Origin of the sequence: Lysinibacillus sp. Ag94 (assembly GCF_023242215.1) — a bacterium.
Taxonomy (GTDB): domain Bacteria; phylum Bacillota; class Bacilli; order Bacillales_A; family Planococcaceae; genus Lysinibacillus.
The window spans coordinates 2,124,112-2,238,775 of the sequence record NZ_CP096780.1 but is presented as its reverse complement, the minus strand read 5'-3'; the positions used below and the strand labels follow the sequence as shown (position 1 = coordinate 2,238,775).

133 protein-coding genes, 3 pseudogenes and 1 riboswitch (1 of these 137 cut by a window edge) are annotated in these 114,664 nt (G+C 34.7%); of the genes and pseudogenes, 49 read left to right on the top strand and 87 right to left on the bottom strand.

Translation table 11 applies throughout. The annotated features are described in order from the left end of the window. Window positions 1-322 precede the first annotated feature (322 nt). The 3 genes from MY533_RS10345 to MY533_RS10335 form a co-directional block, all read right to left on the bottom strand. Window positions 323-496: a hypothetical protein gene (locus MY533_RS10345; protein WP_248719055.1), complete on the bottom strand. Its 174-nt coding sequence runs from the start codon at window positions 494-496 to the stop codon at window positions 323-325. Window positions 497-1,082: 586 nt separating this feature from the next. Then, a complete protein-coding gene (locus tag MY533_RS10340; protein WP_248719054.1) occupies window positions 1,083-1,430 on the bottom strand; it encodes a YkgJ family cysteine cluster protein in 348 nt (115 codons plus the stop codon). 305 nt (window positions 1,431-1,735) lie between these two features. Then, window positions 1,736-2,173, bottom strand: coding sequence for a hypothetical protein (locus MY533_RS10335; RefSeq protein WP_248719053.1), 438 nt, complete (start codon window positions 2,171-2,173; stop codon window positions 1,736-1,738). Window positions 2,174-2,714: 541 nt separating this feature from the next. Here MY533_RS10335 and MY533_RS10330 point away from each other — a divergent pair. Beyond that, the gene (locus tag MY533_RS10330) at window positions 2,715-2,894 is read left to right on the top strand and encodes a hypothetical protein (protein ID WP_248719052.1); all 180 of its coding nucleotides are present in this window, start codon (window positions 2,715-2,717) and stop codon (window positions 2,892-2,894) included. Between the two features lie 142 nt (window positions 2,895-3,036). Here the strand turns inward: MY533_RS10330 and MY533_RS10325 are convergent, their stop codons facing one another. From MY533_RS10325 to MY533_RS10315, 3 genes are all read right to left on the bottom strand, one after another. After that, window positions 3,037-3,513 (bottom strand): NUDIX hydrolase, encoded by a 477-nt coding sequence (locus MY533_RS10325; protein ID WP_248719051.1) that lies wholly within the window; start codon window positions 3,511-3,513, stop codon window positions 3,037-3,039. 158 nt (window positions 3,514-3,671) lie between these two features. After that, window positions 3,672-6,770: a hybrid sensor histidine kinase/response regulator gene (locus tag MY533_RS10320; protein ID WP_248719050.1), complete on the bottom strand. Its 3,099-nt coding sequence runs from the start codon at window positions 6,768-6,770 to the stop codon at window positions 3,672-3,674. A 304-nt stretch (window positions 6,771-7,074) separates the two neighbouring features. Next, window positions 7,075-7,485 carry an NUDIX domain-containing protein gene (locus MY533_RS10315; protein WP_248719049.1) on the bottom strand — a complete coding sequence of 137 codons (411 nt, stop codon included), beginning with the start codon at window positions 7,483-7,485 and terminating at the stop codon, window positions 7,075-7,077. A 167-nt stretch (window positions 7,486-7,652) separates the two neighbouring features. Between MY533_RS10315 and MY533_RS10310 the strand changes: the two genes are divergently transcribed. Further along, window positions 7,653-7,757 (top strand): YjcZ family sporulation protein, encoded by a 105-nt coding sequence (locus MY533_RS10310; RefSeq protein ID WP_142508007.1) that lies wholly within the window; start codon window positions 7,653-7,655, stop codon window positions 7,755-7,757. A 355-nt stretch (window positions 7,758-8,112) separates the two neighbouring features. Here the strand turns inward: MY533_RS10310 and MY533_RS10305 are convergent, their stop codons facing one another. Continuing rightward, a complete protein-coding gene (locus MY533_RS10305; protein WP_248719191.1) occupies window positions 8,113-8,673 on the bottom strand; it encodes a GNAT family N-acetyltransferase in 561 nt (186 codons plus the stop codon). Window positions 8,674-9,429: 756 nt separating this feature from the next. Between MY533_RS10305 and MY533_RS22120 the strand changes: the two genes are divergently transcribed. Then, window positions 9,430-9,564, top strand: coding sequence for a hypothetical protein (locus MY533_RS22120; RefSeq protein WP_256469521.1), 135 nt, complete (start codon window positions 9,430-9,432; stop codon window positions 9,562-9,564). Between the two features lie 245 nt (window positions 9,565-9,809). Here the strand turns inward: MY533_RS22120 and MY533_RS10300 are convergent, their stop codons facing one another. The 6 genes and pseudogenes from MY533_RS10300 to MY533_RS10275 all read right to left on the bottom strand — a co-directional run bounded on the left by MY533_RS10300 (window position 9,810) and on the right by MY533_RS10275 (window position 13,711). Next, window positions 9,810-10,292, bottom strand: coding sequence for a hypothetical protein (locus tag MY533_RS10300; protein ID WP_248719048.1), 483 nt, complete (start codon window positions 10,290-10,292; stop codon window positions 9,810-9,812). 34 nt (window positions 10,293-10,326) lie between these two features. Further along, window positions 10,327-10,803 (bottom strand): GNAT family N-acetyltransferase, encoded by a 477-nt coding sequence (locus MY533_RS10295; protein ID WP_248719047.1) that lies wholly within the window; start codon window positions 10,801-10,803, stop codon window positions 10,327-10,329. 218 nt (window positions 10,804-11,021) lie between these two features. Continuing rightward, the gene (locus MY533_RS10290) at window positions 11,022-11,633 is read right to left on the bottom strand and encodes a class I SAM-dependent methyltransferase (RefSeq protein ID WP_248719046.1); all 612 of its coding nucleotides are present in this window, start codon (window positions 11,631-11,633) and stop codon (window positions 11,022-11,024) included. 167 nt (window positions 11,634-11,800) lie between these two features. Beyond that, window positions 11,801-11,965: pseudogene (locus MY533_RS10285) on the bottom strand (3-oxoacyl-[acyl-carrier-protein] synthase III C-terminal domain-containing protein); the annotation flags it as partial. Between the two features lie 87 nt (window positions 11,966-12,052). Continuing rightward, window positions 12,053-12,838: a glucose 1-dehydrogenase gene (gdh, locus tag MY533_RS10280; RefSeq protein WP_132357967.1), complete on the bottom strand. Its 786-nt coding sequence runs from the start codon at window positions 12,836-12,838 to the stop codon at window positions 12,053-12,055. A 15-nt stretch (window positions 12,839-12,853) separates the two neighbouring features. Next, entirely contained in the window at window positions 12,854-13,711 is an 858-nt protein-coding gene (locus tag MY533_RS10275; RefSeq protein WP_248719045.1) for a RhaT/GlcU family sugar-proton symporter, read from the bottom strand. Between the two features lie 489 nt (window positions 13,712-14,200). Between MY533_RS10275 and MY533_RS10270 the strand changes: the two genes are divergently transcribed. After that, entirely contained in the window at window positions 14,201-14,347 is a 147-nt protein-coding gene (locus tag MY533_RS10270) for a YjcZ family sporulation protein (RefSeq protein WP_142508002.1), read from the top strand. Between the two features lie 370 nt (window positions 14,348-14,717). On the opposite strand, the gene MY533_RS10265 is transcribed toward MY533_RS10270, so the two are convergent. Continuing rightward, window positions 14,718-14,939: a hypothetical protein gene (locus tag MY533_RS10265; protein WP_248719044.1), complete on the bottom strand. Its 222-nt coding sequence runs from the start codon at window positions 14,937-14,939 to the stop codon at window positions 14,718-14,720. Window positions 14,940-15,403: 464 nt separating this feature from the next. On the opposite strand from MY533_RS10265, the gene MY533_RS10260 reads away from it, so the two are divergent. Further along, window positions 15,404-15,604, top strand: a complete 201-nt coding sequence (locus MY533_RS10260) for a hypothetical protein (RefSeq protein ID WP_248719043.1) — start codon at window positions 15,404-15,406, stop codon at window positions 15,602-15,604. Between the two features lie 214 nt (window positions 15,605-15,818). Next, a complete protein-coding gene (locus MY533_RS10255) occupies window positions 15,819-16,550 on the top strand; it encodes an alpha/beta hydrolase (protein WP_248719042.1) in 732 nt (243 codons plus the stop codon). A 411-nt stretch (window positions 16,551-16,961) separates the two neighbouring features. Here MY533_RS10255 and MY533_RS10250 read toward each other — a convergent pair whose 3' ends face one another. The 4 genes from MY533_RS10250 to MY533_RS22295 form a co-directional block, all read right to left on the bottom strand. After that, a complete protein-coding gene (locus MY533_RS10250; RefSeq protein WP_248719041.1) occupies window positions 16,962-17,267 on the bottom strand; it encodes a hypothetical protein in 306 nt (101 codons plus the stop codon). Window positions 17,268-17,465: 198 nt separating this feature from the next. After that, window positions 17,466-18,353: a DMT family transporter gene (locus MY533_RS10245; RefSeq protein WP_248719040.1), complete on the bottom strand. Its 888-nt coding sequence runs from the start codon at window positions 18,351-18,353 to the stop codon at window positions 17,466-17,468. Between the two features lie 353 nt (window positions 18,354-18,706). Beyond that, on the bottom strand, window positions 18,707-20,059 hold the full coding sequence (gene tet, locus MY533_RS10240) for a Tet(L)/Tet(K)/Tet(45) family tetracycline efflux MFS transporter (RefSeq protein WP_248719039.1): 1,353 nt from the start codon (window positions 20,057-20,059) through the stop codon (window positions 18,707-18,709). Between the two features lie 32 nt (window positions 20,060-20,091). Then, on the bottom strand, window positions 20,092-20,154 hold the full coding sequence (locus MY533_RS22295) for a tetracycline resistance efflux system leader peptide (protein ID WP_371873344.1): 63 nt from the start codon (window positions 20,152-20,154) through the stop codon (window positions 20,092-20,094). A 268-nt stretch (window positions 20,155-20,422) separates the two neighbouring features. Between MY533_RS22295 and MY533_RS10235 the strand changes: the two genes are divergently transcribed. After that, on the top strand, window positions 20,423-20,872 hold the full coding sequence (locus MY533_RS10235; RefSeq protein WP_248719038.1) for an NUDIX hydrolase: 450 nt from the start codon (window positions 20,423-20,425) through the stop codon (window positions 20,870-20,872). Window positions 20,873-21,198: 326 nt separating this feature from the next. Here the strand turns inward: MY533_RS10235 and MY533_RS10230 are convergent, their stop codons facing one another. The 5 genes from MY533_RS10230 to MY533_RS10210 all read right to left on the bottom strand — a co-directional run bounded on the left by MY533_RS10230 (window position 21,199) and on the right by MY533_RS10210 (window position 24,025). Then, window positions 21,199-21,579 carry a VOC family protein gene (locus MY533_RS10230; RefSeq protein ID WP_248719037.1) on the bottom strand — a complete coding sequence of 127 codons (381 nt, stop codon included), beginning with the start codon at window positions 21,577-21,579 and terminating at the stop codon, window positions 21,199-21,201. Between the two features lie 13 nt (window positions 21,580-21,592). Further along, complete coding sequence (locus tag MY533_RS10225) at window positions 21,593-22,006, bottom strand: SRPBCC family protein (RefSeq protein WP_248719036.1); 414 nt, start codon at window positions 22,004-22,006, stop codon at window positions 21,593-21,595. A 456-nt stretch (window positions 22,007-22,462) separates the two neighbouring features. Continuing rightward, window positions 22,463-22,612: a hypothetical protein gene (locus MY533_RS10220; RefSeq protein WP_248719035.1), complete on the bottom strand. Its 150-nt coding sequence runs from the start codon at window positions 22,610-22,612 to the stop codon at window positions 22,463-22,465. 373 nt (window positions 22,613-22,985) lie between these two features. Then, on the bottom strand, window positions 22,986-23,693 hold the full coding sequence (gene deoD, locus MY533_RS10215) for a purine-nucleoside phosphorylase (protein ID WP_132357991.1): 708 nt from the start codon (window positions 23,691-23,693) through the stop codon (window positions 22,986-22,988). Between the two features lie 113 nt (window positions 23,694-23,806). Next, window positions 23,807-24,025 (bottom strand): YozE family protein, encoded by a 219-nt coding sequence (locus tag MY533_RS10210; protein WP_248719034.1) that lies wholly within the window; start codon window positions 24,023-24,025, stop codon window positions 23,807-23,809. 260 nt (window positions 24,026-24,285) lie between these two features. Here MY533_RS10210 and MY533_RS10205 point away from each other — a divergent pair, with 260 nt between their 5' ends. Together MY533_RS10205 and MY533_RS10200 are read left to right on the top strand one after the other, a co-directional pair. After that, on the top strand, window positions 24,286-26,124 hold the full coding sequence (locus tag MY533_RS10205) for a methyl-accepting chemotaxis protein (protein ID WP_371873329.1): 1,839 nt from the start codon (window positions 24,286-24,288) through the stop codon (window positions 26,122-26,124). Between the two features lie 123 nt (window positions 26,125-26,247). Continuing rightward, entirely contained in the window at window positions 26,248-26,994 is a 747-nt protein-coding gene (locus tag MY533_RS10200) for a formylglycine-generating enzyme family protein (RefSeq protein WP_248719032.1), read from the top strand. Here MY533_RS10200 and MY533_RS10195 read toward each other — a convergent pair. The 6 genes from MY533_RS10195 to MY533_RS10170 form a co-directional block, all read right to left on the bottom strand. After that, the gene (locus MY533_RS10195; RefSeq protein WP_248719031.1) at window positions 26,987-27,460 is read right to left on the bottom strand and encodes a hypothetical protein; all 474 of its coding nucleotides are present in this window, start codon (window positions 27,458-27,460) and stop codon (window positions 26,987-26,989) included. The genes MY533_RS10200 and MY533_RS10195 overlap by 8 nt on opposite strands. A 40-nt stretch (window positions 27,461-27,500) precedes the next feature. Continuing rightward, on the bottom strand, window positions 27,501-27,929 hold the full coding sequence (msrB, locus tag MY533_RS10190) for a peptide-methionine (R)-S-oxide reductase MsrB (RefSeq protein ID WP_248719030.1): 429 nt from the start codon (window positions 27,927-27,929) through the stop codon (window positions 27,501-27,503). Continuing rightward, on the bottom strand, window positions 27,922-28,455 hold the full coding sequence (gene msrA, locus MY533_RS10185; protein WP_248719029.1) for a peptide-methionine (S)-S-oxide reductase MsrA: 534 nt from the start codon (window positions 28,453-28,455) through the stop codon (window positions 27,922-27,924). The genes msrB and msrA overlap by 8 nt, the downstream gene beginning before the upstream one ends. Window positions 28,456-28,467: 12 nt before the next feature. After that, window positions 28,468-29,043: a YpmS family protein gene (locus MY533_RS10180; RefSeq protein WP_248719028.1), complete on the bottom strand. Its 576-nt coding sequence runs from the start codon at window positions 29,041-29,043 to the stop codon at window positions 28,468-28,470. Between the two features lie 4 nt (window positions 29,044-29,047). Beyond that, window positions 29,048-29,980, bottom strand: coding sequence for a GDSL-type esterase/lipase family protein (locus tag MY533_RS10175; RefSeq protein WP_248719027.1), 933 nt, complete (start codon window positions 29,978-29,980; stop codon window positions 29,048-29,050). Window positions 29,981-30,161: 181 nt separating this feature from the next. Then, a complete protein-coding gene (locus MY533_RS10170) occupies window positions 30,162-31,004 on the bottom strand; it encodes a DegV family protein (protein ID WP_132358007.1) in 843 nt (280 codons plus the stop codon). Between the two features lie 274 nt (window positions 31,005-31,278). On the opposite strand from MY533_RS10170, the gene MY533_RS10165 reads away from it, so the two are divergent. Beyond that, the gene (locus MY533_RS10165; RefSeq protein WP_248719026.1) at window positions 31,279-31,914 is read left to right on the top strand and encodes a PAQR family membrane homeostasis protein TrhA; all 636 of its coding nucleotides are present in this window, start codon (window positions 31,279-31,281) and stop codon (window positions 31,912-31,914) included. 47 nt (window positions 31,915-31,961) lie between these two features. Here MY533_RS10165 and MY533_RS10160 read toward each other — a convergent pair whose 3' ends face one another. From MY533_RS10160 to MY533_RS10150, 3 genes and pseudogenes are all read right to left on the bottom strand, one after another. Further along, a complete protein-coding gene (locus tag MY533_RS10160; RefSeq protein ID WP_248719025.1) occupies window positions 31,962-32,450 on the bottom strand; it encodes an HIT family protein in 489 nt (162 codons plus the stop codon). Window positions 32,451-32,500: 50 nt separating this feature from the next. Further along, window positions 32,501-33,333 (bottom strand): annotated as a pseudogene (locus tag MY533_RS10155) (alpha/beta fold hydrolase). A gap of 331 nt (window positions 33,334-33,664) precedes the next feature. Then, complete coding sequence (locus MY533_RS10150) at window positions 33,665-34,144, bottom strand: dihydrofolate reductase (protein ID WP_132358015.1); 480 nt, start codon at window positions 34,142-34,144, stop codon at window positions 33,665-33,667. 173 nt (window positions 34,145-34,317) lie between these two features. Between MY533_RS10150 and MY533_RS10145 the strand changes: the two genes are divergently transcribed. The 3 genes from MY533_RS10145 (at window position 34,318) to MY533_RS10135 (ending at window position 37,291) form a co-directional block, all read left to right on the top strand. Continuing rightward, complete coding sequence (locus tag MY533_RS10145) at window positions 34,318-35,235, top strand: alpha/beta hydrolase (protein WP_248719024.1); 918 nt, start codon at window positions 34,318-34,320, stop codon at window positions 35,233-35,235. Between the two features lie 62 nt (window positions 35,236-35,297). Then, complete coding sequence (locus tag MY533_RS10140) at window positions 35,298-36,494, top strand: class I SAM-dependent rRNA methyltransferase (protein ID WP_248719023.1); 1,197 nt, start codon at window positions 35,298-35,300, stop codon at window positions 36,492-36,494. A gap of 254 nt (window positions 36,495-36,748) precedes the next feature. Beyond that, entirely contained in the window at window positions 36,749-37,291 is a 543-nt protein-coding gene (locus MY533_RS10135) for a GNAT family N-acetyltransferase (protein ID WP_248719022.1), read from the top strand. Between the two features lie 247 nt (window positions 37,292-37,538). On the opposite strand, the gene MY533_RS10130 is transcribed toward MY533_RS10135, so the two are convergent. From MY533_RS10130 to MY533_RS10115, 5 genes are all read right to left on the bottom strand, one after another. Beyond that, on the bottom strand, window positions 37,539-38,384 hold the full coding sequence (locus MY533_RS10130) for an alpha/beta fold hydrolase (protein ID WP_248719021.1): 846 nt from the start codon (window positions 38,382-38,384) through the stop codon (window positions 37,539-37,541). A gap of 108 nt (window positions 38,385-38,492) precedes the next feature. Continuing rightward, a complete protein-coding gene (locus tag MY533_RS22290; RefSeq protein WP_132358025.1) occupies window positions 38,493-38,687 on the bottom strand; it encodes a DUF6980 family protein in 195 nt (64 codons plus the stop codon). A 549-nt stretch (window positions 38,688-39,236) separates the two neighbouring features. Further along, on the bottom strand, window positions 39,237-40,496 hold the full coding sequence (locus MY533_RS10125; RefSeq protein WP_248719020.1) for a DUF4179 domain-containing protein: 1,260 nt from the start codon (window positions 40,494-40,496) through the stop codon (window positions 39,237-39,239). Continuing rightward, the gene (locus tag MY533_RS10120; protein ID WP_248719019.1) at window positions 40,493-40,993 is read right to left on the bottom strand and encodes a sigma-70 family RNA polymerase sigma factor; all 501 of its coding nucleotides are present in this window, start codon (window positions 40,991-40,993) and stop codon (window positions 40,493-40,495) included. Before MY533_RS10120 ends, MY533_RS10125 begins: the two co-directional genes overlap by 4 nt. 252 nt (window positions 40,994-41,245) lie before the next feature. Beyond that, window positions 41,246-43,234 carry a S9 family peptidase gene (locus tag MY533_RS10115; protein ID WP_248719018.1) on the bottom strand — a complete coding sequence of 663 codons (1,989 nt, stop codon included), beginning with the start codon at window positions 43,232-43,234 and terminating at the stop codon, window positions 41,246-41,248. A gap of 224 nt (window positions 43,235-43,458) precedes the next feature. On the opposite strand from MY533_RS10115, the gene MY533_RS10110 reads away from it, so the two are divergent. Continuing rightward, entirely contained in the window at window positions 43,459-43,881 is a 423-nt protein-coding gene (locus tag MY533_RS10110; RefSeq protein WP_248719017.1) for a hypothetical protein, read from the top strand. Between the two features lie 394 nt (window positions 43,882-44,275). Further along, a complete protein-coding gene (locus MY533_RS10105) occupies window positions 44,276-46,216 on the top strand; it encodes an elongation factor G (RefSeq protein ID WP_248719016.1) in 1,941 nt (646 codons plus the stop codon). 339 nt (window positions 46,217-46,555) lie between these two features. On the opposite strand, the gene MY533_RS10100 is transcribed toward MY533_RS10105, so the two are convergent. The 3 genes from MY533_RS10100 to MY533_RS10095 all read right to left on the bottom strand — a co-directional run bounded on the left by MY533_RS10100 (window position 46,556) and on the right by MY533_RS10095 (window position 49,306). Further along, window positions 46,556-47,320: a hypothetical protein gene (locus MY533_RS10100; protein ID WP_248719015.1), complete on the bottom strand. Its 765-nt coding sequence runs from the start codon at window positions 47,318-47,320 to the stop codon at window positions 46,556-46,558. 87 nt (window positions 47,321-47,407) lie between these two features. Continuing rightward, entirely contained in the window at window positions 47,408-47,539 is a 132-nt protein-coding gene (locus tag MY533_RS22115) for a hypothetical protein (protein WP_256469520.1), read from the bottom strand. A 26-nt stretch (window positions 47,540-47,565) separates the two neighbouring features. After that, window positions 47,566-47,750, bottom strand: a riboswitch (cobalamin riboswitch). An 86-nt stretch (window positions 47,751-47,836) separates the two neighbouring features. After that, window positions 47,837-49,306, bottom strand: a complete 1,470-nt coding sequence (locus MY533_RS10095; RefSeq protein WP_248719014.1) for an amidase family protein — start codon at window positions 49,304-49,306, stop codon at window positions 47,837-47,839. 197 nt (window positions 49,307-49,503) lie between these two features. Between MY533_RS10095 and MY533_RS10090 the strand changes: the two genes are divergently transcribed. Further along, entirely contained in the window at window positions 49,504-50,160 is a 657-nt protein-coding gene (locus tag MY533_RS10090) for a hypothetical protein (RefSeq protein ID WP_248719013.1), read from the top strand. 44 nt (window positions 50,161-50,204) lie between these two features. Next, window positions 50,205-50,627 (top strand): DUF4181 domain-containing protein, encoded by a 423-nt coding sequence (locus MY533_RS10085; RefSeq protein ID WP_248719012.1) that lies wholly within the window; start codon window positions 50,205-50,207, stop codon window positions 50,625-50,627. A gap of 105 nt (window positions 50,628-50,732) precedes the next feature. On the opposite strand, the gene MY533_RS10080 is transcribed toward MY533_RS10085, so the two are convergent. The 8 genes from MY533_RS10080 to MY533_RS10045 all read right to left on the bottom strand — a co-directional run bounded on the left by MY533_RS10080 (window position 50,733) and on the right by MY533_RS10045 (window position 58,860). Beyond that, window positions 50,733-51,983, bottom strand: a complete 1,251-nt coding sequence (locus tag MY533_RS10080) for a methyl-accepting chemotaxis protein (protein ID WP_248719011.1) — start codon at window positions 51,981-51,983, stop codon at window positions 50,733-50,735. A 239-nt stretch (window positions 51,984-52,222) separates the two neighbouring features. Then, window positions 52,223-53,641 (bottom strand): aspartate ammonia-lyase, encoded by a 1,419-nt coding sequence (gene aspA / locus MY533_RS10075; RefSeq protein ID WP_248719010.1) that lies wholly within the window; start codon window positions 53,639-53,641, stop codon window positions 52,223-52,225. Between the two features lie 268 nt (window positions 53,642-53,909). Further along, window positions 53,910-54,539, bottom strand: a complete 630-nt coding sequence (locus MY533_RS10070; protein WP_132358117.1) for an NAD(P)-dependent oxidoreductase — start codon at window positions 54,537-54,539, stop codon at window positions 53,910-53,912. Window positions 54,540-54,615: 76 nt separating this feature from the next. After that, window positions 54,616-55,026, bottom strand: a complete 411-nt coding sequence (locus tag MY533_RS10065) for an Rrf2 family transcriptional regulator (protein WP_248719009.1) — start codon at window positions 55,024-55,026, stop codon at window positions 54,616-54,618. A 113-nt stretch (window positions 55,027-55,139) separates the two neighbouring features. Continuing rightward, on the bottom strand, window positions 55,140-55,346 hold the full coding sequence (locus MY533_RS10060; protein ID WP_142507970.1) for a thymidylate synthase: 207 nt from the start codon (window positions 55,344-55,346) through the stop codon (window positions 55,140-55,142). A gap of 45 nt (window positions 55,347-55,391) precedes the next feature. Beyond that, window positions 55,392-55,592, bottom strand: coding sequence for a hypothetical protein (locus MY533_RS10055; RefSeq protein WP_132358123.1), 201 nt, complete (start codon window positions 55,590-55,592; stop codon window positions 55,392-55,394). Between the two features lie 1,296 nt (window positions 55,593-56,888). Next, window positions 56,889-57,866: a thymidylate synthase gene (locus tag MY533_RS10050; RefSeq protein WP_248719008.1), complete on the bottom strand. Its 978-nt coding sequence runs from the start codon at window positions 57,864-57,866 to the stop codon at window positions 56,889-56,891. Between the two features lie 73 nt (window positions 57,867-57,939). Beyond that, complete coding sequence (locus MY533_RS10045) at window positions 57,940-58,860, bottom strand: hypothetical protein (RefSeq protein ID WP_248719007.1); 921 nt, start codon at window positions 58,858-58,860, stop codon at window positions 57,940-57,942. Between the two features lie 207 nt (window positions 58,861-59,067). Between MY533_RS10045 and MY533_RS10040 the strand changes: the two genes are divergently transcribed. From MY533_RS10040 to MY533_RS10030, 3 genes are all read left to right on the top strand, one after another. Then, window positions 59,068-61,260: a sensor histidine kinase gene (locus MY533_RS10040; protein ID WP_248719006.1), complete on the top strand. Its 2,193-nt coding sequence runs from the start codon at window positions 59,068-59,070 to the stop codon at window positions 61,258-61,260. Further along, window positions 61,253-61,879 (top strand): response regulator transcription factor, encoded by a 627-nt coding sequence (locus MY533_RS10035; RefSeq protein ID WP_132358131.1) that lies wholly within the window; start codon window positions 61,253-61,255, stop codon window positions 61,877-61,879. Before MY533_RS10040 ends, MY533_RS10035 begins: the two co-directional genes overlap by 8 nt. Window positions 61,880-62,097: 218 nt before the next feature. Next, window positions 62,098-62,298 carry a cold-shock protein gene (locus MY533_RS10030; RefSeq protein ID WP_053592785.1) on the top strand — a complete coding sequence of 67 codons (201 nt, stop codon included), beginning with the start codon at window positions 62,098-62,100 and terminating at the stop codon, window positions 62,296-62,298. A gap of 359 nt (window positions 62,299-62,657) precedes the next feature. Here the strand turns inward: MY533_RS10030 and ccsB are convergent, their stop codons facing one another. Further along, a complete protein-coding gene (gene ccsB, locus MY533_RS10025; RefSeq protein ID WP_248719005.1) occupies window positions 62,658-63,827 on the bottom strand; it encodes a c-type cytochrome biogenesis protein CcsB in 1,170 nt (389 codons plus the stop codon). A gap of 331 nt (window positions 63,828-64,158) precedes the next feature. On the opposite strand from ccsB, the gene MY533_RS10020 reads away from it, so the two are divergent. Then, a complete protein-coding gene (locus MY533_RS10020) occupies window positions 64,159-64,896 on the top strand; it encodes a class I SAM-dependent methyltransferase (protein ID WP_248719004.1) in 738 nt (245 codons plus the stop codon). 54 nt (window positions 64,897-64,950) lie between these two features. Here the strand turns inward: MY533_RS10020 and MY533_RS10015 are convergent, their stop codons facing one another. Together MY533_RS10015 and MY533_RS10010 are read right to left on the bottom strand one after the other, a co-directional pair. After that, on the bottom strand, window positions 64,951-65,370 hold the full coding sequence (locus tag MY533_RS10015) for a GNAT family N-acetyltransferase (RefSeq protein ID WP_248719003.1): 420 nt from the start codon (window positions 65,368-65,370) through the stop codon (window positions 64,951-64,953). Window positions 65,371-65,438: 68 nt separating this feature from the next. Continuing rightward, a complete protein-coding gene (locus tag MY533_RS10010; protein ID WP_248719002.1) occupies window positions 65,439-65,933 on the bottom strand; it encodes a GNAT family N-acetyltransferase in 495 nt (164 codons plus the stop codon). Window positions 65,934-66,823: 890 nt separating this feature from the next. Here MY533_RS10010 and MY533_RS10005 point away from each other — a divergent pair. Both MY533_RS10005 and MY533_RS10000 read left to right on the top strand, forming a co-directional pair. Beyond that, a pseudogene (locus MY533_RS10005) lies at window positions 66,824-67,274 on the top strand (transposase); the annotation flags it as partial. A gap of 393 nt (window positions 67,275-67,667) precedes the next feature. After that, the gene (locus tag MY533_RS10000) at window positions 67,668-68,222 is read left to right on the top strand and encodes a GNAT family N-acetyltransferase (protein WP_248719001.1); all 555 of its coding nucleotides are present in this window, start codon (window positions 67,668-67,670) and stop codon (window positions 68,220-68,222) included. 162 nt (window positions 68,223-68,384) lie between these two features. Here MY533_RS10000 and MY533_RS09995 read toward each other — a convergent pair whose 3' ends face one another. Both MY533_RS09995 and MY533_RS09990 read right to left on the bottom strand, forming a co-directional pair. Next, window positions 68,385-68,627 carry a hypothetical protein gene (locus tag MY533_RS09995; RefSeq protein WP_248719000.1) on the bottom strand — a complete coding sequence of 81 codons (243 nt, stop codon included), beginning with the start codon at window positions 68,625-68,627 and terminating at the stop codon, window positions 68,385-68,387. A gap of 225 nt (window positions 68,628-68,852) precedes the next feature. Beyond that, entirely contained in the window at window positions 68,853-69,479 is a 627-nt protein-coding gene (locus tag MY533_RS09990; RefSeq protein WP_248718999.1) for a hypothetical protein, read from the bottom strand. A 557-nt stretch (window positions 69,480-70,036) separates the two neighbouring features. Between MY533_RS09990 and MY533_RS09985 the strand changes: the two genes are divergently transcribed. Both MY533_RS09985 and MY533_RS09980 read left to right on the top strand, forming a co-directional pair. Beyond that, a complete protein-coding gene (locus tag MY533_RS09985; protein WP_198516187.1) occupies window positions 70,037-70,177 on the top strand; it encodes an aspartyl-phosphate phosphatase Spo0E family protein in 141 nt (46 codons plus the stop codon). A gap of 130 nt (window positions 70,178-70,307) precedes the next feature. Further along, the gene (locus tag MY533_RS09980) at window positions 70,308-70,772 is read left to right on the top strand and encodes a hypothetical protein (protein WP_248718998.1); all 465 of its coding nucleotides are present in this window, start codon (window positions 70,308-70,310) and stop codon (window positions 70,770-70,772) included. A gap of 585 nt (window positions 70,773-71,357) precedes the next feature. Here MY533_RS09980 and MY533_RS09975 read toward each other — a convergent pair. The 4 genes from MY533_RS09975 to MY533_RS09960 form a co-directional block, all read right to left on the bottom strand. Then, on the bottom strand, window positions 71,358-71,717 hold the full coding sequence (locus MY533_RS09975; protein ID WP_248718997.1) for a hypothetical protein: 360 nt from the start codon (window positions 71,715-71,717) through the stop codon (window positions 71,358-71,360). A gap of 118 nt (window positions 71,718-71,835) precedes the next feature. Continuing rightward, window positions 71,836-72,621: a lipid II flippase Amj family protein gene (locus MY533_RS09970; RefSeq protein ID WP_305884029.1), complete on the bottom strand. Its 786-nt coding sequence runs from the start codon at window positions 72,619-72,621 to the stop codon at window positions 71,836-71,838. Window positions 72,622-72,700: 79 nt separating this feature from the next. Continuing rightward, the gene (locus MY533_RS09965; protein WP_248718995.1) at window positions 72,701-72,841 is read right to left on the bottom strand and encodes a hypothetical protein; all 141 of its coding nucleotides are present in this window, start codon (window positions 72,839-72,841) and stop codon (window positions 72,701-72,703) included. A gap of 328 nt (window positions 72,842-73,169) precedes the next feature. Beyond that, entirely contained in the window at window positions 73,170-73,679 is a 510-nt protein-coding gene (locus MY533_RS09960) for a hypothetical protein (protein ID WP_248718994.1), read from the bottom strand. Window positions 73,680-73,994: 315 nt separating this feature from the next. Between MY533_RS09960 and MY533_RS09955 the strand changes: the two genes are divergently transcribed. The 3 genes from MY533_RS09955 (at window position 73,995) to MY533_RS09945 (ending at window position 76,309) form a co-directional block, all read left to right on the top strand. Then, the gene (locus MY533_RS09955) at window positions 73,995-74,342 is read left to right on the top strand and encodes a hypothetical protein (RefSeq protein WP_248718993.1); all 348 of its coding nucleotides are present in this window, start codon (window positions 73,995-73,997) and stop codon (window positions 74,340-74,342) included. Window positions 74,343-74,631: 289 nt separating this feature from the next. After that, a complete protein-coding gene (locus MY533_RS09950; protein WP_248718992.1) occupies window positions 74,632-75,120 on the top strand; it encodes a MarR family transcriptional regulator in 489 nt (162 codons plus the stop codon). Beyond that, window positions 75,110-76,309, top strand: a complete 1,200-nt coding sequence (locus tag MY533_RS09945) for an MFS transporter (protein WP_248718991.1) — start codon at window positions 75,110-75,112, stop codon at window positions 76,307-76,309. The genes MY533_RS09950 and MY533_RS09945 overlap by 11 nt, the downstream gene beginning before the upstream one ends. Window positions 76,310-76,551: 242 nt before the next feature. Here the strand turns inward: MY533_RS09945 and MY533_RS09940 are convergent, their stop codons facing one another. From MY533_RS09940 to MY533_RS09910, 7 genes are all read right to left on the bottom strand, one after another. Next, complete coding sequence (locus MY533_RS09940) at window positions 76,552-77,016, bottom strand: hypothetical protein (protein WP_248718990.1); 465 nt, start codon at window positions 77,014-77,016, stop codon at window positions 76,552-76,554. Window positions 77,017-77,143: 127 nt separating this feature from the next. After that, entirely contained in the window at window positions 77,144-77,629 is a 486-nt protein-coding gene (locus tag MY533_RS09935; protein WP_248718989.1) for a GNAT family N-acetyltransferase, read from the bottom strand. An 11-nt stretch (window positions 77,630-77,640) separates the two neighbouring features. Continuing rightward, complete coding sequence (locus MY533_RS09930; protein ID WP_132358164.1) at window positions 77,641-77,988, bottom strand: DUF3147 family protein; 348 nt, start codon at window positions 77,986-77,988, stop codon at window positions 77,641-77,643. Further along, window positions 77,988-78,386, bottom strand: coding sequence for a MarR family winged helix-turn-helix transcriptional regulator (locus MY533_RS09925; RefSeq protein WP_248718988.1), 399 nt, complete (start codon window positions 78,384-78,386; stop codon window positions 77,988-77,990). Before MY533_RS09925 ends, MY533_RS09930 begins: the two co-directional genes overlap by 1 nt. Before the next feature lie 389 nt (window positions 78,387-78,775). After that, the gene (locus tag MY533_RS09920) at window positions 78,776-79,747 is read right to left on the bottom strand and encodes an HD domain-containing protein (protein ID WP_248718987.1); all 972 of its coding nucleotides are present in this window, start codon (window positions 79,745-79,747) and stop codon (window positions 78,776-78,778) included. A 12-nt stretch (window positions 79,748-79,759) separates the two neighbouring features. Then, window positions 79,760-80,395: a class I SAM-dependent methyltransferase gene (locus MY533_RS09915; protein WP_248718986.1), complete on the bottom strand. Its 636-nt coding sequence runs from the start codon at window positions 80,393-80,395 to the stop codon at window positions 79,760-79,762. Between the two features lie 48 nt (window positions 80,396-80,443). Continuing rightward, window positions 80,444-82,252 carry a S9 family peptidase gene (locus MY533_RS09910; protein WP_248718985.1) on the bottom strand — a complete coding sequence of 603 codons (1,809 nt, stop codon included), beginning with the start codon at window positions 82,250-82,252 and terminating at the stop codon, window positions 80,444-80,446. A 399-nt stretch (window positions 82,253-82,651) separates the two neighbouring features. On the opposite strand from MY533_RS09910, the gene MY533_RS09905 reads away from it, so the two are divergent. The 6 genes from MY533_RS09905 (at window position 82,652) to MY533_RS09880 (ending at window position 88,910) form a co-directional block, all read left to right on the top strand. After that, complete coding sequence (locus MY533_RS09905; protein ID WP_132358172.1) at window positions 82,652-83,302, top strand: FusB/FusC family EF-G-binding protein; 651 nt, start codon at window positions 82,652-82,654, stop codon at window positions 83,300-83,302. Between the two features lie 1,228 nt (window positions 83,303-84,530). Continuing rightward, window positions 84,531-85,721 carry a hypothetical protein gene (locus tag MY533_RS09900; RefSeq protein WP_248718984.1) on the top strand — a complete coding sequence of 397 codons (1,191 nt, stop codon included), beginning with the start codon at window positions 84,531-84,533 and terminating at the stop codon, window positions 85,719-85,721. Beyond that, window positions 85,684-86,304, top strand: a complete 621-nt coding sequence (locus tag MY533_RS09895; RefSeq protein WP_248718983.1) for a hypothetical protein — start codon at window positions 85,684-85,686, stop codon at window positions 86,302-86,304. The genes MY533_RS09900 and MY533_RS09895 overlap by 38 nt, the downstream gene beginning before the upstream one ends. Further along, the gene (locus MY533_RS09890) at window positions 86,301-87,041 is read left to right on the top strand and encodes a hypothetical protein (protein WP_248718982.1); all 741 of its coding nucleotides are present in this window, start codon (window positions 86,301-86,303) and stop codon (window positions 87,039-87,041) included. The genes MY533_RS09895 and MY533_RS09890 overlap by 4 nt, the downstream gene beginning before the upstream one ends. Before the next feature lie 82 nt (window positions 87,042-87,123). Next, window positions 87,124-87,594, top strand: coding sequence for an ImmA/IrrE family metallo-endopeptidase (locus MY533_RS09885; RefSeq protein ID WP_248718981.1), 471 nt, complete (start codon window positions 87,124-87,126; stop codon window positions 87,592-87,594). A 125-nt stretch (window positions 87,595-87,719) separates the two neighbouring features. Further along, a complete protein-coding gene (locus MY533_RS09880) occupies window positions 87,720-88,910 on the top strand; it encodes a site-specific integrase (RefSeq protein WP_248718980.1) in 1,191 nt (396 codons plus the stop codon). A gap of 155 nt (window positions 88,911-89,065) precedes the next feature. On the opposite strand, the gene MY533_RS09875 is transcribed toward MY533_RS09880, so the two are convergent. From MY533_RS09875 to MY533_RS09860, 4 genes are all read right to left on the bottom strand, one after another. Further along, complete coding sequence (locus tag MY533_RS09875) at window positions 89,066-89,662, bottom strand: YpjP family protein (protein ID WP_248718979.1); 597 nt, start codon at window positions 89,660-89,662, stop codon at window positions 89,066-89,068. 733 nt (window positions 89,663-90,395) lie between these two features. Continuing rightward, window positions 90,396-91,157, bottom strand: coding sequence for an ANT(4')-I family aminoglycoside nucleotidyltransferase (locus tag MY533_RS09870; RefSeq protein ID WP_248718978.1), 762 nt, complete (start codon window positions 91,155-91,157; stop codon window positions 90,396-90,398). 329 nt (window positions 91,158-91,486) lie between these two features. Beyond that, window positions 91,487-92,275, bottom strand: coding sequence for a class I SAM-dependent methyltransferase (locus MY533_RS09865; protein ID WP_248718977.1), 789 nt, complete (start codon window positions 92,273-92,275; stop codon window positions 91,487-91,489). Continuing rightward, a complete protein-coding gene (locus MY533_RS09860; RefSeq protein WP_248718976.1) occupies window positions 92,263-92,694 on the bottom strand; it encodes a BrxA/BrxB family bacilliredoxin in 432 nt (143 codons plus the stop codon). The genes MY533_RS09865 and MY533_RS09860 overlap by 13 nt, the downstream gene beginning before the upstream one ends. Window positions 92,695-93,044: 350 nt before the next feature. On the opposite strand from MY533_RS09860, the gene MY533_RS09855 reads away from it, so the two are divergent. Continuing rightward, window positions 93,045-93,545 (top strand): hypothetical protein, encoded by a 501-nt coding sequence (locus tag MY533_RS09855; protein ID WP_248718975.1) that lies wholly within the window; start codon window positions 93,045-93,047, stop codon window positions 93,543-93,545. 141 nt (window positions 93,546-93,686) lie between these two features. Here the strand turns inward: MY533_RS09855 and MY533_RS09850 are convergent, their stop codons facing one another. Then, window positions 93,687-94,160, bottom strand: a complete 474-nt coding sequence (locus MY533_RS09850) for a hypothetical protein (RefSeq protein ID WP_248718974.1) — start codon at window positions 94,158-94,160, stop codon at window positions 93,687-93,689. A gap of 310 nt (window positions 94,161-94,470) precedes the next feature. Between MY533_RS09850 and MY533_RS09845 the strand changes: the two genes are divergently transcribed. From MY533_RS09845 to MY533_RS09820, 6 genes are all read left to right on the top strand, one after another. Further along, complete coding sequence (locus tag MY533_RS09845) at window positions 94,471-94,851, top strand: BRCT domain-containing protein (protein WP_248719190.1); 381 nt, start codon at window positions 94,471-94,473, stop codon at window positions 94,849-94,851. A gap of 837 nt (window positions 94,852-95,688) precedes the next feature. Then, window positions 95,689-96,003 carry a hypothetical protein gene (locus MY533_RS09840; protein WP_248718973.1) on the top strand — a complete coding sequence of 105 codons (315 nt, stop codon included), beginning with the start codon at window positions 95,689-95,691 and terminating at the stop codon, window positions 96,001-96,003. A gap of 660 nt (window positions 96,004-96,663) precedes the next feature. Further along, window positions 96,664-97,026, top strand: a complete 363-nt coding sequence (locus tag MY533_RS09835; protein WP_248718972.1) for an RNase A-like domain-containing protein — start codon at window positions 96,664-96,666, stop codon at window positions 97,024-97,026. Between the two features lie 18 nt (window positions 97,027-97,044). Next, window positions 97,045-97,212 (top strand): hypothetical protein, encoded by a 168-nt coding sequence (locus tag MY533_RS09830; protein WP_248718971.1) that lies wholly within the window; start codon window positions 97,045-97,047, stop codon window positions 97,210-97,212. 162 nt (window positions 97,213-97,374) lie between these two features. Further along, the gene (locus MY533_RS09825; RefSeq protein WP_248718970.1) at window positions 97,375-97,509 is read left to right on the top strand and encodes a LysR family transcriptional regulator; all 135 of its coding nucleotides are present in this window, start codon (window positions 97,375-97,377) and stop codon (window positions 97,507-97,509) included. Beyond that, on the top strand, window positions 97,487-97,912 hold the full coding sequence (locus MY533_RS09820) for a LysR family transcriptional regulator substrate-binding protein (protein ID WP_248718969.1): 426 nt from the start codon (window positions 97,487-97,489) through the stop codon (window positions 97,910-97,912). The genes MY533_RS09825 and MY533_RS09820 overlap by 23 nt, the downstream gene beginning before the upstream one ends. Before the next feature lie 95 nt (window positions 97,913-98,007). On the opposite strand, the gene MY533_RS09815 is transcribed toward MY533_RS09820, so the two are convergent. Beyond that, complete coding sequence (locus tag MY533_RS09815) at window positions 98,008-98,352, bottom strand: hypothetical protein (RefSeq protein WP_248718968.1); 345 nt, start codon at window positions 98,350-98,352, stop codon at window positions 98,008-98,010. 1,063 nt (window positions 98,353-99,415) lie between these two features. Between MY533_RS09815 and MY533_RS09810 the strand changes: the two genes are divergently transcribed. Continuing rightward, window positions 99,416-99,721, top strand: coding sequence for a DUF3784 domain-containing protein (locus MY533_RS09810; protein WP_248718967.1), 306 nt, complete (start codon window positions 99,416-99,418; stop codon window positions 99,719-99,721). A gap of 477 nt (window positions 99,722-100,198) precedes the next feature. Here MY533_RS09810 and MY533_RS09805 read toward each other — a convergent pair whose 3' ends face one another. Further along, complete coding sequence (locus MY533_RS09805; RefSeq protein ID WP_248718966.1) at window positions 100,199-100,483, bottom strand: hypothetical protein; 285 nt, start codon at window positions 100,481-100,483, stop codon at window positions 100,199-100,201. Between the two features lie 268 nt (window positions 100,484-100,751). On the opposite strand from MY533_RS09805, the gene MY533_RS09800 reads away from it, so the two are divergent. Beyond that, window positions 100,752-100,955, top strand: a complete 204-nt coding sequence (locus MY533_RS09800) for a YjcZ family sporulation protein (RefSeq protein ID WP_248718965.1) — start codon at window positions 100,752-100,754, stop codon at window positions 100,953-100,955. A gap of 194 nt (window positions 100,956-101,149) precedes the next feature. On the opposite strand, the gene MY533_RS09795 is transcribed toward MY533_RS09800, so the two are convergent. From MY533_RS09795 to MY533_RS09780, 4 genes are all read right to left on the bottom strand, one after another. Then, window positions 101,150-101,440: a DUF5316 domain-containing protein gene (locus MY533_RS09795; RefSeq protein WP_248718964.1), complete on the bottom strand. Its 291-nt coding sequence runs from the start codon at window positions 101,438-101,440 to the stop codon at window positions 101,150-101,152. A gap of 156 nt (window positions 101,441-101,596) precedes the next feature. Next, on the bottom strand, window positions 101,597-102,295 hold the full coding sequence (locus MY533_RS09790; RefSeq protein WP_248718963.1) for a Type 1 glutamine amidotransferase-like domain-containing protein: 699 nt from the start codon (window positions 102,293-102,295) through the stop codon (window positions 101,597-101,599). 282 nt (window positions 102,296-102,577) lie between these two features. Then, complete coding sequence (locus tag MY533_RS09785; protein ID WP_248718962.1) at window positions 102,578-102,682, bottom strand: NUDIX hydrolase; 105 nt, start codon at window positions 102,680-102,682, stop codon at window positions 102,578-102,580. A 237-nt stretch (window positions 102,683-102,919) separates the two neighbouring features. Beyond that, on the bottom strand, window positions 102,920-103,657 hold the full coding sequence (locus MY533_RS09780; protein ID WP_248718961.1) for a polysaccharide deacetylase family protein: 738 nt from the start codon (window positions 103,655-103,657) through the stop codon (window positions 102,920-102,922). Between the two features lie 183 nt (window positions 103,658-103,840). On the opposite strand from MY533_RS09780, the gene MY533_RS09775 reads away from it, so the two are divergent. From MY533_RS09775 to MY533_RS09765, 3 genes are all read left to right on the top strand, one after another. Next, window positions 103,841-104,371 carry a hypothetical protein gene (locus MY533_RS09775; RefSeq protein WP_248718960.1) on the top strand — a complete coding sequence of 177 codons (531 nt, stop codon included), beginning with the start codon at window positions 103,841-103,843 and terminating at the stop codon, window positions 104,369-104,371. 12 nt (window positions 104,372-104,383) lie between these two features. Continuing rightward, window positions 104,384-104,716: a chaperone CsaA gene (csaA, locus tag MY533_RS09770; protein ID WP_248718959.1), complete on the top strand. Its 333-nt coding sequence runs from the start codon at window positions 104,384-104,386 to the stop codon at window positions 104,714-104,716. 173 nt (window positions 104,717-104,889) lie between these two features. After that, the gene (locus tag MY533_RS09765) at window positions 104,890-105,318 is read left to right on the top strand and encodes a GNAT family N-acetyltransferase (RefSeq protein WP_248718958.1); all 429 of its coding nucleotides are present in this window, start codon (window positions 104,890-104,892) and stop codon (window positions 105,316-105,318) included. A 327-nt stretch (window positions 105,319-105,645) separates the two neighbouring features. Here MY533_RS09765 and MY533_RS09760 read toward each other — a convergent pair whose 3' ends face one another. The 4 genes from MY533_RS09760 to MY533_RS09745 all read right to left on the bottom strand — a co-directional run bounded on the left by MY533_RS09760 (window position 105,646) and on the right by MY533_RS09745 (window position 107,583). Next, entirely contained in the window at window positions 105,646-105,945 is a 300-nt protein-coding gene (locus MY533_RS09760) for a hypothetical protein (RefSeq protein ID WP_132358377.1), read from the bottom strand. After that, window positions 105,945-106,244 carry a DUF2089 family protein gene (locus tag MY533_RS09755; protein ID WP_248718957.1) on the bottom strand — a complete coding sequence of 100 codons (300 nt, stop codon included), beginning with the start codon at window positions 106,242-106,244 and terminating at the stop codon, window positions 105,945-105,947. The genes MY533_RS09760 and MY533_RS09755 overlap by 1 nt, the downstream gene beginning before the upstream one ends. A 345-nt stretch (window positions 106,245-106,589) precedes the next feature. Beyond that, entirely contained in the window at window positions 106,590-107,228 is a 639-nt protein-coding gene (locus tag MY533_RS09750) for an O-methyltransferase (protein WP_248718956.1), read from the bottom strand. Continuing rightward, a complete protein-coding gene (locus MY533_RS09745; RefSeq protein WP_248718955.1) occupies window positions 107,215-107,583 on the bottom strand; it encodes a hypothetical protein in 369 nt (122 codons plus the stop codon). The genes MY533_RS09750 and MY533_RS09745 overlap by 14 nt, the downstream gene beginning before the upstream one ends. Before the next feature lie 234 nt (window positions 107,584-107,817). Here MY533_RS09745 and MY533_RS09740 point away from each other — a divergent pair, with 234 nt between their 5' ends. Together MY533_RS09740 and MY533_RS09735 are read left to right on the top strand one after the other, a co-directional pair. Beyond that, window positions 107,818-108,159 carry a hypothetical protein gene (locus tag MY533_RS09740; RefSeq protein ID WP_248718954.1) on the top strand — a complete coding sequence of 114 codons (342 nt, stop codon included), beginning with the start codon at window positions 107,818-107,820 and terminating at the stop codon, window positions 108,157-108,159. A 21-nt stretch (window positions 108,160-108,180) separates the two neighbouring features. After that, window positions 108,181-109,032 carry a hypothetical protein gene (locus MY533_RS09735; RefSeq protein ID WP_248718953.1) on the top strand — a complete coding sequence of 284 codons (852 nt, stop codon included), beginning with the start codon at window positions 108,181-108,183 and terminating at the stop codon, window positions 109,030-109,032. A 106-nt stretch (window positions 109,033-109,138) separates the two neighbouring features. On the opposite strand, the gene MY533_RS09730 is transcribed toward MY533_RS09735, so the two are convergent. The 8 genes from MY533_RS09730 to MY533_RS09695 form a co-directional block, all read right to left on the bottom strand. Continuing rightward, complete coding sequence (locus tag MY533_RS09730; RefSeq protein WP_248718952.1) at window positions 109,139-109,684, bottom strand: S16 family serine protease; 546 nt, start codon at window positions 109,682-109,684, stop codon at window positions 109,139-109,141. A 626-nt stretch (window positions 109,685-110,310) separates the two neighbouring features. After that, window positions 110,311-110,931: an NAD(P)-dependent oxidoreductase gene (locus MY533_RS09725; RefSeq protein WP_248718951.1), complete on the bottom strand. Its 621-nt coding sequence runs from the start codon at window positions 110,929-110,931 to the stop codon at window positions 110,311-110,313. Between the two features lie 60 nt (window positions 110,932-110,991). Then, the gene (locus tag MY533_RS09720; protein WP_248718950.1) at window positions 110,992-111,381 is read right to left on the bottom strand and encodes a hypothetical protein; all 390 of its coding nucleotides are present in this window, start codon (window positions 111,379-111,381) and stop codon (window positions 110,992-110,994) included. A gap of 141 nt (window positions 111,382-111,522) precedes the next feature. Further along, window positions 111,523-111,825, bottom strand: a complete 303-nt coding sequence (locus MY533_RS09715; RefSeq protein ID WP_248718949.1) for a hypothetical protein — start codon at window positions 111,823-111,825, stop codon at window positions 111,523-111,525. 232 nt (window positions 111,826-112,057) lie between these two features. Next, window positions 112,058-112,258, bottom strand: a complete 201-nt coding sequence (locus MY533_RS09710; RefSeq protein ID WP_248718948.1) for a hypothetical protein — start codon at window positions 112,256-112,258, stop codon at window positions 112,058-112,060. A gap of 67 nt (window positions 112,259-112,325) precedes the next feature. Continuing rightward, a complete protein-coding gene (locus MY533_RS09705) occupies window positions 112,326-113,009 on the bottom strand; it encodes a DUF1963 domain-containing protein (RefSeq protein WP_248718947.1) in 684 nt (227 codons plus the stop codon). After that, window positions 112,999-113,574 carry a DNA-3-methyladenine glycosylase I gene (locus MY533_RS09700; RefSeq protein ID WP_248718946.1) on the bottom strand — a complete coding sequence of 192 codons (576 nt, stop codon included), beginning with the start codon at window positions 113,572-113,574 and terminating at the stop codon, window positions 112,999-113,001. Before MY533_RS09700 ends, MY533_RS09705 begins: the two co-directional genes overlap by 11 nt. 391 nt (window positions 113,575-113,965) lie before the next feature. After that, entirely contained in the window at window positions 113,966-114,562 is a 597-nt protein-coding gene (locus MY533_RS09695; RefSeq protein ID WP_248718945.1) for a cysteine hydrolase family protein, read from the bottom strand. 89 nt (window positions 114,563-114,651) lie between these two features. Between MY533_RS09695 and aac(6') the strand changes: the two genes are divergently transcribed. Beyond that, window positions 114,652-114,664 carry the 5' portion of an aminoglycoside 6'-N-acetyltransferase gene (gene aac(6'), locus MY533_RS09690; RefSeq protein WP_248718944.1) on the top strand. The gene runs 422 nt beyond the window's last position, so only the first 13 of its 435 coding nucleotides appear in the window; it begins with the start codon at window positions 114,652-114,654; its stop codon lies off the right edge, out of view.

The following is a 114,664-nucleotide window of genomic DNA, read 5'->3' as shown; positions in this document are numbered from 1 at the left end:
ACATTCTTTATAACCACATTTTGATTTTTGGATCACTTGGATACATGAGTCCTGTTCAGTATCCATTTCTTGCTGTACGAGCTTACTTCTACTTTTCGCAAATTATCCAGGCTCCAAATCATTATAATTTTATCATAATTGAATGAATAAATTTCTTATGCTAACCCGTCCTCGGCATAATTACGTTCAGAATCGCTTGTGCTTAGGCATGAGATGTTATTTGCGGAAAGCGTAGTACTAACGTAGCGGCAGCGGCACTATGTACAAGCTTATAGACCCTTCGCAAACCAAAGGTCTATAAGCTTGATGTAGCCTATTCTATTTATTGTTTAGGTGTATTTGCGGTTAGTGGATTACTGTTTGCAACCAATTGTACTGGTGTCGTGCCTTGTTGAGCAGACTGTGTCATTGGTTGTTCATTATTCATTAGCCCAAAGCGTTTCATTACACCAAAAAGCGCCGCGCCGCCTATAATGCCCCATGCTAAAAATCTCACTGACGAAAACCTCCTTTCTCCATACTGAATTTTTAAAACAGCTTTAGTATTGGAAATCCTATGCGGTTTATACTGTGTTAACTGAACGAGTTTTTTGTTCATTTTACAGATTATTTGTAAAAGTTACAGAATACAGTAGTAAAATAGGATAAATTTCAAATTAATATTAAAATTGCTTCAATAGATGAAATCCCCCACAAATAGAAATATTATATGAACAACTGTTTTTAGAAATGTCAAAACTCCAACCTCAATAGCTCCAGCTAAACAGGATGTAGAGTTTCTTAATGGGAGAAAAATTAGGTTGCTGAATTACATAACAACATTGTAGGATTTTTAAATTAGATTACTTGGAGTTAAGGCTTTTACCAGAAACTATTGGCGCTATTAACTTGTATGTCAAACATGGATTTATTGAAACGAGCCGTACTATGCGACTAGAGCTTTAAAGATATGTATGATATTAGAGCCTGCGTTAAACAAAGTGCGAAAGCATAGCGACAGGTACATACGTTCGGTCAAGAAAAGTTATCTAAACCAGCAATCATCTCACCACATATAATGGAGAGAAATTCTGCTGGAGAAGTTAAATAAAATCTTCCCAAGTAAAATCAATACTTAAAATACCAATTGGCAGTTCGGTAGCACTATAGTTTTTTTCAATGGCCACTTTTGGTTTACGAAAACATACAAGATTATTATAATAACCAAAAGCTCTGCAAATAGATGGACGTACCGAATGAATGCCACATCGGTCATTTATTTCGTCATAAAATATGCAGGTTCCATAAAAACGTTGTTGATTTTTTAAATCTTGGCGTAATTTTTTAGGCATCGCCTTAATTTTCTTTTTTATTTTCTTTAACTCTTGTTCTGTAATTGGAACAGGCCCACAACATATCCCTCTACAACCTTTACAAGGTAATTCTTCCATAAAACAATCATCTCCTAGAAAAAGCAAGTGTTTTAATTCGTTTATTAATTGGATTCTCCTTAATTAAGTCAAAAAAATAGGACTCTCCTGGCCAGGAGAATCCTATTTTACACTTTAAATTAATAATTGTAAATTATATCATAAATGAATTTTTTTGTCAATTTATTAATCTTCATAATTTCTAGTATCTAGCATCATATTAAAATCCTCTTAAAACATCAGCAGTTCTAGTCCTACAATTTACGCTTTATGGAAGTCACGCAATTTAATTTAACCTTTAATTACGAATAAAGGTTTACAATTTATCAATTAACTTCTATGGTAAAAATGTAAGAAGAACTTCCTTTTTCCCATCTTCCAGAGATAACATATATATATGTGCCTTTTTTATTTGGTGCAGAAAAAACATTACCCTCAACTTTTATTTTTTTACTTTCACCCAAATGTTCCATTTCTACTTCTATTTCATCAATGGGTTGTTTCTTAAAATTAATTTTTATTTCACTTTGAGGGGATACAGAAAATGGAACAATTTTATTATTATCAATAATTGATGATGGAGAAATTTTATCAACACATTCTGAACCTGTAAATTTACTCCAACAATAAGTACCTTGTAATACTGTAATCTTTTTACCTTCTGACAATATAATTGGCTTAGGTGGACCAGCATTAAGTAACATGATAATCAACAGAAATGCGACCGTAAAAAAAGTAATTATACCTATCTTTGCAGCTTTCATTTAAACTCTCCTGCCAAGTATCAGAAAATTCAAAAGAGTCTCAAAACATTCCTTTCAACTTATATTACCATATAGGTAATTTTTCGTGGTTATATGGAAAAGTAGCATTTGAAACTAATTTCCACTAATTTCCCTGTAATTTAGTGAGTTCCCTTGATGCGAAGGAAGTCTGTTTAACGCTCTCTCCCCAAAAATACCAGCCATATTTTCCTGTTATTTTTTCTTCTTTACTAGGCGTAAATTGCCGTTTACCATTGAAGCTATTCTAGATGTGAAATACTCGCTTTCTTGCCATTCATTTTCTTTTGTTAGAACTTATTCAACAAGTTTCGAACTATTTTCATGTTGAATTATGTCGTTGAAATCTTTATGACTACTTCTACAAATTGTACCGAAAAATTCTTTTCACTTATTTCCCCTTTTATTGTGTAACGGTTATTTATCATTTTTTGTTACAAAATTTATCCTTGTCATTTCCGTTATATTCTAAGTGTAATTGCACAATCTAAACTGTAACTAAACAATAACGGAGGTTATCGCAATGAAAAAATTCCTATTTATCGGAGCAATTTCAGCATTCCTGTTAACTGCTTGTTCTTCTCACGATGAAGCTCCGGCTAGTGAACAAGCGGAAGCAAAAGAAAAAACCGTCAATGCTGAGACAAAAGAAAATCTTGAGAAAAGTTTTTTATTTGAATCGGAAGATCCGTTTACAAAGTGATTGAGGAGGACAGATAACTAATTATAGGTTATCTGTTCTTTATGTGTTTTTCCCTCACTGAAATCTCTTCGTTTAAAAACACGTCATGTTTTTGTGTCTACTAATGCAGTCTTATCATGTGGAATTTGATTAATCATATGCGTTATGGGTTCTTATGCTCATGTTTTATGGCTGTTGTTAATTTTAATGCTTCATTCACTGCCCAGCTTTGGTGTTCGTGGAATAAGCAATCAATTGCTTGCATTGGTTCTATCCATTTTAGGAAGTGATCAACTTCAAATGGTTTACCTATTTGTCTACCCTTATCGCATAAATAAAAATAACCTTCGCTAAGGTAATATTTATTGTCATTTGTAGAATAAAAATATCTTTGGGCACACCCTATAAAATGACCTATATTAATATCCATTCCCATCTCTTCAAGGGCTTCTCTTTTTAAACATTCCTCGTGAGACTCGTTTTTTTCCATTCCACCACCAGGGAGGAAAAATTCGTCATCACTTGTTTGAATAATCGCTATTTTTTCTTTCTGACTATTGAACATTAGACAATAAACAGCAGGTCTCCATATGTAGTCTATGCCTTCTTTTTTCTCACCGAATGTAATAATACCCATCATTAATGCTCCTCTGTCTCTGATTCGCTATTTGTTTTATCATTAAACTAAATTGCTACGATAGTTAAAGAAAAAAATCCTGTAAAAACAGGATTCCAAACAAATTTTACTTTATTTTAAATGATCAATCTTATGAGAAAACTACAACAAACACTTTACATTTACTTTAATTTTTCTTTCTTTTTAAGAACAACAAACGAAATCACTGTCCCTTGGTTTGGTTTACTTTTAATTTGAAGTCCCTTACCATAATGTTGTTTTAAACGAAGATCTGTATTAAGCAATCCAATGCCAGTTGAAGTCTCCGCTTTTCTGTCTAGTAATTGTTCCAATGTAGCCTTATCCATTCCAATACCATTATCTGACACAGTGATCTCAATGTACCTGTCGTAATCTACAATGCGAATATGAATATTCCCGCCATTTTCACGAGGCAAAATACCATGTTTCAAAGCATTTTCAATTAATGGTTGGATGGTCAGTGATGGGATCATGACGTCTGTAGAAACTTCCAAATCCCACGTTGCATTGATACGGTCCCCAAAACGTTCTTTATGAATATATAAATAGGATCGAACAAGGCTTAACTCATCCTCAATTGGAACAAGCTCATCAATATTCTGGAACTTAAATGATTCCCTTAAGAAATCACACAGTGCTTCAAGTAGCTTACTTGTACGTTCAATATCAATATCACTTAATGTAATAATGGCATTTAGTGTATTGAAAAGAAAATGCGGCTGTATTTGTGCCTGAAGCCAAGCTGCCTCCATTCGAAGCCTTTCTTGTGCCGATTGTTTAACATCTGTTAGTGCTTTTACTCTTGATCTTAGCTCTAAAGCGTCCACAGGCTTCATGACGTAATCATTAGCACCAGATAAAAATCCATTTTCAATGTCTTGAGACTGACTTCTTGCTGTAAGGAGTAACACCGGAAGTTCTGTTATTGAAAATTGCTGACGAATCGCACGTACTAATTCGTACCCTGACATATTTGGCATCATCACGTCTGAAATGACCAAATCCCACTCTTGAGACATTAATATTTCAAGAGCTTTACTACCACTTGTAACCGTTACTAGGTCGTATTTTTCTATTGAAAGTATTGTTTCGATAACTCTTAAGTTCACTGGATCATCATCGACGACCAAAACGCTAGGTCGATTTGCTTCAATGATTGAATGGTTTTCAGTTCGATTATCGAATAGAATTGGAGAAGTAGCTACTACTGACTCTTCCTTCGCATTTGATAATAGAGCCTCATGTTCTGTAGCATTTTCCTCTTCAGGTAAGTCTGATATTGGTAATGTGAAAGTAAATTCAGACCCTTCCCCTACAACTGAATGTACCTGTAATGATCCCCCATGTAGTTCAACTAATCGTTTACTAATACTAAGTCCTAGCCCAAATCCGCCTTCAATCATTGCCTTGCTAAGGGTACCCTGCTCATATGGTTTAAATATTTGCTGAATGGTGTCCTCATCAATACCAATACCAGTATCCGAAATCACAATTTCAGCCATACCGTTTTTCACATGGCCTACTATTGTCACTTCACCTTCGTTCGTGTATTTCACCGCATTATGAAGAAGATTGAAAACAATTTGAATAACTCTATTTTCATCAGCAACTATTTTCGGAAAATTTTCAGGGATTTGATGAATAAACTGAATCTGCTTACCTTCCCTCATAACATAGAGCATATCTAATACACCCGATACAATTGGCTGAATCGAAAATGTTTTAAGGTTTAGTTTGGGATTATTTTCTTTTAAACTCATTACATCTAGTAAATCATTTAACATTAATGACATACGCCTTCCGACAGATAGCACTGTTTCTAAATCCTTAACACTTTTGTCACTGAGCACATGATCTTCTCTTTCCAAAACAGCTTTTGACATGTTAAGGATCCCATGAAGTGGATTGCGTAATTCATGAGACGTATTGGCAAGGAATTCATCCTTTAATTTATCTGTCTTTTGGAGCTTCATAGCAAGTTCCTTCGTTTCGGAATGGACTTTAGCATATCCTTTAAACCATAAAATAGCCAAACAAGCCACTGTAATAACAATATCAAATGGATACATAATTATTTTAATGCCAAAAATAAGAAGTAAGCCATCCCATATAAGATTATTACCAAATGCTAAAATGGCAAAAAGTAAAAAAATATTACTTTTAATCTCTTTAATTGATTCTCGCATTACTGTTAGTATCGTTATAACGATCGGGATTCCTAAAATCATAATAAAAATGCCTTGATTGAATACTACATAGCGAGTAGATAGTACGATGGTCAATAATGATGCGATAGCACAGAAAATACTAAAGAAGCGAATATATTTTCTCACATGCCGAGGTAACCAATGTTTTATACATTGAAGCAGTGAAAAACCAATGCCAATCATAGAAAGATGAACTAATTTAAAGGCCCAATCATAACTAATCGGTAACCAATAAGATAATAATTTATCATCGCTTCCTAATAAGAAATAAACCATACTATTAATCGATAACAGAGAAAAGTAAAGCAATCTTCTTTCTTCCATAATTCCTACAAAAAATAAAATAATGGAATAGATAGCATGTAGTAAAAAAACTACTGCTACTAGTTGTTGCATATTGATCGACAGTTGAGTTTCCCGAGCTAATATATCTTCTTTCCCTAATTTAATGGAGCGAACAATTCCACCGTCACGAGGGTCCTTATAGTTTGAAGCTTGAACAATAATTTCGATTTCTTTGTGACCGTTTGCTTCAAAGGAAGCAGTATATGGAACATTTCTGGCAATCGTCTTTTCTGCAACCTCCCCTATTTCACCCGATTTTGCTAACGGCCGACCATTTACATATAAAACTGAAGAACTTCGCACACTCGGAACTCGAATACTATAAGTAATATTGTCATCTGGATTGACGAGTAATTTTAAGCGATAAGTACCGTAACCATAAGGGCTCCCCTCTCCCTCTTGTAAAGAAGAGCTCCAACCTTTAGGAACCTGTATGTATTTTGCATGATTCTTCGTAGATTCGATATGCTTTTCTTCACTAATTAACCAATAATAAGGATAAAATTCCCATTCCCCATCAAGTGTAAGAGCATGACCATCATTAAAATTCCAATTTCTTAAATCCATTTGCCCTTTAACAGCATGTGGTTGATCTGTATTATTAAATAAGTTCAGCCATAAAATTCGTGAGCCTGTTAGAAAAATGATAAACAAGCAAATGATGAGAACAATTTTTCTCTTTTTCATTAGGAATAATTGTCAAAAGGTAGTTTATGTTTTTCTGTTATAACACAAGCTCCTTAGGCAAAACCACACCTCCTACGATATATTATCGTATCCGAGTTACCATTACTTTTAAATCTATTTCTTAAACTAAAATCTAAATTTTACAAGGTATTAGTTTTGACCTTTTATACAACAGAAAGAAGGCTTTTTGATATCCGGTGTTTAGGCTAGTTAAATGATTTTAGGCAAGCACAGCATGCTAAAATGTAGCAGCTCTCACTATCATGCGGAGTGCCATCCAAATCAAATAAATCCCGTTCTAAAATTACGATAGCTTTAACTGTTTAAGAGCATAATCTGTTGTTATTGTAATGTTTTCAGGTATTTCGTCTATTGCGAACCAATATACTTTTTCTAAAGCATGCGGTTCTCTATTTCGTACTTCTCCATTCGAAATACGAGCAGCGAAAGTAGGTGCTACATAATGAATATCTTCAGTTTGAATAATGTGATTGGTCACACATACTAATCCTGTTATTTCGATGTCCACTCCAAGCTCTTCCTTAATTTCTCGTATAATCGCGTTTTCTATTGTTTCCATATAATCAACCTTGCCACCAGGTAAACTCCAACAGCCAGCTTCAGGTGCTTTTTTTCGTAAAACAAGTAAAATTTTATTTTCGTCATTTTGGATAACTGCTCCCACGCCAACCTTTGGTAATTTTCCATTTTCCATTAATCTTTTCCTCCCCTATCAAAACTAACCTCTATCGAAAGTTTGTCACTTTTGTAACAAAGGTCTTTTTATCTTAATTGCAAATTTATTTCTTTAAGGTAGATGATTACCTTCTCTCCTTTTTACTGCTTTACGTATTATAAATTGTAGAAAGGAGGTAAGTTATTATGGGCTATTCAGGTAATGGTTACGGCACAGGGTCCGCTTTTGCCCTAATTGTAGTATTATTTATTCTTTTAATTATCGTTGGCGCAACTTTCATTAGTTACTAAAAAACGACACTACCAAAATCTCAATTGCTCATACTTTTCCTAGAGAAATAATAATTTATCCCTAACCTTCTAAAAATACTCAGGGTCACTGTCCTCCGGTGACTCTTTTTCTTTCTAAATATAACATCTAACGACAAAAGCAATAACATAATTAATAGATATTATTACCACCCATCGCTTTTAAGTAGTCACCTGCTGAATCTACACCATTTATTCATTTTTAAAAAACCTATTCCTCCTATATTTAAATAATTAAACATTCCTATTATATCAACTTTAGGAATATTAAGGGAGTTAAATTTTCGCGAGAATCTCGTTTATTTCATCGTTTTAATGACAAAAACCAAGACTGTCATTAATCTATCTTGGTCCTGGCCATTTTATGATTTTTAACCTTTATTAGTGAAAAGATATTAGTATCATACGGAACACCATTTTGGTGCATATAATTTTTTAATATCCCTTCTTTTTCAAAGCCTAATTTGGTTAATAGTTTATTGGAAGCTTCATTTTCAGTAAATACAATAGCTCCAATACGCATTAAATCCATTTCTTGAAAGCCGAATGATAGTACTCTATTTACAGCTTCCTTTGCATACCCTTTTCCCCAGCTTTCAGGAAAAAGTGCATAGCTGATATCAGCTCTTTTATGCTCAGTAGACCATTCTTGAAAACCAATAGTACCAATAATTCCTTCTTGGTCTTTTAATGCAATTCCCCATTTTATACCACGTTTTTCATCATAATTCTGTGAAAAATTGTTAATGATTTGTTTAACCTGCTCTAAACTTGTTAATGGATTTTGCCCATAATGGCGTAATACATCGGCATTAGAAAAGCAATTTAAAACATCTTGGGCGTCATGTTCAGTAAGTTCTCTTAACACTAATCGTTTTGTATTTAAAACAGGAAACATCATCTTCTCTCACTTTCAAATAAGGTATTATTTAATTCTATCTAATAAAACGAGAGTTGCAAAACTATTTTTTAATAATTAAAATTACTATGTTTATTCGATAAATTTCGCAAAAATAAAAACTTGGCCGTAGCGATTCTAACGCTAATGGAAATGAAAATACAAAGTAACTCTTAATTGATTGATAGTGAAATGGTCTCTCCATCTAATCAACTTCTTAAAATGTTATGCTCAACTCGTAGCGCTGAATTAACTTATTTATCATTACTTCAGGATTAATCCCACCATACATAAGGTGATTGGCCCTGCGTTCATTCCTCTGTACAACATAGTATAAAGAAAAAAGGAAGTATCATTTGTTTGTTGCTGTAATAGTAATCGCACAGCATTGTCCTTTGATAGCACCGTATTCTCTATTTCACCAATAATACAAATGCGCCTTATCAGCCCTTAATTGTGGCGCTTACTTTTATGGGCCTAGACGAAGTGGCTAATTCCATATTCCAGTGTATAGGTATTACTTTCAAAATGATCGAAAAGACAAACTGTAGAAATGGATGCTGGTATATGTGAACCACATTTTGAAATAACAGTAGAAAGTCGTCATTAATCCCTTCTTCCAGTGCCCTTAGCTGTATAGTAACATTAAAAAAGTAAATGGATTATAAAGGCTGTTCCATATTGATACAGTATTTTATAAAATATATTACTTTCTTTAAATAATCCTGCTATAAATTTTATAAGGAGGGGATTGTTTTGAGTTATCCATCTTATGGAGTCAATTCACCCGGTGCAAACTTTGCCTTTGCTATTGTTTTATTCGTGCTATTGATTATTGCCGGTCTTGGCTTATTTTATTTATTAAGAACTTTAGTATGGACTAGTGCGTAGTCTTGCCTATATCACAAATACTCAAAAAATAAAGTGTGTTGGATTTTTACAAAATCTTCATAAAATCAAATCAAAGAATGGGCAAACGAACTATAGAAACTACGTTTGGTTCCATTCTAGGGCTTACGTGTACACGGAAGTCCTTTTTTCATGTTTTCAAAAACACGGATGTACAACTATCCTTGTCTTTCTAATAAACTTTTAAAAAATATTGATTTTAATATATTTGGATTAATACTGTTAATTTATTCAATAAACATTTTAGTTTTATTGTTAATTTCATTCGTAAACTGTTCTTTTATAATCGGAATATCGTGAAAGGAACCATACATAGCGTCCCTTAAAAATTTATCCTCTAGACATATTAGGCTATTCAGTGAAGATCCTATTTCACAATCCCGTTTTGTTACTTTTATTAGATCATTTTTTATTTTAAGCTCCAACCAAGACGAATTATTTTCTATATATTTTAAAGCGATATAATTGTGATGATCTAGTAATGTAACAACATCATTTAATCGTTTAAAGTGAGTAAGAATAAGTTCAGAATAAATTCTTTTGGCTGATAAAGGGATATTAGCCGGTGGGTATGGAATAAAATTGTGTCCACCTACGTTTAGGGTAAAAAGACCATAAATTTGATTGTATTCTTTGTCGAAAGTTAAAATATCTAATTCCCTTAACTCGTCTACATCATCTTCAAAAATCTCATATTTAATTTCGAACAATTTTAGTCACCAGCTTATACAAGGTATTTTTTCATCAGATGTTTAATTTCATTTTTCTACTTACGCTATTCATTTCAAAATGTTTATAAAACTCAATAGCTTTCGTATTGAATTCCCAAACGTTTAACTCAATTGAATTAACCTCTCTTTCTTTAGCCCAAGTTATACAAGCAGTAAATAATATTTTTCCAATTCCTTTTCGCTGTAGTTCAGCTTTTACACCAAAATCGTGTATGTACGCATATTTCCGGGGAACAAGCGACTCGAAAGGTGGAGAAGTTTCAACACTTATGACTGCGAAACCTACTACAATTTCATCTTCCTTCGCAATTAGAATATCACTCACTTCGTTGCCAATTAGTTCTTTATAATACGTTTCAGGCATTACTGACTCCACACTTTTAAAAATCGTTGGTTCCTCCATCACATGCTCTTCATGCCCTTCTTTTACTAGCTCATTCACCGGTAAATAATCTTCATCTGTTGCAATAAAAACCTTGATTGTCATCATTTAAGCCCCCTCATTTTAATTTATTATTAAGAAATCATGGTATTTTGGTCATTTATATAAAGCACCAATTAATGGAACTGGAATTGTGTTAGATAGAAAGATTTTTTAGAGGAAAATATATTTAAGACCCCTATTTTCATTTAATACTACCAATAAAGAACAAGCATTTATGTTTGCACATGTTAACTTGTTACATAATATAAGGCTGTTTCGTACACTTAATTTATCTTTCCAATTATTATTTTCCTATACATTCCATTTAGCATTAAAGATGTATCTTCTTTTACTACTATATTTTCAGGTGATATTTCTTCAAAGCTTCGGCCAATATCAGTTCCTAATATGCTAATAATGGGTCTTAGCAACATTTTGGGTATGGACAGTTTTTTGTTTTTAGGGACAAATTTATCGAAAACTATTATTTCCCCTTCTTGCTTTAATACCCTTGTCATCTCTTGAAAACATTTAGTTGCATCAGGTACTACCGAAAGGATTAAACTAGCTATGACATAGTCAAACGATTCATTTTCAAATTCAATATTTTGAGCATCCATTTCTAAAAATGTTATGGTAGAATTTTTGAACTTCTTTTTTGCTTTTCCGAGCATATCAGGTGAATAATCAATAGCTGTTATATTTAGGTTAGCGTGATTTATCAGCTCTAAATCTGCTCCTGTTCCTACACCAACAAACAGGATCTTTTGTTGATTATTGAATGGTATGGATTGAAATATTTGTTTTCGAGCATTTAAAAATCCTCCCGAATTAAAGAACTTATCGTAAATTGGAGAACCAATCTTATATATAAATTTATTCCAAGAATTATTCAAACGTCTTCACTCCCACCACATAAATTATCCCCTCTTAACCCTATAATACATCCTATCCTTTTCCTTTTGTAAAAAATATCCTATTTAACCTTTGTTAAAAAAACCGATTATTCATTTTCATAAAATGAATACCGGTCTTAAAAATTTGTGCATTATATTAACAAGGATTAAACATTTTCTGGACACCACTTAGTGATAAGTCCAGCATGTGTTAGGCCACCACCAAACCCATAGAGTAATAAAGTCTCCCCATTATGTAATTTTCCTTCGTTTATACCTAACTGTAAAGCTAATGGGATAGAAACAGCCGAAGTATTTCCCATATACTTTAATTTCAAACCTCAACAAAGTCGCTTCTTGACAAATAAAAAAGGCATCAAGAAACAGAGTCCCTTGAAACCTTTTTTAGTACGATTTTCTTATCCACGACCAGCTTGGAATTCCGGATATAAAGTCATTCCACCATCCGCAAAAAGAGTAATGCCGGTTACATAACTAGCTTGAGATGAAGCAAGCCATACTGCGACAGCGGCAATTTCTTCTGGCTTTCCGATATACCCCATCGGAATCATACTTTCCACATCTGCACGTTTTGCTGGATCTGCAAATTTTTCTGCATTTATAGGCGTATTGATCGCTCCAGGTCCAATGTTATTGACACGAATTCCTTTTGGAGCATATTCTAACGCTAAAGTTTCAGTCATTAATTTTATGCCTCCTTTACTAGCGGCATAATGCACAAATAAAGGCCAAGGAATTTTCTCATGAACACTGGACATATTGATAACAGTACCTTTAATATCATTCTCTACGAAGTATTTAATCGCTTCTCGACTTCCTAAAAAGGCACCTGTTAAATTTGTATTGATGACTTTATTCCAATCACTTAACGGCATTTCATGAGAAGCTACTGGATTTTCTATACCCGCATTATTAATCATTACATCGATAGTCCCAAACTCTTTTATAGCTGTTTGAACGAGATTGATGACATCCGCTTCCACTGTAACATCACCTTGTACAGCAATGGCCTCGCCACCGGCTTTTTTAACCTCTTCCACTACAGCATTTATATCCGCTTCATTTGATCGATAATTAATAACTACTTTCGCTTTTTCTGCAGCAAAGCGAATGCCCATTGCTTTACCTAGTCCCGTTGCAGCACCTGTAATGACAACAACTTTTCCTTCTAAATCTGGATACATACAAGGCCCTCCCTTTTATCTTTTTGCAATCCCTAACATAATTCCAGCAGCGACTATAAAAGCGATACCGATGAAAATGGCGATAAGTTGCCGCTTTGTTTTTTTCTCACCTAATATAAAAATTCCGCCTAGAGTAGCAATAACGATCCCCATTTGGGAAAGAGAAAAACTTGTTGCGACCCCTACACGTGGCTGAGATATAAATAAAAACATATTTCCGGCAGCCCATATTAAACCCGGAATAATATTACGAAACGCATATTTGTTAAATGGTTTATGCTTAAATGTTAATAAAACTCCACCTATTACCATCCCGATTGCTTGCGGCAATAATGCAGACCATCCACTTACATTGAATAAGCGTACTACTACCACATATACTAAATATCCAAAAGTGGAAACAAGTAAAATTAAAATTCCTTTTTTCAAATTGCTTCCATGTTCTTCTTTTTTCTCTTCTGGATTTGGAAGAGATGTAAGAACGATACCAATTAGTATACTGATAAGGGCAAGAATTCCTAATATAACCGACATTGTTGTCGACCATTCATGGAACACAATGACACCAAATAAAGTTGTTGATACTAATTGTAACCCTGTTGATATAGGCATTGTTTTGGAAACACCTATTAAATCAATACTTTTCAATTGGTTTACTTGCCCTAATGCCCAAAAGAGACCCGATACAATCCCGACACCAAACACTATAGGAGATAACTCAGGCTTTACAAAAAAGTAAATACCTATAGAGAAAATAAGTGCACCAAATGTTGTTCCAAGTACTTGACTATAAGGTCCGCCACCAAGCTTGACGTTAAATAATACAATACTCCCCCAAAAGAGAGCTGGTAATAGTGCTAAGATAATGTCCATTACTTTAAACTTTTCACCTCTTTAAATACTTTATTAAATTCTGATTGCGTGTCACTCGATATACTTTTTTATGATGCACTAAAGGAAATTTTTTATACTTTTAGTTTAGAATCACTTTTTAAGTTTGTTAGGCAAAACTTTCACTTTCGTAACGCAAAATAACCAAGACAGCACTTAAGCTATCTTGGTTCAATAGTTAAATCATAATTGCAGATGGATTATTTACATTCTTTTTTTATTTCTTATACTAAGGCATTCCACTCTGCAAAAGTAGTTATCTCATCATAATAATATAGTAAGCTAATTTTTTAGCTACACCGCCTTGAATTGTTACTAAGGGTCGCTTCCATACGGTGGCCCTTTTTTATTTCTCAAGTTTATTAAATATTTTCCCAAAATATCCAATTCTAAAGTCATTTTTGTAGGATAAATACCTTTCCCACTTTCTAAAACGATACATATTATAGGAGTAGAAAGGAGGAATGCATCATGGGATGCTTCGGAAACTATGGCAATTTTAACAATTGTTGCTACGGAGGTTATAGCTATGGAGGTGGCAATAACGGTTCAACATTTGTTCTAATTGTTGTTCTGTTCATTCTGTTAATTATTGTCGGCGCTACTTTCATATATTAACCTTTATAAGAAAAATTCTTTGGAACTATTTAAAAACAATATACCGAATGGAAATTTTTCCCTATACCAGTTCATTCAAGGTCACTTCCACAGAGTGACCTTTTTACTAATGAAAACATTCAAATGAAAACTTATCTAGCTATTACCAACAAATCATTCTTTACATCTTATGGCACTAGCTTCATACTATTCATAAATAATACCAACACTTTGCATTGATACTTATTTATAAGGAATCAAAATTAAATCCTAACTTCAAGATAAGAATCTATTTCCTCCGATGTCCCTTTTTAAGGTAGTGCACATTATTTTGTTCTTAGCTAAAATAATACCAATGCTTTATAAAGAGAGTGCCGTTTGTTTTTTTAAATTAGTAATAGCGTGGGTTCGTATGCTGGTGATGGTGGTGGTGGTGCGGATGTCGATGATGTGTTGGGTATGTTGTATGTGTTGGGTAGTAATGCATTGGGTAGTAATGGTGGGTTGGATAATGGTGAGTTGGATAAAAATGGGCTGGAGAAGTAACCGGATAATATGGATGTCTCCCACCATGTTGTCCTCCATAACCATCATGTCCGTAATCGTATCGCATAATTTTTCCTCCTTTCGATTTCGATATAGGTTATGCTATAAAAGCATTAACAGTCTACGCAAATGCCTATGCTAGTCAAATTGCCTCCCCTTCACACCTCAAACAAAAGACAATGACCATTCCAACTAATCATTCAACTTTCATTACATATAAATCGGTCATGTAAAGTTAATAAAAGAAAAAAAGCTCACTTTAGTCAACACATGAATAGATCCTTTAATCGTTAGGGACAAACAATAATAACAATCCGAAACCGCGAGCAATTCATACCCATTTTCACAGTGAACTCCACTAGCATAAATTAATGTTTTAGTTCCAACCCTCTAAATCATTTCGGCAACAACTTAAATCCATTTATAGATATATTTACCACAATCTCTAAATTACCCCCTAAACTATGTTATAATTTCAATGTACATAGCAGTAAAAAATTAATATTATCCATTAATAAGGAGCGATTATATATGGGAGATAAAAAATGTAAAAAATGCGGGAGTATTCAATTTACAGAAGCTACAGACTATATGCCTATTAAGCCAAGTAAAGGTTCATTTAGAGGCGCAAACAAGATTTATACATTTTGCTTAGATTGTGGTGAAGTTGATTCAATTCGTATAGAAAATACAATTATTTTCAAAAAAATAGTTGACAATTTACGGTACTGAGCACGCAAAATACTTGATTGTATGTGTTCTCGTAAAAGAGGCAAACAGCTTAAAAAGACTATACGCCAAATTAAAAAAGTGGATGATTAAGTTAATGGTAGTGCAATTAAATAAATCAGCAATTATTTGTATTGGTTTAGGTGGCTAAATTGGTATTACATTTGTAATATTCGGAATGACCATTTATTTATATTCCTTGGGGGATAAATTGTATATGATAAAAAATAATTTTAAAATAGACAACATTCCAGCAATTTTGTGGGGTGATAAATCAGATAAGTTATTTGTGGTGGTGCATGGTAACATGTCCAATAAGGCAGATGACTCGATTATTGTATTTGCAGAAGAAGCAACAGCAGTAGGTTATCAAGTACTTAGTTTTGATTTACCTCAACACGGTGACCGTAAGGATGATACTTATCTTTGCAATGTTCAAAACTGCGTTCATGATCTTAATACAATAATGACCTATGCAAAATCGCTATCAAATAATATAAGCATTTTTGCTTGTAGCATGGGAGCATATTTTAGCCTATTAGAATATAGCCATGAGCCATTGAAGCAGTGTTTGTTTCTTTCTCCTGTAGTAAATATGGAACGTATTATAAATAATATGATGACATGGTTTAATGTAAGTGAGAGTAGACTAAAAAAAGAGAAAGAAATTTCTACACCTATTGGACAAACTCTCTATTGGGATTACTATTGTTATGTGAAAGAACATCCTATTGTTGCTTGGAATATTCCAACTTCAATTCTCTATGGTTCAGAAGATAACTTATGTGAGTTTGACGTCGTATCTGAATTTAATAAACGTTTTAACTGTAATTTGCAAGTAATGGAAAATGGAGAACACTATTTCCATTCCGAGGAACAGTTGCAGTATTTCAGACAATGGCTGAGAAACATATTTACGTTAAATGATAAAAAAATGATTGATGTATAAAAAAAGAGAGTTAAGGGAAGTCAAAATGGCTTCCCTTAAAAGTTATTTACTACTATTAAAACGACTGTCTGTAATTCTATTTATGATAGTGAGAGCATACAACTAAATGAACTCAAATTTAACATAAGTGTTTAACAACCCCTGCCTTAATGCGCATCCATGAAATATTATATAGCAATAGCTTCTATGACTATAGTTGTTTCTACATTTGAGTAAAAATATTCCACAAAAAACTACTAGGCTCTAATATGTCAATTAATTATACAACATAAAAGCTAGTCAAATTTTAGCCCCTGCTCCCAGATAACTCTCTAAAGAAACAACAATCATATTTTGATAATAGCCTCTCTAAAGTTTTTATGTATAAGCGAAATTTATATATCCTTCTTTAATTTTTTTACGCTAAATATTTTACTCAACTAATTCTACAGTAAGTGTAGTCACGCACATTGGGGCTGTATCTTGGACTGTTCCATCATAACCGACCTTTATTTTATCACCAACCTTAAATTTTATGTCGGGATTCTTTGCAAGATTTACAGAAACAATTCCTCTAAGCGCATCATTTTCAGATTCAGTTATGTAAACTACAGCTTTTCGATCATTTATCATCTCTTCAATAATCCCTATAAAGGTTGCGTTAACTTCACTTTTACCTATAAACAAAAAACTACAGCATAGAAGAACTATAAATAGCGAAATAAATGCCTTTTTCAAAAAATATTCCCCCTATATGTAAGTTTTAAAAATACTAAGGAAAATAACTATTAAAATTCCGCATTTTTTCCGATTTTAAATAAAATAAATGTCTGCGTTTGTTTATTTTTTACTATCGACCAAAAACTACCCATTTCTGTGCGGTCTACTGTAACCTTATTTCATTTAATCAATTTATTGTGTCCCCAAAGTCTTGATTCACGTTTTTTTAATTTTACGGGGGATTCTAAATCCTAAAGCAATAGCTGCTCCTACACAGCTAGATAGACATCCGATTATTAAATATATTGAAAGCGATGATTCACCAATTACAACAGAGGCTATTCCTCCAATGACGGGAAATAAAGCTACCATGTACCCGCTTTTGGCAGCACCTATTCTTTCAACAAGCTTTAAATAAAATAGCCATGCCAGGAAAGATGCTATCAATGTTAAATACAGTAAAGCAGATATGTATGTTATTGATGTAGGAATGATAATCTTTTGTCCCTGTGACAATACAATTATTGCCATTAGAATACTTCCTACAGTGAAACCAATAGCATTCGCATAAATAGGGTCAATCTTTATTCTGGCGTTTCTTGCAGAACTTGCATCGCCAATCGCTGTAAGTACTGTACCTAAAAGAGCAATCAAAATGCCTTTTAGATCAGCAAAGCTAGAAAAACTACTTAAAGAAGGATATATGAGAACACAAACACCAAATACCCCCAAAACGCCCCCAAATAACACACGAGGATGCAGTTGCTCTTTTAAGAAAATACGAAGAGCTAGCGGCGTCAAAATCACTTTTAATGAAAAGATTAATGTTACAATTGCTGCTGAGCTTAATATTGTTGCATAATATAGGCATAAATAACTTAAAGCAAAGTTACATACACCAAATACAATGATAAAGGGTAGATCTTTCCTTGTAGGTATCCCTTTTGGCTTAAGAAATAATACAAGGGCGAAAAATAAAAATGCAGTAATTACTAGCCGATAAGTCAATGATAATTCTAAGCTTACTGGCGTCCCTTGAATTTTCACTGCAATAAAATTAAGCCCCCAAACTATTAAACAAAATACATACATTAGATTAGTCACTATATTCAATTACCTTCAATCGTTCTTTAATTAACGATATTTTTAAAGAGAATATATTCTAGGAAAGAATTCTCTACTCTTGTAATTATCGCCTAATATATAGTATCATCGCATACCATGGTTTGTAAAAAGATTTTTCCATAAACTGCATCTGTATCTGTTTTGTTTGATTTCTCAAAGCAAAATTGTGTTGAATCACCTTCTATAGACCGTCACCTACTATAATGAATACACACAAAAGGCCAGGCACTCACCTTTTAATGAGCACCTGGCCGTATATAACATTTAGGAAATTTTCAAAAACCAATTATCATCTTTTTAATTTTTTTTAGTTTTTTAATATTTATTGGACATTATATTGCAGTGCGTTTATTAAATACGTAAATAGTTAGCATCCAACTAAATGTGACTATAACCACAAATAAGAGTAACATATTACTATATAAATAACTTGCGGGGTGATAAATTATCGGTAAAATTCTTTGGTCAAATAACCGTATCGATAATAGGCCTCCTACGACTGCAATACCTATTCCCTCAGATAAAAAGCTTGTAAAATTAAGGAAGCTCATTCCTGCACCAGCTTCCTCTTGTTTCAAACTAGCGGAAACAATCGTGGATATCACTGTTTTTGTAAAAGAAAGGCCACCAAAAACAAATATCAAAATGATTGACATTAACCAAGGGGTCTTTTCTAAAAATAATGCAGCTATTAAAAAACTGATAGCAATAAACCCAACACCAATGGTTAATACAAATGTATGATTCTTCTTATCCAAAAGTAATCCACCTAAATAGCCGAAAAGAACAACACTTATCGTTCCAGGGAAAATTATTACACTGCCTATCATCGCAGTACTTAAATGGTAAACATCTTTCATCATATAAGGAACCATAGATATAAATCCAGCTACAGTACCTAATATAAGCCCACCACAGAGAATTCCAATCATAAACGAAGAATTCTTCCTTAATGAAGGTTCAATAAAAGGATCTGATACTTTCGTAATATGTTTAAGAAAGCCTAGGAAAAAAAGAATACTACTTATAAGAAAAGGTAATCTATAGGATGTTGTAAATAACATAAAAAATACAATACCTATAGACATTAAGATAATTCCTACTGTATCGAGAGAGCCTTTTCTTATTTTTTCCTTTTCTAATAATTTCATAAGAAAAGGCACAGTTAAAATAGTTGCTGAAGGAATAAGTAATAAATAAGACCAGTGAATATAATGGGCAATCATCCCACCAATAACTGGCCCTACCCCTTCTCCTAATGCTACGATAGAACCGATAAGGCCAAATGCTTTGCCACGTCTTTCTATGGGTATATAACGTGTAACTACAACCATAATGAGTGATGGAAAAGCTGCAGCACCAATTCCTTGAATAAAACGAGCAAAAATGAGTAATGAAAAAAAAGAATGGCCAATGAATCCAACCAAAGATCCCACACAGTTCATTACAATTCCAAATATAATTAATTTTTTAATCCCCATCAAATCAGATAGTTTACCGTATATAGCCGTTCCTATAGAAAAAGTTAACATAAAGGATGTATTTACCCAATTTGTACTTGCTGGGGCTTTGTTAAACTCATTTGTAATATCAGGTAATGAAACATTCAATACCATTTCATTTAATACGCTAAAAAAAGAAAGAACACACAGCCATAAAAGCAATTGATTATGACGATTATTCACCTTTACCCTCCATTAGTGAGGGTTTACGTAGTTTATAGGGTTATTGATACGCTTCCCTCTATAAATTGTACCCAGTTATATTTATTGCACTTCATAAGAATTCCTCCCATTTTTTTCATTATTGTATCATATTACCATTACGATTTGATGTTTTGGAAACAACTATTTTTTTTAAACTTTTAAAAATACCCAGACGGTGATTAAGCTTCACTTATTGACATTCCGCTTGTTACTCATTGCATGCTATTACGCATAACACTTTTACCATTTCTCTTCCAACCACAACTTTGCTATGTTATGATTCTTTACAGCTAGAATTTTTCATTTAAAAGAACAGAAATATGGTTAAATGTAGGAGGAAGCATGAATTATATAAAATCTTTACGCCAATATGTTGGAACGAGTCCTATTATTGCACCCGGCTCAGCCATCATTGTTTTAAACGAAAAGAATGAGATACTATTGCAATTACGTTCAGATACAGGTGATTGGGGGCTTCCAGGCGGTGGTATGGAAATAGGAGATAGTTTTGAAGAAACTGCTCAAAAGGAGTTGTATGAGGAAACAGGATTAATTGCCGAAGAACTGGAATTAGTTGGATTAGCTTCAGGGAAAGAGTTATATTATAAATTTCCACATGGGGATGAAATTTATAACGCGACGGCAATTTTTAAAGCAACTGCTGTTAAAGGTATTATTAAACAAAATGAAGAGAGTAAAGATTTAAAATATTTCCCTTTAGAAAAACTTCCAGACTTAAATTATACAACATTGAAATTACTAGAAAAGGTAGGTTATATTTCAACTGATTAGAAATGGTGATCAACATTTCTTTATCCAAAACAAAAAACCTAACCACCAACCAGTGCCTGTGCATAAATCTTCCTTATCCACTTTTAAGCCCCCCATGTAGCGCAAAAAACTGCGCTACACCACAGAAATATACTCAGAACGGGTATTGTATACTACGACTAGAGAGGAAGGTCGATTTGAGCCCTTTTGTTAGTCCGACTGCACAGATTGAATTGTGAAATCAGGAAGTAAACTTGTCATTTCAAGGGATGTGGAAAAATGTCTCCTAAGATCAACTTCAGTTAATAGTCCGACTACAAGTACGAAAATAAAGAGTTCTACAAAGTTTAGTTCAATCGGTGAACAATTTCATATTGATTTCCACAAGGATCTTCAAAATAAACTGCATAGTAAGTAGGGCTAATGGAAAATTGTTGAGGTCCAGAGGTGATTTTTCCACCAATTTCTTTAATCAGTGTAGCAAGTCTGTCAACTTCATCACGATTTTCTACCCAAAATCCAACTAGATTGCCGTTCGGTTTATGCAAAGGATCTTCAGTGATGGCAAAATAGGCTACACTTGGAAGATTTCCATTGACTGCAAACACCTTCCATTTATCACTATGGAATGTTTGAATAAAGCCTAATGCGGTAAGAAAACCCTCATAGAATGGTAAATTTTCCTCTAAATTATATACTCTAAGGTCAATGTGACTAAATGGGTTCATAACTTATCCCTCCTTAATTAATCCATTCTTCTATTTGTTTAAGAATTGTTTCCCAGTATTGCTGCATTTCTTCTCTCACATTTTGATCAGAGAGGTTTTCTTGGTGGAAGCTAATGATCGTTTTTGTATTTTCTTTTGGTATGATCCGAACTTGAATGGTAGACGTTTTATCCCACCCTTCTTTTTTCCAAGCAAGTCGAAGTTGTTGTTGAGGTTTAACAATTCGAATTTCACCTTCCCCGATTTTTGTACGGAATTTCTGACCTGGTTGAAGATTTATTTTGGTGCTTTCACCTAACCATAGCTTTAATCCATCTTCTGATGCGATTAATTCCCAAGCTTTTTCCTGCGAAATTGGAAAAGTCCTTCTAATTCCTACTTGGAATCCAACCGTTTTAGTTTGACCAATAATTCTCTTTGTGTCCATTTCCTCACCTCTCAACAAAATTTAAAATGCTTATATTAAAGTTCTTGATATATACCAATGATTCCTTTTTATACAAATTATTGTTTAACCAAACTGCTTCGTCATTTCAATAAAAAAAAGAGCTGCCTACGCAACTCAACGATCTTCCAGTAAAGCACCCGCTCCGTTAGTTTAACTATGAAGTTACTTTTATCAAATATTATAATTATTTTATATAGGGATTTTTTTAAGCTTCCTTAGTGGGAAGTATAAATTCTGGTATGCTGTTATTTTGTTGAGAATAGCCATTTGAATTGCATGACCTAATTCATGTGCCAGTATCTTTACATCCTTTCTTGATCTACTTTTCATTACATAAATAATTAGTATAAGCCTTAAGGTCATCTGTGGTAAAAAAAGGATAGATAGAGCGAATTTAATTAAGCTCTCCTATCCTTATAATGTGTTTTATTCACATTATTTATCTGTTTGTTGTTGTTTCTTTTTCAAATACTCCGCACGTATTTTTTCAAGTTGCTGCTTTTTATCAAATTTTGCGGGCTTGTTTTTTTCATGATACTTTGTCACAGCTACCTTACCTTTTGTATCCAATTGATATTTCCCCACTTTGTTCACCTACTTTTCTTGTCTTTAAAGAGAATCTATTCAATAATATACCTCATAAAGTAAACCTTATTACTTTTTCAGTGTACCGCACACCTTGTAAATTTCAGTAAAAACATTAAAAACTTCGTAAAATAATTCAAATGTCCTGAATGCCTTAGGAACGAGTTACAAGCTTACATTGAGAAACTAGATCACGCAAATATTCGCGAAATGCTTAATACTTCCTCTTATGTTGGCAAGACTTTTTAACTCATTATCACCAAAAAACCTCAACAGGCTATCTTTAACGAGTCACCCATTGAGGATTAAAAATTTTATTAATTTTTAGTGTAATCCCTTTGAAAGTTATCCAAACTTCAAATCCTTGATTAGACTATTCTTGAATAGCTGCTTCAAGTGCAACAACGATCATGTCGTTGAATGTAGTTTGGCGTTCTTCTGCTGATGTTACTTCACCAGTTAGAATGTGGTCACTTACTGTTAAGATTGAAAGTGCTTTACGGCCGTGTTTTGCAGCTAACGTATAAAGTGCTGCTGATTCCATTTCTACAGCAAGTACGCCATATTGAGCTAATTTTTCATTTTGGTGCTCATCAGAATAGAACATATCTGCTGTGAAGATATTACCTACTTGTAAGTTTAATCCAGCTTCTTTACCTGCATTGTATGCTTTTAATAATAAATCAAAGTCAGAGATCGGTGCGAAGTCAATAGCGCTACCCCAAATGATTTGGTTCATACGTGTATCCGATGTTGCTGCTTGCGCTAAAATTACGTCACGAACTTTTACGTCTTTTTGAATTGCACCACAAGTACCTACGCGGATTAATTTTTGTACATCATATTCTTGCATCAATTCTGTAGCGTAAATCGAAATTGAAGGCACACCCATACCAGTACCTTGTACAGAAATACGTTTACCTTTATACGTACCTGTATAACCAAACATATTACGAACTTCGTTATAGCAAGTAACATCTTCTAAAAACGTTTCAGCAATGTACTTTGCACGTAATGGATCTCCTGGAAGTAAAATTGTGTCAGCGATTTCGCCTTTTTTTGCATTAATATGAATACTCATACTGCAATCCCTCTTTTCTGTAAGTCTTCACTATAAATAATACTGTGTTTCTCCTATTTTCGCAACGCTAGACGTCTAGCAACTTAAAATAAATTATATTGTTTTTACTTAGCTCATGCATGATCTAAGTATAATGCCCATAATTCATCAAATACTTCTGTTTTTAAGTTGTCAGTAGCGTATGATTCGATGTATGAAGACAGCTCATCAAACTCAGAGCTCTGCTTTGGAAAATTATGCTCATGGAACATTTCCTCTGCAAATCGTACCTTCGGATCTGACCAATCCCCACCTCTAAACGTCAGTACATACAAATAAAAGCTCTTTTTCATACTAGAAATCCCCTCTTTACTCTTCTGCTTTCCGCTAGTTTATCAAAAAATAACTTCTTCGTCACAAAAATATCTATTAAGCATTTTCTCCTATTCATCCTAACAGTAATATTCCTCGTCATTATTTGGACTTTAGTCACAGAAAAAAAGTATGTATTTATTATCTGAAAAATGAAAATTTTTAGACAAAAGAGATAGAAATACCTAGTAAAATACGGTAAAATTTAAACCAACTATTCAAAAATAGGAAGGTGATGGCGATGAATAACTCTCATAAATACAGGATCTCCATACAGAAACGCCTGTCTCTTTTTAAAACTAGGTTTTCAAAAAAGAAAGTAAAAAATTTGGAAGAAGATAGGCGTAATCTCCCTCCTACAAAAGAAAAACGACAACGTTTTTACCATTTAATACGTGGCAAAGTCCTTATCATTTTTTCTCTCCTTATTGTTATAAATGGCACAATAGGTTTATTATCGTATATTAATATTCAGAATCTGCAAAGACAAATGAAAGACTTTACTGAGAAAAATGTTCAGGAACAATTAACTGTCAACCAACTTGCTTATGAAATTGCGAGACTCACCAATTTAGAACAAGCCTATTTAATTACCGGGGACGGGAACTTTGCTACATCTTATAAGATGAAAATTGATACTATCGATAAAAAAATAAAAGCATTAGAAGCGCAGTTTACAGAAAGAGAGTTAGAGTTAGGTCATATACAGGCGATCGATCAGTATTATAAAAATTACCTTGAATATTCTTCAAAAGTCATGACAATGCGTGATGAACTTGGTCTTGAACAAGCTCGAAAGCTTATGATGGGCGGTACTGGCGAAACGATGAAGAATTATATTGACAAAAATATAGAGTCCATTAATGTAGTTATGGATAATGCTAATAAAGCAAAATTAGATAAGCTTAACAAGCAAGTTACATTATCTATTACTTCTTTCTTCTTCATTTCAATACTCGGATTTATTGCCATTATTATTTTTGGTTATATGTTATTTAAATCATTAAGAAACAATACACATGCCATTAACCATTCCATTCTTGATATTGCACGGGCTGGTGGCGACTTGACACGACGTGTTAAAGTTCGTAATCACGACGAGTTCTCAATTATTGCCGCTTCAACTAATACACTTATTGAATCAATATCTTTCTTGATTAAACGTGTTAGTAATCTGGCAGACCATGTTTCAAGCAGTAGCTTAGAACTAATGTCTTTAGCCGATGAAAATGCCCGTACCATTCAGAATATTGCTGATGCTACAGCTGATATTGCAAGTGATAGCGAGAATACAATTTTTAGTATGACTAGCGCACAACAAAAAATGAGTGATCTTGAGCATGCTGTACACCATTTAAATGAGCAAGCAAATGCAGTTCAGCGTGCCTCCTTAGCTATGCAGCAAGCAGCTGACGAAGGCAGTCGCTCCGTTCAACAATCTTCATTAGTCATGCAATCTATAGAAGAAACGATGGCTTCCACGACTTCCATAGTCGAAGCACTCGGTCGAAAATCCGACGACATAACATCTATTATCGGCACGATTACTGCCATTTCAGAGCAAACAAATTTACTCGCCTTAAATGCAGCGATTGAGGCAGCACGCGCTGGTGAGCACGGACGGGGCTTTGCGGTAGTCGCTGATGAAGTTCGAAAGCTAGCCGTGCAATCTCAAAATGCCGCAAAAGAAGTAACATCCATTGTAACGTCCATTCAAGACGAAGTAACATCCATCATCTCTCAAAACCACGAGGGTGTATCATCCGTGATTCGTGGCGTTGAAGTAACAAATGAAACAAACCAATCTTTAGACAATATTTTAACGCATACTCAAGAAACGACGACAATTATCGCGACTATGGTAGAGAAAATCGCATTAACTCTTGATTATAGCAATGCTGTAGCGAATGATTTTGTCCAAGTGAATGCCTATGCAGAACAATCAGCTGCCAACACAGTCACTTCAGCCGCTGCAGCCACTCAAGGATCTGCATCCATGCAGGAAATTAACGCCTCTGCCACAGAGCTTGCTCAACAGGCAGATAGTCTACGTAACCTTGTAAGTGAATTTAAAGTGTAAAGTGTCTCAGAATCTCTATCATTGTAGTTTAAAAAAATCGTCTGTAAGATGTTCATTATTCATGAAGCATACTTAATAACGATCTTATTGTCTAAAACAATACGTTAAGATTTGGAGAGGACAATGTTAACTAATTTGAATCATTACTTAAATGAATTAATGGTGTATATTCCTAACGGAGAAATTCGCCTACGAGATTTTCGAAACGAGCAAAAATGGATTAGTTCGAACTATAAATTTGGTATGCCAGGTAAAAGGATAAATTTAACGGAGGTTAATTGGAAAGTTGAGATACAGTCATTTTATCTTGCTAAATATACTGTGACTGAAGAACTTTATACAAGTATTATGGGAAAGAAATGTTTAACACCAATAAATGATCGAAAACCAATTGTTAATGTTTCATGGATAGATGCAGTGAACTTTTGTAATGCATTGTCTGACGCTCTTGGCTATGACAAGTTTTATGATTATGATCAGCAAAGTAAATTAGTTGTCTGCAATCATAGGTCTAATGGTTTTCGATTACCGACAGATGCTGAATGGCAATATGCATGTAAAGCAAAGTCAAAAGGATATCGATACGGAGAAATTGACGAAATTGCTTGGTATCAAGATAATTCCAACGAACGTGTACACAAAGTTGGAGAAAAAATGCCTAATGAATGGGGCCTGTACGACATGATAGGAAATGTTTGGGAGTGGTGCTGGGACATATACGATGAAGAAATGTTTGGCAATTATCGTATAATCCGAGGAGGAAGTTGGGCTGAGGAAGAACGTGGTTGTGGAGCTACCTGTCGTCGAAAGAGTATGCCTGAATTTTTTATTGATGATATCGGATTTAGAATTGCAAGATCCATCATTTAATATTTCTAGACAATGATGACGTTCTTTCCTCCGGTTGATTGGTCTTCCGTCGTTTTGATTGTTCTTTCAGTCGCTTCGACGGTTCCTTCCGTCGGTTCGATTGCTTTATCCGTCGTTTCGAAGGATCTTTCCGTCGCTTGATTGGTCTTCCGTCGTTTCGATGGCTCCTTCCGTCGCTTCGGTAGTTCTTTCCGTCGCTGATTATTTTTCCATTGTTTCGATGGCTCTTTCCGTCACTTCGACGGTTCTTTCCGTCGTTTCGAAGGATCCTTCCGTCGCTTGATTGTTCTTCCGTCGTTTCGATGACTATTTCCGTCACTTCGAAAGTTCTTTCCATCACTTCGACGGTTCCTTCCGTCGTTTCGAAGGATCTTCCGTCGCTTGATTGGTCTTCCGTCGTTTCGATGGCCCTTTCCATCACTTTGACGGCTCTTTCCGTCGTTTTTAAGACAATCAAAAAAACCATAAAAAACTCCTAGCACGATCTATTCTGCTAGGAGTTCTTGTTATTTAAATAATGAAAGATATTCTGCATAGCCTTCTTTTTCTAAATCTTCTTTTCGTACAAAGCGGAGGGCTACGGAGTTAATGCAATAGCGTAAGCCTCCAAGCTCACTTGGTCCATCTGGAAAGACATGGCCTAAATGAGAATCAGCGTCTGTGCTTCGAACTTCTACACGACGCATCCCATGAGACGTATCGAAATGCTCCGTCACTTCTTCCTTTTCAATTGGCTTTGCAAACGCTGGCCAGCCACAACCCGAATCGAATTTATCGAGCGAGCTAAATAATGGCTTCCCCGAAACGATATCTACATAAATACCCTCTTCAAAGTGCTTATCAAATTCATTACGGAACGGTGGCTCTGTTCCATTTTCCTGTGTCACGTAATATTGCATGTCCGTTAACTCTTTTAAACGTTGTTCTTTATTCATTTTTCAGCCCCCAGTGTGTCTCCTGAAACGCTTTGCGACCTGACCCTACTGCATAGCGCTCGTAGTGCATTGGATTTTTCTTATAATAATATTGATGATAGTCTTCAGCTGGATAAAACAAACTTGCCGGTAAAATTTTCACGGCAATCGGCTTATCAAATTTACCAGATGCCTGTAACTCTGCCTTAGAACGTTCAGCCAAATCAAGCTGCTCATCATTGTGATAAAAAATCGCGGTCGTGTAGGACTCTCCACGATCATAAAATTGTCCTCCAGCGTCAGTTGGATCAATTAATGTCCAAAATGTCGATAGTAATTGCTCGTAAGAATATAGCTCATCGTCAAACGTAATTTGAACCGCTTCAACATGTCCTGTCGTTTCAGAGCATACTTGTTCATATGTTGGATTGACTACATGCCCACCCGTATAGCCGGAAATTACTGATTCAATGCCAGGTGTTTCGTCAAAAGGCTTGACCATACACCAAAAACACCCACCTGCAAATGTTGCCAATTGCTTTGCCATTTATCTCACTCCTTATTCACCAGGAACAATAATTTCCAGTAAAATCTTATCCTTTGGTAAGTCTAATTCCTTTGCTTTAATACGAGATCCTGAAGCAATGTTAATGCGCGATAAGTCAATATAAATTTCTGCCTTACTAGGATCGATTGAAATCCAAGAAGGGAAATCCACCGTGTCTCGCATAATTTTCATCGCTGTATCAGGTGGAATATTTAACAGCCCAACATTCATTCCTGTCTGTTTTAAAATAATATTCCCTTTCTTATCCACAATCGGATCGAAGTTCATTGAGATGGGGATTTCTGTGTAGAACACCTTAAGTGTACTTTTTAATTGAATATCATCACCAATCGTAAAGTCCAACGGTAATGGTGATCCAGCATCTTTTAAATACTTCTTCGAAATAGATTCTAATTCCTTCGTTGTTGTTTGGACAACGAGTACATTTCCTTTTACGTCACTTTCATCTTTTGAACTCTCTGCTAAATTTACTCCGTCTATTGGTCTAGTTACTAAAAAAACGACGAGGAGGATTGCAAAAAGCACTGTGCCTGCTAAGGCAAAAAATGCAAATTTCCATTTATTCATTTCGTCACTCCTCGAAGCCTATTTCCTTGTTAATCCTTTGTTCCATATTACATTTCTCCATTGCTTTTAAAATTCGCTCATTCATTTTGTCATAGCCTTTTGCATTTGGGTGGAAGAAATCGGTATGATAAACGAGCTCTTTATTTGAATCAAACAAGTCCTCCACTGAAATATAGCACGCATTCTTATCTTTCTTGGCTATATCTTCAATGACTTTATTCCACTCCGTAATAATCGTATCAAATTCATTCGCTTCATTTGTCACGATTGAGAATGGATTATAAAAACCGATAAGTAATAAAGGCACTTCTGGGTTTTTAGCTCGTATGCCTTCAACAATTTTACTATAGCGTTTCTTATATGCCTTCAATTCTTTATCAAAAGCATCTCGTTTCAAATTAAACAGATCGTGTTTGACAATCTTCATGACATCATTTCCACCCATAGTAATTGAAATGAGCTGTGCTTTTTGCAACTCTTCATCATAATGCCCTTTTTCCACTAATTTTAATAGCTGATCACTACGTCTTCCTCTTTTTCCTCGATTATCGATTTCAACATCTGAAATCGAAGGCCAAGCAACCAATGAATCTGCTAGTCTTCCAACAAAACCGTCTTTACTATACTCATCACCAACACCGGCCGTCAAAGAATCGCCGAGCGCTAGGTACTGTAGTTGCTTTGCGCTTTTATCATCAATTTTCCGTAAATCCTCTGGTGTTGGTTCAAAAAAATGTTCAAAAATTTGCGTCAATACATTCTTTGAGGTTTTTTCCTCATTTTCTGTTTGTTGCTCATCCTGTTTCATATCTTGTTCCGTCCCTGCGTGCTCCCCGTCTGGTTCTGCTTGCGGATTCGATTCATCTATTGATATTACACAACCACTTAGTACTAAGACGGTCAAACATGACAAAACTATCATTCGCCAAATGCTCATTTGACCACCTTCCATCATTTGCTTACTTCTATTATAGAATAGTTCATGCTGCTATGAAAAGTGACTATACCTAGGTATTGAGTAAAAATGTATGTTTACAACGGTTTTTCATATAAAATAGGCATGGCACTTTTCAACAATAAAAAGCCACTACAATTATTTATGTAGTAGCTCTCTTATATTATTCTGCAAAATAAATAAAACCGATTGCACCTGGGCCAGTATGTGTTGAAATGATCGGTGAAGTAAAGGCAATTTCTACTTCATTAAAACCTGTTCCCTCGATTAATTCTTTTAAAGGTCCACCCATCGTTGCGAGACCCTCAGCGTGAGAAATCCCTACTGACTTGACAGTTTTCCCAGCAGTATCAGCTTGGAATTGCTTAAATAAGTAGTTCACAACTTGTTTATGGCTACGTACTTTTGATACGGGATTGTATGCGCCACCTTCTAAGTTTGCAATGACTTTTATGTTCAGCAAGGAGCCGATAAAACCAGTACCTTTCCCGATTCGTCCGCCTTTAATTAAATTTTCAAGTGTGTCGACAATAACATATAAATACGTATTTTCGCGCACTTTCTCTAAACGCTTAACAATTTCTTCGACAGTAGCACCTGCATCACGCAATTTAATGGCCTCACGTATTTGAATAGCTAAACCGATGGCAATAAAACGTGAATCGATTACAGTTACATCAGAGTCTGACATTTGAGCTGCCTGACGAGCTGATTCCACTGTTCCGCTCATACTACCTGTCATATGAATGGAAATAATTTGATCTCCGTCTTTACCTAGCTCATCGTATAATTCTTTAAATTTTCCCGGTGCAGGCTGAGAGCTTTTCGGTAAATTTTTAGCATTCTTCATTAAACTTAAAAAAGGTTGTGGCTCTAAATCAATACCATCTATATAAGTTTTATCATCAATTTGAATCGTTAAAGGCACAATATGTATACCGTGCTGTGCTACTTCTTCTTTTGTTAAATCACAAGTTGAGTCCGTTACTATATGAATTCGTCCCACTTCGACACATCCTTTTACTTCATTAAAATTTATTATATAGACTAATGAATCATTATGTAAACATGACATTTGTCATTAGGTTTCGTTCATTTCAGTCCATTTTGAAACCGCTACCTTGGATACTATAGCGCTTTGTTGAATCCTTGTCTAACAAAGACACTCTAGCAAAGAGGCATTTATATGACACTTTTTATGTCGAAAACATGACAAATGTAAATACCAGGATGAAAATTATTGGGGTATAGTAAATGTATATACGAAAGGAGTGTTCGATATGATTGATTCTTTTGACTATAAAACATGGAAGGAAGAATTGTGGAATGCCATTACACATGGCATTGGATTTATCGCAAGTATTCCAGCACTAGTTGTTCTTATTTTAGCAGCTGTACAAACCGGTAGTGCACTCCAAATTACAACGTTTACTATTTTTGGTGTCTCTGTGATCGTTTTATTTTTAATGTCCACACTGCTACATAGCATGCCAGAAAAATACAAACACTTTTTCGCCATTCTTGACCATTCTTCTATTTATATTTTAATTGCAGGAACATATACACCTTTCCTTTTAATTACAATTAGCGGCACGCTAGGTATTACTTTATTATGTATTATTTGGTCACTTGCCATATTAGGCGTTATTTTTAAATGCTTTTTTATTAATCGATTTGACAAGCTTTCTTTAATTTTTTACATCGCTATGGGCTGGCTCATTATTTTTGCCATAAAGCCTGTCTATCTTTTCTTAGGTTTTAATGGTTTTGCTTTACTGTTAGCAGGTGGCCTTTTCTATACGATTGGTGCTATTTTTTACGCCTGGCGTTCACTTCCATACAACCATACGATATGGCATCTATTTGTGTTAGCTGGCTGTGGCTCGATGTATGCTTGTGTTTATTTTTACTTATAATATTGACAATAAAAATCGCTCTCTTCTACAAAGGAGCGATTTTTTTGTTATTGGGTCCGTAATTGCCTCGTTAAGTCCTTTATTGCACGCAGCACTTCCTGTTTATTTTCTTCATTATTCATTTTATTCTTCGCATGAAGTAAAACAGGTCTAACCGATTCTATGGACCGTCCAAATTCATACATCCATTCATAGCGAGGCACCATCCATGTATGAAAATGATGTGTCGTATCTTCATTGTAAAAATAATAAACAAATTCTATCCCTAGAACATCTCTTTGAGCCTTTCTTATTCTTGATACAAGGTTTATATAATCCATTTTTTCCTCATCGTCTAGCTCATCAAAACATGTAATATGACGCTTAGAAGCCAAGATGATTAATCCCTTTATCGGATAGGCAACATCTTGATGCGCATGAAAATAGTCAGTTTCAATGACTACACCACCATCTGGTTCAATAAGTCCGCTCGTTATTGCACAGCTCAAACATTCCACTTCTACCGTTTCTCCATTTGATAAGGTTATTTTTTTCACAGATACTCCCCTTTTTTAAATCTAATATCAGAAATAATTAAAGGCCCCAATTATAAGGTCAATTGTAGAAACTTTTTAAAAGCTTCTTCTTCCTCAATAAACGGATTATGATTAGACTGTTCAAAAATCGTCAATTGTGCATTTGGTGTTAAATCGGCAATTTCAATTCCGAATTCAACCGGACATTGTGCATCATATCTACCTGCAAATATGTAGGTAGGAATATGTATTGATTTCAATTGTTGTCGAATGTCAAAGCTTTTTACTTGTACTTTTCTAAAATAATCAAGGTTCTTCCCGACTGTCCGTCCACTATTTGGTCGAGTCGTTGCTAATTTTAACTTTTCCTCGGAATGATAAGACATTAAAGCCCATTCAGAGCTTAACTTCTGACGCTCTTCTCGAACTGTATCCGGATTATTTAGTAAATCCATTATTTCAACTATGCGAGTGAAATGTTTATTTTCAGCGCAATAAATACTATTTGGGTGATTTCCATACTCTTTACTTGCTGCTGTTGAACCAGCAACTATTTTTGTTAAAGATGCTGGTGAATCCACAGCATATTGAAGTGCCAGCATTCCACCCGTTGAATGACCCGCAAAAGCCCATTTTTCAAGTTTTAACGTTCTCGAATCGCTTCTAAATCTTTCACAATTTCTTGGAAGCTTAATTGTGCATCATCTTCTACATGTGCTGAATTTCCAGCACCTCTTACATTGATTAAGTACACTTTGTAATGTTCAGTGAAAGGATCCGCAAATAAATTTCCTCGTTCATCAAAACCCATATAAAAATGAGTAATAGCTAATGGTTCCCCTTCTCCACGTACAAAGTATTCAAATCGCCCTCTGCTTGTTTCAATAATGTATTGTTCCCACATTGACTGGACACCTCTCAATAATTTTTTATGTCTTAAATATCTTTTTACCTGCGATCTGATACATATGCGAAGCTGCTCATCGTTTGTTTCGATAGGTCTTTCTGTCGCTTCGACAAGTTCTTTCCTTCGATTGATTAGTCTTCTGTCGCTTCGACTGTTCTTCTTGTCACAATAGGTTTATCGAATTTAAAGCGCCAGTTGGAACGTAAATCAACCCCATGCTATGCGGATGAGTCTAACCTTTATTTATTCTACAAATATTTCCAAAAACCTTTATTTAGTCACGTAAAAAGCACGGTCATATAACCGTGCTTCGTAGTACCTATTTTCTTTAGTTTTTACGCTCAAAAATCTGATATTGGAATGTGTAACCTTCTGGTGCTGTTTCTGGCTCCATTGAGGAAACTTGTACAAAATCCTGCTCATAATTCGGGAAATATGTATCCCCATTAAACGAATGATTGATTTTTGTAATGTACAAGCGATCTGCGATATCCATAGATAAGCGGAAAATTTGCTCGCCACCAATAATCATAATTTCTGGGACATCCCCAGCAAGGTCGAGGGCACCCTCTAAGCTTGTCACCACTTCAATCCCGTCCGCTTGATAGTTTTCATCACGCGTTATTACGATATTACGGCGACCAGGAAGCGGTCTACCGATGGATTCGAATGTTTTTCGCCCCATAATCATTGGCTTCCCCATCGTTTTCTCCTTAAAATATTTTAAATCCCCTGGCAAATGCCATGGCATGCCATTTTCATAGCCAATCACATAATTATTATCATGTGCCACAATTAAAGAAATCATAGTGTCCCTCCAAATACTTTCGTCCATTATATTATAAACATAATTTTACTTTACAATCAGATTATTTCTGCTTAGAAAGTAAATAAATTTTCATTTCCGCTATTAAATCCTAGTAATTTTATATGAATAGTTTATAATAGATGTACAAAAGTAAATAAAAAGGATTGATGAAGATGACAAAATTAAGAGATGAAGCGGTCCGTTATATAAAAGCAAGTGATTCTTCGATACAGTACTATGATTTAACACCACAAGAAGCGAGAGCCATTCGAATAGTGCCAAAATGGACGTCACCGGATAGCCCACAGCTCGCGAGCATCGAGAATAGAAAAATAACGGTGCGGGATGGAGCACAAATTAATGTGCGCATTTATAGACCTGTTTTAGACGAAAAGCTCCCTGTCATTGTTTATTATCATGGAGGTGGTTGGGTATTTGGAAATTGTGACTCTACGGATGCAGGCTGTCAGCTATTAGCGACAAAAGCCCAAGCAATCGTTGTATCGGTTGATTATCGCCTAGCACCGGAATATCCATTCCCTACACCGCTCTACGATGCCTATGACAGTTTCATATGGGTTTACGAAAACATCGAAAATTTCGGTGGAGATAGAGCAAATCTTACAGTCGCTGGCGATAGCGCTGGCGGAAACTTAGCAACAGTGGTCGCCTACTTAGCAGCAACATTAAATGGACCAACGATTAAAGCGCAGGCACTTATATATCCTGTAGTCAATGTAGATTTTACAACGGCTTCTTACAATGTTTACGGCGAACACTTTGGCTTAGACAAACAAGGAATGCAGTGGTTTGCAGATCATTATACAGAAAAAGAAAACTATTTGGATCCACATGTATCCCCACTTCAGATTGAGGATTTAAGTGTAGTACCGAAAACGATCATTATAGCTGCCGAGGCGGATGTTCTATACGATGAAGGTCTTGCATACGCACGAAAACTTACAGATGCCGGAGTGACTGTTGAACATGTTAACATGCCCGGTTTAATCCATAGCTACTTTAGTAAAATGGATTTTTTCGAACAAGCTACTATTGAAACTGCTGAAAAAATTGCTAATTTCGTGAAATAAGTTTGTCTATCACCATAAAATAGTGCGATAATAGAGCAAAATGTTTTTTAAAGGATGACAACATGACACAAACTATTGCTTTACAAATTAACAATCCCTTTTCTAATCAATTAAAAAAAGGCTATCCGCTCATTTCAAAAGATGCAGTTGATGCACGCCATCTTCCAAAAGAAGAAGGTGCACTTTTAAGACTTACGGATCATCATAACCGTTTTATCGGCACAGGATACTATGGCTTACAAAACAAAGGTATTGGTTGGGTATTAACAAATGATGCGAACGAAAAAATAGACAAAGCCTTTTTTATGAAAAAATTTAAAAAGGCTATTCAAAATCGCGAAGCTTTTTTCAACGATCCTCACACAACAGCCTTTCGAATCTTTAATGGTGAAGGTGATGGCATCGGCGGTTTATCAATTGACTTTTTCGACACTTACTATATGGTGAGCTGGTATAGCGCAGGCATTTATTCATTTAAAGAAATGGTATATGAAGCACTAGCAGAGACAGTAGATTACAAAGCCATTTATGAGAAAAAACGTTTCGATACTAAAGGACAGTATATGGAACAAGATGATTTCGTCATGGGAACACCTGGCGAATTTCCGATTATCGTAATGGAAAATAGTATGAAATACGCTGTCAATTTAAACGATGGAGCTATGACAGGTATTTTCCTCGATCAACGAGAAGTAAGACTAGCCATTCGTGAACGTTATGCAGAGGGTAAAAATATGCTAAATACGTTCTCCTATACAGGAGCATTTTCTGTCGCAGCGGCACTTGGAGGAGCTGTAAAAACAACTAGTGTAGATGTTGCAAAGCGCAGTTTAGCCAAAACAATTGAGCAATTTAGCGTTAATAACATCGACTACGAATCACAGGATATTAAAGTAATGGATGTCTTTAACTATTTTAAATATGCACAGCGCCACAATTTAAAATTTGACCTTGTCGTTTTAGATCCACCAAGCTTTGCACGTACAAAAGAAAGAACGTTCTCAACTGCGAAAGACTATCCTAAATTACTCATAGATACAATCGCCATTACGGAGAAAAACGGTATCATCGTTGCTTCAACGAACAATGCAAGCTTTGGAATGAAAAAGTTCAAGAACTTTATTGACCAAGCATTTAAAGAAACTAAAACAGCCTATAAAATTGTTGAAGAATACAGCTTACCAAAGGATTTCCGTGCCCCACGTGAATATCCAGAATTCAATTACTTAAAGGTTGTTTTTATTAAAAAACTCAACTAAATGAATCGAGACAGAATCGCCCCCAAGCGATTCTGTCTTTTTATTGAGGAGAAATCCCCAATCTTATTGTTAGAATTTTCCGTTTATTATACAATTGACTCATCTTTATTCCTAAAATTTGGGATGTTTATCCATGAGATGAGTTGATTGGAGCGCAGTGGCTCCCCAAAGAAAGCGCACAGTCGTGACGGAAACCAACCCTACGCTAGGGTGAGTATCATTTTTTACAATATAAAGATAAATGGAGTGATTAAATGGGGTATGTCCGTGAAAAGTTAATGATTTTTACAGAAAGACTCGTTCTTAGATTATTTCAAACATCCGATGCAGAAACGGTTACAAAGCTATGCAATAACTATAATATTTATAAAAGCACTATGTATCTACCTTATCCATATAATTTAAATGATGCATTAACATGGATGGAACGTCATTACGATAATTTTACGCAAGATATTTCGTACGAGTTTGCTGTTACAGATAAGGAAACCGGTGAATTATATGGAGCTATTGCCTTATCAAACAATAAACATTTTAATCAAGGAGAAATCGCCTATTGGATTGGTGAGGAGTATTGGGGAAAAGGCTATGCTACGGAAGCAGCGCAGTCGATTGTTCAATTTGCTTTTGAAGAAAAGAAACTGCATAAAGTATTTGCCCGATATTTTTCTACAAATCCCGCTTCAGGAAAAGTAATGGAGAAGATTGGCATGAAACAAGAAGGAATTTTAAAGGATCATATTATTAAAGACGGTAAATACGAGGATTTAGTATATTATGGAATAATAAATGAATAGCCAAATTTCTCAAAAAGATGTTTCCGTCGATTTAGTTCCTTCACCTTAATTCTACTTTTGATAAGGGTATCTTCTAAAAGATTGTTGCTATTAAAACATAAACAGAGTTACTCTACAAATGTGTAGAATCAACTCTGTTTTTTTGGTTTGATATTTCGTATATCGAATATGTTACGAAAGCACCCCGTTAGCAGCATAGGAAAAGTTCGTCGATGCGACTGCTCTTTTTTGGGAATCGTCACGTAGCTTAACATTTAGATATCCAGGTATTTATTTCATTAGCTACTTTTTTGGGGTTATCCCAATGAACCATATGATTAGTTGCGTCCATTGAAACAATGGTGACATTTTCTATATGCTGTTTTAATTTGTTGATTCCAGTTCTTCTAGCGTTTCTTAACTCTTTGGGAAGAGTTGCGTGGATAAGAATCAATGGTGATTTTATGTATGGATAAGCTGTTGTAAAACTTTCTCTAAAAAATGCTTTAATAATAGATAATATAGTAAACTTTGAACTAATAAGTTCATATTTTTCTCTTTTATTAAAAAGTGTTTGAACCATTTGTTCAATTTTTTCATTCCATCGGTCAGTATATTGTCGGTACTCCTCGGCTACATCAGACCAAGTGTCAAAAACCGAGGAATGCTCCATATAATCTTTCCACCCATCATATACTTTAGAAAAGGTCATATCTTCTTGGAAATCTGGAAACGTATAGCCACCATCTAGTAAGATAACCCCTTTAATTTTTTTAGGGTACATTTTAGCATAGTGTAATGCTATATCAGCTCCCCAAGAATGGCCCAAAATATAAAAAGGTTCTTTTAAGACTTGTTCGAATACATCGTTATACCATTTTGCAAGACTCGAAAATAGATAACCATCTTCATTTACAAAAGAAGATGTGCCTCCGTGACCTGGATTATCAAAAGAAAGTATACGAAAATCATCTTCCAGGTATTCAGCTAACTCAGAAAAGACTGCCCCACTATTTCCAAGTCCATGTAAACAGACTATTGTGGGTTTAGTGTTCTTGCCTAATTCGTAATAATGGACATTAAACTCATTAACACATAAACTAAAATCCTTCATAATACCCCCTGTTTAGAATTATTTATATTTGTTTATTTCTACACATTATTACAATATCTTTTCTTCCACCAACCTGCTCTGATAGTTGAAGAAGGAAGTATTTAAAATTCAAAGTTTCGAACCACACCAAGGACAAAAATCAATGCTAATCATCGACTCCCCCCCATCATGTATGATCAAACCGTAGTTATTACTTTGTTCATAAAAAATGATTATTTTATCAGGACATTCAAACGGATTCTCATGTATTTCACATTTGAAACTTGCATGAAAAGTCATATCCTCACAACAATATTTTTTCATAATTTAGTTTCCCCTTATTTAAATAAAGCTCCCGCTATTTGAGTGTAAAACATACAAATCTGTATCATTTACAATTAATTATATCGTCTTAGCATCCATCTAACAGGTCATCAATAAATAGCCAATCCTCATTATTAATTCCTAATTTTTCACAGTATTCTTCCGCTTCTTCTAAAACTTCAAAACACATATCAGCAAAACAACTAGTATTTTGTAATGTATTATATAAAAACACTTATATTTCATCGGACGATTCATAAATTATTATTTTACAGATGTCATCAATCTTTTCCTCAAGAAAAGCATATTTCCTCATCATATTACCTCTTTACTATTAATCGACTGATTCTCTTTACTATACTTATCGATTATTTCCCTATGACTATCGATTGTAATTAAACCAGCAACCTTTGCTTCTGCATACATATATTTATACATTTTTTTTGCAAAATCAATAATGTAATAGTTATACGAACCTACAGAGAAAAAGTTTCTAACTCAAGATTAAAAAAATGTTCAAAAAGGAGAGCCTTTTTGAACATCTTTTCTTTATTTCAATGGAATATTCAGTTCGATATTTTTTCCTATAGGATTGAAGTAATAGTTTATATATATTTTTGCTTTCCCATTATAATTTTCAAAGTTCTCCGTCGCAAATAGGTACTGGTCATCATCTGAAAACGTGCTACCTGTATAATTTAACGGCGTGCCATCAGCTTTTACAGCACTATTTAAAAACGAATATGCCCTTCTATCATCCCATTTCTTTGCAGCAACTGATACACCTTGCTCCGTTACAGAAATATCCCAATCCAAATATTCAGGCTTCGCGAGTACTTCTTTTGTGCCAAAATCAACTTCAATAAAATCCTTGCCCTTTGGAACAGCATGAACAGCTCCAATTAATAGTTTGAGTGAATCTGTATCATGGAAATAATTACTTTGTAAATTTAGCGTAAATTTGCCGTCGCGACTTTTTCTGCCAAGGGACAAGCCGTTTTTAACGACTTCTTCTCTTCGCTCTCCATTTTCCGTCTCGACCGCAATATTTTCAAGTGATAAAATTTGCATCGTATTCGCTTCATCTAATTCAATATCGATGGCCATTCTTAATGGAGAATGGCGAATTTTTGTTATCGTAAACTTCTGACCATCGACATTTACAGTACGATTCACAGTAATAATTTTCTCCTTTGCGATTTCATTTTGCAGTGAAAACGGAATCGAAATTTCAACGTTCCCCTTATCTTTTTCATAAAAACGAAAAACTGCTTTAAAATCCTTTGAAGTATAAGCGAAAGGCTCTGAAAAACTATATTTCACTGAAGAAGAGATGCGTGTTTGATTTGATTGATGAATTGTAAATGAACCCCCTTTAATTTCTTTATCCCCTTGAAACAAATGAACTTCCTCCAAGTATAATTCCGACATATCAAATGAGGCATCAGCGTCATAGTAAAGTACTAATCCCGAATTATCTGCAATCACGCCCTGCAATGTAAGCGATAAGCCATTTTTAGACTCCGTCACATTAATTTCTTCATAGTAGTCATTGTCCACAATATCTTTTATCCCTTTATCTCTTACAACCTCTAATACAATTTCTTTTAAGCCAGGTATTTTTGCAACATAGCTAGCAATCGTTGGAGAAGCACGAATTGAAAATAAAAAGCTTAAGCAAAACAAAAAGGCTATTGCAACCGAAACGATGCGCTTCTTTGCTCTTTTTTCTCGTTGAACTTTCCGAAACATATCCATACGTACTTGTTGAAGTTTCTCCTTTGGAACGTCAATCTGTAATTTACTCATAGCCAGTCCTCCTTTTCTCCAGCGAAGTTTCTAAGCTTCTTTAGTATGTGATGAAGCTTGGACTTTACAGTACCCTCGGGAATTTGATTTAGCTCAGCAATTTCTTTGTTTTTTAGTTGCTGAAAATATTTCATATAGACGAGTTGTTGCTCCGATAAGGATAAATGCTCCAATAACCGCTCCATATCAGAGTAGATGACCCATTCAACTTGGTGATGTTCCTGAATTGAAACGGTTGGTTGACGTTTTCGTAAATGGTCTTTACAACAATTGATTAAGACGCGCACGAGCCATGTTCTGGCATACTCGTGCTGTTTAACGGTATGCATTTTTTTCAGTGCCTTGTAAACTAGGTCCTGCATCACATCCAAAGCGTCTTGCTCATTTTTCAGATATGTAAAAGCCATGCGATATAAAATATCTTCATCCATTTCAATAAGTGAAAGTATCGCTTGATGATCCCCACGAATAGCACGCTGCACGATTTCCATTTCCATCCTTTTCGCCTCCTTCCTCCATTAGACGGAGCGATGCTTCATTTCGTTCAAAAATTTTAAAATTATTTAGGAAACTGTCTATGTAATTGCCTTTACTCTTTGCATCAAAATAAATGTTTTTAATTCCTTCTTCACCGAACCTGCGCCATTGGATGAAAAACAATCTTTATGAAAACAGCATTTGTTAAACAAGGCATGAAAAAATAGGTGGCCAAAGCAGTATTTTCACTTCTTTGGCCACCCATATTTATTTTATAGATATTTTACAAACCAATCCCTAATATATTCTAATCTATTGATTCTTAACGCTGGTTTTCCGCTTCTAGACAGTTCGTGATTGGATTCTGGGAAGCGTACAAATTTAGTTTCCTTTTTACGGTGTTTCAAGGCGATAAATAATTGCTCTGCCTGTTCAATCGGACAGCGATAGTCTTTTTCGCTGTGTAAAATTAACAGTGGCGTCTCCACATTGTCAACATATTTAAGCGGCGAATGATTCCAAAGCTTCTCTATATCGTCTAGTCCCGCTTGGATTTGCCAGTCATTGAAGTAATAGCCGATATCACTTACACCGTAAAAGCTAATCCAGTTAGAAATACAACGTTGCGTAACCGCAGCTTTAAAGCGATTTGTATGTCCGACAATCCAGTTTGTCATGAAGCCCCCATAGCTCCCACCTGTAACTCCTAGACGGTCTTTGTCAATAAAATTATAATGCTCCAATACAAAATCTACAGCGGCCATGAGATCATTGTAATCATTGCCTCCATAATCACCACGAACCGCATCAACAAATTTTTGACCATATCCATGGCTTCCACGAGGATTCGTATAGAGGACCGCATAACCTTGTGCAGCAAGGATTTGGAATTCGTTAAAATATGAGTTGGCATACATAGCGTGAGGTCCACCATGGATTTCAAGAATAAGTGGATATTTCTCCCCTTCTTTATAGCCAATAGGCTTCATCATCCAGCCGCTTACTTTCCAGCCATCTGCTCCTTCATATTCAACTGCTTCAGGAACAGATAATTCTCTCGACTTTAAAAATTCTTCATTAACGTTCGTAAGCTGTTCTTGGTCACCATTATTTAAATTTACGTAAAATAGATCGCCAGGATTTGTAGTAGTGCTAATTGCGACTACCGCTTTATCATTTTTTTGATCAAGCGAAAAACCATATACGTATTGATCATCATGAATCGCTGGATATAATTCTCCAGAAAGATTACCAAAATAAATCGCTGTATTGCCATGATCAGTCACTTGGAAGTAAAAGCTGTTATTATCCTCCAACCATTGGACACGCGGAGCAACGACCCCTTGAAGGAAATCACCGACGACAAAATCACCGACCGGCGCATCAAATTCACTCGTTACACATGTCGTATTGTTATTTTCCAAATCATAAACCCATAACTTTGCTTGAGTTGCATTTTCAAATTCTCGTTCACTTCCAACATAAGCAACATAGCGGCTATTCGGGGACCATGAAGTTTGGTAAAACGACCCTGTTCCTTCTGTTAGCTTGCGACCATGTTTCGTTTCTAAATCTAATAAGTAGATATCATTTATGAATGAAAAGTCTTGATCTTCTGTTAAGTCTGCAATGTAAGAAAGATGCTTACCGTTTGGAGACCATTTACCAAGCTGTAAATTATGTTTCCCTTCTGTAACTAACTCTAATTCTCCAGATTCAAGATGGACGATGGCAATTTGAGAAAATTGTTCCATATCAATAAACCCAGCTGCATCTGATTTATATTTCATCTTTTCTACTTCAAGTGGTTTTAATTCTTTGTCTTCTTTTTGATTCTTTTCAGCTTTATCATTAATATTTTCATCTTTACCAAGCTTGACAGAGAAGGCAATTTTCTCACCACAAGGAGACCAAGTAGGCGATGTCGCTCCATTCTTACAATTAGTAATTTGTTTCGCTTCCCCACCTGCTTTAGAAAGCACAAAAATTTGTGGCTTACCCTTTCTCGTTGATACAAATGCAATTTTACTGCCATCTGGTGACCATACAGGCGAACTCGTTTTATCTTCACCAAATGTCCATTGTTGTGGCTTTTTTTCATTCAAGTCTATGTAAAATAAATTAGATACGTAGTCCTTTTTCTTCTCATCAATATGCGTTTCTATATACACTACTTCTGTTCCGTCAGGTGATACTTGTGGATCTGCCACTGATTTTAATTGATATAAATCTTCTGGTTGAATCCCTTGTTTCAAAGTCATATTTTAAAAATCCCCTTTGTGTTGAAGTTTCATTACATAGTACAATATTTCGACACTCTAAGTATTATTCCTTCTTTTAAGAAGAAATTATTTTTTATCAAAGAGAGGATTTAATAGTGGCGAGCAATTAGTGATCGTGACGAATCTGAAACATTGCGAAACTTCAGAACTTTCAGGGTGATTGTATATTAAATGTGCTAAAATAATAATCGGGAGGCGTTTTTATGGCTATAAAAGCTATAGAGTTATTTTTTGTGATTGGTTCTATTTATTTCTTTTTTGTGATTTCATTCTTTTTTAGAAAAAGAGGTAAAAAAATTTTGTATAGCTTTATAGTTATAATCCTTTTAAGCTATGCATTATTCTTAACTGTTCGTCCACATATACAGAACGCAAAATATGATAAATATACTCAAATGGTTGAAGAACATTTAGAAAAGAAATACCCAAATGCATCTTGGGAAACTAGTTTTGATAAAGAAGAATTATTAACAACGGCATTTGGATACGAAATAAAAGTTAAATTTGCGGACGAACCAACAGTACTTTATGGATATAAAATTGAAAATGGTAAAGTCATTCAAGCCTATTATTCATATTTAGAAAATTCCTCTCAAAATGAAGGCAAGTATGTGGAACGAGATTAAAGATTTTTTATCTATCACTTGATATTTACAAATCAAACAATTCAACAATGTAAAAGCTTATATCCGCTTCTTGCGCCACTGAGAGCCAAGCTTACGTCCCCCAAAAAGCACCCAGCCCTAACGGAGATTACTCCCATAATGGTCAAGATTAGGTCTTTTATCAGCAATTCTTTTCTGCGGTAAAATTTATAAGAGGGATCATTCGGGCGAGAATGTTCTTTATAAGATTAAAAATTTTCCTTTAAAATACCTTCCATATCCCTTTTTTACGAACAAAGTCTCAGCTTGTGCTTTTCTCTCATTGGGAAGCCCCTCTTTTTGATAGACATAGGCATAGGCATATTCCTATATGTTAGTATATTGATAAAAGAATGAATAGAAACGAGGATTTTTTATGCATGTAACAATCGGGGTACTCGCTCACGTGGACGCAGGAAAAACAACATTTTCTGAGCAGTTACTATTTCATACAAACAGTATTCAAGCCCGTGGACGAGTGGATCACCAGGACACATTTCTAGATAATCATGAGCTCGAGCGTCAGCGAGGCATTACGATTTTTGCGGAGCAAGGTCGCATGACGATTGAGAATGATACATATACGTTAATCGATACACCTGGACACATAGATTTCTCACCAGAGATGGAACGTGCGATTCGGGTTATGGATTTTGCCATCATTATTGTTAGTGCAGTTGAAGGACTACAAGGTCATACGGAAACAGTGTGGCAACTTTTACGCCAATACCACATCCCAACTTTCTTTTTTATTAACAAAATTGATCGTGAAGGGGCAGATGTTCAAGCCGTTATGGCACAGCTTCAAAAGGACTGTTCTGAGGATGTATTATTCGTAGATGAACCGCTCCGTTCAGACTATGTTTCAAATCGCATGATGGAGTGGCTTGCTGAACGTGACGAAAAGCTTCTCGACGATTTTTTAAATGAGACATTGGATTGCTCTAGCTGTCTTACTCGTTTACATACGATGATTCAACAGGAAAAAGCCTTTTTATGTTTTTCTGGCTCTGCTTTAAAAGATATTGGGATAAAGGAATTTATAACACAGCTCCCCCTACTTACCAAAACACATTTTCCTAACAATGCTCCGTTCCAAGGTGAAGTGTTTAAAATTCGTCATGATGGGCATCAACGCTTAACTTTTATCAAGGCATTGCAAGGAACGTTACATGTGCGTGATGAATTTTCCTTTGAAGATAAAACAGAAAAAGTGACTGAGATTCGACTTTACAATGGCAGCCGTTATGTAACAGTTCAAGAGGTCGTGGCTGGGGAGATTTTCGCAGTAAAGGGGATTAGCGAAGCAAACATCGGCGATATCATTGGTTATTCAGCTAACCCGCAGCCCTATGAGTTAGTACCAACTTTACAGGCAAAAGTACAATATGAAGGTGATCAGCATATAAAGGAAGTTTTAAAAATCTTCCGCACGCTTGAAGCAGAAGAACCATCATTACGTGTGCTATGGCATGAAAAATTCCAAGAAATTCATGTACATATTATGGGTGTCATCCAACTCGAGGTTCTTATCGACGTGCTGAACAAACGCTTCTCGCTAGACATTTCATTTAGCGAACCACAGATTTTATATATGGAAACGATTGCAACAACGGTGACAGGCTATGGACATTTTGAACCTTTAAAGCATTATGCAGAAGTACATTTATTAATGGAGCCAAATAAACGCGGTACTGGTCATACATTTGTCAATGCTTGTCATGCGGATGATTTATCGGTTGGGCATCAACGACTCATTGAAAAACATCTATTCGAGCGTGATCATCATGGGTTGTTAACTGGCTTCCCTGTGACAGATATTCGCTTCACTCTCTTAACAGGACGCGCGCATATTAAACATACCGATGGTGGTGATTTCCGTGAAGCAACATTCCGTGCATTACGGCAAGGGCTGGAGCAAGCAGAAAATGTATTGCTGGAGCCATACTACCGATTTAAACTTAAAGCTCCAAGTGATTTTATTGGCCGGATGATGACTGATATTCAACAAGCTGCTGGTACATTTGACGCGCCAATCTTAACTGAACATGATGCGATTTTAACTGGCCGCGCTCCAGTCGCAACATTTATGAGCTACAGTACAACCTTTGCCGCCTACACTAATGGTAAAGGGGTACTTTCTCTCCAATTTGAAGGTTATGATGTGTGTCACAACACAGAAGATATCATTAAACAAATTGGCTACGATAAAAACGCCGATCCCGAATATACATCTTCTAGTATTTTTTGTGCAAAAGGCAAAGGTTACTCCGTTCCATGGCATGAGGCAGAGGCAGCAATGCATTGTATTGACTGAAATCATAAAAACAGGACATGATTATCTATCATTGTCCTGTTTTTTAAGTTTCGTCGGGCTTCTCCGGCTTCGCACAGATTTGCTCTACTTCCGCGAGCATTCTAGCTTCACGCGAGGGTTTGCCCGCTTCCACAAGTATTCTGGTTCCGCGCGAGGATTTGCTCTACTTCCGAGTATTCCGGCTTCGTGCGAATTCGCTCTACTTTCGGAAGTATTCAGCTCCGCGCGAGGGTTTGTCCTACTTTCACGAGTATTCTCGCTCATACGAATAGTTACTCTGCCTCCGCGAATATTCCACCCCATTCGCTCATATTCCCCTTCACCCAACGCGAAATCAATTTACAAAGCTTGTACTGCCTTCTGTGCTTGTTTGAAACTGCGATATGAAGGATCCACAACAACGTAGCTATGGGGCTTAGAAAAATTAATTAAAACCTTGCCTGGTTGACTTTTCAAAAGTTGTAAATTATCAATTAATTTCAGTAATAGTTCATGACCGTTACCACGTGGGTGCCAGTTTAAATGATATTCATTTAGTTCCTTCACAGCTTCTAAAAATTGATGATACTCGTGCTCTACAACATTAATCAATTGTTTGTTTTTAGAAGCTACCTGTGATAAATCCTCTAAATATGTTTCATAAAAGCGCATCACTATCGAGCATAATAAATCATTGACTCGAGCGGCACTTAATATTGGCTTAGGAGCTTGGGATAGTCGCTCTAAATTTGGCTTTGCACGAGTCGAATCAATGCGTGTAATTAAATGATAATGCTCACCGTTCACCTCATAGATAATTGGATTTGTCGGCATATACATCATAAAACTATTTGTTTTTGTTTTAAGTTGATCTGTAGTATTCGCCTTTGCAAAAAGGTGCCCATTAATATTGTCATTTTGAATCCAAATAATATCTTTATTATATAAAATTTGCTCAAACAATCGTTCATTACTAATTAGTTTGCTAGCTATTAATTGGTCGACAAGTGATTCTACAACCATTCTTGTTGCAGCTTTCTTAGTAACTTCAATGCGTGGCAGCTTACATATTTTCATATCTACATATTGCGATTCCTGTGCTGTACATACATGAATATTCGTCATATGTGCATCCTCTTTTCGTACATATTTTCAAAACGGAAGTCATCAGTAAAAAAAGGATTTCCCATTAAAGCGAGGAAATCCTTCATTCTATCCTTTTCGTTCATCATATAATGTCAAACAACCCCCAAATAAGAAAAAATTAGCACTATAGCTAATACCTTCTTTTATTTTGGGCGTTTGACGTACAGTGACGAACAGAGCATTCTGTTTTGTCAACATGCCACCTCCTATTCCTCGTAGGGTTATGGTGTGTACTCATAATAGGCAGGTATCCTGACTCATGATCATCGCTACCTTTCCCCTTCCCGTCGTTAAACAGTGGTCTATGAAAAGTCGCTCACATTTACAGTTGCGGGACAGTGTCGGATTTGCACCGACTTCCCTTTTAAGTAAATTGCACGCAATTTACACCTATTACTCCACGCTATTCAGTTGTTAAGAAACTGGAAAATACCTAATTTCTTACCCTTAATTGTAAAGTACTGTATTTTTAAAGTCAATTGAGCTGGTAGAATCTTAATACAACTTCGGCGCTTTTCGTAGTTTAGTTGCTTGCTCAAATGAAAATGCAAGTTTTATTAGTACATTCTCACTAAATGCAGTTCCTGCAAATGTTACCCCAAACGGTCTCCCATCTTTCATATACCCTGCTGGGACGGCAATAGACGGGTATCCAGCTTTCGCACTAATTGTTGAACCTATATATGATGGAAAGATAATCGCATCTAAATCATATTTTTTTAATGTATAATCGATTCCTTGCTCTTGAGAAAAATACAAATCTTCAAGTTTTGCATTTAAATAGTCAGAATCTCTTAACGTATTCGATAGTTTCTCTCTCGATTCCAATTTATCCTGATCAAATTTTAACGACTCTCCTTTTGATCGTTTATTAAATTGGATTAACTCAGAAATAGAATGGACAGGCATGTGGGAAGGTAGATTTATAAGGAAATTATTTAAACTATGCTTAAATTCGTATTGCGGTACTGCCCATTTCCAATCTCTATGAAAAGAAGGGATTTCGATGCCTTCAAAAATAACGGCTCCTTGCTCTCTCAAAACTTGAATGGCATTATTAAAAAGTGTTTCGTCATATTCCACTGAGTCATAATAATCTTTTGAGGCATTATTATAAACACCAATTTTTGCACCAATTAATCCAGTTGCATCTAAAAAATTGGTGTAATCTTTATATAACTTTCGTTCACTTTTATATGTAGCGACGTCGTCTTGATCTACTCCTGTTAATACGCCCAATAAAATAGCTGCATCTGTTACAGTTCTAGCCATTGGCCCTGCTGTATCTTGAGCGTATGTAAACGGAATAATGCCCTGTCGACTAATTAGACCAACAGTTGGTTTTATGCCAACTACTGAATTTTGTATAGCTGGACTTAAAATCGAAGCGTCTGTCTCAGTTCCAATTGATAAAACAGAAAAATTCGCCGCAACTGCTACCGCTGAACCTGAGCTAGATCCTCCCACATAAAGTTGTGGATCACCATAAGGATTAAGTGTTTGTCCACCTCGAGAACTATAGCCTGCCCACATCGTACTCGACATACCGTTTGCTAATTCAGTCATATTTGTTTTTCCTAAAATAACAGCCCCTGCTTCACGAAGCTTTTTTACTAGAAATGCATCCTGCTTTGCTAAATAATTTTCTAATGCTATTACACCTGCACTAGTGTGCATAAAATCTTTCGTTTCGATATTATCTTTTAAAACCACCGGAATTCCGTGTAGTGGCCCTCTAGCCCCTTTTGTTAATCTTTCCTCATCTAATGCTTCAGCAATAAATATCGCTTCAGGATTAATTTCAAGCATAGAATTAATTTTCTGTCCACCTTGATCATACTTAGCAATTCTGTGTAAATAATACATAGTTAATTCTTTTGATGTTATATCACCTTGTTTCATTGCTGTCTGAATATCATTTACTGACAATTCTTCTTTAAGAAAGCTACTAAAATTTATCCCCATTCATATCCCCCCATCTTTCAATATTATACCAAAAATATAAACTTATTCCTAAGTTATTTTTAACTATTGAAGTTTCAAAGTCGTACCCTCAGGATCGTTACTTCGTATATCCCTATCCCAGTATTTGTAAATATGTTATAATTTAAATAAATAACTAATTATTCTGTTATTTAATTCGTTTTTGTGAGGTGAAGATTTTGAAAAATTATATTTTTGCAGGAGCTTTACTGTCAACTTTCTTTTTAACAGGGTGTGTAAATTCATCCAAACCATCGACCGATGAACAAACAGTAGAAAAAGAAATACTCGTAGCTCCAACTCCTTTAAAATTAACTCAGGAACAAAAAGCAAAGTATTACAAGGAATATATTTCTCTTGTAGAAAAAGTGAATGAAGAATATCATGAAAACTTTGAAATAGAACCTATATCAAAGTTTACTGATGAATACTGGGTTGAAGTTAAGGATTTTAAAAAGATGCTAATAGAAAGAGTAAATGCTTCATTTACTGTGTTAAAAAATAAAGATGCGTATGCTCCAACTTCAGTCCCGAAAACAGTGGAAATACATACAGGTTCAAAGCTAGCGATTATTAGTTTTGAAGGCTCTTTTGAAACACAGTTAAATGCAAATACAACTGAAAGTAGGCAGTTGTTTTCAGCTATGAACTCTCTATCTTCGAAAATTGAAAATGGTAGTGGTAACTGGATCCAAAAAGGATACAAATATTCAATTAACGGTGATGGTCGCTCTTATATCATTACTGTGGGTGGAAAATACTCTGAAAGTGGTGTTACTTCTTCTCATTTAATTGATGTAAAATTTTATTGCAATAAGAATGGTGGTATTTTATAACCCACAATATTTAAGAAAAGAGCATGCCTACGAGGTGATTGAAATTGATTAATATCGAATTTGGAATATTAATACTTTTACTAATTATGCTTGTTTTAGTAATTAGTATTTTTCGATTTGTCATTAGAAAAGTGTTAGGTGTCGAGAGAAAGAAATGGTTTTCTTATCATCACCTTAACGAAAGACATAGAAAACTCGATTGGTCGTTACGATTAATTACGATTCTATTTTTAATTAGTTCGTATTATATGATAGACAATAACAAAATTGAAATTCCCTGGTATTTCAAAACATCGTTTATCATAATTGTCTTTTTAATAGCATCTGAATTATTACGAACATTTATGGAATGGAAATACGCGGAAAATAAAAGAGATTTTGTTGCTACTAGCGCAGAAATGATGTTTATGATTGGCATAGTATTTTTGACGATAACAACAGATTTTTTCGGCTTACTTAATATTTAATTTCCGGCTCTACGCTAATCAATGCACCTGATAAAAAATGGCTATTTTGCAGAAAATTTATTCCTGCAAAATAGCCTTTATTTATGGGTAATTTATTTCTTTCAATTATTGTCCACTAAATCTCTGTGTAAGCTTTTGTAAATTTTCAGCTTGTACACATAAGTCTTGCGACACCACCATGTTGACCGCTTGCATTGAGGCACTTTGCTCATCAACAGACTGCAGAATGACCCCTGTATAATTAGACAAACTATCCATTTCGTTAGCGATTGTCGATACTAAATTTGTAACCTCATTCGCACTACCTGTAAGCTCTTCTGCTGTTGCGGAAATATCCTCTAACTGGTTCGTCATTTTGCTAACATGCTGAGAGATCGTACCGAATGACTTTGTAGCCTCATCAATGACGTAGACACCCTGTTGAACATTTTTCAAGTCCTCTTCGACAGAGGTAGCTACTTGTTTTGTATCGCTTTCTATACCAACTACAAGCTCGACAATTTGAATAGCCGAATGCTTAGATTGCTCAGCCAGTTTTCGAACTTCCTCTGCTACTACTGCAAAGCCTTTACCATGCTCGCCAGCACGCGCTGCTTCAATTGCTGCATTTAATGCTAGCAAATTTGTTTGATCAGTAATAGCCGTAATCATATCTGTCATAGACTTGATATCAGTCATTTTGCTTGTTAATTGCTGCATTAATCCACTTGTTTTTTCAGTAGAAGTTGAAATAAACTCCATTTGATTTTTAGCTACATGTAAAATTTCCGCACCATTGCCTGCGATGTCATTTGCTTCTTTTGCATGATCGAATACATCTTGCGTTGCCACAGTAATACGTTCAATGCCATCTGCAGTTTCTTGCATAGCAATCGCACTTTCATTTGCAGATTGTGCTGCTTTCTTAAGACCCTCAGTCGTATTCTCCATTTGTGAATCAACTTCGTTAACTGCATCTGTAATTTCATTTGTACTTGCTGATAGCTCCTCTATGCTCGCTGATAAATCTGTAGAACTACTTGCAATTTTTTGTGTCATTGTATGTAATTGTTCCTTCATCTTTAAAAACGCTTTAGCTAAGTCTGATACCTCATCATTGGAATTAATTTCAATCGGAGCAGTACTTAAATTTCCATCAGCAATTGCTTGAGCGGATTCAGCTAATTGATTAATAGGCTTAATAATTTTAAATTTCACATAGAAAATACACGATAATGTCATAGTAATTCCTATTACTGTTAATAAAGTGGATAGCCATTTTAATGAAGTTACATTTGCTAGGTCTATAATTAAAATAACACCCATAAGTACATTTAAAGTAGAAAAGCAAATTATACTTCTTTTCCGTAAAGTCATACTAAATTCCTCCAACTATAATATTATTCCAACGTAGTTATTATAGTTTAATTTTACTGAAATTCATAGAAAAAAGACCAACTTTTGTAAGGGGAATGATATAGAAAAGTGAAAGTTCTTTCGCAGCATCTAAAATCCGTGGTTATTCAACATATGATCTAAAAGTACGACATCTTCAAATATTAGTTTTTTTAAAACATAAAAGCACTTTGCTTTAGACAAAGTGCTTTCATAATAAATTATTTTAATTTCATAATACTTGATCCAGCAATACCAGGATGTGTCATCTCATAAGGATCCAAAATTAAATCTAATTGTTCTTTCGTTAGTACGCCTTCTTCAATGCAAAGTTCACGAATTGAACGTCCAGATAAAATTGCTTCACGCGCAATTCGTGCAGCTACCTCATAGCCAATATGCGGGTTTACTGCTGTTAATACACCAACGCTTTTTTCCACATATTCTTTCATGCGGTCTTCATTTGCTTCAATATCCTTCAAGCAATTTTGTGTAAATGCTCGGAACACATTATTCATAATGCTAATAGATTGAATTAAGTTAAAGACTAGCACAGGCTCCATAACGTTTAATTCCAATTGTCCTGCTTCAGAGGCTAAAGAAATTGTATGGTCATTACCAATTACTTGGAATGCCACTTGGTTAAGAACCTCTGGCATAACAGGATTTACTTTCCCTGGCATAATAGAAGATCCAGGTTGACGAGCTGGTAAAATGATTTCCCCTAGACCCGCACGTGGACCGGATGCCATTAAACGAAGGTCATTAGCGATTTTCGACATATTAATCATACAGATTTTTAATGCGCCTGATACTTCTGTATAAGCATCTGTATTTTGTGTTGCATCCACTAGGTGTGTAGCGCCTTTAAGCGGCAATCCTGAAATTTCAGCAAGGTGTACATCAACTGATTGAATATAGTCTGGGAATGCATTTAATCCTGTACCAACAGCTGTTGCTCCCATATTTACATCATATAAATTTGGGCGAGTTTGACGAATACGCGCAATATCACGAGTGATAACACGGCAATATGCTTCAAACTCTTGTCCTAATCGAATCGGTACAGCGTCTTGTAAATGCGTACGACCCATTTTAATTACATGCGCGAATTGCTCTGCTTTTTGATGGAACACTGCTTGCATGTTTTCCATTGTTAGAAGTAGTTCATCTATCAAATTCAACACAGCAATATGAATTGCTGTTGGGAAAGCATCGTTTGTTGATTGTGACATATTAACATGGCTGTTTGGGCTTATTGATTTGTAGTCCCCTTTTTCTTTGCCCAAAATTTCTAAGGCACGGTTAGCAATAACCTCGTTGGCATTCATATTAATAGATGTGCCAGCTCCACCTTGAATTGGGTCAACGATAAATTCAGCATCCCATTCGCCATCAATAACTTCTTGTGCAGCCTCGACAATTGCATCCCCGATTTCTGTTGAAAGTAGGTGTACTTCCATATTACTCAAAGCAGCTGCTTTTTTTACAATACCCATTGCTTTAATAAGAGCAGGGTGAATTGTATATCCTGTAATCGGGAAGTTTTCAGTAGCACGAAGCGTTTGAATCCCGTAATAAGCATTGCTTGGTAATGCACGTTCACCTAAAAAGTCTTTTTCTATACGTTGTGTGGACATAATTGTCGTCTCCTTTTATGTAATACTCACACTTGATAGTAGCTAATTAATGCAGTATTGTAAACAGTCATTTGTTTGGAAAATGAAAATTTCACAAACTAAGCGTTACTATTAACATTAATGACCAGTAAATACAGCTTATAAAAGAAGATTTGATGAAGTGATTAAGCAATTGAACATTACGTTGTAGACATCATTCAAACAGACTAAGTAAAGATTTCAAGCGAGTTGACACAAACTAGTCAACTCGCTTGAAAATTGCGCATCGTTATTGATTAGAAGAAACTGTAAAACGACTGTTAACATGCTGCGGATTTTCAATTTCATCTAATACCGCAACAGCATAATCTGCATAGCTAACATAACTTTCACCAGCAGCATTTACTAATAAATGATCTTCCCCAGTTGTATAGCTACCTGTACGTGGACCCTCTGGATCAAAGAAAGCAGAAGGGCTTAAAAATGTCCAAGTAATAGTTGATTGTTGTAAGTCACGTAAATTTTCACCTTGGTTTTTAGCTGTCGCATAAAACATTTCTGGAAAATCTGGTGTATCCATTACTCGAATAGTTTTTTCAGGGTCTACAAAAAGACTACCCGCACCGCCGACAACAAATAATTTAGTAGGAATACCAGTAAAAATATCAATTAAATGACGGCCAGTTTTCACATGTAATTCCTCCTGACCAGAAGGAGCCCCAAATGCATTTACGACTACGTCAAAGCCTTTCACATCTTCTTGAGCTAATGCAAATACATCCTTTTCAATTACTGGTATATTCGCTGTTATTTTGGAAGCTGAACGAACAATCGCAGTGACATCATGACCACGTTGTAGTGCCTCCTCTACAATTTTTTGTCCTGCTTTCCCTGTTGCACCAATTACTGCTATTTTCATACTTATTATTCCTCCTATTTTTCAATTGTAACCATTTAAGTTACAGGTTGGATACAAAAGACCGACTTCGTTGATTTTAACGAAGTTGATCTAGCACATCCTGTAAAGTTTGTGCTTGTAGTTGTTCTTCCATTGCATGCCAAACAGATGTATAAACACCCTCCAATGTCCGTTGGATTTTTCGACCAACCGCACATGCTGGATTTGGCTCATCATGAATCGCAAAAAGCTGCTCTGGCCCATCAATCGCATGGTAAATGGCTAATAGCGTTAAATCTTTTGGCTCCACTAATAGATCATAGCCTGCAATTCCTGGTTGTGACGAAAGCAAGCCTGCTTTTTTAAGCACCCCGATCATTCGTCGCACGACAACTGGATTTGTATTGACACTACCTGCGATGAAATCAGACGTCAGCTGGCTTTTATCAGATGTTGTTGCAATGAGCGAAAGTATATGGATCGCTACCGAATATCGACTGTTCACCATATGTATCACCACCCGTTGTAACTATTATAGTTACAGGATTAAATAAAAACAAGCAAATTGCTCTATTTGCACCTGTATTTATTTTTAACCGTTATGAGAGTATTATACGATATTTATAACTGCTTTACGTAAATAACTAATTCTTGTCGTATTTCTCCATCTTCCTCATAAAAGTCTAAGTTATGAAATTCATACTTAAAATGACCAACTGGAAACGTCACACTCTCTCCTTGTGCCGCAGCCAATATACCCGCCACATCGTGTGACACCATTTGCAAAAGCTCTGTACCTAAAACCGAATCTACAAAGATCACGTTCATAATAAAACACCTCCTCAGCTATTATAGCTTAGAAGGCGCTTACATTTATAGTCTTTCTTTATAAGGTTTCAAGCGAATTTCCTCAACGACTTGCATCATTTTATGTATTTGCTCCTGTGTTAATTTTGTAGAGATGTGTGGTAGCTCATGTTGAAGAGTAAATTCCTCTTGTTGTTGAGGAGTATTGGTCAGCAATTTCGTCCTTAGACGCTGCTCACACCCTCTTCCGTCTATTTGAAAAATCAACGATCTCCTCACATCATTCACCTCTAAATTTTTATTAGGACTTCCAGATTAAAACTTATATCGGTAAAATTTTCATGAATTTAAATATCCTACTTATAAAGTGCTTAGGGATTTAGTTTAAAATAAATTAAGGATTTCTCTTTTCGCGGTAGTATCCTGCTATTTGATAGTTCTATCCGTCGCTTGGCTGGTTCTTTCCGTCACTCGGCTTCTGCTTTCCGTTGCTTCGACTCTTCTTTCCGTCACTCTGATCTCTTTCCTTCGCTTGGCCTCTGCTTTCCGTCGCTCGACTGGTTCTTTCCGTCACTTCGACCCTTCTATCCGTCGTTTGGGCCATTCTTTCCGTCGCTCTGATCTCTTTCCTTCGCTTGGCCTCTGCTTTCCGTCGCTCGGCTGGTTCTTTCCGTCACTTCGACTCTTCTATCCGTCGTTTGGGCCATTCTTTCCGTCGCTCTGATCTCTTTCCGTCACTCGGCCTCTGCTTTCCGTCACTTCGGCCCTTCTATCCGTCGCTTCGACTCTTCTTTCCGTCACTCTGATCTCTTTCCTTCGCTTGGCCTCTGCTTTCCGTCGCTCAGCTGGTTCTTTCCGTCACTTCGACTCTTCTATCCGTCGTTTGGGCCATTCTTTCCGTCGCTCTGATCTCTTTCCTTCGCTTGGCCTCTGCTTTCCGTCGCTCGGCTGGTTCTTTCCGTCACTTCGACCCTTCTATCCGTCGTTTGGGCCATTCTTTCCGTCGCTCGGCAGCTGCTTTCCGTCGCTCGACTGGTTCTTTCCGTCACTTCGACCCTTCTATCCGTCGTTTGGGCCATTCTTTCCGTCGCTCTGATCTCTTTCCGTCACTCGGCAGCTGCTTTCCGTCGCTTCGACCCTTCTATCCGTCGTTTGGGCCATTCTTTCCGTCGTTTGGGCCATTCTTTCCGTCGCTCGGCCTCTGCTTTCCGTCGCTTCGACTCTTCTTTCCGTCGTTTGGGCTATTCTTTCCATCGCTCTGATCTCCATCCATCACTTCACCTCCGCTATCCGACGCTCTGATCTCTTCACGTCACCCCGCCTCCGCTATCCGTCACTCTGATCTCTATCCATCACTCCGACTCTTATATCCCTCACCCCTGATTCCTTCCCATCACTCCGCCTCCGCTATCCGCACTCTGATCTCTTCCCGTCACTTCGCCTCTACTTCCCCTTCGCTTTGGCTACTATTCCTCACTCCGCCAGTTCTTCCGTCACCCCATCACACTTTGTAAAGTTAGTTTGTTTTAAAAAAACAGCAACCAAAATGGCTGCTGCTTCAGTTTAAACGGCAATTGGAGCTTTAATTGACGGGTGTGGATCATAGCCCTCAATAGAAAGATCTTCGAGTTCTATGTCAAAGATTGACGTTTTATTTGGATTAATTTTTAAGGTTGGTAGGTCCTTAGGCTCGCGCGAAAGCTGTTCTTTTACTTGCTCCACGTGATTTAAATATATATGAGCATCCCCAATGCTATGAATAAATTCGCCAACTTCTAAACCACATTCATGTGCAATTAAATGTGTCAGTAATGCATATGAGGCAATATTAAATGGACAGCCTAATAATGTATCAAGGCTTCTTTGCATTAGCTGACAGCTTAATTTTCCATTTGCGACATAAAATTGGAACATCACGTGACAAGGAGGTAATGCGGCTTTACTACCTTTTGCTCCTGCATTGATAACATCTTCTGGATTCCACGCATTGACAATAATGCGTCGTGAATCGGGATTGTGTTTGATTTGATCGATTACATCTTGTAATTGATCGATGCTTTCCCCAGTTGATGTTGTCCAATTACGCCATTGCTTGCCATAAACATTCCCTAGTTCTCCATATTTACGTGCAAAGTCATCGTCTGTTAAAACGCGCTCACAAAATGAGGCTAACTCTTTTTTGTAGTCTGCATTGAAAGACTCGTCCACTAAGCAACGGCGACCGAAGTCTGACATGTCAGGACCTGAATATTCATCGGACTCAACCCATTTTTTAAATGCCCATTCATCCCAAATATGATTATTATTTTGCAGTAAATAACGAATATTTGTGTCCCCTTTTATGAACCAAAGCAGCTCACTTGCAACAAGTTTAAATGGTACACGTTTAGTCGTTAAAAGAGGAAAACCCTCGCTTAAATCAAATCGCATTTGATAGCCAAATACACTATATGTACCAGTACCTGTTCGATCTTCCCTTTTAACGCCACTCTCTAATATATGTTGTAGTAAATTTAAGTACGCGATTTCTGGATGCGCCATGTTAATCAACAGCTCCTTCATGTATGCTGTTGACCATTATAACATCTAGGACGTCCAAATATAAAAACAATATTTACATATCAGAGCCAAAGAAATTGTTTTCTAGCTCTTTTGCGATTTCACGCTCAATTGTGAAAAAAAACGTTGGTAATAAAATAATATTAAATAAAATAGGAACGATAATCAGTAAAAGATCTATCCCTGGAGTAAAATAGACACTAAATGCAGTCAATAATCCTGACATGACTAGAAATATAATTTGCACACCGATAATCATTAACGGAATGATTTGGTACATATAGTTAAGTTTTCGGAACTGATGCATGTTTTCTGGATCTTCTATAATTTTCTTTTTTAAACGTCTTGATAAAAATATACAGGCGAAAAGCTGTGCAATAATAAAGCTAAAATAAATAACACTATGTAGAACCATTTGCCCTTTCATAACCGTGCCATTAAAATGTCCGACCCGCTGCTGTAGTAGGTTGTTAACCGCTCCCTCGTAAACATATTCCTGCTTACTAAAATTAGTGGGCGGTTCCACAAAGCCGAGCGTTGCCCAATCCTTTGAGTTGGCTTCCCAGTCGATTAATTTGCTTGCCAAAATGCGTAATTGAATAGCATCATTTTCACCAAACATCCCTACTAAAAAAGTATAGGGTATCGCTACCTTCATTTGCCCATTGTGTTTTTCATTAATTAAATCTTTAATGGAAAAAGTATACGTAACATCTGTTTGGTGAGCTTCATAACGAGCATCCCCGATCTTCCAATGACTTTCTAAGGAAGATTCAATATTATTCTTCATCTCAGCATACGGCGTATCTTTATGTAAATGCTTAGGAATTTTATAGACAAAACGATTGTCCCCCCCAATAATGCACACATCAACTTTCACCGCATCATTCTCAAGGTCCTTAGCGATTATTGTCATCGGGTACGACATTATGCCGACTAGAAAAAAAAGGATTATTGGCAATCCTTTCTTTTTCATGCAACGCTCCTCCTTTTCGTCACATATGCTAGATTTAAACTATCATAGGCAACACCGAAAAAACTACTTCGTTTTTCCGAAAAGGCAATAGTGGTTTTCCGAAACTCCTTATTTCGGTATTCCAAAGTTACCAAAAATTATGGATAATAAATAGTAATTAAGATTGAAATGGGGTCATATTATCATGCAAATAATTGAGAGAAAACGATGAGTAAATGGACTTATAGTATTTTCATAACCTACCTACTACTAGGTATTTATGTGCTCATAGTGGCAATGCGAATCCCTTTACTTGGTATTTTAGTGGACACAACTAGCCAAAAACCAGTCATAACTGAGTTCTATTACCCAACATGGGCACAGCAAAATAACATTGAAAAAGGCGATATGTTACTGACAATTGATGGCATTCCTGCAGAAAATATTCGTTCAATCCAACTCGATTCAATCGTTAGAAGTGCTAAGGAATTAACGTTTATGAAAACGAATGGTGAATTTCATTCGGTTAAAGCTAAGCATAAAGATAATCCGGAAGAATTTTATTTACAAATTATTTTTCCACTGTTTTATTTTGTCCTATCTTTAGGTGTTGCCATCTATTTATGGCAAAAAAATAAAGATAATCAACTAACTAGTCTACTAACATTATTTTTATTAACTTGTTCTTTGACCTATATTAGTTGTGGGGCCTCGAGTAGAGGAAATTTAATTGGAGAAGCAGTAATAAGTATTGGTATCGTATTATGCATATTACTTTTTATTCACTTTTTACAATTTTACTTCCGATACCTACATCTAGAATGGCCGTACCTCAATACCAAATGGCTTTATTTATTACTACTAATTATACCTTGCTGTAATTTCATAATGAGAATGAATTCTGATTTTCGGGTAATAACAGCATTAATTTATTTAACGATATTTGCTGTTCTTGTTCTCTATGCCATCTATATTTTACTAACGAGTTATTTACGAACTAAGCTGGCAAAAATCCGTCTGATCACCATTGCATTTATTACGCCTTTTTTGCCATTTTTACTATTATTCGTTATACCCGAAATTTTAGGTCAAAACCCTATTTTACATGCCGAGGTAGCTGCATTATTTTTATTGTTTATTCCTTTTTCTTTTATTTTCATTCAAGTGAACGAACGATTATTCGATATTGAATATCAATTATCTCGTTTGCGCTATTATTCAACACTTGCTTTTTTCAGTGCATTAATCTTAACAACAGGCATTTCCATATTGATTATTGACACATTATCGATTATTCAAATTACGAGCGTCTTTATCCTTATATTCCTCGTTATCATTGCTAGTTTTTATATAAAGGAGCAGCTTGATTTTAAGTATCGAAAGATTATTTTTTCATCTACTGGTAATTATGTACATAATTTATATGCTGCCGTTAATCGTATGGGTAAGGCAAAAAATCAGCAAGAATTACTAGAGCAATTCAAATATGAGATAACAGAAAAGCTTGGTACTACAGCTTTTACGATTACAACAATAACAGAAGATACGCCATTCTCTCGCGGTGAAGTCAACTTAGTGGATAACATGACGCACCTGTTATTACATGATTCAGGTGATGAGAAAATCATGTTAACCATTCGACATGCATTACAAAAAGAGGAGCTTCTTTGGTTAGAGTTACTTGCGCTCTATGTTTCAATGTTTATTGATAATTTAAAGCTCATTGAAGATTTAATAAGTGAAATAAGGCTTATGAAGGATAGCAATGATACTCAGCTTCCTTGGCTCGATAAGTTATTATGGAATATCATTGAAAAGGAAAAAAGTATTTTAGCGCAAGAATTACATGACACTATATTACAGGAACAACTTCATTTAGGGAGAGAGTTAGATGTAATTGCTAGTGCGCCTATTATCAATAAAGAAAAGGTATTAGATATTCGAGAGCAATTGCTAAATGCATCGAAGGATTTACGTGAGTATTGTGAGAATTTAAGCCCTCCATTACTGGATACATTTGGGCTACAAATCGCCTTAAAAAAACTCATTCAAAAGGTAAAAATACGTGCCGATTTTTTATTAAACGCCCAAATAGAACGCGTCCAATTTCAGGATGCAACCTTACATTTAGTTGTCTATCGACTTGTGCAGGAGCTTTTAAATAATGCCATTAAGCATGCTGAGGCAACTGAAGTATCACTAAAACTACAAGTGATCAATCGCGGCTTTACCCTTCAATACGAAGATAATGGCATTGGCTGCGATATTGAAGATTTAATGCAATCTTCCGCTTCAATGGGTATTAACGGAATTCGAGAACGAGTCCGTGCTTTTAATGGCGACATCACGATAACCTCCAGGCAAAAAGAAGGCATGCAAATTTTTATTCAAATACAAGAGGACGTGGAATCATATGATTGATATTCTTATTGTAGATGACCATCCTGTCGTTTTAGATGGTACGAAAACATTATTACAGGATTTAACAAATGTCCAAATAGACACAGAGCAGGATAGTGCCGCTGTTCTGTCTAGAATGGACGCTCAAGCTTTTCAATTATTTTTAATCGATATAAATATGAAGCCCGTCAACGGTATCCAGCTTTCGGAAATGATTAAGAAAAAGCAACCAGAAGCACTGATTATACTCTACACAGGCTATGAGCTTTCCGATTATTACGAATTACTAATTGAAAAAAAGGTCGATGGATTATTATCAAAGCTTGCCACAAAACAGCAAGTTATTCAAACCATTGAAGCCGCACTTAGAGGCGAGATCCTGCTAGCAGCTGATTTTTTAGATTTTGTACAGCAGCGCATCAATTTACCAAATATGCAGCAAGAGATTTTACTAAGCGACAAGGAGCAAGAAATATTACAGCTTGTCGCACAAGGTTGTACGAATAAAGCAATTGCTTCAGCTATTGGGGTCACGCAGCGCACTGTTGAAAACTATTTATCCAAACTTTTTGTCAAACTAAACGTAGAATCACGTGCTGAGGCAGTCATTGTCGCTAAAGAAAAGGCGTGGATCAACTAATTATATTGAAAATAGCTTTAATGTAAATTTTTTCTTACAAAAAGCGGAATATACTGGATAAATATTGGGTACTGTTATATAATAAAAACAATAATTACATTACTTCATCTTAGCCGTTAAAATCACGTATTCAAAAGTAATACGAGCTTTTGAATACGTGATTTTTTGCAAGTGATCGAAGCAATATGATTGTTTAATTTTTTTGGGAGGTTGTTCACATGACACAAGGTACAGTAAAATGGTTTAACGCGGAAAAAGGTTTTGGCTTTATCGAGGTAGAAGGTGGAAATGATGTATTCGTACACTTCTCTGCCATTCAATCAGATGGCTTTAAAACTTTAGAAGAAGGCCAAAAAGTAGAATTTGGCGTAGAAGAAGGAAACCGCGGACCACAAGCAACTAATGTTGTAAAGCTTTAATTTTAGCTTTAGAATAAACAGTGCAAAATCCAAGAGACATCCAAATTATGGATGTCTCTTTTTTACGGTTATTTTATTTGTACAGCTTCAAATTTGAAAGATTGTATATCATAGTCAACGTTCCAAAATGCAGAAAGAATTAGCCCTTATACAGGTACAGGCATATCTCCCTAATGCGCTATCCACTTAAATGAAAGCTAAAATAGCACAATCGTTGCTACAGACAATTCCATGTACAAATAATGCGAAATATTGACTTTCCGCCCCTGTGAGACTCACAATGCTTAATTTTGTATTTCATGAGAAATACAGAACATTAGCCCATTCAACATATTCACTAAATTCCATTTACAACATCCTTACGCGTAAGAATGTAAACCTGCAATGATTAAATTTACAAATACTTGATTAAACACGATAATGCCAAAGCCAATAATCGCTAACCAAGCTGTCCTTTCCCCTTCCCAGCCTTTGGAAAGACGGAAATGAAGGAACGCTGCATAAAATAAAAATGTAATAAGTGCCCATACTTCTTTAGGGTCCCAGCCCCAATACCTACTCCAGGCAATTTGTGCCCAAATCATGGCAAACAAAAGTCCACCTAAAGCAAACAGCGGAAAACCTATCACAACAGCTCGATATGTAATTTCATCCATTAATGTTGGTTGTACACGATTGGTTAATGGCTTTAATAAAACAATTAACGGTTTTCTCGTAATGAGGAAAATCACTGCATATAAAATTGTACCGGCAATAAATGCCCATACGATTGAATTTAATTTCTTCGCATCTACCTTATTTGTAATCTGTAATAGGCCGACCTGATCCCCACTAGTTGTTACTGCATCTTTATTGACAATTAGCGGTGTCATCGTATAAACGGCTGTTTCCACCTTATCTAGCTTATTTTCAAATTGAACCTCGACTTTATCTACCGCTATGTCACAATATGTGGCAACAATTATAAAGCCAATCACAACAACTAAATAATACAGAACAATTTCTAAGAAGAGTGCACTAAGCGAGAATTTAGAAACATCTAATGTTCTTAATAAATAAATAATACCGGTTGCGAACGAAATCGATAAAATAGCACTTGAAAATGCAACTGTCATAACATGAATCGTTAACCAATTGCTTTGCAGTGATGGAACAAGTGGTGAAACCGTTTTTGTAAAAACGCTTCCATAACCGATAATAATTAATGACACAGGGATGGTAAACAAACCGACAACAATTTGCTTATATAAAAAATGAATGATTAAATAGCTACCAGTTAGCATGATACCAAAGAACGTCATAAACTCATACATATTACTTACAGGTGCATGATCAACAGCAAGCCACCTTAATATGAAATACACTAGTTGTAAAGCAAAAGCAATATATGTAAGTAGAAGCCCGACTTTTCCAAACATTTTTCCTTTTGATTTTACGGCAAGTCCAATCGGTATAATAGCGATTAGTAGTAAAATAAATGCCACGAACAATGAATTACTACTTAAACTTAATAATGATTCTTTACTCAATGCAACATCCTCCAATGTATTTTTTGGGAAATCGCATAATTACTCCCAATAAAAATAACGTGATTCATGAAAATAAGTGCCATCATTCCCCTTTAAATAATATTATTTTTTCGGAATTGTTACATTTTTGTGGCGAAAATACAGAAAAGACTTCCTCATATCAAAAAAACCATCTATACAATCCGATAGATGGAAAATTACAAAAGTTGGCATCATTCTACCTACATCTTACTAAAAATTGAAATAATAGTCTATTTCTTTTTTGGTTAATATGTGACAATAAATATGCGCAAATGTTACATAACGTTATGTGAGACAAGTGGAGGTATACATGAAACAAAATATATATGACCATCCGGAATTTTACCATCAATATAAAAAGCTCCGTCAAGCACCGTATAACTACAATAACTTGCTTGAACAACCAGCGTTAAAATCCTTACTTCCTAATTTAACTAATTTACAGATACTTGATATCGGCTGTGGAATGGGACAATTTGCATACTATTGTATAGAAAATAACTCACAGCATGTAACAGCTATTGATGTTTCAGAAAATATGCTGGCAATCGCTCAATGTGAACATGCTCATCCGCATATAGACTATTATTTGCAAGCGATAGAAGATTATCAGGCAGCTCCTGACAGCTTTGATTGTATAACAAGCTCTCTTTCCTTACATTATATAAAGGATTTTAGTGCAGTCATTGGTAAAATCGCTAGAATGCTTCGTCCTGGTAGCATTTTTATTTTTTCTGTAGAGCATCCGATTGTTACTGCTCGTAAAACAACGGAGGATAATTGGCTTTATGATGATAGCGGCAATAGGAGCCATTACGCAATTGACAATTACCATGATGAAGGTTTGCGTGAGCGGCCATGGCTTGTGGATGGTGTTGTTAAATATCACCGTAGCATTTCCACAATCATCAATACATTGATTGAACATGAATTAACAATAGAAAAAATGCTAGAGCCAATTCCTGATTCAGAGGCTGTTGAAAAACTGCCTTCCTTAGAAAAAGAGCATCGTAGCCCTTCGTTTTTATTAATAAGAGCAAGAAAATAACTTTTCAAGTCTCGTAGCCTTAACTCTTCTACGAGACTTGCATTTATCTATTCTTTACTTAAATTTCACAAAAATAATTTCTGGATCACCATCATCTAAGTTTTCAATATACCCACTTTTTATAAATCCCGCCATTTCAAATACCTTTTGCATACTAGTATTTGATTGGTTAGTAGAAGAAAAGATTTTTGGAGTGGCTGCCATTTCCACATAAAAGTTTAATAATGTTGTGGCAATGCCCTTTCTTCTCTCAGTTGGTTTGACAATCACTAATGAGATGAAGCTATTGTCAAAAAAATCATTTGTAAAAATGAGAAAACCCGCAATACCTTTTTCAGTTTGTTGAATGATACATCGCTTTTCATTAATAGCTGTATGCAAATAGTCCCTTCGCGAAAAATCTCCAATTACTTCTTGATCAATTGCACAAATTTCATCGAAATGCTCTATACGTGCTTCCAGCAAGTCTTTCATTCTGTCCCCTCATTTCTTTTATATACGAGAAATTAATTAGATTCCTTCCTCTTACAAGTACAGCATTTTTAATCAAGCGTGTCTCTACTATTTTTACTAATGTAATAACTCATCACTTTAATCTCAGCCCTAAACCCCTTCGCCAGCCTTCCTTCATCGACAAATCCGCATTTTTTATAAAGTGATTGTGCAGCAGTATTCGGCAAATTAACCCCTAGCACAAGCTCATTGATATAAGGAAAATGCGTCAAAACAAAGTCCGGCAAAAGTTGTAATGCTGCTTTCGCATAGCCTTTCCCTTGTTCATAAAAGTCTGTCGAAAAGGCACGGATTAAAATCGCCTGTTCGTTAGAGGAATATGGCTTGACACCCTCATGTTCATGCAATACAAAAAATGTCACAAGCCTGTCTTCATCTAATACAAGAACGGCATGACGATTTTCATCCTGCATCACTAGTTCAATGCTCTCTTTCGGAGACATCGTATAGCGAAGCTGCTCCTCTGTAATCGTATATCGTTCAATTAAATGCTCATCTTTTTCTTCATAAAATTTTAATCTCATGAAAGCTCTCCTTTACATCTTTAATCCTAGTAATCTACCTCACTAATCTCCCCTTCAAAAATACGCTCTTAGTTCTGTTTTAAATCGTATTTGGAGGATTTTACCTTATAATAAATGACAAATATAATGTATTCTAACATGATTTATAATTTTATTGTGAGAGTAGGTGTAAATTAAGAGAGAGCTTTAAAGCGAAAATGGAATACAATTGGTTAGGCTTATGTTGTCGGCTCTACGGCGTATGATTTACTCGTAGATTAAGATATCGATATCGAAACTAGCGGACGAAAAGGTCCTTTATATCAAGGGATTTAATATCGTTAATGAACAATAGTGAGTCGAAAGAAGAACTACTTAAGAATCTCTATTAGATTGAGATACTTGGTGCATAGACGATTTTGTAAATTGGAAGTGATAGCCAAACGCATTAGCGCCCTACTAGCAAAGCTATAATTAATAGATTCATCACTAAAGAGATTACATTTATTTACGCTGAATAGAATGAAGACTAGGCTACTCCTTGAGAACAGATCTTAGCGTCACAGATGAGACCGCCTGTAGCGAGGGCACTGAAAAAGTCTATATCTTCTCACATCGCGAGGTATTAAACGAGTAAATCGTTGAATACCTCGCTTTTTTCATTTGGCACTGTGACTCTACTGTTGTTTTCCGAAGCATTCCGCTCGCTTTCCGCGGGCGAGCGCCGAGCCTCCTCCTACGCTTCGCTTCGTGCGGGGTCTCGTCTGTCTCGCTTTCCCGCAGGAGTCGAGCGATGCTTCTCCAAACAACGCAATGTATCACACTATTATTTTAGTCACGCTTTCCTTTATAATAAAAGAATTAATGTGCAGGTAGTGCCCCCGATGATTTCAAATCAAGAAACCCTTAATTTAACACAAGGACCACGAAAAGAAGAAGACAAGTTTGAGTTTAATAAAGACGCTGGAATGTTTGTTTGTAAGGCCGGTCATCTCGCGACAAGAAAAGCACGTACGGGCAAAAAAGGATCGAGTATGAGTCATATTATTTTGACATTGAAAAATGCAAAGTATGTCCAATGAGAGATGGCTGTTATAAAGAAGGCGCAAAAAGTAAAACATATTCTGTCACAATTAAGTCGGATACACATGCCGAACAAGAGGCATTTCAAAATACGGAAGCATTTAAGCAATTAGCCGCAAATCGCTACAAAGTAGAAGCGAAGAATAGTGAATTAAAAACGGACACGGGTACGATACGGCATCGACTGCGGGTCTATTTGGCATGGAAATTCAAGGTGCTACAACGATATTCGCTGTCAATTTAAAACGGATATTAAAGCTATTAAACGAAAATAAATAAGGAATAAGGAATAGAGACAGAAATAAGGCACTTCCTGTTCAAAATTGAACAAGAAATGCCTTATTTTTATCTGAGAAAGGTTCGCTTTTATGAAAACGTAAGTTTTTCAGTGCCCTCCCTGTAGCGAAGCAAATGTTTTCTGTGCAAAAGTTTAATGCTATCGCAGCGTCAGCACAAAGCACCAGTTGGAACGGAAAATCAAGTCCACATGATGGTGATGAGCATTTAAAAACAATTGTTTCTACTAATTACCAAAAATGCTACTATAATGATAGCTAAACTAAAGGAGTTGGGCATATGAGCGCAGAGATTGCAGTAGATGTTTTGTTTATACACCAAATAATCCAAGGGATGTAAACTCTAACTGCAGCCCTTGAACAAGGGAGAAAACAAATGGAAAATTATTTTAATGAATTTCTTACAGGACAATCTATTACTTTACAGCAAATGACTTCTTCGGACTTGGAGGCATTTGTAAAAATCGAAAGCGAAAAAAATACGTTGTTACTTGCCAATGACGATATTCCCTTTCCAAACACCTTTGAGGATCACGCTTCATTCTTTCAAAGTATTAGTGGAAAAAAAGAGGAGTTTATTTTCGGTGTATTCGAAAAGTCTTCAAATGAGCTTATCGGCTCCTGTGGCGTCTATGGAATCAACTGGAAAAGCAGTACTTGCTTTGTAGGTATCTCAATTGGCGAGCAATGGCACGGCAAAGGGCTTGGAACCGATGCTATGAAAACTCTTATTCATTTTATTTTTAATTATATTTCCATTAATAAAATTAAGCTTCAAGTTTTCAGCTTTAATAAAGGAGCTATTCGTTCCTATGAAAAATGCGGCTTTACAAAAGAAGGCTCTCTACGCAATGAGATTTTCCGCTTCGGTCAATTTCATGATGTAATTTTATTTGGTCTATTACGAGAAGAATGGAATCAAATAGGATAATAGTTGTTGCAAATATTTTGTTTTCTCGGTAAATTAAGAATATTCCACAATAAAATGAACCAAGAGGCCGAAATGGATCCTTTATAAAGTCGAATAATCTCTAAATTCACACAACACGATAACTAGAAAAACCGAACTATTCCGAAACCCTTCATAAGAGTTTCATTGGATAGTTCGGTATTTTGTCGGCTGAAACACATTTGTCCCAACCCCTCCAACACGAAAATGGATTGAAAGTTTTATTAAAATAAACATCCCAAATATTGCACCATTAAGACCATAATATTGTAAGGTGGTAATAGCTCGTTCCTTTGCAATTTTATTGGATTCTCTACCATCAAATGCGAAATTAAAGTGACTCCTCACTTGATGAATGGCAGCGTCAAAAATCAAGTATATTTCCATTAGATAATATTCTTTTTTTAAAGAATCAATCGTTTATCAGTAATTTATGTTTTTGAGCTCTTTTATATGGTTGAATATATCGTATGAATATTTTTATTTTCAAATAATCTAGGTACACGATCCCTATCCTCAACCCTTTACTAGAAAGCGGGCGATTGACTTCATCAGCGTTATAGTGAGAATGCGAATGTCTTACAAAATATAGGGTAGTCCTTGTAGTTCCCTCTAGTTTTCTTCAGACTTTGCCTTCTTTTCTTTTATATAATTGTATAGGTCAACCTTCCACATACCATCCTCTCTTAATAAGGCATATGTCTTACCGTAGTGCGAGCTTCCAAAAATTATCTCTAATTGAACAATTGCTATACTTTCAGTGCTAGAATCCTTATTCAAAGAAATACTATCGTAGTATCTGTACATTAAATAATTTTGAATATCCTCATCTAATAAATAATCTATATATTCTGCTATAAAGGTTTCTTTATCTGGTAGCTCATTGTTATTGTAAGTAATAGCATAGAGTTTATCAAAATTATGCTCAAATATTAAATTCATCATAATTAACACTATTTCCTCTGGGGTAAAAGTCTTTAGACTATTAATATTTCCTTTCTTCAAGAAGTCTTCATATAACGCTCTTTTTTCCTCCGGTAATTTCTCTAAATATGTAAAATCATAATGCTTATCGATAGTTGGAAGCGTTTGTTTTGATTGTTCCACGTGTTGAACCGAATCATTAGTAACCACTGTTGATTCTGAAGATTCTCCTGCTTTTCTTTTCTCTTCTGAACATGCTAATAGCATTAAACTAGTAACGATCATAATACTTAATAATGGCAACCTTAACTTCAACACCATAAACCTCCCCTATCATAGCAATTATGCAAACTCTATTCACCCATCATTCCATTTATTTCGAAAATTCTCAACATGATTAACCAACATGAAATCTCCTCAATAACAAACAACAAAGAAGGTTATTTGATAAATTGTGACAAGATACGAAATGCATTAAAATTTCAATAAATATCGACATAGTTTTCAATAGTAAAAAAGGAGCAAATCTATTAATTTTCAATCTTTGCCTATTCTTGAATACGGCCAAAAAAAAACCGTAACATTTTAATGTGATGGGTAATTAAATATATTATTAATACAATAAAAGGAAATATATATAGACTAAAATACTCAGCACTGGATTTTCTTATTTTTCGACTATATAATTATGAATATATTTTTCTATGACTAAATTACGAATTTCTCAACCTATACACAATGTGACATATTTTTCATTTTAGGTGAGATACAATGAAAAAGTTGAATCGAGGTCAATGTATTTCAAGAATATGAAGAAAAAATTATAGGGGGAAAAGATTTTGGTTAAGATATCGTTTAAACAATTCTTGAAGATGGAGATTGAAAATAAAAGGAAAGATATGTATAAAAAGGCTATGGATTTAGGTTTTACCCATCCTAGCGTGGTAGATTGTAGTCAAGAATTAGATGTCCTACTAAATAAATATTCAAAAGCGATCAACAAAGCTAGCTAAAACTATTTCCGATAATCTGTATAGTAGGTTCCGGTTTAAAACACACCATTTCCTATTGTTGTTGTAAAGATACGTATAAATAACATAAAAATGGGATATCTTCTTTATGACAGGAAAAGGAGGCCGAAAAATGCAGATGTTTTTATTATCATTGGTCGTTTCAAGCTTTTTACTACAGCAGCCTCAAGATTCAGTAGAAAATTCAGCACCGATTCTTTGCAAATCTTCTGGAACTACATCTTATAAATATCCTAATAATCAATATCAGACATTTCGTACTAAGAATGATTTTTACCATCAATTAGACAGGACAATCTATGAGGAATATAACGATGCTACCTTAAACATTCGTCAAAAAATAGCCTTTAAGGACGTACCGAAGGCTGAAGAAACATTTCATCTAAAAACAAATTTTATACGTAAAAAAATAGACCTCTCTCAACATACTTTTATTCATCCCAATCGACAAGTATATTTTTTAGCATCCTTTAAGCAAAATAATCAGGAGACTTATCATAAATACCTAGTCATTGACGCTGAGACACAAACTATCCTTTTAGGAGAAAGTAATTATCAAAAGAACAGCGCCAATTAAATCTATTTCGTTTGTTGTTTAATTTATTGTATGCTTGAAAATTGATTAATAGTAGCAAAATCTAAGAAAAAACCAACATTTTTAAGTAAATTTTACAAAAAACAAATATCACAACATTTATTTCATATTTTTAGCTCGCCTTTAGAGGGTTATGACTTCCCTCTAAAGGCGAGCTAAATTGTTTAATTCCCTTTGCTTTTGCTGTTGCAATGGTTTTTCAATTAATGCTTGCTACCCATATTTACGGAACAGTGACATGTTGACGATCCATTTCTTTATTACTAAGCACTAAAATATAAAGTATTTTTTCATTTGAGTTTCACAAATTTTATTTCCATGTCGATCGTCAATACTTACACGGATTTGTTCATTTTGTAAGCTTCCACTTTATGCTGTACATATTCTTAGTGTATATCTTTTACTTGTTGAGGTGCCACGATCCCATAATGCTCAATTAATATTCTTTTTGTGTAACAACCATGTACTTGCTGCATATTCTATTTTTAGCACTGTCTGTGTTCAAGCGAAGGTATATATCACAGAGCTCATCTTCTTTTCGCTCCCCTCATTCTCTATACTAAGTTTTCATCCACTTCGTACTTCTAACGTCTCATTGTGAGACTGCCACTTAATGTGAATGGTTGGGGCAGCATCCTTTTTAAATATTTTCGCACTTTCTTTTTTCTTTAAGATTAACTGTTTATCCTTATTTACTTGGTAGTCAATATAATTTTGCGATTCTTTAGACCCTTCTATCGTTATTTCTAAACCACCTAAATCTCCCTCTTCCCCAAGATAGAAAAGTTGTAAGCCCTCGTCGGTATTACTATGATATACGGCCTTCCAGTGCTCACTTTTCGCTATGTAATGGATCTCTTGTTGTTGATTCGTACTACAAGCAACTAACACAAACATCATTAAAATTAGGAAGCATAATTTTTTCATTAAATATCGATTTTCCTTTCTTTGAAAGTTATCTTACTAATATCAACTTCACTCTATCCTTCTTAATTCAAAGAAAAAGCTGTTAGGCTTGAATAATTATCATCAATGTAAATCCCCCTTACATGAATTGCGTAAACCAAGCAATATATTTTGCTCCTGGTAGAAATAATAGCTGTGCCAAAAATGTGCCTAGCAGTCTTGATGCCATCATCATTACAGATGCTCGTTTAAGACTTAAGTAGCTGCCTCTTTGATTGATCACATCATCTGCCAAAATGGAGATCTTAGGGTCAATAAATATAATGAGTAACATTGTCGCTATACCATTAATAAGTCCTGATGACATCACAGCAGTATTCGATCTTTCAGGAACTAATAAAGAGGCGTAAAGTGCAGACAAGACACCAATTGTATAGATGGCCGTTATAATGACATTCACGATAAATAATTTAATGGGAATGCTACGCCAGCTAATCTCCTTTAAATAAGAAAAGCTTGGCAAATGAATATGTTTTATTCCCCGTTTGAGATAGTCAATACTAAAACCCTTTTTGAATAATGCTGGAATGGAGCCTCTTTCCTCAGACAAATGAATAATAGCCCTTGAAAATATCGCTACAAATGTTGGCAATAGCAGAATACCTACCAATGTACCTAATGAAGCTGCGCCAATAAGAATACGGAATTGCTGTTCCACAAATGCCAATGTGTTTTCCTTTGGTGCTGTGTCAGTCAGACTTCCGGTAAAAGGCTGCTGCATCATGTTTGCTAGCCTTGAAAACATGACCATGACATTGAACAATGATAATGCTGAGGCTAATAATTTTACACGTGCACCCGATAATCGCACTGCATACGCAAGTGTCTCTATCGAGTGAATGATGAGAATAAACAAACCAATCATTATTAATTTATCTGTCAAAATATCCAAAACCTATTCCCTTCTTTTCGGTTGATGATTGGTATTCACTCTTGTTTTATTTTTAGTAATGTTTGAGCCAATCTCGTACATATACTTCCGATTCTTCACGAGGAGTTGTCGCTGATAGAGAAAGCGTTTGCATTTTACTTCTTAACAACTCCTTATCATCTGACTCCTCATCCATACGAATTCGAAAATCCAATTTTTTCCTCTAAGAACTTTTCACATCGGCATGGATATGTATCGTTCCTTATATTAAATTTATTTGAGTCGTCGCAACTTTCCTCAGTTAAATATATTGCAATTAATTCATCTAATGCTTGTTTTCATCTAACTGATTGCCATAGATTGAGATAGCGATGTGCTTTTGAACCACAGCAGCATATTTGTATAATTACTCTTCAATGACTATTACACTCCTTCCTTTTAATATTCTACGAAATTAACTTGAATAGGTTTCATTATTACCCTACCAAACATAAAAGCTATTCATTAGGTACTTTAATCCTAACGAATAGCTTTTTTATTATTTAATGATTGATTGCAAAGTCATTATTCCAGCTAGTTGAATCAGACAGCTGATAGGTCACCATATTGGCTGTTACTACAAGAATCACACCTGCGCTGGATTTATCTGAAGAAATAGGGTCCTCTAATTTTAATACAACATACCCCTCACCTCGTCCCAGAGGATCTATCGCATTTGTAGCGTTGATTTCGAAGGTTGTATACGTTTTCTCATTTGTAGCAGGGAGTAATTTTTCGTCCTTATAGAGTCCATTTTCCTTCAAATTATAGCAAACAGGCATCCATCCTTTTGACCAATCAATACTGCCCATTATTTCTTTTTTACGATGTGCCAGTTTGCCTATCGAAAATGTAAAATATATCTTTATAATAGCTTGATCTAATTGATTTTTTCCTTCACAATCAGCTGTAACTTCCAGGTTAATATCCCCGTTTGAATGCTTCCTAATAACCACTAAAATCACAGTAAAAATACAAATAACAAGTACTATGCCGATGACGACAAACCCCATTAAGTCCCTCCTAACATTTCAATGAATGTTACTATTAGATTATCATGTTTTAGTAGTATTAGTATTTTTTCATCAAACAATCTTATGAAATGACACGGGCATAAATGATAAGACATAAAACGAGTATATAGCTTATTAGCAATCAAAGCTTTATCCCTCTTTAACGGTCCAGTGGACTTCCCCAGCAAAGTTTTATGGAACCCGACCCTTTTCTTTTTCTTTGAATTTCCAACTTCTCAACTCAATATTTCCCGCTTACTTTTGGAAGTATTCTCAACTATACTAAAGGGAATTCGTTTTTAAGGAGATTTATTTATGAGAACATCTATACCTTGTCCAGACTGTCAAGAAGCAATAACGCTTGAAGACTTTGAGGATTTTTCATCACCATTTACTATGGAATGTCCACATTGCCACGTTAAATTAAAAGAGACAAAAGTAACCCCATTTCTATTAATTGGTACGATTGCTATCATTCCTTTATTTATTTTCTTAACAGAAACATTAAGATCTTTCCTATCAAGCTTAATCCCTGTTATCGAAAAAATACCTTCCTTTATCATATTCCTTGGACTGTTATATCCGCTATATGGTTTTTATGAGCGATTTAATGGACTCGTTATGTTTAATAAGGGCAATTTACAAATAAAAAAAAGAAAGTGATAAATGTTGAACTATAATAAAGTTTGATTAAAAATCACGCTAAACGCTTGATTTCACTGTATATAAAAAAGCCAACGTTTTGAAGTTTGATGATCAAAACATTGGCTTTCTTTAATAGCCACGAAAATAATCTCATCTCCCCAAAAAAAGCTTAAGAAAACATCGACATTTATTAAACCATTCCGCCTGATTGTTTATCAGTTAATTTACACTTGACACACTTTTTGTTACCCGGTAAACTATTTTTATTAACCGGTTAACAAAAACATGAAAAGTTAGGTGATACATTATGAATCATATAGACAAAAAGATGGAAGCGTTAAATGCTTTACAACAATTTATCAAAGAAAGAGAAGCCGTCCAAAAGAGGAAAAGCTTCCGTAAAAAAAATGAGGAAAACTCCATTGTTATGGATTGGACGCTTACTCAATTACACATTGTTTCTGCCATCAACGCGCAGGGAACTGCGAATAATACATCCCTTTCGGAAACGTTAAACGTCTCCAAGCCAGCCATTACAAAGGCAATCAAAAAAATGCTAGAGAAGAATGTTATTGTCGAGACGAGACAGGAGACCAATCAAAAAGAAGTTCACTATCTCCTTACTGATTTAGGAAAGCAACTTGCCTCTATCCACGATCAGTTGCATGAGAAGGCAAGAAATCAATACCTGCGACTATTGGATAGTTTCAATACCGACGAGTTAGAAACCATTATCACTTTTTTAGAAATGCTTACTGACAAACTTAAAGGTGATGACGTTCCATTTGGAGACTAAATATGCAAAAGAGTGTAGCGCAAAAAAATCGTTTATCTTATATGCCTTGAGTATTAGCACGTTTTTTGCTTCTTTAAGCCAGAACATCTATACACCGATCATTCCCCTTATTCGGGATTCATTTGAAGTATCCATCAGCTGGGTAAATTTTACGGTCAGTAGCTTTATCTTTATTATTGCGGTGATCCAAATTGTTCTGGGAACTGTGGTTGAACATCAAAATAAAAAAAGATTATTGCTCATTAGTTTTTTTTTGATGGGCGTATCAGCAGTCTTTTGTGCTTACACCAACAGTTTTACGTTGTTTACGCTGTTTAGAATGATTCAGGCAATCGGGGCCGGGATAATCCCTTTAATTGCAATCAGTATGATTGCACAGTTATTTGAAGGTGAAGCAAGAGGAAGTGCCATGGGAACGTATCAAATACTGCTTACCCTTGCACCAGCTGTTTCACCTGTAGTTGGAGGTTTTATTGGAGAGTTTTTTGGTTATGAGGGAATTTTTCTTTTTCTTTTGATCATGGCAGTTTCCTTGCTGATGTTCATTGTTTATCTACTGCCAAGTGAAAAACAGAATGAAACCGACAAAATACCATCCAAAGGATTTATCCATGCATATAAGGCAGTCTTTTCCCATTACATTGGAACAAGTATTATGATCATTAGCTTTTTAGTATTTTTCATCTATTTTGCTATTCTTGTCTATCTGCCTGTCTTGCTCCATGATCATTATCATGTAAATTTACAGTTCATTGGATTATTATATTTACCTTTGACAGTCAGCATGATTGTCGGAAGTATGTTATTTAAAAGGTTGCAGAAAAAAATATCCTTAAATACTTTGTTTATCTTACTGTTAATGGTTATGCCTTTGCAGGTCATACTATTTGGTGTATTTCACACTCGATCACTTGTGGGGTTATGCATTATCTTATTTAGTTATGGAATTATCGTTGGATTTTCCGCCCCCCTTTTCTCGACGCTTATTAGCAATGAGTACAGCGAGCATCGAGGAACAGCTTTAGGCGTTTTTAACTTCGTCCGTTATTTAGGTATGGCGCTTGGTGGAATGTCCCCCGCATTATATTATGTACTGTCTAGTTCTGCTTTATTTGTGCTATTTGGTGTTTTACTGCTCTTGGTTTCCATACTAACTTATAAAAAATTTCATAGCAGGAGTGCTTCATAAACAAACAAAAAGACAACGGATATATTTAATATCTGTTGTCTTACTAGTTTTCACTTCACAATCTTAATATCGATTTTTATCAAACTTTATTACAAATTATCAATCTTTATTAAAAACAACCAGCTTCAATAAGGTAAAGACAAAACTGATCAAAACCTTAAAAAGCGCAAGAAATCACTTTTAGAAACGTTGATTTCTTGCACTTTTCTAGAAAATAAAACCCCGCTGATTATAGTTGCATTCTATTTAGTAGCTTGTAACTCAGCCGTTAAAGTAAATGGCATTTTTAAATACTCATACTTAATCGTGATTTTTTTTATTTTAGGTGCATCAACCTTCATTGCATAATGCTGCGGCTGCTTTCCGATTGCCTTGCGATCTATGTATTGGCTTGGAAAAATATTTACTTGCCTTAATTTATGATATGTAATATTCGGATTACCTACTAGCTTCGTTTCGGCTTCAAACGGTTCCGACTTACTCACGACGAGCTCAACATTTTCAGCCACTTTATTGTCGATGAGTATTTGCCGAAGCTTTATGTCACGTAGTCCTTTATTCTCTATTTCTACGATCTTTGTAGTTGAACCATCTGTAGAATTCGTATAACTATTCATGACAAGTGGTGGATTGCTTTTTAAATAAATGATAAAGGCCGCTCCCACTACTAGAACACTCAATAATAAAACAAATAATAATTTTTTCATTTCATTCCTCACTTTCTTACTCCCCATAAGTATAACGAGAAATCGTAGGTGATGAAACCTCGAAAATAAACAGTGGGAATTTTTCTTTACCTATCAACTTCTTCACATAGAGAAAAAACAACCTGACTCATGATATGCCAGATTGCTTTACTAATCGTATTTCATCACGTATCGGAATCCCATCATTGCCGAGTAAAGGAATTTCAGGTTTATATGCTCTTGCTTGCTCAACTGCGTTTTGTATGATTTCGACTAACTGATAGCCTCTTTTTTGGTAAAATTTTAACGCTTGCAAATTATCATTTGTCGTAATGAGCGTAATCATTGTGCAACCATGTTCGAATGCATGCTGTTCAACAGCTTGCACAAGCAATGAACCATTCCCCTTTCCCTCCACAATACTATCAAGGGAAATTATTTCACATTCTTTATCACGAATGATATACGTCACGAGACCAAACAGCATGTTTTGTTCATCTACATAGGCAAAGCCATCTAATTTACTACAGTCATATATCCCACTGGAAATAACCATTTCTGTACTTCCCCAATGCTCTTTAAAAAACTGTAACACATTATTTTGATCTAATTGCTGAATTGGAATTACTGTCATCTACTATTCTCCTAAATTGAAAAATTAAATACACTAGCAATGGCTTTTTGAACACCTAGAAATACTGCCCACGAAGCAATTCCTAGTCCAATGGCAAACACGATATGGATCGATGATTTCATCGCCATATAAATAACAAATAGCATAAACATTGTAGCTGGTAGTCCAACGATTACTCCAACCGTAAAGCGCTGAATATGTTCACTCGACTCGCTTTGCACAGTAAGCCAAATGATACTTAAAATACTGACAAGCGGTAGTGCGGCAATAATACCGCCATAGGAAGGAAATCTTCTAGCAACCTCTGTAACAATACCAATTACGGCTGCAGAGCAAAGAATTTTTACTAATGTGTACATTATTTAGACACCTCGCTTAATAGACGAAATGCCTGTAAAATTGTTTGCTGTTGTTCTTCTGACAGCTGCTTTAGTGCATATTGTAGTTTGTCATCATCTAACTCTGCGTTTTTCTTTAAGATGTGAAGCCCTTCCGTTGTAAGATGTAGATATACTTTGCGTTGATCTTCAATATATCGCTCCTTTTTCACCCAGCCATTACGCTCTAGCTTTTTTATATGTTCTGACGCTGTGTTTTGAGAAATATTCAGCAACTCAGCAATATCACGGACAGTTACTTCATCTTCCTTGTGAATCATCTGTAAAATACGTACGCTTTGATGCGAAATAGACTCTTCATGCGTTGTATGTAGATGGTAATAAATTGATGTAAAATAGTTATTTAATTCTTTAATCATTAAATTTACTCCTTTTAATATATCGTCTAAATAGATTATATCGAAACGAACGATATATTAAAAGGGATATCTAAAATTTTATATTTTCAGTTTTTTAATCTAGATTACACTCAAATGGTTACGAAATTTTTTGTAAACCATTTTGCATAGATGATCGGAATAGCTGTAAAAAGAAAAGGGGTTCCAAATTCATGCTCCACAAAGATAGCTAGACAAAGCAATATAATTGTCTAAAGTCGTTCCTTTGCATAAATTTTCAAAGAGTTCGCCCCTAGCCAGTATAAGTGCTACAAGTGGTACTTTCAAAGCTGTTAGCATAAAAAAAGGGGCTGTCTACTGACACCGCCCCTTTCTTGTTCTACCGAAAAAGTGCTAATTTATCGATAAACTTATATAATTTTCACAAACACACCCTGTTGAAATTTTTCTTCAGCAGCAGCATTCATTTTTCTAACATTTTCAGATACTTCGCTTGCCCTTATTAATCGATTCTCATCGTAAAGCAAAGGATTGATATGTCTAGTTTTATTCTTTTGATAAATATCAAATTCTATTTGATCTACCTTCACTGTGACATTAGGATGAAGCTGTTTTAAAAGGCACTGTACTTGCCTATCATTTGAAGATTTCAACAATACAATTAGTTCTTCATCTTCCTTAAGAAAATCAGCGAGTGTAATAATCTTTTTATCTAATGCTAACTTTAATGTTTGTGAAAGTTTATGATAAGCATAAATATTTAACGGATCCATAAAGAAATCAAGTACTTCTTGATAATATGTTTTCACAAACCATTCTGCACTTTTTATACTTTTAAGACACATCTTCCCTTGATAAATAATAATATCATCTAAAAATTTTTGTATTTCTTCAAATGAGGCTTTCCCATATGTGTACATATCTCTTAAAGTATAATCTACTCGATCTGCACATAAATCAGGAGCTGGTTGTTCGAGTAAATGCCAAGTCGCAGCATTTAAAAGTAGCTGTTCATAATCAAGGTTATACTTTTTAAGAATATTAGGAATTTCTGATTTATGAATAACCTCGTTAAATATTTCTTCATGATAATCTTCAGCTTTATTTTCAAGGACGAAATCAATAACATGCGAAAAGGCTGTATGCGAAACATCGTGCAATAAACCTGCAATCTGCTCCTCTAAAGAGCCGCCTAACTGTTTAATTAATAGCATGACACCAACCGAATGCTCATAACGCGTTACATTCCATCGGCTATTTACAAGATAACTTGCCCCACCTTGATGAATCCCCTTCAATCTTTGCATCGGCTTACTCAAAAGAAGTTCCGCTAACACATCATCTATTTCGAATTCACCATATAAATAATCAGAAATAATCATGTAAGCATCTTCCTATGCAAAATTCGAAAGTACAAAAACTCCACCACAATGCGAGATTGGATAAAAATCTAATTGGCATACTCCTTTTAATAAGGCGCTAATTTCCTCGTGGACAAAATAAAATTCATCATCATCCCAATAATCAATACTGTCTTGACGACATTTTTCAAGCTGCTTTCTTGATTCAAACGCGATATCGCCGATAAAAATTTTGCCTGCAGGTGTTAGTTGCTGCAATAGCGCTGTAATGTAGTGCACTTTCATTTCATCGGTAAAATGATGAAGCGCGTAGGTGCTAATAATAACGTCATATTTTTGACGAAGGAGCTCTGATGGCAGCCCTTGTGCTAAATCCCACTCCATTAAGTTTGCCTCAGGCATTTTTTCTTTGGCGATTTTGATCATTTTCGAGGAGAAATCGAGTCCATTGATCGTATGACCATTATCATAAAGCTTTGCCGTTAATACCCCTGTCCCAAATCCAATGTCTAATACAGTTGAATTTGGAATGGACATGACCTCATTAAAAATCATATTTAACACTGCTTTATATCCTGCAAATGGATATTGATGGCTTTCTTCACTTAGCTGAACCGTTTTATCATAACCATCAGCCCATAAATTAAATCCTTGTTGATTTAGTAGCATAATAGTCCTCCTATGTTTTCCATCGATTCGTCTTTGATAGGAAAAAAATTAAAAAGCCCCCGTTTTTAATTGGATATGTGCATTAAAGAATTCGAGTATTTTCTCATACACGTAAATTTCATTCGCCTTTTTCGTGAATCCATGACCCTCATCTTCTAGCACAATATATTCCACTTCTCGCCCCTTATCTTTTAAAGCAGCAACAATTTGGTCAGATTCCTTTTGCACGACACGTGGATCGTTCGCTCCTTGAATGACTAACATAGGTTTCGTCATACCATCTAAATACGTAATTGGCGAATCGGCTGTTAATCTTTCCTTGTCTTTCTCTGGATCTCCTATCCATTGCTTCATATATGGTGCCCAAAAATCCGGGACAGACTCAATAAATGAAAACAGATTACTTGGGCCAAAAATATCGACAACTGCTTTAAAGTAATCAGCATGGCGACCATGTAATAGCAGTGCCATATAGCCACCATAGCTGCCACCTAAAAGCAGCATTTTATCACGATCAGCATAGCCCTTCTCAATAAGCCAATCAATCCCAGTAGTATTATCAAGACGTGGGCCATGACCCCAATCTCCCTCAACCATTTTCTTAAAATCTAGGCCATAGTTCGATGAGCCTCTAAAATTTGGTGCAAAAATAGAGTATCCCTGGGTAACAAGAAATTGGAACATCGGTCGAAATGATTTGCGTTCAATTGCTTGCGGACCACCATGTGGCCATAAAATAACATGGCCATTCGAATTTTCTTCCTTTGCCTTGAACAACAGTGCCTCAATTTCCAAACCATCAAACGATGGATAACGAAGCACTTCAGGTTCTACCAAATCCTCATCTCGAACACCCGGTACTCTATAGTGAGTTACCTCTAACCATGAGCTTCCCATTGCCTTTGAAACAAAAATATTATTTGGCTTCGTAGCCGATTTTCCAAGCAAATATAAATGTCCGCTTGGCATAATAACCATTTTTTCAATAATATCAACAGGTGTTTCGAGTTTTTCATTTTTTCCATCTACAATTGTATACCGATAAAGCCGATCCTCTACACCATAGGAACCGACAATATATAATGCTTGCTCTTCTTTTGAATAATAAATACTTGTAAAGCTTTCTTTTTCTAATTGAAGCAACTTTGTAAATTGTTTCGACTGAATATCAAATTTTGCTAAATAGCTAAAATCTTCATCGTAATCTGTTAAAAAATAAATTTCCATTTCAGAAGTATATACAACATCAGAAACTGTATGCTGCTTATCCGTTAATGGCGTGAGCAATACTTCCTCACCATCAATTTGTACATATGCTAGGGAATGCGTATTTCCATACTGTTTAATATAAACATATGATTTTTCCTCTGGGCTAACTGTAGCGATAAAAGTAGGTGCATCACTACCCTCAATCAGTAACTTTTCTTCTTCACTCTCAATGTCATAAACTAAACTATTTAAATATGTTGAATTTCCAGCTGTAGTTGAATAATAAAGATGTCTACCATCATCAGTCAAATGTCCATAGAAATGACGTTCTCCCTCTTTATAGCGAATTGGTACTAGGCTTCCTCCCTCAGGTGGAATTGCATAAATTTGACTATTTTCATCACCATCTTTATCAAATCCAACTAAAAGGAATTCACCTGTTTTCGAATATTTAATAAAATCCGAAGTTTGATTATGAAAAGTCATTTGATACGGAAACTTTTTCTCTAAATCCATTCCCCAAAGATTAAAATATCCATTAAAATTCGTACTTAATACCATCTGCTTTTCATTAGGACTAATCGCAAAATCACTTACCGTTAAGTTTTGCAAAAAATGCTTTGTGTTCATCTTTTCAAACTGAATCATAAACATTCCTCTTTTCTTAAAATTTTTCTCTGGTAACAGTACAAAGGTTTCCATCCCTTTTCCTGTGATAGCGTTTTAACCATCTACATCCAAATCGACTTATCAGAGGGAATTAATCCCACGACATGATGGAAATCCCAATAAATATAATTATACCATTTATTTAATTTTGATATCTGAATATTTTAATTTTATATTTTCCCAAAAAAATGTTATAATAAAGCTAGTTTTCTTTTCAAGGAGGAATCGAAATGGACGCATTCTTTTGTAATGCTTGCTCTAGACCAAACACATTACAGGTCAAAGAGGTCTAGAAAAGTTAACCCGAATAACATTATTGAATGATCTCTTTAGGCCATAAACCTTTATGAAAAGCCTACAATACAGGAGTGAATTCAAATGGAAAAACCAACAATTCAACCGTTTTTAACGGTCGCAAACTATCATTTACTTGAGCAGCAAATGAATAAAATCATATTAACCCTTGCTACGACGAAAGATAAGGACGTCATCCTTGCCGTACAAGGTATCGTTGAAAGCGAGATTACAACAAAATTAGCGCTGTCGGCTGAGCAAGCTGAGCTGATTGAACAGCTTTTTGAAGTGACGAATCGTGCACAAGGTGATGAGTATATAGAGCAATTAAAACGATATGTCATCCCATTCAAAGCAGTCACTGCCAGTGCATTAAAAAGCCTTTTTAAAAAGGAAAAAAAGCTAAAACTACCAAAGCTTGAAGAAATTGATTTTCAGGAGATTTGTTATTTAGCTTGGGATGATCCTGGAACACATCGAAAATACGTTTTGCTAGAACAAGATGACAAGCTAAAATCGATTAAAGGCACATTCTCTAATGATACAATTCGTGGAATATGTGCAATATGTAATCGCCATTCCGACGTTGGCCTATTTACTACATCTGTAAAAGGGCAAACCGTTGGAACGTTCACGAATTATAGTAATTACATTTGCGCAGATAGCCAATCATGCAATCGGCATGTTACGGATATCGAAAAAACAAAAGCATTTTTCGAGCGCATCACTCAATAAAAAGAAGCCTTCTCCATTGGAGGGCACTGAAAAAGTCTATATCTTCTCACATCGCGAGGTATTAAACGAGTAAATCGTTGAATACCTCGCTTTTTTCATTTAGCACTGTGACTCTACTGTTGTTTTCCGAAGCATTCCGCTCGCTTTCCGCGGGCGAGCGCCGAGCCTCCTCCTACGCTTCGCTTCGTGCGGGGTCTCGTCTGTCTCGCTTTCCCGCAGGAGTCGAGCGATGCTTCTCCAAACAACGCAATGTATCACACTATTATTTTAGTCACGCTTTCCTTTATAATAAAAGAACTAATGTGCAGGAAATATATAGATTTATTCAATGAAAATAAAATATTGTTGAATAATAAAATAAATCTCCGCAAGTATACTTTTCTTTTGTTTTATATTTTAACTTTACCTATATTCGGTAAATTGAATGTTATCCTTTGGAAAAATGAATCATTATCTTTCCTTATATTTACCTCATTTTTAGAACTTACTTTTGTTTATTTTGTTTTATATGAGGGATTAAATTTACAAAAATCAGAAAAACCCATTTTAGTTTCAATCGAATTGGAAAATGGAGTTCAATACGAAGAGTATTACATATATTATCCAATCGATAATAAGTTTATATTAATTGGAAAACCTGATGATGTTAATTTATGTAAAGAACCTTTATTAATTAATTTGGATAAAATTATTACATGTAAGTATATTAAAGCCAACTAAACTTTATATTTTTTAATATTTTTATAGTTATATTTACTTTAGCCAAATGTACTTATAGCACTCCTTCAAATGAAATGCTTGTACTTTTAGCTAAAACATTAAACACAACAACAGATTATTACTTGATAATACTGAAGACCCTATACCACTTACTGAATCTCAAAAGGACGAAATTGCATTCCAAGCATTTGCCAACGACCCTACCCTACAAAAATGGTACAAGGAATTACCTAAGAGTCGTGAAGAGGACTTACAGAAGTTACGGAAAATGTGGGAAATTATTAAAAACGATAATGACTAAATCGTTATAAGGATACAAAGAAGGCTAAATACCGAGGGCATGTCTAAATAGCTTGTCCTCTTAAACATCCTTTATTTAAGGTATAAACACAAATTTGGGATGTTTATTTTTTTAAACAACAAATAGTTATATTTACTTACGCCATATTTCACTGATAATTCCCATACCAAAACAAAAATATCAATACTATGAATTGGAGCTATAAAAATGATAACTAATCCATTTAGCGGCAATCTACTTAGAAATTTTACAGCAGATTATTTGCATAATACTTTAAGTAGTTATTGGAAAACCGCAAAAGAATATAATAAATTGAAAACTAATATGTTTGTAGATAACAGTTTTCTCACAATAACAAGAATATTAGAAAGTAAAGATGGAGAAGTTGTCGATAAAGAAAAATTAGATAAGACACTTTTTAATGAATTGACGTGGGTACTACCAGATAATCATTTTATTTACTTTTTTGAAACCGATGATAATATTAACAGAATTAAAAATGTTATTGATGATAAAACAAATGCTCTTGATAGACCAATACATTACTCATCAACTGAATATGAAGAATTACAACTCGTTTCAATTAGACAAGAAGATGATTCACTAGTATTACTTTTTAGATATGGTTTTACAAGAAATGAGGAAACTAAAAAAACAATTTTCTTTATTGCTTGCGAATATAACTTTTCCAGAAAAACATTTATTATAAAGATGAGAGACACGTTAAGAAGTAACGCAGGAAAAAATCGCAGAAGTTTAATATCAGAAATATTTGGTTATGTTAAAGAACTTACTCCTACAGTTACATATAAGAGAAAGGCAAAGAAAGAGATTAAAAATCAAATATATCAACTATTTTTAACAGAGACTAAGAAAGCTGAAGAAATTATTCAGGATTCTTTACCAATTCCAGAAACAACTTTAGATATAGACATTCAAGCCTTTATTTTAGATATATTAAATTTAAAATCTGAAGATGACTTGGAATCTAATCTAAAAATCGTTAAGTATATGTATTTCCAAAATGTTGCTCAAAATCTAAATTCAAAGACATTCACAGATAGATATATTTTTGCCTTTTCATTCCATGACGGTAATACAACAAGATCGGTTACTAGAGACGCAAAAAGACAACATATATATGGAAAAAAATTGTATTGGAATCTTAAAAGTCTAGTAACAGAAGATACAAAAGTAGATGAAATTTCAATGTATTTTCGAATAAATAAACAAAATTATAAACTTAAACCATTATCAAATAACTTTATAGGATTAGAGGTTACAATTAGAGAATTTCAAGGAAGTTATATGGTAGACTATTATAATAACATTAGAAGAGATTCTGAGAGGAGAATGAAAAGTGAGTTTCTTTTACACGAACTTGAGCAGTATCTATGAGTCTGAAGATAGCCTTAAATTACTTATGCCGTTTGAATCTTTACACTTTCATTTGAGAGATTTTTTCTTAAATAATGTAAAGAAAAAAGCGACTGTAATTGATCCTTTAGATTTTTCTTTTAGATATAAGATAGATACATTAAAAACAATAAACTTATTTCTAACGCTTTCAAATTATGGCTTATTAAAAAAATTATATCAATTAGAATGTGATGAATGCGGAGAAATTACATTTGAAGACAGTATTGAAAAGTTTTATGAATGTTTTGTTTGTAAACATCCATTATTAAATCTTTCTGAACCAAGTGTTAATAATCTATTTAATAACATTTCTTATACATTTGAGATTTGCAAAGAATTACAAGAAGAACTACACTTAGATTTAAAAGCTCCACCCTCCTTATCATCTAATAAACTGTGCGATGATAAGGGGGGAGATATGGCTACAATTCAAAGTAGTTATGGTGTTTCTGATGTCTTGAAACATCCAGAAGATGGTTTGAGTAGTATAACTTCCGAAATATTCATTATTAAACAACAAATTGATAATTTACTTGCTGAAGGTATAAAAACAATATCATGAAAAATTATTCTAATAGAATTTTAAGTATTATAATTCTTATCTTACTAATAATTATGATTATTGCAACAAACAAGTTTATAGATTTTTTTACTTCAAATTATCCTAACTTAAATAATACAGAAGTAATCAGCAGGATTACTCCACCTTTATTAGGGGCATTTTTCTCGGGTATTGTGGCAATAATAGTTTTTTATTTGAACAAAATAAAAGAAGATATTACCAAGAGAAGCCAATCTGATATGTTTTTGCAAATTATAGATAAGGAAATCACAGCTAATATAAAATCAATTGAAGTGATATGTAGAATTATCGAGTCAACAACTTCAAAAGAACTTGCATATACAATAAATAATAATACTGATACTTCTGAGAGATTTAAAATATTATGCTCTAATCTTTCCAACGAAATAATTGACAAATTTCTAGTTCAATTAAATAAAAATGATTATCTAATTATTTCAGAAAAAGTTAAAAACTATAAATCTCTTAATAATTTTTTAGATTTATTAAATAATGATGTAACAGAAGTTGCAAATAAAGAAATTATTATTGATAAATTAAAAAATCTAGTAGATTATTTCAATAATCTGCAAAATATACAGGAACCTAAAAATGTAAAAAAAATAATGACACTTTTTGAAGTTTTCCTTAAAACAAAGAAAAATATTCTTATCATACTTTTTATTTTAATTATAAATGCTATTATTAATATTCTTCTAATTAAATCGCTTTTATAATATTGTTTGGACCCTACTTTAATAGCTAGGGTTTTATTATACACAAAAAAAGAACATACATTCTTATTCATGAGGTGTTTAAATGCATTATAGTTACTTAGAAGATTTCATTAAGGATTTCTTCACACGAATGGATACCCTTTCCCCTTCCCTTTTAAATTTTCATGTAATCGCAAGAAAATTAGAAATTAAAATATTTTATTGGTCAGACCCTAGCCAAGCATTATTTGCAAAAGATAAACCTTATATTTTCTTAGATGAATCACTTAACCCGCAGCAACAATGGCAAGAGTTTTGTCATGAATTAGCTCATGTATTACTACATACCGGGGATCAATTCTATATGTCTCCCCTCTTCCGTGAATACCAGGAACATAAAGCTAACAATTTTATGTATCACGCCTGTATGCCTACTTTTATGTTAGATGAATTACATCTAGAGGATTGTTCTCCACAAACAGTGATTAGACTTCAGGAATTATTTAATGTTGAATACCAATTTGCATTGAGGCGTTTAACACAATATTACAATAAACGAATTATGCAGTATTGACATAATATTTCCCTTTGAAATATGAGATGATTGATATGGTACACTAGCTAATTTCTTAATCTATACGCAGAAAATTATTTTAATACATATAAACAGAACATTCGCTTCGGAAAGGAGTGATCTATGTGGTTCGTAAGAAGATGACAACCACTAAAATAGATAATGTCTATTGGTACAAAATGAACGGAAAGAAAAAATTCGCATATAGATATAAATATTATGACCGCCAAGGAGTGAGACGAGAAAAAACAAAACAAGGGTTTGATTCAATCGAGAAAGCTGAACGAGCATTAATTGAACTGAAAGCTACTATATTAGATGGAAATGTGAGTTTCGTAGAAAATGATAATTTAACAGTGAACCAATTAAATGAGATTTATGTCGAAGCGAATAAAACAAATTGGAAGCCAACTACTGAAAGAAACCACAATTATGTAATGAGACAATATATATCTGATTCAATTGGACATATCAAAATAAAAAACGTAAATAATATTGTTGTTCAAAAAGATTTAATAGATCCATTAATAATGAAAGGTTTTAAAGAAGGAACAATTATGTCAATTTTTAGACGCATGAATGCCATTTTCACATTTGCTATTAAAAATGAAATTTTAGACAGAAAAAAGTTTTCATCCCCTAATTTAAGTAGAGCTACTGAAAGTATCAAAAGAAACGCACTATCCATAGATGAAATAACAAATGTATTAGAAACCGCACGCACTAAATATAAAATTACTCATTATGCATGTTTAAGTCTGCTATTCCTAACAGGAATGCGTGTTGGCGAATTGAGGGCTTTGCAGTGGGAAACTGATATTGATTTTGAAAACAATATAATTCACATAAATAAAACTAAAGATCGTTACGGATCCAGGACACCGAAGACTAAAAATAGTTATCGGAAATTTCCAATGAATGAAAATATCAAAAGTATTTTACTAGATTACAGGGAATGGTATGACGAAATAATGGAAACATATAAATTTCGGAATCCAGATGGATATGTATTTATTACATATGCTGGAGAACCAATTGGCGAACGCTATTTAAAACGCATCATAGACTTAATATGTGATCGAGAAAAGATAACTCACTTTACACCTCACTATCTACGACACACATTTGTGACGATACAGTTATCTAATAAAATCCCTGTATCTACAGTTGCAGCTTTAGTTGGTGATACTCCTGAAACAATTTATAAAGTTTATGCACATTCATTTGAAAAAGATGAGGTGCACGCTTCAAATCTTATGGATGAAATTATCAATTTAAGTTCATTTGAAGAATCTGAGGAAATCAAAAAACGATGAAATTGGGGCACTTTTTGGGGCACTCACGTTTTTCCTCTCTCCCCTACCCATATAACTTGTAAATATAAAAACTCAATAAATCATTATAAACGTTGTTATATCAACGTTTTCAAACAAAAAAACACCCGCGTTTTAAACGAGTGTTTCGTATTTTTTTAGGATAACCATTTCGGAGGTGTGTTTTTCTCCCAGTATATATCCCCTAAATTGTTATGTGCCATAAAGTCGTCCTCGGCACTATGGTAGTGGAAGTTGTAATAATAACCTTCCTGTGGTCGTTTTTCGGTGCGGACATGGAAGCGAATTAAATCCATTCCTGTTTCATTGCTACTAATATTGAAAATTTTTTCTCCATAGTTGCCACTTGGCTTTTCTGAAATTGTTAACGATGCTAATGATGAATTGTCTAAGCTGGCTACTGTCATCGCAATGGCTTCCTCCATTTTCGGGAAGATAATGGAATCAAACTCATTGCTAATTTTCGGGCCGATTTTTGAGCCGAATTTTTTATAAGATTGCTCTTTAGCAGCGTCGACGAGCAATGCACTATAGTCGACCGGTTCTTCTTGTATTTCTGTCTCTATCGGCAGAGCAGCTGCTTCTGCAGTGCTTGTCCCAGGTGATGGTCCGATAGAAGCACGATTCGATGGATTTTGATCAAATGCTTCCCATATCTCATGTGTTGGCGTAATTAATCCAAAAGTTAAAAACGCAACCATAATGACGATACTTTTTTGAACCCATTTCTTCATTAATTAACACCTTCTCTTTATGTACAAATTGGTAATTCTATTACTTATATATACGCATAAGCCTATAAAAGGTTTCATATTTCTATAATTCATTGTACAATATTTATGTATAAAGTAAAAACTTCACATCTTGTGAAAACGTTTGTATAACCATCATCCTGTTGCCCAAACTAATCGGGTATTTATTGACAGTATGCAGGTTAAATGTGTCGTTTTTTTAAAAGGAGGTACAAAACATGGAAATCGCAATGGGTATTGGTCTTTTATTAATGTTAGGTTACTTATCATCTTTATGCTTCACGAACTAATACAATTCCTTTTTACAAAGAAAGTCCGCGAGCTTGCGGACTTTTCTACTTTGATTGCCAATTTTTCCGCTCACAGTCCCCGTAAATTAGGCAAGGGGCAGCCTCGCTTTTGCGAAGCCACCCCTTTAGTATTTAATAGGTAACATTTTTCGTAAATTGTAAAGTCTCAACCCAATCATCTGGGGAATATTATATTGAAACATTTAGTTTCATCACCGCGGTAAAATTCCACTGTGTGCTTTCTAACTTAAGCAACGCAAACCCAACCTTCTTTTGCGTCCTTGCAGCCCCAAAGCATGCGCCAGTGTGAATAAGTATCTTCAAAAACAAAAAGCAGAATTCCAGATTACGTAAATATGCCACCTAAAATAGCACGGTTCATATTATATCACAAAGTTGCAAAAAAGTAAATATTTCATTTTACGTTACCAAGGTATAACAGCTGAACATGCAATAGAATACCCATGTTGAGTAGACCATGTTAATAAAGCATGCCAAAAATTTTCACAGACTGTGATAATTTGCTGTGGATTCGACAGCTGTCCAGACATCACCAGCTCACAAAGAACATCAAACCCCTCCGGTTGATCTGTAAACGTCAATGCCTCAGGTAGCACTTGCGCAGAAGTTGTGAAATAGCGTTGATGGTGTAAACCTAAAATCATCGCGCCTGTTGTTGCAATTTTCATCGCTAAAATCGGTAAAAATGTATTAGGACCTTGCACTTCAATATTTCTTAATTTCCCCATGTACTCATACATTTCTTCCACTAATGTTCGACAAATGGCTTCTTTAAACATCAAGCTATCGACCAAGCTCGCTTTTACTTTAAGCTCAGTGAAAAAATCCTTTGGGTCATAAATAGGTAGAATGTTGAAAAATTGTCCATGCGTCAGCGGCCATTCTTCATCAACTGCCGTCGCTTCTTCGATAATATCTTCTGCGCTATGAAAATTCACTTCTGCCTTCCAGTCCCCTGCCGTCCATTCATAGCTAAAGCTTTCATCTAAAGCATTTAAAATACATTTAATTTCTATATCTGAAAATGGTCCATCTGTTTTTCGTGCTACCGAACCATAAAGTCCAATTGCTTGAACTTTTGAACCAAATCTCTCTAAAACTTGATTTGCAATTGAATATGCAATTTCCACTCTTTTTTCTCTCGTTACGTTTTCCGGACCAATCATATTTGTCTCTCCTTGTTAATTATTTAAATGAGATTATAATTGGCTGCGGAGGACCACGAGCTTAACGAGGAATCTTATCTGCTGTCATGTACAACACCACCTTTCCGCATAAACATTCATTATCTGGTTGATACACATCCTACATCCCGTCAAATGATATGCATCCTTCTTTTGCTAATTTAAATATTCTACAAAATATAACTATCCCTTTTAGCTAATTAAAGAACATGTAAATCAGTAACAACCAATACTGTTTCACATTACCATATTCACAGCAAAAATAGAGACCCGTTCAAAATGAACAAGCCTCTTGAAAAAACAATCATTATTTACTTCTCTAGAACGCCAAAATGAAACTTCGCAGTTGGTCGTTCGTATTGCTGAAAATGATATTTGGCAAACCATTCTGAGCGAAAATGTGCCTTTAACACTACTCGCTTTCTCGCCACTCGTTTCGCCTCACTTACCCATTCATCCGTTAATGTCACATGTTCCCCAGCTAAGCGTAATGCTTCAAAATTATTGGCTTCTTCAATAATTTCTTCAAACATCGGATCCATATACACGACATCAAAAGTATTGTCCGCCAAAGTTTTCAAATAGTTAGCTGCTTCAGCCTGCACCACTTCAATTTGACGCATACATGTAGTTAACGGCAACTTAGTCGTATCGTAGGATTTTATTCCTTGCTCAACTATAAAGGCCACATTAGGATTCGCTTCTAGTCCAACAACTCGTCCCGCTTCGCCAACTGTATATGCCGCCAGCATAGCATCCGCGGCAAGTCCCAATGTACAATCAAGCACCGAATCTCCTTTTTTAAGCTGTGCCGCTTCCAAAAACGGCTCCGCTTCCCCACGAGCTACACGCTTTAAGCGAAACGCTGCTGAATTCGGATGGAAGAAAAACGGCTCATTTGCACCAAATGCATAATACTCAAAACGATTTTTCCCAGCAACGATTACATGTGCATGCAACTCCTGAGAGATTTTCCGAACAGAACGCTTTTTTCTCGGCTCAAACGATGCATCTAATTGTTTACACGCAAAAGCAGCGAGCCCCAACGATAAATCGTCTGGTCTGCCCGCTGTTGTAACAATCGTTTTTACTTCTCGCATGTTTGCTCTAAAACACCTGTTAAATGTGTAACAATTTGCTCCACAGGGAATCCTTCAATTTGTTCACGTGGAATAAAGTATGCCAATTGCCCATCCTTTAAAATTGCCATTGATGGTGAACTTGGTGGTACGTCCTCAAAAAAGCTACGCATCGCAGCAGTCGCTTCAGGATCCTGACCCGCAAAAACAGTCACAAGATTATCAGGCTTAACTGCCTCTACCGCTTCACGAGCAGCCGGACGCGCCAATCCAGCCGCACAGCCACAAACCGAGTTAATCACAACCAACGAAGTCCCCTTCGCCTCCACCATAAACTCATTCACCGCATCAGCCGTCGTAAGCTCCGTAAATCCGGCCCCTACTAACTCCTCACGCATCGGTTTCACTACCTGTTTCATATATTCATCGTAAGCGTTCATGCTTTTACCCTCTTTCATATGTATTCGCAAAGGTTATTATAGCAAGGTTTCTCACGAATGTACAAAGACTTGCCTTTTGCCTGATTTCATAGGTTTTCCGGAGAAAAGTGACTTTTTCGTAATTTTGATGACTTTGGATTGATTTATTAAACACTTGTTACACACCAAATAATGGATTTTATTGTTAGGGTTTTAATTATTGTAGCAATCACTCCATTTATTTTAACAGTTCAAATAAGAATTTTGGAAAAGCAATAAGAGAATGTTGAAGGCATAGTTAAAAATACATAATTCCTTCTTTTTTAGGAAAAGTAATATATAAAATAAATCCGGAGGTAGGTAGATTTTAATTGAAAAAAATATGCTTTTTTCTATTTTTGATTCTAACTTTTCAAATGAGTAATGCATATGCTATTACGACTGATTTAGAAAAAATATATTTAGAAAATGGAGAATATACTGAGGTGAACAAAGCTATTCAAGAGGGGAAGGCATCTTTTATAAAGGACATTCCATTACCTACTCGACTTCCCCCAATTTCATTTACACATGTTTTCGCATCATTTAACCACAAGAGTTCACAATTAACTATATATTATTTAGATGAAAACAACGGGAAAAAACATTACACTTTAGCTATCATACCTAACGATAATGATATGTCATATCCAAACGATGCAAAGAAAGTTCATTTGGGAAATGGTCAGGAAATGATTTATTTCAAAAGTGATGGCTTTATAACGTATAGAACTGCGGTGAATGATTTCGAATACACATTTATTCTAGATAAAGCAAGCAATGAAACGATTAATGTGAATGGAATCATGAAGATAATTAATTCCATGAACTGAAAAATCTTTAGCCTAGGGTCAAAATATGAGCACATGATTATTTTTATGACTTAATAGTAATTCTTCAACCTGTGTTTTCAGGGCTTGATTAACGTTCTGTGTTGTATTTAGTTATACTACACCAGTCATTTCTTTATAAACTCAAATACTATTTACCTCTGATTTTAAACTGTCTACAAATTCGTTAATTTGTTCCATTTTTACTCTTAGACATAGTGCAGGACCACTTTCTGATGCACTATGATTATTCTTCTCCCCTGCATCTAACACAAAAATTAATCTATAATAAAGCTCCCATTCATCCCTTTCATGTTCGGGCACTTGAAGAAAACCATGTCCAGGATAATAATAATTTCCAAATAGAGGAATATGATAAATACACAAGCCTGGATCATGAGGTTCTAGCATACTTAGATGCATAATATCGATTTGTTTTAAATCATCTAATAACTTTAAGAAATCTCTCTTTAAGCAAACGATTTCTGTATACACCTCTGGAAAAGCAGGACCAGAGCGGAAATGAATGTGGAATTCTACACTCGCATCATTAACTAATTTTAAATTTATTTCAACTTCACAACTAGGTTGACTAAAATAATCTTTTAATAAAGCCATAAATAATTCCCCTTTACCCCAATTTGCGTTTGGTTGTACTAGATAAATTATTACAACAATCCACAGTTACTATACCATAGATTGTTGTCATACTATATATCAACTACTAGAAAATACTGGTCTTTTTATAACTCATAAAGTTCTTTTAACTACCGAAATCAGCAATCCTTGTACATACCTGATTTCAAAAAAGTTATGGCCTGGACTCTTCAATTACAAATTGAACACTTTAGCGGATAAGTGTAATTTCACCTTTAGCCATCATAATGTTTTAGAGGATGCTATTGCTTGTGGGAATGTTTTGATACAGATGTTTAAAGAATCCAATACATTTACTTTTGATGATTTACCAAATATAACCCATTTCAGAATGGGTCAAAACTTTGCTGATGGCTATAAACCCTGTAAAACGAAATCAATACCAAAAATAATAGGAACTACAAATACAAAATTCGACGAAAATCATCCGTTTATTAACAAAACGATGGTATTCATGGGTACTCTACAATCAATGGTAAGGAATGAAGCCGCACAAAAAGTTATCGACGTAGGCGGTAAATTTGACAAAAGCATTAATAAATCTACATCTTTCTTAATTGTCGGTAATCAGGATCTAAGTAGATTTAAAGATGGAATAAAAAGTTCTAAAATGAAAAAAGTCGAGCAATTAAAATTGAAGGTGTCCAAGTAATAGAGATTGTGAGTGAACATGACTTTTTATTAATGCTATAAATTATGCACCAAGTTTTTATGAATCAAAATTCTCCGAGTGTCAAAAAAAAGCTAGAATAGCTTCTTGAATTCCAAGAAGCTTGACTCTTTTCCCTAGTCATAAGGAATAAATATATGTACATGTAACTTATTTATTAATATTTTCTTAAAGTTTAAATTATTCAATTTAACTTTTGTCAAGTATTTATAATGAATAAAGTTTAAAGGAGATAAGTACTTTTTTTGGGGTAGATTTTTCTAGTACTGTAAAAAAAGACTTACAAATAGCTGGATTTACTGTATGATATGTAGAACTCCCACAACTAAACCTAGGATTGCTCATATTATACCTGCTTCTGAAAATAGACCAAGATCAAAAATGTATTACACAACACATAAAGAAGAATTTATTCAGAAGCTATCTACGCACTTTGACATTTAAGAGCCACCTTAATTTTAAAGAAAAAGCTGAATTCAATTGTATTACTGGAGTGATGCGAGCCAGGCCCTCATTTAAGAGAGCACGCCTATATGTTTTTGAATAAGCAACTTACGGTACATCAACGTTAGCAGGACTTTTGCCATGAGTTAGCACATGTATTACTACATAGTAGGCATCAGGGTCGAATGTCTCCCCTATTCCGAGAATATCAAATGAACAAGGTAAAAAACTTTATGTACTGCCTGTGTTCCAATTCTCGTAAAAGCAAACTTTAATCAATATTAAGTTTATAATCGAGAACGATTTTATTTCGGCAAGTAATAATCTATAAAAATGTAATTTGTACATAAATTTATAACAAGGAGTTTACATAACATGGAAACACTAATTACGAAGGAAAGAACTTATGATATTTCGTTTATTCCATTTGAAAACAAGTGTGGGCTAAATGAAGATGGAACATATGAAATAGCCTACAGTGGTCACTATATTGATATTCGTCTTAATGAAGAAATATTTGAAGGAAAAATATATGAAGAATCAAAATCTAAAATCTCTTTTTTTTCTAGTCCTTTCCCTTTTTTTCGAGAAGATATAGAAATGGTAAAGAAATATTTGAAGGAAAAGCATGGTATACAAGAATTTTATTATCTTGACATAGACAGCGATGAAGGTTATGTAGAATTTTAATTATAAATTACAAAATTACCAAGACGGTGAACTGCACCCCGTCAAGTAAATAGTAGAATTAATAAAAACGTGTTAAACGACTAGAGCCCTAAATTCTAAAAGGGCTCAGGCCGTTTAAACGTTTATGATATCGATCGCTTCCTATAATGCCTTATCACCCCCATATCTTAGATTTACCTCCTAAAACATTTTTTAGTATTAACGGCATTACTGACATTACTAACCGATGCTCCAGAGACAGTGATAACCATTTCCTAAATTTCATTTACCTGTTCCTCCGCTTTTTTTAATAATAGAGATGATTTTTTCACCCTCTTGCTTAGACAATACCTCTCATCCCTTTGTGCTGATCAAGACGATGCAAAACGTATTGTCCTGCAGCTGCATGTTCCTAGATAAACAGGACAGAGTACGATGGTTTTTGGGTGGTCAATCAGTGAAATCTGTATATTCAAATCAGCGAAATACATCACTTTGCAATAGCCAATGGACTTCTGTAATGGCCCCTGTCAGTTCACCAAATTTCTCACTGTAGCATGCTACGCCAAGTAGACTCTTTAGGAGACGGATACATATATGCAGAATAATAATTTCAACCGTTGAAGTTTTATGTTTTATTTATTAACATATTCTTCAATTAGTTTTAAAGGGAGAGAAAAAATGATATCAAACAATGAAATAATGTTTTATAAATTGACGGATGAAGAACTTGAAAGAAAATTAAGAATTACATTTACTGATATCACTTGTTTTTATAATCGAGATATAGCAATAAAGGCTATAAATGAAAATTTAGTGATGCATAGCGAAGAAATCGCAGAATGGATATGGCAAGATTCCGGTGAATCACATAGACGTATGAGATTAGAGTTCACTCACCAATTCCCTATAGGCTATGGTATTTCAAAGAAGAGCAAGCAAAAATATACTGACTTAACAAAGAGTTACCTCATTTTGGAAAAGTCTAGTTTGCATGACGAAGGATTTTATATAATTTTTTCTGCACCATTAATTGAATACTAGCTAAAAGGAGTCGCTAACATGATAGATATAGAAGAAATAAAGTATTTTATAGACGCACATTTTATCCCGGGTATTGGCTGGGAGTTGATAGAAGATGTAGTTATTGATCACCGAAAATTAAGTAAAGAGGAAAGTATACTCGTACTTTATTTGTTATATCATTTCCAAAAAGGACATGCTATTTGATAATTCGTAAAATCATTGTTAATTCTAGGTTTCCATAGCTTATTTAACTTAAAATCTAAAAAACCTAACAAATATAATGAAATTACGCAAGAAAATGTTACTATACAGATTAAGTATACAAATTCCATAAACTATTTAGGTTTAAGTATAGGGGTGAAAGATATGGATTTAAGACAATTAAATTATTTCATTACAATTGTTGAAGAAAAACAAATTACGAAAGCAGCCAAAAGACTGCATATAGCACAACCGTCACTTAGCAATCAATTGAAAGTTGGAGAAAGAATTAAATTGTAAACTATTAGATCGAAACAGCAGAGCATTTCAAATAGAAGACTTAAAGGATATACCGTTTCTTTCGTTTTATCGTCATCGTAGTTGTAGTACATTTCGCATTATAATGGATGAATTTAAACGTCACGGTTTCGAGCCTAATATCATTTGTGAGTGCATTGATATTGCGATGGTTATTTCCTTAATAAACGAAGGTTTAGGGGTAACCATTTTACCAAAAAACAGTCTCGATAAATTCCCGATTAATGGTATTCGAATTATTAAATTTTCTAATTGCATTATCCAATCAAAAGCGAATATTGTTTGGTCAAAAGATCGATATTTAGCAAAGCACGCAATGAAATTTCTAAAATTATTTACAGATGAAACTTATCACCGATCCAGCAGAAAAATTCGCCACAGTTAATGAACTACATAAGGATCTGGCGCTTAGATGAAGAACTGATAGTCTATGTAAAATAAATATCTCCCGGTTGAAATTTTTGACCGGGAGACTTTGTTTTATTTAACATACTTCAAATACTTTTTCACAAAATCTACAATGTAATGCACTTCTTCTTCTGAAATATTGAATAAACTACTAACTTTTTGTACTTTGGCTGGTGATTTTAATTGTTCACGCACTTGATCGATTCTCATGTATTTACATTTTCGAGGGTTTACACAATCTCTAATCTGCTTGTAACGAAGATAAGCATACCGAGCAAAAGCATTTAACATCTCCCTTTCCTGCTCATCTCGTTGTAATTTTTTTGCCGCTTCATCGATCGTTTCCGAATCAAATATCCATGTACCATCTGTTATTTGCATCGTACCACCTCTTTCATTGCGTAAAGTTGATGACAAATATGGCTGCACCTTAATTAGATGGCATTAAGATTGCCCCATCTCTTCTATTCATAGCTAGTAAATGCATAAGAAAAAGCCACACCTAGTTAAATGTGTCGCTTTTTGTATTTTTGTTTAGTTTTACAAGATTTATGTAAACTGGAGCGGACATCAACTTAAACTGACATGGGTTCAAAATCATAGTATTAACGATGTCAGCAAAGTAACAAGTGTACATGGCGTTTGTTTTTATAAAGGGAATGTTTTGTTAGTTCATGTAGACGGGAGAGGATTTATCTTTCCCGGAGGACATATTGAAAAAGGAGAGAAGGTTATGTTAAGGGGCCGATCAATTATTTGGGAGCAATTGAAGTCAGTCACGAAGAGAACCCCTTATTCAATGCTAATAGTAAGTACCCTTTAATCGGATATCAAATGTTTTATAGTATGGAATTCAAGAATGCCTACCATTCCTTCGAGAACATGAAACAATTTCGCGTATTTGGGTTGAACCGGAAGAAATACCTTATTTAATTAATGACCATGAGTTAATACACTTACTATTACAAGCAGCGTTAAGTAATAAACCTTCTTATTTATGAGTTGCATTTGACTATAGCTTCATACATAGGCAACTTCTAATAGTATTTTACCAGCTATACTGATTACTTTTAGCCTCTAAATCATGTAGAGAAAGTGATTGATACAACATTTTAAAACTTCACCTGTTAGATTATTATTTTTTTAATTTTATTCTCAGGCATTTCACTATACAAACATAGCTACTAAGTCATATTAATAGTAGTGTAAAGCTAACTTAGCTTTGCACCTCCTAGTTTGTGGTTTAGGGTCGCTTTGGTTCGAGTGACCCTTATTTAATTATCGTTTATTGTTATGTGATTTCCTCTATTTTTTCATAACTATACTGATAAATATATAAGCATAATCCGATGTGTTATCTTAGATTTTATATGTTATTGTCTATAGCTATCTAATAAATTATTCAAGTAATAATATGGAAAACCTTTTTCTTATTATATTCGTATATTTATTAGAACAAACATTAGTGAGGTGACCAAAAATGATTGCTGGATATATTACTTGTTTTGTTGTTGCTTTAATTATTATTTTTATAGGTTATCTGATCCATATTAAAAAGAAACTGTGGCTTATTGCGGGTTACCAAGAAGATTGTTTTATTGGTGATAAAGATAAACTAGCTAAGCTATTTGGTGTTTTCTCATACATAGTAGGTATCACTACTTTACTATTACCTTTTAAACTAGAATTTTTGGGCCTCATTAGTGCTATTATATATGCCGTTTGTATATGTCTAGGAACAGTAGCCACTTTGGTCTGGAAACAAATAATTAATAAACCACTATAAAGGTTCATTGCCAAATGTTGTGGATGACTTTTGTTAAAACGTCTACTTTGTAAATAGTTGACCTTCGTTCCGACTGGGCGACTCCTCGGGGATCAGCAATAGAGGAACGAAGGCTAAAAGCATCACATCCTGTGATAACGCCTTCGTGACCAACATCGTGTTGGCCCGAGACCCTGCAACGTAGCGGATGTTTTCTAAGCGAAAGCGTAGTGTTAACGTAGCGGCAGCACCAAATGTTTTCTGTAGCGAAAGCGAAGCGGCAGCTACAAATGTTTTGACTGTGCGAAAGCGAAGCGACAGCAACAAAGCGCTCAGTCGGAACGGAAATCAACCACACATTTTGGTGATGATCCACTTTAAAACATATAGAAGTTATAAAAATATTCCCTTGAATATTTAGACAAGGCCCATATTCAAGGGAACATGTTTAGACACATTGTAACATTCTAAACCATTTCATTAGTTATTCCACCACTTTTATCTAAACGATTCTTTTCTTTTATCTCTACGAACAACGGAAAACATGTAAAGGCTAAATAATAAAATGAAAATGACTGTTACGGCTAAAAAATATGTATCTTGAATCTTAAACAAGAAAGTATTCAAAGAATTTAATAATCCAGTTAACATCAACAATAACCAATAATTATTTTTTCTTTTTGATTGATCACCGTTATATAGATACCTAGCAGAAAGCCAGATAAAGAAAGGTAAATAGCAGACAATTGAAAAAATTAGAATAGCCCATCCAATAAACGACATAGTACAATCACCTCCTAGAGCCTTCCTTATTTATACGATTGACATTTGTAATAGTTTCAAAATTATTATTCTATAAAAATGTTACTTACTTCTTTATCCCCTAAGAATTTTGAGGAACACTATTCATTGCTATCCCATTTTGGAATTCAGTCATTCATCATTATTAATTTTTTGGATTTTTAATTCAAACTGAGTAAAACCAAGATGAATACCTCCCCTTCTTTCTACACCAAGACATATTATAGATTGTAGAAGGGAGGGATATTTCATGGGATATTACGGTGGAAATAACTGTTGTTACGGAGGCTATGGCGGTGGCTACAGCGGTGGTTACGGCGGCGGTAGCTATGGCGGCGGTGGCTGCTGCGGATACTATGGTTATGGTCATGGCAGAGGACATGGTTCAGCATTCGCATTAATTGTCGTTCTATTCATTCTTTTAATTATTGTTGGCGCAACATTCGTCTATTAATTTTTCCAATACTTTCATTTTTAAATCAGATGAATCATGAAAAAGTTAATGCTATTTATCATTGTCACAATTAATCGTTTCCATAAACTCTGTTGCTAAATTTCAAATTGCTAGTAATAGAAGGATAACTAACCAGCCTAACATACTACAGTTAAAACAAAAAGGTCACTTTTGTCCGAGTGACCTTTTATTTATCATTTATTTAAATAATATAATAAAACCGCTACAATAATATTTGGTAAAGCAATGTATAAGGAATTTAAAGTAATTTTATTGCGTTCATCCCGATGTTCTGTTGTTTCGGTAGCAATATTTGCCCTCATCCGATCCCCACTAACCATAGACCCTGAAAAAATCATTGAAATGACAATGAAGATACAGCCAACCGCGCCTGAAACTAAATAAATCTTTTCCATTCCCCATAACATCATCGATATCAAAACACCGCAAAGTGATAAGAAAACACCAATTAATACATATTTCACCCCATATCCCCCCTACGTTTATTTTACGTTCGATTACCATTTTCTGTTTTATTTTTTTGTAATCATCTCTTCTTTTTTTATAATACACATTAAGAATAGGTATGGATGGTTTTTCTTCTAAAATGAAAATAAGGCTTTTTAAATTTTTTGAAGTTGTTATATACTTCCTAAATATTCAACAGCTAATTTTTGCTCATAGATATCTTTATCCAAGGATACCTTATATGCTTTACCATCAGGTTTTGAACTAACGATTTTATGGATTTCTTGATCGATAAAATGAACGGCAACTCCATCATCAGCGGCAATTCCAGACGATAGTTTACGAGCTTTAATCAAATTATGATAAGCTGGTCTTCGATTGACTTCACCATCATAATGAGGGCAATTACTTCCTGGAATAATTCCTAAACATGTTATCGGCTCTAACTCTCCTCCAAATGAATCTGTTATTCCTTCCTCGAACCAACAAATTGAACCAGCACTAATGCCTGTTAAAAGGATTCCCTCATGCCAGGCTGCCTTTAAAAGACTATCTAACGACCACTCTTTCCATAAAGCTAAAAGGTTTTTAGTATTACCTCCCCCAACATAAATAATATCTTTTTCCATAATAAAACTTTCTAAATCTCGAGTTGGAGGTGAAAAAAGTGATAAGTGGGACGGAATACATTGTTGTGCGTTAAAAAAAGAATAAAATCTTGCAATATAATTTTCTGAGTCTCCGCTTGCAGTAGGAACAAAGCAAAGCTTAGGATTGGCTTTGTTAGATTGCTGTAAAATATATGTATCTAATAATGGATTATGAGGTTCCATAGAAAAGCCTCCTCCTCCTAATGCAATAATTTGTTTCATTTTTACCACCCCTTTTTTGAAATTGTATAAAATTTCTTGAGAAAACGCACCCATTAGCATAAGAACTTTTTCATTTTATTACTGGTGTAGGTATACTATTTCTCCAATCTTTAATAAATGAGGATTGGTGAGGATTAAGATTTAAAGGTATTTCATCTTTCGATAAAAGTTCAGTTCGCTACTTTCATCATTGATTTGTAAAGTACCTTTATATCGCTTGAATAAAAAATTAGTTGAACACTATAAACTTTATCGCCATTTGAATACTCTGCAAAATCATTTTTACCAGAAATATAAGCCAAACAATGTAATATTGTTCAGAATAAGATTAGTTTTTTCAAAAACTTCCCTTTTAACAGTGTCCTCAAAAGTTTCTCCGATTTCCAAGATACCTCCTGTGATTCCCCAAATATTCAACGTCAGCCCTTTTTGTAAAAGAATAAATTATTGCTCCACAGCCAAGAGTCAATAGAGTTTCATACCCGATCATTTTCTTTCCTCGGAGTTCCCTATAATTAAAAAATAACCATAAACAACCTCATTTCATTATTTATTCATATATAAATGGTTTAAATACAAAAAAGCAAGACTCAAATTACATAAAAAAATGAGCCCTGCCTTTATTTATTTTCCATCCTTATTATTTAATTTTTGAATCTCGAGTAGTTCAGATATCGTTACAAATTTATAGCCCTGCTCATCAAGCTCTGGTAAGATTTTTTCTAATGCTTTCACAGTCTGCTCACGATTTCCACCGCCATCATGAAATAACACGACACTTCCAGGCTTAGCACCTTTTAAAACAGTATTGACAATTTTCCTTTCTCCAGGACTTTTCCAATCAAATGTATCTAAATGCCATGACCACATGACAACTTTATACCCTTCTTTTGATATTGCATCAATCATGGAATCCGTGTATTGGCCTTCAACGGGTCTAAATAAAACAGGGACATAACCTGTAATACCATAAATTGTTGCATGTGTTTGTTTTATTTCTTTCATCAAATTGGAAACATTCGTTCTAAAAGGATGCGTATATGTGTGAATGGCTAGTTCGTGACCTTCTTCATGTATACGTAAAGCAAGCTCTGGATTTTTTTCTGCATTTTCACCCACAATAAAGAATGTAGCCTTTGCATTGTACTTGTCTAATATATCTAAAATGTCAGGTGTGTACTTTTTATGAGGACCATCATCAAAGGTTAAGGCGATCACTTTTTCATCCGTATTAATATCCCACAAAATTTGTCCTGCCTCTTCGTAATACTTCCTTCCTTTGTCTGCAAAAGATTTTTCATTAACAAAAAATAAAAATAACCCGAAAAAGCATAATGCAATCAGCAGATAATATTTCCTCAAATTTTCACCTCCTGCAAATAATAATATTTCTAATCATTATTATTTGAGGTTTAAACTAAAAAATGCTTTTATTTTTGTTCTTTTAATTGTATATAAAACCAATAACAATCCAACTTGAATGTAAATAACGCTACACATTCTATTCTTAAAAATGTTATATTATTTGGAAGGAGTGTGATTATTTTGATAATAAAGGTAAAGGAAGAGGAATTAAAGTTAAACAGCTCCAACCTAAGTCAGAGGTGTTTTGAACCGCTCATTCAGATTTATAAGGTAAGGATGTCCAAAGAAACTAATATCGGTGTAAAAGAACGTTTTTATGAGGAACTTACGGAAGGCCAACGAGCATTATTTATGTTTTACGTTTATTATAACCATATTAGTAAATCTCTTATCGAATTTTATTGGTGGAGTGCTTATTTCATGGCTCAGCCTAAAAATTGGACAGCGATCAAAGCCTGTTTTAAATATTTTAATGATGAACCTTTTCTTTTACTCCTGGAGAAAATTGAACAGGAACTAAAACAACATAATCATCCTACTACATTAGAGAATTTTACAATCACTCGCGATGAATTAAATGATAACAAAGAGCTTCATGCCTCTTTTGAAACGCTATATGCAATATTCGAGAACATTTATCCAACTACAATAGAAAAAATAAATAATTTGATCGAAATGAATTTACATGACTTTGTACAAATTGAAAAGTAAGGGGTATTTTCCATGGCAACAATAGAAGATTTTATGAATCTTGATATTAGAATAGGTACTGTTATCCAAGCTGAAGAACTTACAAAAGCAAGGGTTCCTGCTATTAAAATGAAAATTGATTTTGGAGAAGATCTTGGCATCAAGCAATCCTCTGCTCAAATTACAAAACGCTATACGCCAGAAGGAATTATGAATACGCAAGTAGTAGCGATCGTTAATTTCCCTCCCCGTCGTGTGGCAGGCTTTAAATCTGAAGTTTTAGTAATTGGCGGCGTTCCTGTAGAAGGAGATGTGATTTTATTAACTCCTGATCAGCCTGTACCAAACGGAACTAAAATTAGTTAATGCTAGGATTTTGTGATAGAAAATGAAACTGTGTCACAGGCAAAAATAGCTTTGACCTAAATCGAGAGGATCCTAGAAAATGAAAATTTATTATGATTGGTGCTACATCATTAAAATCTTCCAATAAAAAATAGAAAGGAGCGTGATAATGAAGAAAAAAAGGAGCGAACATTATGAAAAACAGACAAGCAACAACTAATGACTATGAAACTATTATAAATCTTTGGGATAGATCCGTTACTAAAACCCACGATTTTTTAAGTTTAAAAGATAAGGAAGACATTAAACAGGAAATTCCTATGTATTTCCCACATCTTGATGTGAGACTTTGGTATGTGGACAATGAATTGATTGGTTTTTCAGGAACCAATCATCAGCACTTAGAAATGCTATTTTTAGAACCTGCTGAGATTGGAAAAGGTTATGGCAAACAATTAATACAACAACTTATTAGAGAGTTTAATATAAGGTCTGTTGATGTCAACAAAGACAATGAAAACGCAAAGATGTTTTATTTGAAAAATGGTTTTACTATTGTTAGTGAAGATCCAACAGATAGCTCAGGTCGTCCTTATCCAATACTTCATCTAGTATTAACGTAATTAGCAAAGGCAATCCTGCTACTTTATTCATAGGCTATGGTAAATTTAGATTTAAAAAAATTAGGGATACCTAAATGGTTCCCTAAATTTTTTAATAATAATGCCATTTTGAATTTGTGCTTAAGATAATTTAGATACTGGAATTCGAAAGACCTAAACTATCATAGTTATCTGTATTTCTTTTTTGTGTTTTTATTACTACAACGATCGACAAATAAAAACTAAGCTAGTTAATTATCAAGATATTTGGTAGCCACACCTTTAAAGCTTGTCTATCTATTTGTTTTAAAAAAGTTTAATCAAAATATCCCCTAAACTTGCTATTTATTAATGAATATCATGTAACTTCATTTTTTCCAATTCTTTCTTTCTTTTATTTTTTAAAGATTCCCTTCCTTTAACCCAAGTTCCTAATAAAAACACCGTACCAGCAACTGCAACTTTAATGAGTGAAGATGTATTGACATTTCCCGTTCTAGTTGTCCACCATCCAAAAATAAAAACTAAATACAGAATAGGTACAATTGCTCCAAAGTAAACGTTGGCTCTTCTAGATAAAAATGATTGAACGCCTATTATTACAATGGCTATTAAAATGGCTATCAACCATTTATAATTTGGATCCATTAATCATCATTCCTTTCGCTTTTATATTTATCAATAATCATTTTTGCCGTCTCTAAACTCAACCGTTCATCAATAACCAAATTTTTAATCATATTTACAAACTCCAGGTCTTCAGTATTGCTATTCAGTTCAATTTTTTTAATTAAAGTATCTAATTTAGTCCTTACAGTCGGATATGAGACACCATAAATTTTAGATATATTCTTTAAAGACCCAGAATTTATTATAAATTTTCTTATAAATTCAACAGATTCTTTATCTAAAGATAAAATCCAAGATGGTACTTCATCACGGTTCATATCACCCCTCCTTTTTAACAATGTTAAACAATAATTAAATAAAATTCAAGTAATCATTAACATTATTTATATTTTTAAGGTTATTTTAAGCAAAACGGTTTTTTGACGTAGAAACTTTCCGTTGGACTAATGCTAGGTTAATCATTTGTTCAATTGTTTTGTGGAATTATTGTCGTTTGAATGGCATCATTTTAAAATAATGATCATCTGTAAAAGCATGGAATTGTCATAATTATAGAGGAATCTTAGGGGGCTACCGGGTGGATATTTAATTGGTTTATACTTGTAGGCTGGCAAAAAAGCACTAACATGCAAACTGTCAGTGCCTTCGTAACCAATTAATGCTTACTTCTTCACTTTAGAAAGTGTCATGCCATCCCCAATTGGAATAATAATCGATTCTAATTGGGGATGGTTCGCTACTGCTACATTGAATTTCTTCATTATTTCCGTATAGCGTTTTGGTTGGGTATTTGGGTTTGCCACACTTCCTGCAGCAAGCACATTGTCAGTAACAATAATCGCATCGGGATTTGCTAGCTGTACACAGTAATTTAAATAGTTTTCATAATTTTCCTTATCAGCATCGATAAAGAAAAAGTCGAATCGCTCATTTCTTTGTAACAGTTTTTCAAGACTTTCCAATGCAGGACCTGTTATATAGGTTACCTGTTCACCAAAACCTGCCTTCGATAAATTACCATTTGCTAACTGTGCGTATTTTTCCTCTAATTCTAGAGAAGTTAATTTACCATCACTGCCGAATCCTCTTGCTAGACAAATCCCACTATATCCACCGAGAGCCCCTACTTCAAGAATGTTTTTAGCTCCTGTCATTGAGACAAGCATTGTTAAAAGTTTTCCAGAGGAAGGAGAAACAGAAATGGCAGGCATTCCATTTTCCTCAATAGATGTAATGACCTCTTCTAAAATAGCGTCTTCGTTATAAAACACGGCATCAATGTACTGATTAATTATTTTCATTCAGCTTATTCCCTTCTTCATCATTTTTTAAAAATTTTTCATTATCTTCTTCTTGACTGTCAGATGGAGCCATCGTTTCACTTTCATGTATTTCAAATAATTGAATGAACTCATTGATGACCATATCAATGGCTTTTAATTCACCCACTAATATTGGCTGAATAGATTGAAACTCTGGTTGCTCTAATTGTTGCTTAATCGTTGTGCGCTTTAAATTCATCATCTCTAAAAAAGCAATGGCCCTTCCACGTCGAAAAGTTTTAGGTCCGCGTTGCTGAGAGCCATCTCTTCCTCTGTGACGTCCCCCACGATGATGGCCCTCTTCCCTAAATTCCTTCATTTTTTCACTTCTCATTATTAAACCCCTTTCATCGTATACATTTGTATACGCTTAACTCTGTTTTGATTGTATACAAACGTATACATTTTGTCAATCACCTTTATTCATTTTCGCATTACTTTACCTATAAGTAGTTTGTAATATTTACCTCTTCTAGTTTTTCCATTAAACTAGAAGGGAAATTGGTTTAGTAGCATGTCATATGTGAAAAGGTAGTATATTGAAGAAAAATCCTGTTTATTTTTAGTATTGTTTAGTATTTTTTTAGTTGGTTGTAATGAAACAGTAACAGCATCTAAAAAACCTGATGCAGCAGAAGCTTTAAGATTGGACAACCATGCAGATATTTTTCAGTGGGAAGGGAACATTTTACAAACCAATATAGAATGGATTGATAAACTGGAACTCAATGAAAACAAATATATTGGTGGGATCGAATTTAACGCAACTAAAGCTGAAGATTTTAAAAATGGTACAGCTAACCTTTTACCAATTGGTGCAAAAATTTATTCTGCAAAAGAACGTGATGATATTTTTATCGTAAAATTTGACAATGTGGTTAAACGATATTTAATTCTATCTGAGGGCTGATTTTTTTGAAAGGAGACGAACATGTTCATTCATGATACAGTGACAGATTTCACCGATAATTATCTGCCTACCATTGAGTATTTAAAAAAATATTATGAAAAGCATGCGAGCCATTTTGAAGAATACTTTCGATATCATTGCCATAATGTAGATAAAAAAATGAAAATGGCTGTTCCAAAGCACCAGGAAAAGATTTCAACGTTCATTGAAATAAAAGATAAAATGCCTAAGCTTATTAGTGATATTGCAAGGGATTATGAGCAGATGTACAATATCACTTTTACAAAAGATGTACATCTGATTATAGGTTTATACGGAAGTAATGCTTTTACTTACCGACAAATCATACCAGAAATTGCATTTTGTTTAGAGAAACTTTCCCCTCAAGATCGCCATTTACAAATTATTATTGCTCATGAGTTTGGGCACGCTTTACACCATTTACTATCCGAAAAAAGTGGTGTTGATTGGACAATGGTAGACTGGGAGAGCCCATTCACTTGGCTTTTGCAGGAAGGTATTGCAACATATTTTTCTACAAAACCGGTACGTGCGAGGAAAGATGAATACTTTGCGTTTCAAGAAGACATAGAGTGGATAACATTTGCTACAAATAATAAACAAATAATTATTGAAGCGTTTTTAAGCGATTTAACTTCGCTAAATGCAAGAGCAGTTTATCTTGAATGGTTCTCTATTAATGGAGGTAAACGATTTGGTATCAATCGCTTAGCTTATTTTATCGCATATGAATTCATACAAAGTTGCCTTCAAGAACTTGAAGAATTGGATGTTATTACATTATGGCGAAATGTTAACTATCAGGATATTATTTATCAGCAGTTAACCAAAATGACCAAGAAAAATGGATGATTTAACCATTTATTGATAACGATTTTTTTGAGGTCATCTTTCTGAAGATGACCTTTTTTGTCTATAGAAGAAAAGAAAAAGACGGTTCTAAACGCGTTTCCCCTACTCAAGTATATACTTTTATTTTATCGTTCATCTCATTTATTAGTTGAACAGCTTCATCAATATGAGACACATTCAAAATCTTCATGTTGATATTTTGATCCTTTTGAATCTGTGCGGCTTCTTCTGCATTTTTTGTAGGAATAATCATAAAAGGTAAACCGTATTTCTCTGCAATTAGCATTTTTTCTTTTAGCATCCCTATCGGTAGGACGTCACCCGTTTCGCTTATTGCTCCAGTCACTGCAATGGCTACGTTGTTTTGTAAATCGCCTCGTATAATGAGCCCAGTTAGTGCTAGGCCTAACCCAGCACTGTTTCCACCAATATTATCCTGTTTAAAAAATTCATTAATACGTACATCTTCTTTACCTAGATATTGATTAACATTGTCTTTCATTTGCTCTAATTCATTCTTCTGAAGATGAAGCCACCTTAAAATTTGCTGGTTTTTGCTCTTATAAAGAACTAAATTCGTAATTTCATCCACATTTACAAAAGGAACTTGCTGGTTTTTTAAAAGATTTTCAACAGATTGAATACTCGTCATAAATTGAAAATCTACTCTATTTACGCCGATTAAATAGATTTCACTACCTTTGGCATGTAATGGCTCTGTGTATATGTATGCGACATGAGAAGTTCCTTCATAAAATATAAGGGGGAATTCGAAACAAAATAGCAAGAACATTATGCAAGTAGCGTGCGTGATTCTTCTTTTATATAGTTTGTTTCTAAGTAAGATCCGAGCTATTAATAAGAGGATAAAATTAATCAATAGTAAAACAACAAAAGAAATTCCACCTATTATATCTTGAAGATACAAAAACAAAATGACACCGTAATAGAGGAATACAAAAAAGAAAGTCACGATAAAAAGCAAATTTATTTTACGATTAGAAATATTCTTCACTCCTTACTTTAATATTTTTAAAATTTAGGACTTTAATTTAAATTTAACACCCCAGTTTATTTATTCCAGAAATCCTCTGATAATCCTTCTTATTCGAAAATCCAATTGAATCTTACTTATTCCTCACATTACACACATCCACATTTTTTAAATTTCCTGACCAACAAAAAAAGCGTTAACCCTTTTCGATTAACGCTCCCCTAAAGCTGAACAAAGTTCTATCAACCTTTAAAACAGGTTTTTTTCAGTATTTGTTTGAAAATCTAATACGCAATACCTACACGCGATTTCACATATTCTTTACTCTGAATTTGTAGATAGGCAAACTCTGCGGTATCTGCTACAGATATTTCTACCCCACCTTCCGGTAAAAAGTCTCGTTCGATACGATAAGTACCCGTATATTCACCATCCGGTAAGTATGTTGGACAGACGATTGTCCAATCAGTATTAGAGTTTTTCAATAAATGATAAACTTTATGATGCTCCTCTGCCGCAAAGGTTGTTTTTCTTTTTGATTCGCTTGATTGATAACGTAAAATACTTGGTGTCAATCGACTTTGTAGAATACTAGCTGTTCCGACAGTTATCATTCTTTTCACATGCTCTTTTTCCATTGCATCAAGAATGAGCGGCATACTTTTAGTTAATGTATTTGTGCCATCAGTGTTTAATACACTAATTACAATGTCAACATTCGCCATGACCTTTGCTATATCTTGTTTTTCTAAAACATTTCCTTGTACAATATGTAAATTTTCATCATTTATTTTTAGCTTATTTGGGTGACGAACTAAAGCCGTAACGCTATGTTTATCTCGTAACGCTAGGGAAACGATATGGCTACCAACGCGTCCAGTGGCACCTAAAACTAAAATTCTCACTATGATCACCTCTTTTCTTGATTATAGCACACAAATGTTCTGTAACGATTTAAAGCATTGTTAATGAACATCAGTAAGTCTGATATTAACGATAAAAAGCTGAAGATCATTAGTTTCCGCGATACTATTGACAATAGTTTGGATTTCGCTTTCTGTACTCTTTTCGAGTTTATCTAAATTATGTAATTGTATCGTTATTAGTTGATTGCTCGGAGATTCAATTAAGTAGCCGATTGTACTATCTGGAAAATAACCTGCTGCTCGTAACGCTACTATAATTTTTTGTGTAAAATTCGTAGTTTGTAATTTTTCACCAATTTCTTCACTATAATTTGTATCGGGATTTTTTTGAATGGGTCTTTCATATGAAGGTTGATTATATTTTAGCAATGCTGTAGTTACTAACATCAAGGAAAATAAAATAAAAAGGCCTTTTATTAATCCTCTCATATGTTCTCTCCATTTCATCTTTTTTAATAGAATACGCTGATCATATTAAATAATATGAAATATTTGTTTTATAATCCTTATAATATTTGCCAGGCTAACATTTAAATAGCCTGGCAAAGGGACAACATTCACCTTAGTCGTTTATTCGTTTATGATTACTTTCACAACAGGTTCTAATTTTCCTACATATGCATCCCCAACATAATCAACATCTATTACTATAGCTCGTGGCACGAAACGTTGAATGCTTTCCAAAAGACGAGCGGTGTTGCGTCTTTTGACAAGCTGGAAAGGCGGAAGCGTGTCTAGTCTTGAACCAAAATCTCTGTAAAAAGGGCAAGATATTACGAAAGTGGATAATATAAAAGCTACATTTTGTAGTATTTCATCAACGCCTGTAGCATTAAAATCAATATTGCTTGTGGCGGTCACTTGATGTGTCATCCTATCAACCTTTCTTCTACGATACATGGAAAGATGTTAGTAATCTTTCTTATTATGAGCTTTTCATCGAAAAACGAGCACTTAGTTATTTATGCTAAATGCTCAAAGGTTATGAACAAAGCACACATTCTCTATTGTATGTATACAATTCAATGTATCGTTAAACAATTGCATAGGTGTCAGGTCCACATTTATCCCGCTTTTATCATTGGATTTCACATTAAAACATTATTTATCTTATTAGTGCGTAATAAATAACATACAACCAACTTAAACAACCATGGATGATTGCCCATATAATGGAATGATTTACACTCCAGGAAATAGTAATGGCCAATACGGAGCCAAAACTAATTCCGCTCTTAATAACTGTTTTGTTTTCCATTTTCCTCACCTTCTTTACTTTTCTAATTTCAGAAGTTTGCCTCCTCATCTTTATTCCTCCTAATCATGTCATCAAAAGAAGTATGTTTGTAACCCTCTATCTAATGATTTCACCGCTAATAAAAATCGCAATGAACACGCCATTCTTGTAGTTCTGGATTAAAAAAGAAATAGAAATTTCCATTATCGACGATATTGAAATGTGCCTTCTCGTCTGAGGCAATCTGTAATACAAAGGGAAAGTCCTCACCGTAATCATGACCACTTTGACAAAAAGCTGGATAGCCACCTATTTTATGAATAGCGTATATTTCCTCTACAATATCATTGAAGTATTCAAAATCCTCCTCGTGCTCTAACCTTAAAATTTCATCCTCCACATCAGATGGAATCCCACCTCCATCCCATGTCGGATAATCATTATCAATATGTTTTGGACTAAGCGGAAAAGCGCGAATACGGTCATGCTGCCAATTTTGCTGGATTAACCCTTCTATAGAGGTATATGCTCTTATTTCAAAAAAACGGCTAAGATCCTCTTCTATGAGGTGATCAAATATTTCATCATTGATAAATAATGTTAGCAGCTCAATATGCTTTAGTGACGCAGGCACAAAAGAAAGGTCCTTTAAAAATAAGGTCGCTAGTGGCTGAAACCCTTGTGGCCTCTGTTCCTCAGGTAAGGACCATCCAACATAGCCAATCCAGCTTTCTAGCAGGTCATATGTAGGTCTAAACCCACCTGTTTCAAAAATCGTTGCCTGTCTCACTAGCTGTGCCTTAATATTATCAATGTCCATTAGCAGATCCCTCACTTCGACAAATACAATCTACGACATGATCATTAACCATTCCTGTTGCCTGCATAAATGAATAGCAAATCGTACTGCCAACAAATTTAAAGCCGGCTTTTTTTAGTTGCTTGCTCATTCGTTCACTAATTTCTGTTGTAGCAGGTACATCAGCTATGGACGACCATTCATTATTAATCGGCTGATGATCCACAAATCCCCAAATATACTTAGAGAAGGAGCCATATTTCTCTTGGATCCGTAGAAAGGCTTGAGCATTCGTCACAACACTAGCAATTTTAAGCTTATTACGTACGATACGAGAATCCTGACGAAGCGCCTGTAGTTTGTCATCCGTATAGAGTATGATTTTCGAAGCATCAAATTGATCGAAAGCTGCCCGGTAGCCCTCTCGTTTTTGTAGAATTGTCCACCAGCTAAGTCCAGCTTGTGCTCCCTCTAAACAGAGCATCTCAAATAAATGCCGATCATCATAGACGGGAATACCCCATTCTTTGTCATGATACTCAACATATAAAGGTTCATCTAACTTGACCCATTCACATCTTTTCATTTCTATATCCTCCATTTTATGTATTCCTTTATCCCTCTTATACAAAGCTAGCCTTTTTATGTGTTTTCCTTTATTGTAACGGTTTTAAACCCAACACTTTCAAAGCTACTTGATTTTAGGTTTTATTTTATAGGCTTTCATATGATAATTAATTTTATAGAGCTCCGAAATTATGATTCCTCCCATCGTCCTCCAATACTCTAAATACAACCTTCACAACATTTGCTATGTGCAACCAAAAACAGTTTGGAATCGTATCAAAAAAATAATCTGTTTATGAAATGCTTGAAACACTTGCTTTGGTCATGATCACTTTTCCATTTGATTTGTTTTTATCGAGTGTTTGACAGCCTGTACAAAAAAGTCTTTATCATAGATTTTACCACTTGGATTAATATTCGATAAGGATTGAAATGTTTTTCCGCCTCACAGCCAACAATTCATTTTCCCTGTCAAAAATTTGTTCCGAACTAAGGATTAAAATGTCTTGTGATGCTAACCTATTTAAAGCTGCTTCCTTACTTTGATCAGTAGCACCTGCGACTGCATCCCCCACAACAGTTACAGCAAAATTTCTAGCTAAAGCCCCTTCCACTGTAGCAGTTACACAGCCTTCTATAAAAACGCCCGTTACTATTAATTCGTGGATGCCATGATTGTTAAAATACTTCATTAAGCTAGGATTACTAAATGCATCCGCTTTATTTTTTGAAAAATACACTCCCTCAGCTTTTAATAATCTTTTATCCATTTCTGCACCTTTACTTCCTTTTAATGCCGTGAATTTTCGTAAAAGGTTGGAAAGTATTTGCTTTCGCTCAAATTCATTCCTAATATAGAGGATAGGGACATTTAATTTTTCAGCTCTTCTTATCAGGTCATTAATGCCTTTTAAAATGGGCTCAATTTGATGCTTTGCCACAGGCATTCGGGCTTGATTACTAAGGTAATCATTTTGAATATCGAGTATCATTAACGCTTGCTTCAAAATATTAACCTCCCTGTATTTTTATATTTTTACGTTCTTAAAAAGCAAAAGGTTTCAATTTTTACCATTTTAAACAAAGGAGACTCAATATGATTAAACAAG

Bases quoted from the DNA above. Each gene is read 5' to 3' on its own strand.
- MY533_RS10335 (WP_248719053.1), bottom strand. From the start codon at position 2,173: ATGAAAGCTGCAAAGATAGGTATAATTACTTTTTTTACGGTCGCATTT.
- MY533_RS10065 (WP_248719009.1), bottom strand. From the start codon at position 55,026: ATGGTGAACAGTCGATATTCGGTAGCGATCCATATACTTTCGCTCATT.
- MY533_RS10010 (WP_248719002.1), bottom strand. From the start codon at position 65,933: ATGAGATTAAAATTTTATGAAGAAAAAGATGAGCATTTAATTGAACGA.
- MY533_RS10205 (WP_371873329.1), top strand. From the start codon at position 24,286: ATGAATAACTCTCATAAATACAGGATCTCCATACAGAAACGCCTGTCT.
- MY533_RS10020 (WP_248719004.1), top strand. From the start codon at position 64,159: ATGAAACAAAATATATATGACCATCCGGAATTTTACCATCAATATAAA.
- MY533_RS09970 (WP_305884029.1), bottom strand. From the start codon at position 72,621: ATGATTGGTTTGTTTATTCTCATCATTCACTCGATAGAGACACTTGCG.
- MY533_RS09830 (WP_248718971.1), top strand. From the start codon at position 97,045: ATGATAGATATAGAAGAAATAAAGTATTTTATAGACGCACATTTTATC.
- MY533_RS09870 (WP_248718978.1), bottom strand. From the start codon at position 91,157: ATGATTGGTCCGGAAAACGTAACGAGAGAAAAAAGAGTGGAAATTGCA.
- MY533_RS10255 (WP_248719042.1), top strand. From the start codon at position 15,819: ATGATAAAAAATAATTTTAAAATAGACAACATTCCAGCAATTTTGTGG.
- MY533_RS09760 (WP_132358377.1), bottom strand. From the start codon at position 105,945: ATGGATCCAAATTATAAATGGTTGATAGCCATTTTAATAGCCATTGTA.
- MY533_RS10175 (WP_248719027.1), bottom strand. From the start codon at position 29,980: ATGAGCATTTGGCGAATGATAGTTTTGTCATGTTTGACCGTCTTAGTA.
- MY533_RS10200 (WP_248719032.1), top strand. From the start codon at position 26,248: ATGTTAACTAATTTGAATCATTACTTAAATGAATTAATGGTGTATATT.
- MY533_RS09935 (WP_248718989.1), bottom strand. From the start codon at position 77,629: ATGACAGTAATTCCAATTCAGCAATTAGATCAAAATAATGTGTTACAG.
- MY533_RS10195 (WP_248719031.1), bottom strand. From the start codon at position 27,460: ATGGTTTTTTTGATTGTCTTAAAAACGACGGAAAGAGCCGTCAAAGTG.
- MY533_RS09915 (WP_248718986.1), bottom strand. From the start codon at position 80,395: ATGCTACTAAATCAACAAGGATTTAATTTATGGGCTGATGGTTATGAT.
- MY533_RS10125 (WP_248719020.1), bottom strand. From the start codon at position 40,496: ATGAGTAAATTACAGATTGACGTTCCAAAGGAGAAACTTCAACAAGTA.
- MY533_RS09885 (WP_248718981.1), top strand. From the start codon at position 87,124: ATGCATTATAGTTACTTAGAAGATTTCATTAAGGATTTCTTCACACGA.
- MY533_RS09800 (WP_248718965.1), top strand. From the start codon at position 100,752: ATGGGATATTACGGTGGAAATAACTGTTGTTACGGAGGCTATGGCGGT.
- msrA (WP_248719029.1), bottom strand. From the start codon at position 28,455: ATGGCAAAGCAATTGGCAACATTTGCAGGTGGGTGTTTTTGGTGTATG.
- MY533_RS09910 (WP_248718985.1), bottom strand. From the start codon at position 82,252: ATGATTCAGTTTGAAAAGATGAACACAAAGCATTTTTTGCAAAACTTA.
- MY533_RS10105 (WP_248719016.1), top strand. From the start codon at position 44,276: ATGCATGTAACAATCGGGGTACTCGCTCACGTGGACGCAGGAAAAACA.
- MY533_RS09755 (WP_248718957.1), bottom strand. From the start codon at position 106,244: ATGAACCGTGATGAAGTACCATCTTGGATTTTATCTTTAGATAAAGAA.
- MY533_RS09835 (WP_248718972.1), top strand. From the start codon at position 96,664: ATGATATCAAACAATGAAATAATGTTTTATAAATTGACGGATGAAGAA.
- MY533_RS09865 (WP_248718977.1), bottom strand. From the start codon at position 92,275: ATGCGAGAAGTAAAAACGATTGTTACAACAGCGGGCAGACCAGACGAT.
- MY533_RS10130 (WP_248719021.1), bottom strand. From the start codon at position 38,384: ATGAAGGATTTTAGTTTATGTGTTAATGAGTTTAATGTCCATTATTAC.
- MY533_RS10230 (WP_248719037.1), bottom strand. From the start codon at position 21,579: ATGAACCCATTTAGTCACATTGACCTTAGAGTATATAATTTAGAGGAA.
- gdh (WP_132357967.1), bottom strand. From the start codon at position 12,838: ATGTATCCAGATTTAGAAGGAAAAGTTGTTGTCATTACAGGTGCTGCA.
- MY533_RS09955 (WP_248718993.1), top strand. From the start codon at position 73,995: ATGAGAACATCTATACCTTGTCCAGACTGTCAAGAAGCAATAACGCTT.
- MY533_RS09960 (WP_248718994.1), bottom strand. From the start codon at position 73,679: ATGGGGTTTGTCGTCATCGGCATAGTACTTGTTATTTGTATTTTTACT.
- MY533_RS10325 (WP_248719051.1), bottom strand. From the start codon at position 3,513: ATGATGGGTATTATTACATTCGGTGAGAAAAAAGAAGGCATAGACTAC.
- MY533_RS09705 (WP_248718947.1), bottom strand. From the start codon at position 113,009: ATGGACATTGATAATATTAAGGCACAGCTAGTGAGACAGGCAACGATT.
- MY533_RS09720 (WP_248718950.1), bottom strand. From the start codon at position 111,381: ATGAGAGGATTAATAAAAGGCCTTTTTATTTTATTTTCCTTGATGTTA.
- MY533_RS09950 (WP_248718992.1), top strand. From the start codon at position 74,632: ATGAATCATATAGACAAAAAGATGGAAGCGTTAAATGCTTTACAACAA.
- MY533_RS09845 (WP_248719190.1), top strand. From the start codon at position 94,471: ATGTTTAAAGAATCCAATACATTTACTTTTGATGATTTACCAAATATA.
- MY533_RS22290 (WP_132358025.1), bottom strand. From the start codon at position 38,687: ATGAAAAAATATTGTTGTGAGGATATGACTTTTCATGCAAGTTTCAAA.
- MY533_RS10110 (WP_248719017.1), top strand. From the start codon at position 43,459: ATGGCTATAAAAGCTATAGAGTTATTTTTTGTGATTGGTTCTATTTAT.
- MY533_RS09850 (WP_248718974.1), bottom strand. From the start codon at position 94,160: ATGGCTTTATTAAAAGATTATTTTAGTCAACCTAGTTGTGAAGTTGAA.
- MY533_RS10060 (WP_142507970.1), bottom strand. From the start codon at position 55,346: ATGAACGTGATCTTTGTAGATTCGGTTTTAGGTACAGAGCTTTTGCAA.
- MY533_RS10145 (WP_248719024.1), top strand. From the start codon at position 34,318: ATGACAAAATTAAGAGATGAAGCGGTCCGTTATATAAAAGCAAGTGAT.
- MY533_RS10095 (WP_248719014.1), bottom strand. From the start codon at position 49,306: ATGGGGATAAATTTTAGTAGCTTTCTTAAAGAAGAATTGTCAGTAAAT.
- MY533_RS10100 (WP_248719015.1), bottom strand. From the start codon at position 47,320: ATGACGAATATTCATGTATGTACAGCACAGGAATCGCAATATGTAGAT.
- MY533_RS10135 (WP_248719022.1), top strand. From the start codon at position 36,749: ATGGGGTATGTCCGTGAAAAGTTAATGATTTTTACAGAAAGACTCGTT.
- MY533_RS10115 (WP_248719018.1), bottom strand. From the start codon at position 43,234: ATGACTTTGAAACAAGGGATTCAACCAGAAGATTTATATCAATTAAAA.
- MY533_RS09735 (WP_248718953.1), top strand. From the start codon at position 108,181: ATGTTCATTCATGATACAGTGACAGATTTCACCGATAATTATCTGCCT.
- MY533_RS09825 (WP_248718970.1), top strand. From the start codon at position 97,375: ATGGATTTAAGACAATTAAATTATTTCATTACAATTGTTGAAGAAAAA.
- MY533_RS09905 (WP_132358172.1), top strand. From the start codon at position 82,652: ATGGAAAAACCAACAATTCAACCGTTTTTAACGGTCGCAAACTATCAT.
- MY533_RS10265 (WP_248719044.1), bottom strand. From the start codon at position 14,939: ATGCGATACGATTACGGACATGATGGTTATGGAGGACAACATGGTGGG.
- MY533_RS09730 (WP_248718952.1), bottom strand. From the start codon at position 109,684: ATGACGAGTATTCAATCTGTTGAAAATCTTTTAAAAAACCAGCAAGTT.
- MY533_RS10180 (WP_248719028.1), bottom strand. From the start codon at position 29,043: ATGAATAAATGGAAATTTGCATTTTTTGCCTTAGCAGGCACAGTGCTT.
- MY533_RS10320 (WP_248719050.1), bottom strand. From the start codon at position 6,770: ATGAAAAAGAGAAAAATTGTTCTCATCATTTGCTTGTTTATCATTTTT.
- MY533_RS10165 (WP_248719026.1), top strand. From the start codon at position 31,279: ATGATTGATTCTTTTGACTATAAAACATGGAAGGAAGAATTGTGGAAT.
- MY533_RS09925 (WP_248718988.1), bottom strand. From the start codon at position 78,386: ATGATTAAAGAATTAAATAACTATTTTACATCAATTTATTACCATCTA.
- MY533_RS09860 (WP_248718976.1), bottom strand. From the start codon at position 92,694: ATGAACGCTTACGATGAATATATGAAACAGGTAGTGAAACCGATGCGT.
- MY533_RS22115 (WP_256469520.1), bottom strand. From the start codon at position 47,539: ATGTTGACAAAACAGAATGCTCTGTTCGTCACTGTACGTCAAACGCCC.
- MY533_RS09710 (WP_248718948.1), bottom strand. From the start codon at position 112,258: ATGAGGAGGCAAACTTCTGAAATTAGAAAAGTAAAGAAGGTGAGGAAA.
- MY533_RS10035 (WP_132358131.1), top strand. From the start codon at position 61,253: ATGATTGATATTCTTATTGTAGATGACCATCCTGTCGTTTTAGATGGT.
- MY533_RS10295 (WP_248719047.1), bottom strand. From the start codon at position 10,803: ATGATGACAATCAAGGTTTTTATTGCAACAGATGAAGATTATTTACCG.
- aspA (WP_248719010.1), bottom strand. From the start codon at position 53,641: ATGTCCACACAACGTATAGAAAAAGACTTTTTAGGTGAACGTGCATTA.
- MY533_RS09985 (WP_198516187.1), top strand. From the start codon at position 70,037: ATGGAGATTGAAAATAAAAGGAAAGATATGTATAAAAAGGCTATGGAT.
- MY533_RS10260 (WP_248719043.1), top strand. From the start codon at position 15,404: ATGGGAGATAAAAAATGTAAAAAATGCGGGAGTATTCAATTTACAGAA.
- MY533_RS09995 (WP_248719000.1), bottom strand. From the start codon at position 68,627: ATGGAAATATACTTGATTTTTGACGCTGCCATTCATCAAGTGAGGAGT.
- MY533_RS10045 (WP_248719007.1), bottom strand. From the start codon at position 58,860: ATGAAAAAGAAAGGATTGCCAATAATCCTTTTTTTTCTAGTCGGCATA.
- MY533_RS09975 (WP_248718997.1), bottom strand. From the start codon at position 71,717: ATGAAAAAATTATGCTTCCTAATTTTAATGATGTTTGTGTTAGTTGCT.
- MY533_RS09890 (WP_248718982.1), top strand. From the start codon at position 86,301: ATGAAAAATTATTCTAATAGAATTTTAAGTATTATAATTCTTATCTTA.
- MY533_RS10070 (WP_132358117.1), bottom strand. From the start codon at position 54,539: ATGAAAATAGCAGTAATTGGTGCAACAGGGAAAGCAGGACAAAAAATT.
- MY533_RS10040 (WP_248719006.1), top strand. From the start codon at position 59,068: ATGAGTAAATGGACTTATAGTATTTTCATAACCTACCTACTACTAGGT.
- MY533_RS09930 (WP_132358164.1), bottom strand. From the start codon at position 77,988: ATGTACACATTAGTAAAAATTCTTTGCTCTGCAGCCGTAATTGGTATT.
- MY533_RS10050 (WP_248719008.1), bottom strand. From the start codon at position 57,866: ATGGCGCATCCAGAAATCGCGTACTTAAATTTACTACAACATATATTA.
- MY533_RS09980 (WP_248718998.1), top strand. From the start codon at position 70,308: ATGCAGATGTTTTTATTATCATTGGTCGTTTCAAGCTTTTTACTACAG.
- MY533_RS10330 (WP_248719052.1), top strand. From the start codon at position 2,715: ATGAAAAAATTCCTATTTATCGGAGCAATTTCAGCATTCCTGTTAACT.
- MY533_RS10315 (WP_248719049.1), bottom strand. From the start codon at position 7,485: ATGGAAAATGGAAAATTACCAAAGGTTGGCGTGGGAGCAGTTATCCAA.
- MY533_RS09790 (WP_248718963.1), bottom strand. From the start codon at position 102,295: ATGAAACAAATTATTGCATTAGGAGGAGGAGGCTTTTCTATGGAACCT.
- MY533_RS09715 (WP_248718949.1), bottom strand. From the start codon at position 111,825: ATGACACATCAAGTGACCGCCACAAGCAATATTGATTTTAATGCTACA.
- MY533_RS09750 (WP_248718956.1), bottom strand. From the start codon at position 107,228: ATGAAAATAATTAATCAGTACATTGATGCCGTGTTTTATAACGAAGAC.
- MY533_RS10015 (WP_248719003.1), bottom strand. From the start codon at position 65,370: ATGAAAGACTTGCTGGAAGCACGTATAGAGCATTTCGATGAAATTTGT.
- MY533_RS09810 (WP_248718967.1), top strand. From the start codon at position 99,416: ATGATTGCTGGATATATTACTTGTTTTGTTGTTGCTTTAATTATTATT.
- MY533_RS09745 (WP_248718955.1), bottom strand. From the start codon at position 107,583: ATGAGAAGTGAAAAAATGAAGGAATTTAGGGAAGAGGGCCATCATCGT.
- MY533_RS10120 (WP_248719019.1), bottom strand. From the start codon at position 40,993: ATGGAAATGGAAATCGTGCAGCGTGCTATTCGTGGGGATCATCAAGCG.
- MY533_RS10310 (WP_142508007.1), top strand. From the start codon at position 7,653: ATGGGCTATTCAGGTAATGGTTACGGCACAGGGTCCGCTTTTGCCCTA.
- MY533_RS09940 (WP_248718990.1), bottom strand. From the start codon at position 77,016: ATGAAAAAATTATTATTTGTTTTATTATTGAGTGTTCTAGTAGTGGGA.
- deoD (WP_132357991.1), bottom strand. From the start codon at position 23,693: ATGAGTATTCATATTAATGCAAAAAAAGGCGAAATCGCTGACACAATT.
- MY533_RS10225 (WP_248719036.1), bottom strand. From the start codon at position 22,006: ATGGACACAAAGAGAATTATTGGTCAAACTAAAACGGTTGGATTCCAA.
- MY533_RS09805 (WP_248718966.1), bottom strand. From the start codon at position 100,483: ATGTCGTTTATTGGATGGGCTATTCTAATTTTTTCAATTGTCTGCTAT.
- MY533_RS10080 (WP_248719011.1), bottom strand. From the start codon at position 51,983: ATGACTTTACGGAAAAGAAGTATAATTTGCTTTTCTACTTTAAATGTA.
- MY533_RS10235 (WP_248719038.1), top strand. From the start codon at position 20,423: ATGAATTATATAAAATCTTTACGCCAATATGTTGGAACGAGTCCTATT.
- csaA (WP_248718959.1), top strand. From the start codon at position 104,384: ATGGCAACAATAGAAGATTTTATGAATCTTGATATTAGAATAGGTACT.
- msrB (WP_248719030.1), bottom strand. From the start codon at position 27,929: ATGAATAAAGAACAACGTTTAAAAGAGTTAACGGACATGCAATATTAC.
- MY533_RS10150 (WP_132358015.1), bottom strand. From the start codon at position 34,144: ATGATTTCTTTAATTGTGGCACATGATAATAATTATGTGATTGGCTAT.
- MY533_RS10305 (WP_248719191.1), bottom strand. From the start codon at position 8,673: ATGTTTCCTGTTTTAAATACAAAACGATTAGTGTTAAGAGAACTTACT.
- MY533_RS10210 (WP_248719034.1), bottom strand. From the start codon at position 24,025: ATGAAAAAGAGCTTTTATTTGTATGTACTGACGTTTAGAGGTGGGGAT.
- MY533_RS09920 (WP_248718987.1), bottom strand. From the start codon at position 79,747: ATGATTATTTCTGATTATTTATATGGTGAATTCGAAATAGATGATGTG.
- MY533_RS10275 (WP_248719045.1), bottom strand. From the start codon at position 13,711: ATGGACATTATCTTAGCACTATTACCAGCTCTCTTTTGGGGGAGTATT.
- MY533_RS09900 (WP_248718984.1), top strand. From the start codon at position 84,531: ATGATAACTAATCCATTTAGCGGCAATCTACTTAGAAATTTTACAGCA.
- MY533_RS09840 (WP_248718973.1), top strand. From the start codon at position 95,689: ATGGAAACACTAATTACGAAGGAAAGAACTTATGATATTTCGTTTATT.
- MY533_RS10000 (WP_248719001.1), top strand. From the start codon at position 67,668: ATGGAAAATTATTTTAATGAATTTCTTACAGGACAATCTATTACTTTA.
- MY533_RS09875 (WP_248718979.1), bottom strand. From the start codon at position 89,662: ATGAAGAAATGGGTTCAAAAAAGTATCGTCATTATGGTTGCGTTTTTA.
- MY533_RS10340 (WP_248719054.1), bottom strand. From the start codon at position 1,430: ATGGAAGAATTACCTTGTAAAGGTTGTAGAGGGATATGTTGTGGGCCT.
- MY533_RS10030 (WP_053592785.1), top strand. From the start codon at position 62,098: ATGACACAAGGTACAGTAAAATGGTTTAACGCGGAAAAAGGTTTTGGC.
- MY533_RS09765 (WP_248718958.1), top strand. From the start codon at position 104,890: ATGAAAAACAGACAAGCAACAACTAATGACTATGAAACTATTATAAAT.
- MY533_RS09700 (WP_248718946.1), bottom strand. From the start codon at position 113,574: ATGAAAAGATGTGAATGGGTCAAGTTAGATGAACCTTTATATGTTGAG.
- MY533_RS10270 (WP_142508002.1), top strand. From the start codon at position 14,201: ATGGGATGCTTCGGAAACTATGGCAATTTTAACAATTGTTGCTACGGA.
- MY533_RS10140 (WP_248719023.1), top strand. From the start codon at position 35,298: ATGACACAAACTATTGCTTTACAAATTAACAATCCCTTTTCTAATCAA.